This window comes from Arthrobacter ginsengisoli (assembly GCF_031456935.1).
Taxonomy (GTDB): domain Bacteria; phylum Actinomycetota; class Actinomycetes; order Actinomycetales; family Micrococcaceae; genus Arthrobacter; species Arthrobacter ginsengisoli.
Genome location: NZ_JAVDVQ010000006.1, coordinates 1 through 110,266 on the forward strand (window position 1 = coordinate 1; position 110,266 = coordinate 110,266).

Here is a 110,266-nt window from a genome sequence, read left to right on the forward strand (position 1 = left end):
GAGGTTTTTCAATGAGGCAACGAAGCGGTCAACCGGAGGTTTTTAGATGAGGCAACGAATCACCTTCCCGGAGGTATTGCAATGAGGCAACAGGGGCCCGTCTAACCCCCAATAGGCGGGCCTTCACTGGTTGACTGAGGCCTCAAGAGGGAATCCTCCAGAGTCCAGGCGCGGTTGAACGCCCAGTAATTCGGCTGCTCCGTCCGGGCCGCTGCGGGAAACTCGAAGCCTGCCGTGCGTCGTGTGCGAGCGGGCGTCAGCTTCGGATGGCGTCTTCGAGTTCGGAGTCGGGTGCCGGCTGGAATCGCGCGGGTGAGGCCAGGAGGGCCTCGATCTTCTGGGCGGGACCGGGGCGGGACAAATGGTATCCCTGTCCCATCGTGCAGCCGAGGCTTCGGAGCAGGTGCAGCTGTTCGGTTTCTTCGATGCCTTCGGCGATCACGTCGAGGGAGAGTTTGTGGGCGAGGCCGAGGATTCCTTCGAGCATGGCCGTTGATGGTGCGCTGCCTTGCTGGCTGCTGAGGAAGGATCGGTCGATTTTGAGGATGTCCACGGGCAGCGCAGCGAGCGTGCTGAGGGAGGAGAACCCGGTTCCGAAGTCGTCGATGGCGATGCGGACGCCCAGGGCTTTGAGTGTCTTGAGGGCGGTGATACCGCCGTCAACGTTGCTAGCCAGGGCTGTTTCGGTGACTTCGAGGACCACCTTGTCTGCCTGCGTGGCGGGGTCGGAGAGGATGCGGTTAATGGAATCCAGATTCCGGGGTTCTCGGAGCTGGAACGTGGAGAGGTTGACCGCGATCCAGAGGTCCGCGCAGCCCGGCAGGTTTCGGCGCCACGCGGCGGCTTGTTGGGTGGCGGTCTCCAGCACCCAGGCGCCGATGGCGTCGATGTCGCCGGTATCTTCGGCCAGAGTGATGAACTCGGATGGGGCCAGAACCCCCAGCGTGGGGTGGTGCCAGCGCACCAGTGCCTCAACGCCCACGATTGCCCCGGTGTCCAGGTTGGCGACAGGCTGGTATTCGATGCGGAGCTGGCCCGCGGGCGTGGCCACGGCGAGGTCGGCCTTGAGGGCGGCCCGGTAGGCCATGTGGTCATAGCCTTCGGCGTCGAAGAGCTGGTAGCGGTCTTTGCCGCTGTGTTTGGCCATATACATCGCGAAGTCCGCTTCGCGCAGCAGCGTGGAGGGGTCCTGCGTTCCGGGACGTTGTTGGGCCGCTCCCATGCTGACGGTGACCATCAGGCGGTCTTCGCCAACATGGAACGGTGCGCGCAGGGCCTGGTGGATCCGCGCGGCGACCGCGGCGGTTCCGGAGCTTTCTTTCTGGTCCATGACCACGATCGCAAACTCGTCCCCACCGAGGCGGGCGACCAGGTCGTTCGGGCGCACGCAGCTCGTGAGCCGCGCGGCGAGCCGGACGAGCAGGAGATCGCCGCTGTCGTGGCCAAGTGAGTCGTTGACATCCTTGAAATCATCGACATCGATGAACAATAGTCCCGCGTGGCGGGCCTGGTGATCGCTGCCGGGGCCGAAGGCAGCAGCGAGGTGGTCGGTCAGCGCGGCGCGGTTGGCGAGCCCGGTGAGGGGATCGTGGGTGGCCCTGTGCGTGAGCTCCGCGTGGCTGCCGTGGACGGCGGCGGCCAGGGAGTTGAACGCCTGGGCCAGCTCGCCGAGTTCATCGTGGCGGACCACGTCAATGCGGTGGCGGTAGTCGCCGGTGCGCAGCTCTGCGACGCCCCGGCGCAGACTCTCCAGGGGCTGCATCAGGTACTTGATCATCCGCCGGCGGAAGTACAGCACCGCGGCGGCGGTCAGGCAGAACAGCGTGCTGCGCGCCACGATCACGAGCTGTTCGAGCCGTGCACTGGAGGCGAGCCCGGCATCCAATGACTCCAGGGAAGAACGCTCAATATGGTCAAGTTGGCCACGGATACGGGCGCCGGCAGCGGTGAATCCAGGAGCTTCCGATAGGCGGTCCACGCCGGGGGCCTGCATCTGGTCGGCCTGCAGGCCATGGGTCGTCAGGTTCTGCTGCCATGCCCGGCGGGCTTCAACGACGTCTGCTCTCATGGTCATCTCGGCTGGAAGGACCGTGGATGCCTTCTCGAACAGCTCTGAAAGTTCCTGTTGCTGCTGGATGTAGGCCGGCTGGTCAGAGGGTGCGCCGGCGAGCAGAAGAAGTCCGGCTTGCTCGTGGGCATCGAGGGCGGCCCGCAGATCCGCGACGATGCCCGCCTCGGTATGGAGCCGTGACGCGGCCGCATGCACCTCGTTCATGACTCCGCGGACACCAATGAAGGTCGCGGCGGCCCCGAGCAGGACCGCGAGGAACATCAGCAGGAACGCCCAGGACCATTCACGTTGCAGACTCCAGGTGCGCGTCGGCGCAATGGCCAGGGCTCCGGCCGCGGCGGGGACCGCTGACAAGTCGGCAGGGCCGTTGTCTGGAGCCTGACGGCCGCCATTACGGGACCGGTTAGGTTCGCCGTCCATGGCGCTGTCCGTCGAAGGCGCCCCGCAATCGTCGTCGACGCCGTTGGTGACCAGGCCGCACGCTGTCATCATCTTCCTCCGAGAAATTTGCAGCACGCGCCGCACCCCAAACTGGAGCGTAGCCGAAGGCTACCGGTATCACCGCACGGCCGATGACTTCATGTCGTGGCGTGCTCTCGCACGCGCGCGAGCCATTCGACAATAAGGGCTTGAGTGAGCCCGGGTTGCTCGTGGAACAGAGCGTGGCCGGCGCGATCGAGCACAGCAAAGGTGGCGCGAGGGTAGTGCTTGGTCAGCTCCCACGGGCCTGTGTGCCCGGCCGTGGCATCCCGCCGCCCGGCAAGAATTAACACGGGGTGAGGATAGGTTTTCGCCGCTTCCGGGCAATCCCGTAGCTCCCAGTGCGAAAAAATTCGCGCCAGGCTCGACTCGTCAACGAGTGACGCCGCGGGAGCCACGAACTCCTGGAACCGGCTAAGCGTTTCCGGAGTCTGCACCACGAAGTAGCCACGATAGGAAGCCTCGAGCTCCGGGCCCAGCTCGCCGGCCAGGTCCGCCGAGGAAACAAGGACCTCGTGTTTTGGCACGTTGCGGGTATGCGCGCCAACCGGGCAGATCAACGCCAGCCCGATAACCCGCTCAGGACTCCGACTGGCAATTGCGCGGGCCAAGTACCCTCCGTACGAGTGACCCATGACAAGAAACGGTTCATCGCCAATGATGCTGTCGATAAGGCCGAGCAGCAGGTCCAGGACGTCATCGTTGCTCGTGATCGTCTCGGGCGCCGGCGTGCGGCCCATCCCCGGCAGGTCCGGATACAGGCGCCGAAAGCCCTGAACGGTGCGGAATATCGGTTCGAGAGCGCCGGCCATCTCGCGATGATCCACACCAACGCCGTGCAGAGCGAGGACCGGCGTGCCGCCGCCGTACTCGGCGTAATGCACGGGCACTCCGCTGACCGTGGCCTCCATCCAGACAGTGTAGATCGCGTCGGGGCCCTTCGCCGCTTCGCAGTGCCATGAGGCAAACGTAGGTCATAGGACCTGGATCAGTGTCAGACCGCCTGCCAGTGCGACCCAAGCCAAATATGCCAGCATGTTGAAGCGATTGGGCCAGCCGATACGTACTTCAGGCTTCCCAATCGCGTCGGGTTGACCGAACCGGAACGTCGCGCCAAGGAACAAAATAAGGCCCGCCCACGGGATGATCGCCGCCCACGCAAGGATTTGCCCAGCCGGCGAATGCATGGCTGCACCGATTCCCGCACAGGTCGCGGCAACGGGAAAGCCCAGGATGAAGAGCGAGCCGAGACCGGCATGGACCTTGCCCCGGCCGGTGATCTCCGACCGCGGCGTAGTGATCGGGTCCGTGTCGACGAAGGCTGCCCCGATCGGCCCAAGAGCAACCACGGGAAGTCCGACAGCCAGAAGGCCGGCAGGCTGCCACAAGGCAACACCGGATGCTGCAACGCCGGTCCCGCCGAGGATGAAAGAAATGCGCATGATCACGCCGTACCTGCCCAATGAATATTCGCTGAGCATCCGCCATGAGGGGTCGAACTCTGGTTCGAGTTTGTGAAGCGCGATAACGCAAAGGATGGCAATCGCGACAGCACCCAGCGAGTAGTAGGCCGCACAGGCCGCTACGGAGTGCGTAAACGCCGTCATGCTCCGATTATGGCGCCCGACGCCGGAAGCGCCTCGCTCCCTGCGCCAGTCTCTCGCGCCTCGCATAACTGGGACTTGGAGCAGACAAAGCGGGACAAAGCGGGTCAGGGGGAGCGGCCATGCTGGCGCCGGCGGGGTTCATTCGCGTGATTGACGTTTGATGGAGGCTGAAATGCGATCCTCCATTGCTCGGACGCCGCCGACCGCCGCTGGACCCATCTGCTGCCTTGCGCGGTTTACCGCGTCGCGGACTTCGCGACGAACCACCCGTTCATTCTGACTCGACGACTTCTCTCTCGTTTCTCTTGCTAAATCGAGCAGATCGCGCGGGGCGTAGTGATTGACGCTCATGTCCGTGAGCAGGGGTAACTGCACTCGTAGATCCTGCTCGATGGCAGTGCGAAGGGGCCCCAAGCGGAGCAATTGCGTGAGGAAATCCGGGCTCAATACCGGCGACGGAGGCGCTTGAGGGCCAAGGCGTTCCCGTAGATGGTCCTTCATTTTCATTGCTGTTCCATCGAATGTCAGCCACCATGCCAGGTAGCCCATGGGTGATGGTCCGATCGTCCGTCGGTACTCGATGACCCCGACTGAGTTTTCAACGTCGTGGGCAACCAGGCGAGACCGCGTCCCCTGGTCGGCTCCGTAGTCACCTCGTTGTCTCCTTCTCTCGTGAGTCGCGTTCCATAGTTCCTGAACTGCGCCCCGAAGTTCGATTGATGCGGCATCCGAGTACTCCAGGAGATTTCTGGTCTCGATGGAGAATTCGTCGGCAAGGTAGTCGCTGACGTCCTGCAATGGTTGTTCGCGTCCACAAATGACCCTTTGCCAGTCCAAGAATTCATTCTCCGGTCGGCCCGAGAGCACGAAGGCCGAGTAAAGGAAGGGGACTCTTCCTGTCCAAGTCGACGTTCTGTTGTGGCCATAAGCCACGGCCAGGTTGAGGTGCCTTTCAACTTCCTCGATGACTCCTTCCGTTACGAACAGAAGCAACCCGGCGTCGACCGCTGCCCGCATCAAAATCGTGAAGTGTCGCTCCTCCGGATCGTCGACCAGGCTCTCTCCGATAAGCGGCAGGATCGCGGTGGTGTCCAACCATATGTCGCCTTCACTGAAGACGGTGAGCATGACTTTCTGGACGTCCGGGGTTTGTTTCAGGAATGCAAAAAGTGTGTATGCGTCAGCCAGTCGCCGAAGATGCGACTGTGTTTGAGGTGACGGCTGCTCCAATACATGCATTATGGCTGCGGCCGCGGCATCAGAATCAAGCTCATGGATGCCTCCATTTGCTGTAATTTTGTCCGCTATGGCTACAGGGCTGAGCTGGAACGGTTCTCCGGTTTCCACGGCTTCGGCAAAAGATTCGCCCCGTTCCAAGAGTGTTTCATCCAACACTGTTCGCAGTTGCCGAGATATCTCTGTCAACTGTGCTTCCCTCAGTTCCGTCGGTACTTCGAGGGCTCGAACCGCCACGGTGAGTTCCGCATCTAGAGCAGCTTCATCAAGGAGGAACTTGGCCGTCTGATCATTTAGCTTCTTGGCCTCCTCAAAACTGAGATGGTAAGTGTCCTCAGGCGCGGAAGCTGATTTGTGTTGTTTAACGGGCCCCTTCCGAGACAGGCGGTTCAGTGCGCTCAGGGTCAGGGCATCGACCTGCCCTCGCTTTCCCACGGGCATGCGGAGGGCGACTCCGTCTTGGATTTCGCTCAGGCTAAGTCGATTATTTGTGCTCGAATCGTGAAGCGCCGCCAAGACCAAAGAATCGAAGCAGCTCTTGGTAAGACTCTGATCGGTTGCCTGATCTTCGCTGTCGAGTGCCAGGTGCAGCACCGCGACCTTGCTCTCATCCGCTGTCAAGGTCGATATTCTGTCGATGACCCCTCGTTTGGACAGGAGCGGATCGACAAATCTCCTGGCCAGGTCTTCACTTGCCACTCGTCGTTGAGGATAGGACTCCTCGCGGTCCACAAACCACGACCGGTCCCGGATATCTACGGTTATATTCCGATCACGTCGAGACTCTTCCCTGAGTTCATCGGCAGCTGGACCAATCACCTGGTTGGTCATGTAGATCATGGTGCTGACCGAAGGAAAATTCCTCTTGAGGGTGTCCAGCGTACTCGTAATTTTCGTCTTCCAACTGGCCGTGACAGAGTATTGAAATACGACTTTTGACACACCGTCAATCGTGAATATTTCGGCGTCTCTGCCCTTGTCTCCGTTCGGAGCTGCCATCGTCCGGAGGGCTGGATATTCGACGGCTAAGAACTCTGACGCGAACTGTTCAAATACCTCCCAGTCGCCAGGGCCAATACGTTCCAGGGCGAGGGACAATCGTGGGTTCGGCATGATCGAATCATAACCATCACAATCCCTCCCTGAGCAGCGCTGTTCGGTTCCGTAACCCGACCGTGTTCGGGGGAACAGCGCCCCGGAAACACGTCAGTGCTACCGCCAGGCTTGCCAGAGATCGCCTTAGCCAGTTCGATTCATTCGGTCGGTTCTATATGTAATTCGGCGCGACCGGCATTGCGCGTTGCGATGTGTTTTCTGAGGGCTCTTTGCGCTGAGGACCCGTCGCAATTCGACGTGGCGGATCCGACGAGGCGGCGCTGGAAAATCAAGTAGCTGAATCTTCCTCCCAGTGATGTAAATCTGTCAACAGTCGTCATTGACTTTCACGGCTCCTGCGAGGACCATATCAAGTGAAGTCAAGGATGGGGGGATAACTAAGGGTCTGACCTGCCGAGATTATGCATGTGTACCGATTATTCGCACAGTAAATTTGGACTCTGCAGTGGAATGGCGAGTGTTGAGAAGCTTAGGCTTCCGAATCTGGTAATCAACTCCGAATTTGGGGATCAACGGAGACAAAATGACTAACAATTCTTTTAAGCTGGCTTTGGGTGCGCCCGGTGTTCTCACACCTGAACCTGTGAAATCCCACAGGGGAGACCGATTTAGTGCGATGGCGCATGGTCTAACAGCACTTTTAACGGCCGAAGGTGAAGCGGAAGGCAAGACGCCCGATCCCGCGGTTCCAAGAACAGCGAACCTTGGATTTGACGCCGTTGCGTTCAGTCTGTCGGGTATATGGGACGCTTCCACGGACCTCTCCGGTCACGCTTGGGACGCAATTAACGATCTTCTGGCTGTCGTTGGCGGTGGTGGCGGCGGCGGTGCTCGCAAATTGGTGAGCTCGGATGAAGCCGAAATCGTCACAACGACTCGGGCGCCGGCACTGTTTGGTCCGTGAACCTAGACGCTCCAGTTCAGTCGCGTTTGGACTCTAGGAAAGAAGGTCCGGGTGCAGGCCACTAGCTATGGCCTGCACTGGCCCAAATTGGGACTTCACCCATTTCTAATGAATCCCGGTCTAACTCGCTGTCGCCTGCCATACTGACGCCATGGCTATCCAAAGGACCATGGGTGGAAGGGCGCTGCGGTACTGTGCCGTCGTTATCCTGCTGGCCGCTACCCAACTGGCGGGCTTTTGGTTTCATTCAGCGGGCGTTTATCAGGGTCCTGCGAATGTCCCGCTCAGCGAATTTCCCGAGGACGTAGCGTTGATGATCGACATGGCGTCGATATTTTCGTCGTCGAAACCCAGAGCAGATTCAGGCTTCGCCATGCTGGCCGCAGTCTTCCAAACTCCATTGGTGCTCATCGCATCTGGCGGCGCAATCGCCGCCATTGTTTTCTGGAAACACCTGCCTCCCAGAGCCGGGGCCACCGAAGCGCACTGAACGTCGTGCGGATCGTCTCTGCGCCGGCTGCCGCGAAAGTGATCCATGCGGACGACGGCGGGAAGTCCCGCCGTCGTCCGCAGGCTGGGCCTGTCAGCGCCCGCGGTTGTGCATAACGTGCTTGGTGCGGGAGTAGTCCTCCAGGGCGTAGATGGACAGGTCGCGGCCATAGCCGGAGCCCTTGAAGCCGCCCCACGGAACCTCGTTGGCCAGCACCAGGTGTGAATTGACCCAGACCGTGCCGGCGTCGATCCTGGACGCCACGTCATGGCTTCGCCGGGCGTCTTCGGTCCAGACCGACGCGGCCAGGCCGAAGGGCACGTCATTGGCGCGGGCAATCGCTTCTTCCTCGCCGGCAAAGGTTTCGATGGTGACCACCGGCCCGAAGATCTCCTCGCGGGAGCACTCGGCGCCGTCGGGCACGTTCACCAACACCGTCGGGGCAACAAAGTAGCCCGGACCCTCAAGCGCAGAACCTCCGACGACGGCGCGGACCCCGTCCCGCTGTGCACGCTCGAGGTACCCGGTGACCCGGTCGAAGTGTCCCTTGGACGTCAAAGGCCCGATCTCGATCTCCGGCCCGGCGCCGGGTTCGCCCACCCTCAGCGTGCTGACCTCCTGCACCAGCAGTTCCGTGAACTGTTCTGCCACGGATTCGTGGACCAGCACGCGGCAGGCTGCTCCGCATTCCTGCCCGGAATTCCAGTAACCGGCAGCCCGCAGGGACGTGGCCGCGGCCGCCAGGTCGGCGTCGGCGAAGATCACCACCGGGGCCTTGCCGCCGAGCTCGAGGTGGACGCGTTTGAGTGATTCCGCGGCCCCGCGGGCCACGGCGCGGCCGCTGTTGACCGACCCGGTGAGCGCAATCATGTCCACATCCGGGTGTTCGGCGAGGCGGGCACCGACGACGGAGCCGCGGCCGGTGACCACGTTGAAGACACCCGGCGGCAGGATGTCCGCGACGAGTTCGGCGAACTTCAGGGTGGTCAACGGTGTCTGCTCGGACGGCTTCAGCACCAGCGTGTTGCCGGCGGCCAGGATGGGGGCGATCTTCCACGCGCCCATGAGCAGGGGATAGTTCCAGGGCGTCACGACCCCCACCACCCCCAGCGGTTCCCGCAGGATCAGGGACAGGTGGTCTGCGGCGTAGGTGCCGGCAGCCATCGACGTGGTGGCCCGGAGGGCACCGGCCATGAACCTGAAGGTGTCGATCGTTCCGGCGACGTCATCCTCGGAAACCATGAACGGCTTTCCGGTATTGGCCGACTCGAGCCGTGCCAGCAGCTCGGCATTTTCAGCCAGGCGGTCGGCCACCCGGTGCAGGATTTCGGATCGTACCTTGGGCACCAGCGATCCCCACTGCCCCTTGGCGGCGACGGCGGCGGCCACCGCAGCATCGACCTCCTCGACCGTGCCGTCGGCCACGGAGGCGATCGGCTTTTCGCTGCAGGGGTCAATGACCTCGGTGATTGGGCCGGAACTGCCGGGCCGGAAAACTCCGCCGATGAAGTGCTGGCCCGGGGCCAGCGATTCCGGCGCGATGAGCAGTTCGGGTGCTTGGGAGCGGTGGATCTGTGCCGGACTGGTGAGCGAAATGGACATCTGCGTTACCTCGATCCGGCCGCGGCGTGTGCTGCCTGGAACTTTGCAGCAAGCGCCTTGATGCGGGATTCCGTGTCCCGGTCCAGACCGTGGATCGGCCTGCGGGGCGCGCCGACGGGGAAGCCTGCGCCGTCGAGGGCTGCCTTGACCGCCGGAATGAAGGGTGCGCTGATGATGGCATCGATCAGGGGGTAGATCCGGTCCCATTCCTGCCGGGCGGCGTGCAGGTTTCCGGCTTGGACGGCGTCGTAGACCGACACCAGCTGGGCGGGGACCACGTTCGCGGTTCCGGCCATAACGCCCGCGGCGCCTTCAGCCAGCGAGGCGAACAACAGACTGTCCCAGCCGACGAAGGTGGAGATGACATCGGCGTGGTTGTGGATCAGCTGCGCGGACTGGGCCATGTCCGTCGTCGTGTTCTTGATGTAGAGGATGTTCTCGACTTCCCGCGCCAGGCTCCCGACAGTTTCCGGCTCCAGGTTCACGCCGGTGGCCATGGGCAGGTTGTAGAGCATGACCGGGATGTCCACGGAACCGGCCACCGTGCGCAGGTAGTCCAGGGTCTCGTCCAGGGACAGGGCTTCATAGTAGGGCGCGACGGGCATGATGACGTCGACGCCGGCAGCCTGGGCGTGCCGGGAGAGGCTTATCGCCTCGGCGGTGCTGGTGGCCCCGGTCTGGGCGACGACGGGAACGCGGCCCGCTGCCTGGTCGACGACGGTTTCGACGACGAGCCTGCGTTCGTCGCTGCTCAGCGCCGTGAATTCCCCGGTGGATCCGCAGGCGACGACGCCGTGGACCCCGCCGTCGATGGAACGGTCAACCAGGGTCCGCAGGCGTTCCTGGTCCAGTCTGCCGTCGGCCGTGAACGGGGTGGCCAGGGCGGTGAGGACACCTTTGAGTTGCTTTGACATGGTTTTTCTCCTTGAAAGATGTTGGTTCGAGGGGCGGAAATGGTCAGGATCCGGCAGCCAGCCGCAAGGTGGTCGGCAGGACGCTTTGCTTCTCCGTGGCCAGCAGGCTGGCCGCTTCCTGGGCTGCCGAGAAGCCGGTGGTGATGGAGCTTTCGGTGTAGAGGGTTCCGAGGAAGTCTCCGGCCAGGAACACGCGGTCCGTCCCGCGCATGAGCGTCGACTGGAGCTTGGCCCGGCCGGGGAAGCAGTAGGGGGAAGCAACCCTCCACCGGTCCGTCTCGGCCTCGACGACGCTGTCAGCGAATCCGTGGCCGAGGACCTGGTCGAGATCGGCAAGGTGGGTCTGGATGACTTCCTCATCGCTCTTGTCCAGCAACGCGCGCCCCAGGCTGGCGGGGGAGAACGTCATGAAGCTGCCGCCGGGCTTCCGCACGGACTCGGAACCGCGGACGATGCTCGCCTGGTTCAGGGCGATCGCGAACGAGCGCTTCGGTGCCGCGATGGCATAGATGTCGTCCCAGGGCCGTGCCGATGTCTCGTTGGTCAGGAAGGCCGTGCTGACGTGCGGGCCGTACTTGATCTGGCCGAGTGCACCGCGCAGGTCCTCCGGAAGGTCCACGCCAATTTTGTGCGACACGTCGGCGGTGGTCGCCAGGACGACGGTGCGGGCCTCCACCTCACGGTCGGCACCGCCCTGGCTGTACCGGACGAGGACGGAGTTTTTCCGATGCACGACCTCCTGCACGGTGGCTCCGAGCTGGATGCGGTCGCCCAGCGAGGCTGCAATCGACTCGGTCAGGGTGGACGGGCCGCCGACGATGCCCTGGCTGAGCCCCTGGCCGATACCCAGCACGAGGCTGAAGTATCCGATTCCGGCGCCGGCTGAGATCTCGTTCATGTCACCCGAGGAGCGTGTGACGGTGGTCTTGAACAGTGCGGCGGCGTCCTCTGAGAGGTTTCCAATGAAGTCAAGGAACGAGCTGTCGTTCTCGAAGTCATAGATGCGCTGCTGCCGCATGGCACCGGATTCCCCCGAACGCTTCCGCACGACGGACGTGTACTTGGCGACGCCGCTGACGACCTTCATGCCGGCCCGCAGCGTGTCGATCCGCGATGTCAGGGACATCGGAATGCGGAACGGGTAGGTGGCGATGTGCCCCTTGCGGATGAACTTGCCGTTCATTGACAGGGCCTGGAGGGACCCGGGGATCTGAACGGCCGTCACACCGACCTCATTGAGCAAGGCATCCGTGGACGACCCGGCCCCGGCGAACACGTGTCCTCCCCAGTTCAACCAATAGGCACCCCGGCGCTCGGACCGGATCCGGCCCCCGACACGGTCCTCTGATTCCAGCAGAACCGAGTCCCAGTGCCGCAGCCGCCAGGCTGCTGACAGGCCAGCGAGGCCGCCTCCGACAATAACTACGTCTTTCATCATCCGAACTTTCTGTGGTGAGGGGTGCGGGACAGTAGGTGCGTTTTAGTTCGCTACGCGCTGGCTGAGGGAGGCCTTGGCGGGGGTTTTTCCAGGCAGCGCGGCTGCCTCGCCCAGGGTCATGCCGCGGGTTTCCGGCGCCATGACGATGGAAACGGCCATGCCGATCAGCGTGATGATGCCGGCGATGATCATGGTGGGTCCGATGCCGAGGGTGGTCAGGGCCAGCGGGACCAGGTAAGTCCCGACAGCAGCGCCGATGCGGCTCAGGGAGGAGGCCAGCCCGACGGCGGATCCGCGCACTTCAGTGGGGAACAGCTCGTTGGGGTAGACCCACTGCATGATCTGGGTGCCGCCGATAAGGGGGGCGTAGGCGGCAAAGAGGGTCATGATGATCCAGGAGTCGGCGTCGGGGAAGAGGCCCATGGCCAGGAGTGCCAGGCCGCTCCAGAGGAAGCTGTGGATGATCAGGGGGCGCCGGCCCATTCTGTTGACCAGGAACACCGCAACGAGGCAGCCAACGAGGAACATCACGGTGATGGCAGCGGAGCCGACATGGGCCAGGTTCTCGCCGAGCTTGAGTGCCTCGAGGATGGCGGGCCCGAAGGCGTAGACGGCGAACAGGGGGACGATTGAACAGGTCCAGAAGATGGTGATGAAAGCCATCCGCTTGCCGTAGCCGGACTTCAGCAGTTGGCCGACGCTGACACACTCACCGGCCTCTTCGGGCAGGTCGGCCAGGGTGACGTTCGGCCCGTAAACGCGCTTGAGCACCTTGGTGGCTTCGTCATACCGGCCGACCTTGACCAGCCAGCGGGGTGATTCAGGGGTGCCGATGCGCAGCAGGACGATGATGAGGGCGGGTACGGCCGAGCTGGCGAGCATCCAGCGCCACCCGTCTTCGAACGTCAGTAGGAACTGGCCAACGATGTAGGCGACGGCGGCACCGACAAACCACATGGTGACGAACGCCCCGAGCAGCGGGCCGCGCCACTTTTTGGGGGTGAATTCCGCGAGCAGGGAGGTGGCAATCGGGTAGTCCGCGCCCACGGCAAAGCCGATGAGCAACCGGAGGATGATCAGCCAGAATGCGTCGTTGACAAAGGCCTGGGCGACGGAGCACGCAACCAGGGCGATGAGGTCCACGGTAAAGAGCAGGTGCCGGCCAAACTTGTCGGTCAGCCAGCCGCCCAGGAAAGCACCGAAGAAGATGCCGACCAGGGCGGCGGCCCCGATCAGTCCCTGCTCCGATGCCGTGAGGTTGAAATGCGGCGTTATCTGGATCATCGCGACGCCGATAATGCTCAGAATGTACCCGTCAACGAACGGGCCCCCGGATGAATACAGTGCCAACTTCTTGTGGAATGACGACAGTGGCGCGTCATCAACTACATGGGACATTGCTTTTCCTTTCAAACTCGGACTGCTTGGGGATCGGGGCCTTCAAGGGCCGTGGGATCCAACGTGTCCGGGTGTTTGAACTTGCGGGAGAATCCCTGCCAGGTGGCTCTCTTCCTCGGCAGCGGAGGAGGGTTTCGCGGGTAAGGCGCTAGGGGAAGTGCCTTTCAGGAGTAGCAGTGTGCTCCTGGTCACTCTTAAAGATACATCATTGTATGATTAATGCAATAGCTTTTTTGCAGCCCAATGTGGTGGCCGTGGGGACTGGGAAAGAGGCGCGGCGGAAGACGCTGTGGGGCAGGGCGGTGGTGGCTGCGGCTGAAAGCGTCAAGGAGTCCGGCGTCGCCGGTTTGGCGCAGGGTAGGCTGGTCAGCCTTCGAGAACGATGAGCTTCCAGGGCAAGCGGGTGGTGCTGCCCGGAGAAACGTCGACTGAGGTGGTTGCCCGGGCGAGGTCACCGTCGAGGAGCAACGTGCCGGCCGCGATGCGGGCGTTGTTGGAGGCGATGACGCGGCCGTTGGGTCCAAGCAGGACCACCACCGGCTCGCGGAGCTGCAGCGCCCGGAGGAAAATTCCCTCAAGCTTGGCGAGCGGAAGGTCGCCCCCGAGGACGTGAATGCCCTGCGCGGTGCGAGCGGGCACGCAGAGCGTGATGATGGCGACGTTGATGCCGCCGAAATCGACGTAGGGGCCGACTGCCACCGGCTGTCCGTTGGAGGCGGGAAGCTTGAACCACTCCCTGCCGGTGTAGTCGTAGTAGTTCAGCGAGTCCGGATTAAGGTCGTGGGTGACGAAGCGGGGCTCGCCCTGGGGCTGGGCCCTCCACCATTCCAGCCAGTGCGGCGCTTCGGCGAGGCTCCCCGGGGCGTAGGCGATCCCTGCCCCGATGATGAGGTCCGAGTGCAGCTTGATGAAATCGAACAGCCCCTGCTTCAGGAACTGGAAATCGCCGCGGCGGGGAACTCCGGGCACGGCATTCGCGGCAGCCGTCACGGTGCCTGCGATCTTTTCCAGATCGGCGAAGACGCCGTTGATGCTGGAGGAAATGGCGTGGGCAGTCCGTTCAAGGTTTTCCTCGACGGTTTCCATGTCACCTGCCTCCTTGAGGGTGCATTGTCAGGCTGAGATGCTGCTCGATTAGATACTCTGTCTCGCTTCGGCTGTGGAGCTCTGCCGCGCGGGCTGCAGCGTCGGCGTCCCGCGCCCTGATCGCATCGACGATCGCCTGGTGCTGTTCCTCCAACGTGCTCTCGCTGCTGGGCGGGACAGGCTGGCCCCACCAGAGGGTCATCAGTTCGGCCTCCAGTTGGAGGGCCGCCGAGGTCAGCCTGCTGGACTGTGCGGCAATGCTGACGGCGACGTGGAATCGGCTGTCCATGCGGCGCCGGGCCCGGACGTCGACCGTATCCCGGTGGCGTCTTGCCAGCTCTTCCAGATGCTCCACGTTCTGGTGATCTGCGCGGTCTGCGGCCAGCCGGGCGGACATGGACGCTATGGCGGCGCCCAGGTCTCCGAGGTCCCGGAGGGCCTCGGTGCTGGTTTCCCGAAGCTTGTGCTGCAACTGCGTGTCGGTAAGTTCGATTTGGCGGCGGATGACGCTTCCGCCGCTGCGCCCCCGGCTGGTTTCGATCAGGCCTTTGGTGCGGAGGGCGGCCAGGGACTGGCGGAGGGTTATCGGGGAGATGCCAAGCTCGGCCGCAAGGACGGATTCCGTGGGCAGCCTGTCGCCTTCGGTCAGGATACCCATCAGAATCGCGGTCTCAAGCTGGTACGAGACCTGGTCTGCCCGGCCGAGTCCTTCGGGTTCGCTGCCGCGCAGCAGCAACAGTAGATCGAGGGCGCGGGTGGAGATTGCCGTGCTCTGCATTTGCCAACCCTCCTGCTGCTTATCCTTAGGAAGATTCAGCCTCTCAAGACGTTTACCTATTACCTTCAATCTTTGCACATTCGATCGAGCAAAGGGCTGCCTCAAACGCCGATGTCTTGCCTGCGGTGCCCCGGGTCAAGGGCATCTAAGGCCGGGCCCGCTTCTGCCGAAAGTGCGGAAGGGGCGTATGGATGCGGCTCAGGCCCCGGGCGGGAGCGGGGGTGACAGGCACCGGCCCGCCGGGCTCCGGTCCCGCTGCGGCAGCGGCCCGCCCGTAGCGCGCGGCCAACGGCGCGGAACTGAATCCATGGGCCAGGACACTGAGCAGTACGGTGGCCGTGATGACCCCCACAGCCTCATCAGACACTGGTCCGACGGCCTCCAGCGCCAACAGCGCAAACACGAGGGAAGCCAGGCCGCGCGGACCGAACCACCCCACGAACAGGATGGTGTTCCGGTCGAGGCCGGCACCGATCGAGGCGAGTGCCACCGGCAGCATGCGCACCACGGTGAGGCTGAGCACCGCATACACGATGGTCAGGGGAACGAAGTGCGCAACCATGGTAGGAACGGCGATGGCTCCGAAGGCCAGCCACACCAGCAGTGATGCCAGGCCGCCCACCTGCTCGACGAAGACCAGTGCGGCCGGCGCCCGTTTCCCGGCGCAGGTCCCGAACGCCAGCCCGCCGCAGAACGCGGCGACGAATCCGTTGCCGCCCACTGCGAGTGCGGCGGTGTAGGCGAGCAGGCTCAGCGCAAGGACTCCGATGCCGGCGAAGTCCTCGGCGGCGGTCCCGCGCCGGCCCGCCACTTGCAGCAGCCACCCGCCCAGCGCACCCGTCGCTGCGCCGACACAGGCGCCGATGAGCAGCTCGACGACCGCGCTGCCGGGAGCAGCAGCGTTCTCCAAACCCGCTGCGGCGGCCGCACCAGCGATCGCGACCATGACGACCGGGGTGGCGATGCCGTCGTTGAGGCCGCTCTCGACGGTGATCAGCTGGCGGATCCGCGACGGCACCACCGGATTCGTCACCACGGGGACCCCGAGGGCGGCGTCGGTAGGCGCCAGCGCCGCGCCTACGAGGAGGGCCAGCCATAGCCCGAACTGGGGAAAGAACCAGATGGCCAGGACCCATCCGAACACAATGGTCAGCGGCAGCCCAACCCCCAGCAGCCGCACATAGCGGCCCACGTCCCGGCGCAACTGCTGGAGTGGCAGGCGGGCGGCGTCGAAGAAGAGCACCCAGACCAGAGTGATCTCGACCAGCGGAGTGACGGCCTCCGGGGGCGCGGAGCCATCGACCAGACCGGACCAGTTCAGGGCCGCACCGACGGCAATGAACACCATTGGAGCGGTGAGGTCCGCCTGCTGCAGCCGCGCCGAAACGAGCGCCCACACGAACAGGGCGGCAGCGATGAGGACTAGCGCCGTGAGCTCCATGACGGATCTGTGCTCCCTTCCGTGGACCCCGCGTCGGGGTTGCCCGGTGCCGGCCGCCGGACCAGTCCGCCCACAGGGGCAACGCTCCCTCCGCCGCCCATTGTGCCGAACCCTGAGTCCAGTACATTCCTCGTCCCGACGCTGCGCCAGAGAACTAAGCCCTGTTCTGTGACCGGGGGCCCGCAACGTCAGCCGCGGACGTCAGGCGTCGGTGCCGTTGTGGTCCCAGGCGCGGAGTCGTCTGAGCAGGCTTCGCTTCTTCTGGGTATGGTCCTGCATCCGGCCGAGGATGTCCGCGAGCATGCTGATGGCCTCGTTGATGAAGGGTCCTTTGTTGAGCATGACGCACTCGGCGCGCTGGGCCATGGCGGCGTCCGTGACTTCGGCCCGGGACGGCATGCCCCTCCGGGCGAGCGTGTCGAGCACCTGGGTGGCCCAGATTACCGGTGCGTGAGCGGCTTCGCAGAGCCAAAGGATTTCCTCCTGGACTTCCGCGAGTCTTTCGAAGCCGGCTTCCACGGCGAGATCGCCGCGCGCGATCATGACGCCGACGTCGGCCCACTTCATGAGTTCAAGGAGGAGGTCGGGCAGCGCTTCGAAGGCCGCCACTGTCTCGATCTTGAGCAGGATGTCCAGGTTCCGGTCGCGGCCCGGATCGAGGTGGGCAAGGAGCTCCCGCACGTCTGTTGCGCTGCGGACGAAGGACATGCTGACGATGTCGGCGAGTTCCCGGACATGCTCCAGATCAGTGATGTCCTGCTCGGTCAGGGCCGAGACGGTCAATTGCGAGTCCGGCAGGTTGATGCCCTTTTCTGCGCGAAGCCGCGTGCCCTGCGGCGCTGCGGACGTGATCACCGCCGTGAGCTCTCCCGGCCCGACGGCGGTAATCACGCCTCCGATCCTGCCGTCGTCGAACCAGATGCGTTCCCCGGTCCGGGCGTCTGCAAGGACGCTCTCGAGGGTGCATCCGATGCGGTGTTTGCCCACCGAGGTACTGTCGGCGGGGACGAGGTTGCGGCTCAGGATGATGCTGTCGCCCCGGTGGATGAGCAGGCTCTCGTCCACGGCCGGGAGTTCACCAACCTCCGCGGTGGCCCGCCCCGGTTTGTGGCCCTTCTTGCCGGTAACCCGGTCCGCGATCGCGGTGAGCCTTGTCCCCGGTGTGAAGTAGGTGGTTTTGTCCAGCGTCACGAGGCACCCGTCCCGGGAGGTCTGCTCCACGAAGAGCGTGCGGCGGGCTCCGCGGGCGTCCTTCAGCCTGATCCTCTGGCCTTGCCTGCGGGCGCCGGCCCACGTGTTGTCAGCCAGGGGAACCGCCGGCAAGGCCGGGTCGGGTGCCCGTTCCGGCGTCGCGCCGAGCCACACGCGTCCCGGTTCCAGGACCGTGCCCGTCTTGCTTCGGAGCGGTTGGACCCGGAGGACCCGGGGACCAGGACGGACCGGTCCGGTGCGCAGCTTGGGGCCGGCGAGATCCATGGCGATGAGGCAATGCTTCCCGGTGGCGTCTTCTGCGGCGCGGACATGGTCGACCATGAGCCGCCAGGCCTGCGGTCCGTCGTGGGCACAGTTGATGCGGGCCAGGTCCATCCCCCGCTCGACCATGCCGCGGACCAGGGACGCGTCCGCTGCGGCCTCGCTCGGCAGCGTGACCATGATCCGCGTGGCGCGGTCTTCCGGTTTGGGCCCGAGGAGATTGACGGCATTTCGGGCGAGCAGTTCGCTGCCGTCCGCGTAACCGGGAGGTGTTGCGGTGTGCTCGCCATCAGGGGTGACCAGCCGGGTCATGGTCCAGATCAGCGCTTCGATACTGGGCAGCACATGGGACTCGGTCCGGCCGAGCGAGGACAGCCCGTACTTCGAGAGCCGGGTCTGGAGATCCCTGATGTCATGGCGGCGCAGCTCTGTGTAGTGAACGAGGTTGAGGGCACTCTGGCGGTGGCGGGGCCGGACGGCCTCGATTCGTCCGGCGCTGCGCATTTCGGCGTGCTGGAGGTTGCGGCGGAGCCTGATGACTTCCTCAAGCAACGCGCGCAGTTCCTCGATCTCCGCATCGGACACGAGGACTAGTTTTCGGCTGCGGGTTGGAACAACTCGACAACGTTGCCGGACGGGTCTTCCAGCAAAATCTGCTGACCGCCCGGACCGGTGACAACGTCATTCCGGAAGGTGAGGCCTGCGGCGCGCAGCCGCTCCACTTCGGCGGCGATATCGCCCACGATGAGGTGGATACGGTTCCATCCTCCCGGTGCCGGCACCGTGCCGTCCGGCATTGGGCGGCCTGCCGAGCTACTCGGCCCGCTCAACAGAAGCCGCAGCCGTCCCCGGGCAACGTCGGCGAACGCCGGTGCGGCGTTCATCCTGAGGGTGAATCCGAGGTGCTTTGTGTAGAAGTCGATCGCCGCATCGACATCGTCCACCATGTATCGGACGCTGACCATCTCCGTAAGGTCGCTGGGCATTTCTTAGCTCCTTTCCGAACTCGTTTTGGAATTACCCGATTGCATTAAGCAGGAACTGGATCCGCGTGATCAGTTTGTCTGAAGTGCGGACGAACACGGGCAGTCGTCTTGATTGTCTACCGCTTCCGGCGTCGGATCTAGGCTCTTCTCGTTGGAACCGCCCGGCGTTAGGATGCCGTGTGACTTTCTCCCACGGCTACGCGGACAACCAGGCCTTCGTATGTATTACGAGGTCCACGGCCGGGCAGTTCCCGGCCAGCCGCCGCTGCTCCTCATCCCGGGCGGCGGCTCCACCATTGGCACCAACTTCGGCGAACTCATCCCGCTGCTGACCGAACAGCGCCAGGTCATCGCCGTTGAGGAGGAAGGCCACGGCCGCACCCAGCCCACCAGCCGCCCCCTTACCCCCGAGAATTCCGCCGCCGACGTCATCGCTGTTTTGGCCCAGCTCCACATGGAAACCGTGGATGTGCTGGGATTCAGCTCCGGCGGGCACACCGCCATCGCGCTGGCGCTCGGGCGTCCGGGCGTTGTCCGGCACCTCATTGCTGCCTCCACCTTCGCGAACCGCGCTGCCCGGCCGCAGGAATTCTGGGACGGCATGGCGAAAGCCACCCTCGAGGACATGCCGGACATCTACAAGCACGCCGACCGCGTTCTGAACCCCGAGCCCGGCCATCTGGAGCGGCTCTTCGAGCTGGACCGTCGGCGCATCCTGGACTTCCCCGGATGGTCCGACGACGAGCTGGGAACCATCACGGCCTCAACGCTGGTGGTGAGCGCCGACCGCGACTTCATCCCCGCCGAATATGCTGCCCGGGATGGCAGCCGCCATCCCGGGCGCCCGACTGCTGATTGTCCCCGGCGGCCATGGCGACTACCTCGGCGAGCAGGGCGCCAGCGGCGGGGACTTGCGAACTATGCACGCCACCGTCCCGTTCCTGCTCCGGTTCCTTGGTGAGTAGCGGATCCACTTGTGTTGCCGGCCCGTCCCGCGGCTGCCACCGGGATATCCGCGGGTACCATCGGTAACATCCGTCCCTCTGGAGAGTGGAGTAAACCATGCAGCTCGGCGCTTTTTCCATCAGCCTCGCCGTTAAGGACCTCGCGGCGTCTGCTGCGTTCTACGGGAAACTTGGTTTCAGCAGCTTCGGGGGCGACATCACCCAGAACTGGTTGATTCTGAAGAACGGTGAGACGGTCATTGGACTCTTCCAGGGGATGTTTGAAAAGAACATGCTCACGTTCAACCCGGGCTGGGACCAGAACGCGGAGGCGGTGGACCCGTTCACCGATGTGCGCGAGCTCCAGCGGGAGCTGAAAGCCAAAGGCACGGAGTTCCTGTCCGAGGCAGACGAGGGGACCACGGGACCGGGGAGCTTCATGGTCCTGGATCCGGATGGCAACCCGGTGCTCGTCGATCAGCACGTCTGATCTGCCAAGCGCCGCCAGGCCAAATGCCCGGTCGGCCCGCGAGCGCAAGGTAGCTGACGACGTCGATGCCGGTAAATCCTCGTTGTGGTGGCAGCGTAACTGCGCCACCATGATCCTATGGATGCTGAAACACGCAAGGCGGAGAACCTGAGCATTCCCCAGGCTTTCCTGCTGCTGGCTACGAACGACACGGACGGCAAACGTGAAGTGCCGGTGTTCGCACTCAGGACCACGTTGGCCGGGGCAATATTGGCCGAGCTGGACCTGATCGGTGCAATCGGGCTGCAGGGGAAGCACGTCAGGGCTACGGGCACGGCACCGCAAACGGACTTCCAGCGCGAGCTGGAGCTCATTCGCGGCAAATCACGGCCCCACACTCCCAAGCAGTGGGTCTCCATGCTCGAGGGCCGTTCCGAAGTGCAGCGTGTCTACGAGGGGATGGCGTCCCAGGGCATCGTGGAACATGTCGGCGAAAAACACCTAGGCCGGTTCCGGGCCGTGCGGTACCCGGAGAAGAACCACGCACCGGAGGCGGCGCTGCTGCAAAGGATCGAAGCGGTACTCAGCGGCGGGCGTTCCGAACCGTCTGCACCGGCGACGCCCGAAAGCGTACCGTCCGAACCCGCACCGTCTGAGCCCGTTCCGTCCGAACCCGGGATGCCTGAAACCGGGCCTTCGGAAACCGTGCTGCCTGAGTCCGTGACGTCCGAAGCCGGGACGTCTGAACCCGTCCCTTCAGAAACCGGGACGTCTGAACCCGTGGGGCCGGATCCCAGGATCACAGCGCTGATCGCACTGCTTCAAGTGGCCGGGCTGCTCGGCAAGCTCTTCCCGGCAGCGGATCGACGCCGTGTGATGGAGCTGACCTCGGGCCATTGGCCTGCCCGCGCGGTGGAGGACGAACTTCGTCTGGTCATGCTGGCGGAGGCAGAATCCCCAACCTTGTGATGCCCGCCTGAAATTGCCAGGCGGGGGAGTTGTCACTCCGGCCGGCCGACGACGACCTGTGCGGGACTGTGGATGATGTAGCCGTTGAGCCAGGAAAACAGGGCGCGGACTTTCTGCTGGAATCCGGAAAGGAGGGCGAGATGTACCAGCAGCCAGGAGACGAAGGCCAGCGGCCCTTGCAGTTGGATGCGCTTACGCCCGATCTCGGCGACCGCAGCGCCCCGACCGATCATCGCCATGTATCCCTTGTCGAAGTATTCAAATGGCCGCCGGGTACCTCCGGTGAGGTCTGCGTGGATATTGCCGGCAGCCCACTTCCCGGCCTGCTGCGCAACGGAGCCCAGCTGGGGTAGATTAGCCCCGGTCGAATCGGTCATGTTGGCGGCGTCGCCGAGGACATACACTCCCTCGACATCCGGGGCGGTCAGGTCCGGGCGGACATCGATGCGCCCTCCCCGGCCTTGCGCCAGGCCGGAGCCGGCAATGATCTCTCCCGCCTTCAGGCCTCCGGCCCACACCACGATTCGGCCGGGAATCACAGTCCCATCGGCGAGCGCGACGCCGTCGGCACGGACTTCCGTGACGCCGACTCCCAGATGCAGCTGGACGCCGATCTTCGTCAGGCGCTGGCGGGCGTAATCCTGCGACTTTGCCGAAAACGCATTCAGTACAGTCGGGATCATGTCCACCAAGTGGATGCGGCAGCGGGCTGCGAGCTCCGGTGAAAAGTACTTGGGCACCACGAACTTGACGTTTTCCGCCAGGGCGCCAGCGGTCTCCACGCCCGTCGGGCCCCCGCCGACGACGACCACGTCGACAGAGCCGCCGGATTCCCGGTCGGCCTGGTCCAGCAGCTGGGTCAACCTGGCACTCAACCGGGTCGCGTCCGTGACCGAATACAGCGGGAAGGCATACTCCTCCGCGCCCGGCGTATTGAAAAAGTTCGGCGCGGCGCCTGCCGCAATGACAAGGGCCTGGGCCCGGAACGTGTCGCCCTCGACGGTGGTGACGGCGCGGTTGGCTGCATCGACGGCGGCCACTTCCGCTGTGAGCACCCTCACCTGCCGTATCCGGCGGAAAACGGACCGAAGCGGCCGCGCTATGGCCGACACTCCGATCTGTGACGTCGCGACCTGATAAAGGAGCGGCTGGAACTGGTGATAGTTGTTGGAGTCGATGAGTAGCACGGTCACGCCCTTGCGCCCAAGTTCCCTGGCTGCCGTCATCCCGGCGAACCCGGCCCCGACCACGATGACCTGATATGTATCCTCCATCCGAGCAACCTACTCCACCTGACGCCGGTGTAACAGTGCCGAGGAGTACACCGGCAAGCAGGGAGGAGGTGAAGAGCTGGACGTTCGCGGGTGGGTCCTTGGGCAGCACGGGAGTGCCTGTCGTCTGCACTCAGGCCATGACGGGGCCGACGAGCAGCGGCCGTGTCAAGCGACTTAGCTATCCGTGGGGGCGCAGTCGAAAGGCGACGTCGCTGAGTGCATCTAGTGAGGCAAAGAGGGATTCCCGATGTTCGGGCGAGAGTTGTTCCAACACTTCCTCGAGCGACCCCGTCACCGCCGTGTCGATGCTGCTCCTGTTCCTTCGGGCAAGTTCCGTTAGGGAGAGCAACGACTTGCGTTTGTCTTCCGGATCCGAAACCCGTTCCACCAGACCGCGCGCGGCCAGGACCCTAACCGCGGTGGAAACGTTCGACGACTTGATATCCAGCGCCGCCCCCACTTCGGTGACGCTGGATCCCTGATGATCTTCCAGGTATCCAAGGATGACCCGCTCGGTGGCAGGCAAGGGATCAAGCCCGGCCCGCATCGGGCCTTTGCGTTGAACCCACCAGGCCAGCTCTAAAAGCGCCTTCGCTGCCTCATGCACTTTCTCCATGCCTCAATGTTTGTATGCAGACATACGTATGTCAACATAATGAAGCTGCCGAAACGAAAGTGGACCGATCCACCCATGACCAAGTCTTCAAAAGCAACAGCGTCCCTGATGGCCATGCTGGCGCTGCTCAGCGCCCTGGGACCCTTTGCCATCGACATGTACCTGCCTGCATTCCCGCAAATGATGCAGGATCTGAACACCAGCGCCGCGACCATTCAATTGACGCTCACCACGTTCATGCTCGGCATGGCAGTTGGCCAGCTCGTTATCGGGCCACTGTCGGATCAGTTTGGCCGGCGCAAGCCGCTGCTGATCGGTGCTTGCGCCTGCTTGGTCGCGAGCGTGCTCTGCGCCGTGGCACCAAACGTCGAGTTCCTTATCGGGATGCGGTTCGTACAGGGGTTCGCCGGCGCAGCCGGCGTGGTTTTGGCCCGCGCCATTGTTTCGGATTCCGCCCGCGGCGTGCACGCCGCCAAGATGTTCTCCATCATGATGGCCGTGGGCGGCATTGCGCCCGTTCTCTCGCCGCTGGCTGGCGGTGGCGTCATCGGCTTCGCCGGCTGGCGCGGGGCGTTTTGGGCACTGGCGGTTCTGAACCTGCTCATGGTGATCGGTTCCATCTTCATCGTGAAGGAAAGCCTGCCGCTGGAGCGTCGCAGCAAGGGCGGCCTGAAGGAGCTGTTCTCCAACACTGGCCGCGTGCTGGGCAACAAGCGCTACCTTGGTTTCGCCTTCGCCTTTGCCTTCTCGATGGCCGCCATGTTCGGCTACATCTCGGCCTCGCCGTTTGTCTATCAAAACATCCTTGGACTCAGCGCCACTGCCTTCTCGATGGTCTTCGCGCTGAACGCCTTGGGCCTGACGGTCACCAGCATCGTTGGCGTTAAGTTGGTGGGCGCCCTTGGTCCGCTCCGCATGACGTATATCGGCGTTTCGGCCTTGGTGGTCTTCAGCGCCGTTCTGCTGGCAGTCGTGGTGGTCGGCAGCACGCCCCTGATCCCAACGCTCGTAGTGATCTTCCTGGCGATATCCTCGCTGGGCTTCGTATTCGGCAATGCCGCAGCATTGGCCTCGGACCAGGTCAAGGAGTATGCGGGGAGCGGATCCGCGATCATGGGCGCGCTTCAGTTCGCGTTGGCTGCCATCGCCTCACCGCTGGTGGGACTCGCCGGAGAAGGCAGTGCCATGCCGATGGCAGTCGTGATGCTCGTGGCGGGCGTCATTGCGCTCCTGAGCCTGCTGGCATTCACCCGTGGTGCCGCGGTCTTGCCGGATGCCGAACGGGTGGAACGAGAGTTGGACCCGGTATCCCCACACTGACATGCACGCATGCAAAGCTGCTGAACGACGACGGCGTCCGAGCCGTCGCCTCACGTGTCGCCGAGGAGGCCGCCGCCGGCCCACCGCTTGAGCGCGAGCTTTTCCGCGTCGTCGAACTCCATGAGGGCAAGCCGGCACAGCTCTTCGACATTTTTAGTCCACGCGGCCGCGAGTTCACCGGCTGTCGACTCGTCGGAGACGGACCCGCCTGCGGACGCCACGCCCTGGATCACGAAGTTCACGGCGGAGCGGGACACAGGCTGCCCGGCCTCAACGCAGTCGTCCCTGACGGATCGTGCCAGTTCACTGCGATTGCTCGGGTGCTCGCGCAACTTTGACTCCAGCGACAGGAAGACCTGCCGGAACTGTTCAGTCGAAAGCGCGGGCACATCGGTTACCCGGGTGACTTGCTCCTCGATCGCCGGCCGGCCCTCCGGCGCCAGGGAGGAGAGCTCCGGCGAAAACCGCTGGGCGTCCCACACCCAGCCAGGTGATGGCGTGGACGAGTATTGAACGCCTTGGCCGATCTGGGCGATCCACGCCCCGAACTTGCCGTGGCCGCCCCAATCGGTCTTGAGCGACGGATCCGCGGTCAGCGCCCGGTGGGCTGCAACTGCTCCGGTAACCGGGCCCGGCGCGGCCTGCACAAGGGCGCGGACCGCGTCGGCGGCCGTCCCCGCGGACCCGGCAGCAAGGGCGGCGGTGCGGAGCGGTGCGGCACTTCCGGCGGATGTCACCATCCGGGGGATGTCGGCCGACGTCCCGTTGAGGATTGCCACGAAGTCATGGGATTCCACGACGCTGTCGGCCATCTCCCGGTATGCGAACGCCACGGCACCGGCGGCAATCACCGTCGTCATACGGTCGGCTGCCCGGAACCGCTGGACCAGCGAGGTGAAATCCGCGTCGGCCGAGGCGACGAAGAACTCCTCGATATGTCCGGGCCCGGACAAAGCATCCATCGCGTCCAGCACCAGATTGATGTCGGTGCTGCTCTTGCCGCGCTGGGTCAGGGACGGACAATCGATGACCCGGAAGCCGGCACGCGTCCAGTAAGGCCTGTACTTGGAGTAGACCACCGGGTTGAGATAGCAGTTTCGGATCAGGAAGCGGCGGGAGTCCTCACCCGCGCCGCCGTCGGCCAACGCCTCGACCCAATGTTTCGGATCTTCAGCGAACCTCTTGGCAGCCGCCGGGTCCAGGGCCATCAGCCCGGTATAGACGTTGTCGAAGTCAACAAACATCGCGGCGCGGATGCCGGGCCGCCTGGACTGGGGGAGAGGTTCGGTCATCGGCTCAGTGTGCCAGCATGAGGGCTGCCAATGCCGGATATGACCGCCACGGCGTTGCACTCCACGGCCAGTGTGCCGCGGCGCCGAAGCCCTACGCGCTGGCCGCGGGTGGGGGCCGCGACCAGCGGGTTGGGCAGTTAAGGCCGCAGGCGGCGATCAGGGGCCAGGAAGAACGCGGCGCCGCTGATGACGCAGAGCCCGCAGAAGAACCAGGCGAGGAGCGTCGTCGTGCCGCCGCCGGCCAGCAGGAGCCCGCTGGCGATCAGCGGTGCGAAGCCTGCGCCGAGGGTGGTCGACACCTGGTAGGCCAATGAAGTGCCGGTGTAGCGGAGCTCGGTGGCGAACATTTCAGAGATGAACGCTCCCATGGGTCCGTACATGAGTGCCTGGACCATGGACGTCGACGACGACGGCACTAAACGTACGCCGTCGTCGTTGCTCCGCCCGGAGGGAACACCTGTTGTGACGCGAAGGCCGGGGTGCGTTCCGCCGGAACGCACCCCGGCCCGTTGACCGCTTGTGTCAGTGTTTCTTGAAGGCGTCTTTGACTTTTTCGCCGGCCTGCTTCAGGTCTGCCTTGATTTGGTGGCTTTTGCCCTCGGCCTTCATCTTGTCGTTGGCGGTGGCTTCACCGGCTGCCTCTTTGCCCTTGCCGTGAAGTTTCTCAGTGGCGTTGTGGATCTTGTCACCTAGGCCCATGGTGATTCTCCTTAATTGGTCGCCCCCCGGCCTGAATGCCGTGGGAGCCAACACTTAATTGTAGGGACAGAACGGGCGAAAAATAGGGGCCGCAGCCGACCCGCATTTGTGCTGGTCAGGGTCCGCCGAAGGGGCCGGGATGTATCATGCGTCTACCGTGGCCGTAACGGGTCCCGATGGTCTACAGCCGCGGTAGGTGGCCCGCTCTGCGAAATCGGGGAAGAAGAGCGGGCTGCCGCCGACCCGTGCGGCGATGCCTAGACGAAGCCGAATACGGGCGGGAAGACCAGGACCACGACGGTTGCCCAGACGCCGTAGACCGGCAGATACTCCGTCTGCCAGCGCTCGACCGCGGCGAACCGGCGTCGGCTGCGCAGGAATCCGGCGGCGAGCCAGGCCGCCCGGAGCAGATGCACCAGCAGCAGGAGGTTCAGGCCAAGCGCGGCGACCTTGTTGGGGCTGAAGCCGAATTCGGCGATGCGGGTAAGCATTGCAGTCAGCATCACGGCATCCACCGCAAGGGCCGCGGCGACGAGGACCAGCTGCAGGGCATCGAACAATCCGGGAGGAGCGAGCGGGTCGCGGGCGGAAATCGAGTAGAGCAGCAGGCACAGGACCAGCACGAGGATTGCATCCATAAGGATCAGCAGGTTGCGGTCGATATCGACGAAGCCACCCAAGGTGGCCAGCGCGGCCAGAAGGACCAGCAACATCACAACGGTCAGGGGCGTAAAAACGCGGGTGAGGACGGGGGCGATGTTTTCGACGACCTGCTGCTTGGCTTCGACCAGCCACGTGGCGACGACGAGCGCGCCGGGCACCGCGAACGGTAGGATCCAGCCTTCCAGCACGGGTTCGAAGTCGGTGCCGATGACGCGCAAGATCGCCAGTGTGAGGGCGATCAGGACCGCACCGCCGAGCGCCAGCAGCGTGTAGTAGATCGCCAGCTCGCCGGTAAACCGGACGAAGTCCATGCGCCGCTGGCCGGACCGCCACCGCCCTCCAACGTAGGCCACTCCCACGAGCAGCCAGAGAATGACCGGGGCGTGCACTGCGGCGAGCATCTGGGTGGAACCGCCCGGGACGAACGGGAAGAGGTTGAGCGCGAGAGCCAGAACGGCAAATGAGCCGATCAGTGTCCCCGCCACCGCCCCGGAGAAGCGGCGTTTCCACGCGAAGTACGCGGCCAGGAACGGGAAGACGAGCAGGCAGAGGTTGCGCATCAGCGCGGCGCCGTCGTCGATCCACGCCATGCCAGCCTTGACTGCCACCCCCGCCCCGACGGCGAGACCAAGGACGACGGCCAGCTCGCGCCACGGTGGCGTGTTGGCGCCGTCGGGACCCTCCGGCACCAGGACCAGCTGCTTCCACAGCCGGTCGGAGTGTTCGCGGGCAAACTCGTGTGAGACGGCGTGGAGGTTGCCCATGCGCTTGATGGCGACGAGGAAGGCCTCCTCGTCATCGAGCCCGGTCGCCTGCCGGTCGGCGATCTGCTCGCGCAGGTGGTCTTCCAGTTCGTCGACGTCGGCGGGGGAGATCGCCTGGCTCCGCTGGACGTAGCCGCGCCACCGGTCGATCTGGGCCTCCAGCTCAGCGTGTGACGCCATCACGCCCACCCCTCAACCACGGCGGAAGGCCGCGGCGTGGTCTGCCACACCTGCCGCAGTGCGTCCGCGACGACGGTCCACTGCTGCTGGCGGTCGGCGAGGGCCTCTCGGCCCGCCGGCGTGATCGCGTAGTGCTTGCGCCGGCGCCCGGCGTCGGAGGTACTCCACAGCGACGATACGTAGCCGAGCCGCTCGAGCCGGTGCAGCAGCGGATAGAGCATCCCGTCGGTCCACTGCATGCCGCCGCCCGAGAGCTCACTGACACGTTTGAGGATGGCGTAGCCATAGAGATCGCCGCCCGCCAGGATACCCAGCACAAGCGGGGTGGCCGAAGCGGCGACCAGGTCTTTGTCAATGCGCACAACGTCTCCTATACCTAGATCTGAAGGGTATCAAACCCTAGCACCTCTAGGTATAGGAAACGGTCTCGGCACTCATGCCGTGAGCCCTGCAAGCATGCCCTGCCCCAGCCTCCCGCGGGATAGAGAACCTCACGCAGGTCGGCTGGCTGGCGGGGATAATATGTGCCAGTGGTTAACAGGGATTCGAGGGACGAGGTCATCGCGTTTCGTCTGGGCGCCCATCATCTCACCGAACGGTTGGGCGAGGGCGGGCTGCTCGACGTGGCCGGCCGGTGCGGGATTCAGAACAGCCCGCCCGGGTCGGCACTGCTTGCCCTGCACGCCAGGGTGGCAAACCTCACGCAGGAACAGGTGGCCGACGCCGTCGCCAAGGAGAAAAGCCTGCTGCAGACCTGGTGCATGCGCGGCTCGCCGTTCTACTTCCCGGTCTCGGACGCACCGGTGTTCACCACCGGCCTGCTACCGCCGACCGAGGAGGCGATGTGCCATCTCGTTCCCGGCGTGGAGCCGGCGTTGGACAACCTTGATTTGAGCCTGACCGAGACGGTCGCGCTGGCCAGCGCTGAGATCGGCGACGTGCTGTCCGGGCGCAGACTCGCCATCAACGACCTCGGCGCGGCGATTGCCCCACGAATTGCCCTCAGGCTGACGAAGCGGCAACGCGGCATCTGGGAAGCAGAAGGTCCCTATGCCCCGGGGCAACCGCTCGGCGAGGGTGTCGTTCATTTTTGCCTCCGCATCCTCACATTGCAGCGGGTGGTCTGCTTCGCCCCGCGCGCGGGGAACAAAGCACCATTCGTCCTGGTCGGCGAGTGGTTGGGCCATCCGATCCCGGACATCGACCCGGACCTCGCGCGCGCCGAACTGCTTCGCCGCTACCTGCGCTGCTATGGACCGTCGACACGCGCAGGCTTCGCCGCGTGGGCGGGGATCCATGCCGGTGACACCGGCCCCTGGTGGCGCTTGGTCGAGGACGAGCTGACACGAGTCGAGTTCGGCGGCCCATCCTGGATCCTCACCAAGGATCTCGACGCACTGCGGTCGGCACCGATGCCCAAGGGGGTTCGCCTGCTCCCGCCACGTGACCCCTATACCCAGATGCGCGACCGCGAAACGATCGTCGACAAGAAATACCACCGGGAAGTGTGGAAGACCGTCGGCGACCCGGGCACTGTTCTCGCGGGTGGCAAAATCACCGGCACATGGCGTCCACGCAAGAGCGGCCGGAAGCTGACCATCACCATCAGGACGTTCGACGCGCTGCCGGATCGGGACAGGAAATCGCTACAGCATGAGGCCGAGCAGGTCGGGCCGCTGCGCGGCGCGTCGTCCGTGGACGTCGATTTCGACACCTACTGAACTGAACGGCACAACCAGGCCCTCGTAGCGGTTTCGACAGGTCCGGGCGATCATGCCGTTGGCGGGATGAACGGTGTCTGGTTAGCCGGGCTTCTGTTGCTGCTGCTCCAGCTGGCCAGAAAGTCCAGTTGATCCTGGGCGCGGCTGCCCGGTTCGGCGGTGTAGGCGATCAGGGTTAGTCCCTCGCCGGGAAGCTCCAGGGCGTCGCCGGTGAGTTCGATCTCGCCGACGAGCGGATTGCGCATAGTTTTATGGGCTGTGCGATGAAAGCGAACGTTGTGCCGCGCCCAGCGTGTGGAGAACTCGGTGCTGCCGGCAGCGAGGTCACCAATGAGGTTGTTCAGAGACCGGTCCCGCGGGCTGCGCCCCGATTCGGTTCGCATTGCCGCCGCGAAGTCGTCGGCAAGAGTTTCCCAGTCAACAAAGAAGTCGCGGGAACGCGGATCCAAGAACATGAACCGGGCAAGGTTCATCGGCAGCGTGGCTGGGCCGAGGATGTCCATGTACAGGGCGAAGCAAAGGTTGTTGGCCGCCACGATGTCCATCCGGGCGTTCCGGACGTAGGCGGGCGTTCCGGTCATCCCAAGCAGGAGCCTTTCAATGCTTGGACGCACTTCAGACCGTGCCCGCCGGGCACCGGATGGCGGGGCAGGCGCGGCGGCTTTGGCCAAGTCATACAGGTGGGCGCGTTCTGCCTCGTCGAGTTGCAGGGCTCGAGCCAGGGAATCGAGAACGGAGTCGGACACTCCGCGCAGGTTTCCCCGCTCAAGGCGGGCGTAGTACTCGGTACTGACCCCGGTGAGCATGGCCACTTCCTCGCGCTTGAGTCCGGCCACCCTTCGGGTTCCTCCGTAGGTGGGCAGCCCGGCCTGGGCCGGCGTGATGCGCGACCGGCGGCTCATGAGGAACTCGCGGACGTCGTTCGAGTTGTCCATGGCCTCTACGCTACGGCGGGCCGGGTCCGTCTAACAGGAACTGTCAGTACACCGCACAACAGGCACTCCCACACCAGTAAGAGGGCTGGTTCTCTTGAAACAGACCCGTTTCCCTGTTTCGAAAGGACACTCATGAAGAATGTGACCCTCAACAACGGCGTCGAAATGCCCATCCTGGGCTTCGGTGTCTTCCAGATCCCCGAAGAAGAGACGCAGGCTGCCGTCGAAGCGGCCCTGGAGACCGGATACCGGCATCTGGACGCGGCTGCCTCCTACGGCAACGAAGAAGCGGTCGGTGCGGCCATCAAAGCCAGCGGCATCAAGCGTGAGGACCTCTTTATCACCACCAAACTCTGGATCCAGCACGCACCCACGGGCAGCGTCTACGACGACAGCAAGCGCTCGTTTCAGCATTCCTTGGACCGGCTTGGACTGGACTACTTTGACCTATACCTGATCCACCAGCCGCTTGGGGACTACTACAGCGAGTGGCGCGCCATGCAGGACCTGAACAAAGAAGGCCTGGCGCGGGCCATCGGGGTCTCAAACTTCCATCCGGACCGGCTGGTGGACCTCATCGACCATAATGAGATCGTCCCTGCGGTGAACCAGATCGAGACGCACCCGTTCCACCAGCGAGCCGGCGACCAGGAGCTGATGCGCGAACGCGGCGTCCGGATCGAGTCCTGGGGACCGTTCGCCGAGGGCAAGAACAACCTGTTCACCGATCCGGTCCTCAGCGCCATCGCCGACGCCCAGGACAAGTCCGTCGCCCAGGTGGTGCTGCGCTGGCTCATCCAACGCGACGTCGTCGTCATCCCCAAATCGGTCCGCCCAGAGCGCATGGCGCAAAACCTCGACGTCTTCGGCTTCACCCTTACCGACGAGCAGATGACCCAGATCGCGGCATTGGACACCGGCGCCAGCCTCTTCTTCGACCACCGCGACCCTGCCATGGTCAGCTGGCTGGGCGCACGCCGGTACAACTGAGCGCCGGACCGTGTTTTGGACACCAACCCGTTGAGGGTCAGCCGGCGATCCGCCCTTCGCGGGGTGGCCGCCGGCCTGACCGGGGCCCTGCTGGCCGCCGGAACAGCAGGCTGCACACCAGGAGGAACAGAAACAATGGCCCCACTGGATCAGGCTTCATCGCCAGTCACTCCCGAGCCTGGCCGGAGCGGTCGTCGCATTTTGCTGGCTTACTTTTCCAGGGCGGGCGAGGACTACTACTACTACGGTGGCCGCACCAATTTGGAGGTGGGCAACACCGAGGTGCTCGCCGGCATGATCAATGCCCTCGTCCCCTGCGACGTGCACCGCATCGAGGCGGTGGAGCCCTACCCGGACGGTTATGAAGCTACCGTGGCGCGCAACGTCCGCGAACAGAATCAGGACGCCCGTCCAGCGATCGCCAACCCGCTGCCCGTGATTGACCAGTACGACACCGTGATCCTGGCCAGCGGCATCTGGAACGTTAGGGCACCAATGATCATGGCCACCTTCGCCGAAAGCTACGACTTCACCGGTAAAACCATCTATCCCGTCACCACCCATGCCATGAGCGGGCTCGGCACCACCGCCCGCGACTACAGGCAGTCCTGCCGTGGGGCAAGGATCGCGGAAGGCCTCGCGGTCAACGGCGAGGAAGTCCGCGACGCAGGAGCTGACATAGAGTCCTGGCTCCAACGCACGGGACTCCTTCCGGATGGATAACCGCTAGCAGTCAGCCATCATCGTCGCAGCCACTCGACCGGCTCGCTCGGGCCCCGGATCGCTGTCTTGGACCGGCGTCGACACCACTCATTGCTGCGATTCACATCCATGTCCCGCCCAGCCGTTGTAAGCAGCAAACCGAGCTGGCCGAAGCCCTGCGCACAGTTGTCTGCGCAGGGCTGAGTTTGCCCGGTTATGGATGGCGGGCGGGGGCATGATGGGACATCATCAGAAGATGCGCCGATCCGGAAAGATTCCATTCTGGGCGGTCCCGCCGGCCCTGCGTGGCTACAGGATCGAGTGGCTGCGCTACGACCTGGTGGCCGGCGCCGCGCTCTTCGCGATCCTGGTCCCCGCGGGCATGGCGTACGCCCAGGCCGCCGGCCTTCCACCGGTGACCGGCCTGTACGCGACGGTAGTGCCCCTGCTTGTCTACGCAGCAGTCGGGCCATCGCGTGTGCTGGTGCTGGGGCCGGATTCCGCGCTCGCCCCGATGATCGTTGCCGCCTTGGTTCCCTTGGCCGCGGATAACGAGCAGAAATCCGTGGCGCTGGCGGGTCTCCTGGCCATACTGATTGGCGGCATCTTGCTGTTCGGTTCAGTGCTGAGGTTGGGAATCGTCACCGGACTGTTGTCCAAGCCCATCCGGCTCGGCTATCTCAACGGCATCGCCTTGCTGGTGGCTGTGTCCCAGCTTCCCACCCTCCTAGGGATCTCCGTGGAAGGCAGTACACCCTGGGAAAAACTCATCGCCGCCGCGCCGAAGGTGCTTGCCGGTGAGACCAATTTGACGGCGCTACTGCTTGGCCTGGTCTCGCTGGCGCTCATCTGGGTTCCCCGCTGGCTGAAATGGAAGGTTCCGGGCGTGCTCATTGCGGTAGTTGTGTCCTGCATCGCCGTGGCCCTGCTGGGACTCCAAGAGCGTCTGAAGGTCACCGGTGCCCTCCCGCAGGGGCTCCCTGCACCGGCCCTGGGCGGGATTGGCTGGGCCGACGTCCTGGCACTGTTGCCCGCCGCCGCCGGGATCGCCCTCATCGTCTTCGTTGATACCGGAACCCTGTCCCAATCCCTGGCGGCCGCAGAGGACGGCAGGGTATCCGGCAACCATGAAATGGCAGCGTTGGGTGCGGCGAACGCTGCCACCGGGCTGCTGGGTGGCTTCCCGGTGTCGGCCAGCACGTCCCGCACGCCGGTGGCAGTCGAGTCCGGGGCGAAATCCCAGCTCACGGGGGCCGTAGGTGCCGTCCTGGTGCTCGGCTTCATGGTCGTGGCGCCCGGCGTCACCGCGTTCCTGCCGGCCGCAACCCTTGCCGCCGTTGTCATCGCCGCAGCCGCAGCAATAGCCGACCCGGCCGGTGTGCGGCGGCTCATCGGCATGAGCGGCAGTGAATCGTTGGTGATGCTCGCGGCATTCCTGGGGGTCACCATACTGGGCGTCCTCCCGGGCATCGCCGTTGCCATCGGCCTGGCAATTCTGGACTTCCTACGGCGGGCCTGGGACCCTTACCGTGCTGAACTGGTGGACGTGCCCGGGGTACCGGGGTACCACGACGTGAGCCGTCATCCGGAAGGGGAACGCATCCCCGGCCTGTTGATCCTGCGCTTCGACGCCCCGCTGTTCTTCGGCAACGGAGCCTTGCTGGGGTCCTTCGTGCGCAACGAACTGGACCAGGCGCCGGACGGCACGGAACGCGTGGTGCTGGCCGCGGAACCAGTGACGGGAATCGACACCACTGCACTGGACGAGTTGGTGCAGCTTGACGAATGGCTGGACCGGCACGGCGTGGACCTGGTGTTCGCCGAGCTCAAAGACCCGGTCAGAGACAAATTGCTGCAGTACGGCATGGGCGCCCGCTTCTCTCCCGACCATTTCTACCCAACAGTGAGCGAAGCAGTGAGGGCGTTCCAACGGGAGGGTGGGGAAGCATAGGGAAACAGCCGGGCGCCCGCCCCTGTGCCGCGACCGTCAGTTCTGCACTCTCTGGCGGTAGTCCCGCGGGGTTTCGCCAGCGTCGTTGAGGAAGTGCCGGTTGAAATTGGACAGGTTCGAGAAGCCCACTTCGTAGCAAATGGCGGAGATGGCCTTGTCGCTGTGTTCCAGCAGGCGCCGTGCGTGGGCGAGCCGCAGTTTGCGGACCAGATCACTGAAGTTCTGGCCGGTGGCACGCTTGAAGTATTTCGAGAACGTCGGCTCCGACATTCCGACCAGCGCCGCGGCCTCGGACATCTTGACGCTGCCGGCGTGGTTGCTGAAGACGTACTCCAGGACGAGATCCACCACGGCCGCGGCCTGGCCGTCCAGCTGTGGCCTGAACCACTCTTCGGCGAGGTAGCGCCGTTCCTCCTGTGGTGCACGCGCCAGAACCATGAGGAGCTCAAAAAGGTGGTGAAGCCGCTCCAGGCCGTTGGAAGTGCCCATCGCGTTGATGGATGCGGCCGCAGACTCAGCAGTCCTTCCCAGGAACTCAATCCCGCGTGAGGACTGTTCCAGCAGGGGCTTGACCTCGGTTATTTCCGGAATGATCGCAGCGGCCTGCTCAACCCATTTTCCGTCGAACTGGATGAGTGCGTCCCTGCCCCGGAGGACCTCACCGGGCTGGAGGTCGCTGACCCAGTCGTGCGGCAGCCCCGAACCCACCAGGGCTACATGTCCCGCCTCGAACGTGCCGATGTGGTCGCCCACGATGAACTTTCCGGTGCCTTTCCGGATCAGGTGCAGCTCGTATTCGGGGTGGTAGTTCCAGCGTGCCACGGGGCTGGGGTAATCGTGCTCGTGCCACCTGACTGAATGGTTCGGGTCTTCCGGGATGACCTCCCGGTTGGCACGCATGCCGAGCAGTCTTTCTGCCAGCCTGGCCGCTGCGCCGTCGCTGGGGTCCGTCGCGCTCATCGGGCTTCTCCCTGGATGCGGGTTATGAAATATGGACACCACCATGGGTACCTGTTCCTAGGGTAGCGCCTGGCTGAGGGGAAGTCGGGAAAATTAGTATCGGAAACCGGCAACCATGGCGCTAGTTGTGTCCCATCCCACACGCCTAATCTTGAGGGACAGCAGCAAGGTAACCGGCCTCGAGCCCCTCGCCCCGTTTTCGCCCCGCACTCCGACGCAGCAGTCGGAACGGGGCGGCATCGCACCCCCTGAAGAACAAAGGAGTCCTTAATGCGCGCAAAAATACGCGTCGCCTCGTTGGCGGCAGGTGCCCTGTGCGTGGCACTCAGCGCCTCGGCCTGTGCAGGCGCCGGTGGAGGCAATTCCGCTGGCGACCCGAACAGCATCAATGTCCTGATGGTTAACAATCCCCAAATGGAGGACCTGCAGCGGCTCACCGCTGACAACTTCACCAAGGAAACCGGCATCCGGGTCAACTACACCGTCCTGCCGGAAAACGACGTCCGCGCCAAAATCAGCCAGGAGTTCTCAAGCCAGGCCGGACAGTACGACGTTGCGTCGCTGTCTAACTACGAAATCCCGTTCTATTCCGCCAACGGCTGGCTGGCGCCGCTGGACAACGTGGCCAAGGATGCCGAGTTCAACCAGGCGGACATCCTGCCGGCCTACACGGCCTCGCTGACCGGCGAGGACGGCAAGCTGTACGGCGAACCGTTCTACGGGGAATCCTCCTTCCTGATGTACCGGAAAGACATTCTCGATGCCAAGGGCCTGACCATGCCGGAGAAGCCCACCTGGGACCAGGTCGCTGATCTTGCTGCCAAGGTTGACGGTGCAGCTCCCGGGATGAAGGGTATCTGCCTGCGCGGCCAACCCGGCTGGGGCCAGGTCTTCGCACCCCTGACGACGGTGGTGAACACCTTTGGCGGCACCTGGTTCGACAAGGACTGGAACGCGCAGGTCAACGCTCCGGAATTCACTGCGGCCGTTGATTTCTACACCAAACTGGTCCGCGACCACGGTGAAGCGGGGGCCGCCCAGGCCGGGTTCACCGAATGCCTGACCAACATGAGCCAGGGCAAGGTCGCCATGTGGTACGACGCCACCTCGGCCGCCGGCGCCCTGGAAGCCGAGGACTCCCCGGTGAAGGGCAAAATCGGCTACGCCCAGGCTCCGGTGAAAAAAACCAAATCCTCGGGCTGGCTGTGGACCTGGTCCTGGGCCATGCAGGCGGCCTCCAAGAAGCAGGACGCCGCCGGGAAGTTCATCGCCTGGGCCAGTTCGAAGAAGTATGAGGAACTGGTCGCCTCCAAGCTCGGCTGGTCCAAGGTCCCGTCTGGGAAGCGGATTTCCACCTACGAGAATGCCGACTTCCAGAAAGCCGCGCCATTCTTCAAGGCCGAACGCTTTGCCATTGAGAACGCCGATCCGAAGAACCCCGGCCTCCAGCCGCGGCCGGCGGTCGGCATTCAGTTTGTCGGAATTCCCGAGTTCGCGGCCCTCGGCACCAGGGTGTCCCAGGGTGTCAGCTCCGCCATCGCCGGCCAGGGCACTGTCGCCGACGCAGTGGCCAAGGGCCAGGAAGCCGCCCAAAAAGTCGGCGACAAGTACAAGTAATCACCACCGAATAATCACCACCGAACCGCAGGAGAACATTATGACTACCGCAACGGCGCGCGTCTCCCGGCACGGGAGCAGCACAGCCAAACCTTCCAAGAACGCCAAGGCGCGCGAACGCGCCGTGGCCTGGGCACGGCGCGCTCCGCTGCTGCCGGCCCTGGTCTTCCTCATCATCGTGACCCAGCTTCCGTTCGTGGTGACCCTGGTAATTTCGTTCATGAACTGGAACAGCCTGAGCCCGGACAAGACCGGATTCGCCGGCTTTGAGAACTACGTCCAAGTCCTCACGGACCCCTACATGCAGCAGGCGATCGTCACCACCATCATCGAGACGGTCTCCGTGGTCCTGGTCAGCCTGGTCCTCGGCCTTGGCCTGGCTCTGCTCCTGGACAAGAAGTTCATCGGCCGCGGACTGGCCCGAACCCTGCTGATCGCACCGTTCCTGATCGTTCCGGTAGCCGCGGCGCTGATCTGGAAGCATGCCATTCTCAACCCCGTCTATGGCCTGATCAACGGCTCGCTTACCTGGGTTTGGGCGCTCTTCGGCAGCGACACCCCGCCCCAGCCGGACCTGCTGTCCTCGGCGCCGCTGATGGCCATCATCATCTCGCTGGTCTGGCAGTGGACCCCGTTCATGATGCTCATCCTGCTCGCCGGTCTGCAGTCCCGTCCGATGGACACCGTTGAAGCCGCCCAGATGGACGGCGCCAGTCCCTGGAATATTTTCCGCCACCTCACGCTGCCGCACCTGCGCCAATACTTGGAACTGGGCGGACTGCTCGGCGCCATCTACATCGTGCAGAATTTCGACGCTACCTTCGTCATCACCTCCGGCGGCCTGGGCACGGCCAACCTGCCCTATGCCATCTACGAGACGTTCTACTATGCCAACGAATACGGCCTGGCCTCCGCCGCCGGCGTCGTGGTGGTCATCGGCACCATCATCGTGGCGACCTTCGCACTCCGCACCGTATTCTCGCTCTTCAAGAAGGAGGCAGCACGATGAGCACCCTCACCCCGGCCAATCCCAGGTCATCAGTCCCCGCCCCGCACGCCCGCACAACCGGTTCACGGCGCCGCGGCAAGTCGCGCATGGACCCCACGCGCAACAACACGGCCGCCGGGATCGCGGCCTGGCTGCTGGCCCTGCTGTTCGCGGTACCGGTCCTGTGGATGATCCTGACCTCGTTCCACTCGGAAATGGACGCGGCGACGAACCCTCCCTCCATCGCCGCCGGCCTAAACCTGGACGCCTACAAAGAGTTCTTCGGGGCAACGTCCGGTGTCAGCCCGTGGCCGTCGCTGATCAACTCCGCCACCGCCTCGATCTTCTCCACCGTGCTGGTTCTGCTGCTGGCCATCCCGGCAGCCTACGCGCTGTCCATCCGGCCGGTGAAGAAGTGGACCGACGTCATGTTCTTCTTCCTCTCCACCAAGATGATGCCCGTGGTCGCCGCCGTCCTGCCGCTCTACCTCTTCGCCAAAACCGCCGGGGCCCTGGACAACATCTGGTTCCTGGGCCTGATGTACACGTCGATGAACCTGCCCATCGCCGTATGGATGATGCGCTCCTTCCTCGACGAAGTGCCGGTCGAAATGTTGGAGGCCGCGCAGATCGACGGCGCTGGCCTGCTGCTGACGCTTCGGAAAGTCGTCGCCCCCGTGGCGATGCCGGGCATCGCCGCCACCGCCCTGATCTGCTTCATCTTCAGCTGGAACGAACTTCTCCTGGCCCGGGTGCTCACCGGGGTGGTCGCCGGCACCGCCCCGGTCTTCCTCACCGGCCTCGTCTCCAGCCAGGGACTGTTCCTCGCCAAGGTCTGCGCGGCCGCCGTGGTGGTGTCCCTGCCGGTGCTGTTCGCCGGTTTCGCCGCCCAGGACAAGCTGGTCCAGGGCCTCTCCCTGGGTGCCGTGAAATAGCGCCGTCAAGTAGCCGGCCGCTGCCCCACTTCGATCTGTACAGGAAAAAAAGGAGTACTTCGATGACAACATCAACCGCACAGTCCGGCACCTCCGGACATCCGGAAGTGCCGGCAACGATGCGCGCCGCCGTCCTGAAACGCCAGGGCGACATGGCCATGCAAACCCTGGCCGTTCCGAAGCTCGACGCCGACCAGGTACTGGTGCAGGTCGCCGCCGTCGGCGTCTGCGGCAGCGACGTCCACTACTACGAGCACGGCCGGATCGGCGACTACGTCGTGGACCACCCGCTGATCCTCGGCCACGAGCTCTCCGGCCGGATCGCCGCCGTCGGCAGCGCCGTTGACGCCGCCCGCATCGGCCAGCGGGTCGCCGTCGAGCCTCAGCGGCCCTGCCGCACCTGCAAGCAGTGCAAGGCCGGACGGTACAACCTGTGCCCCGACATCGAGTTCTACGCCACCCCGCCGATCGACGGCGCCTTCGCCGAATACGTGAGGATCCAGAGCGACTTCGCCTACGACATCCCGGACAGCGTCAGCGACGAGGCGGCCGCCCTGATCGAACCGCTCTCCGTCGGCCTCTGGGCCTGCGAACGCGCCCAGATCAAGCCCGGCAGCCGGGTACTGATCGCCGGGGCCGGCCCCATCGGCATCATCGCCGCCCAGGCCGCCCGCGCCTACGGCGCCACCGAAATCTATATCTCTGACATCGCCGAAGACCGGCTGGCGTTCGCCCTCGAACACGGCGCCACCCACGCCCTGAACGCGAGGACGGAAAGCGTCGAAGGGCTCGACGTCGATGCGTTCATCGACGCCTCCGGCGCCCCGCAGGCCGTCCGTTCCGGGATCAAAGCCGTGGGACCGGCCGGCCGGGTCATCCTGGTGGGACTCGGGGCCGACGACGTCGAACTCCCCGTCTCCTACATCCAGAACCGGGAGATCTGGCTTTCCGGCGTCTTCCGCTACACCAACACCTGGCCGCTGGCCATCCAGCTGATCGCGGACGGGAAAGTGGACCTGGACATCCTGGTCACCGGCAGGTTCGCCCTGGCCGACTCCGAAGAAGCGCTCATCGCGGGCAAACAGCCCGGCCAGCTCAAGGCCGTCGTCTATCCCGGCCGCTAGCCGACCCGAAGCACACGGTCCAACATCCACGTTCAGCACCCACAAGCAAGGGAGCAGCCATGCCAGCACAAGAGACCGGCCCCCGACCAGGCCCCTCTGACGACGGATCCCTGGTCACCGTCATCGGCGAGTCACTCGTTGACATCATCGATGACCCGCGGCGGGGAACCCTCGAAGCGCACCCGGGCGGCAGCCCCCTCAATGTTGCCGTCGGCTGCTCCCGCCTGGACCTGCGGACCAGACTCATCACCCACTTCGCCGAGGACCCTTACGGGCAGCTGATCGCCCAGCATCTGCGCGGCAACGGCGTTGATGCCACGGCCGGCGGTTCCCGGCCGACCTCCACCGCAGTGGCGTCCCTGGACGCCGCCGGGGCCGCTGACTACACGTTCGCCATCAGCTGGGACCTCAACGGGGCATCCATTCCGGCGCTGGCAGCGGTGGAGGGCTCACTCCATGTCCACACCGGATCCATCGCGTCGGTGCTGTCCCCGGGCAGCGGGTCCGTGAGGCGGCTGATCGAGGCGGCCCGCCCGTGCGCCACCGTCAGCTTCGACCCCAACTGCCGGCCAGCCATCAGCCCCGACGCGGCCGAGGCCCGGGACCGGGCGGAGGACTTTGTTGCCGCCAGCGACGTGGTCAAGGCCAGCGACGACGACCTGCGCTGGCTCTACCCCGACAGGACGCCGGACGAGTCGATGGCAGCCTGGCTGGAGCTCGGACCGTCACTGGTGGCACTGACCCGCGGCGCCGACGGGCCCGTCATCATCACTCGGAAAGGCCGGGTGGAACTGCCGGGAGAAGCCATCACGGTGGCGGACACTGTCGGGGCGGGAGACTCCTTCATGGCGGCATTGATCTCCGGGCTCGCGCAGCTGGACGCGCTGGGCGCCGCCGCAAGATCACGCCTGCGCGGCATTACCCCGGAGGAACTGCAGGCCCTGGCCGCGTACGCGAACCGGGCCGCGGCCATCACTTGTTCCCGGCCGGGCGCCAGCCCGCCGACATCGGCCGAGCTGGGAACCTTGACCGGCAGCTGACCGTCGGCTGAGACAGAACGACGACGGCGGGAAAGTCCCGCCGTCGTCGTTGTGGTGTTGCGTGTGCTGTGGAGCTAGGAGGAGACCGACTCGAGGTTCGCTGCGCCATGGTTCAGGCTGAGCGTGAAGGTGTTGGGGCCGCTGGCGTGGACCGCGATGTTGCTCTTGGAGGTGTTGTGACGCACCGAGTGGTCGTGGATCAGGGCGTCCAGCTCGTGGTGCATGTTGGAGCGGTCCCAGAGCTTGTGGGTGACAGAGGTGGCAGTTTCAAACGTCATTGTTCAGTGCTTCCATTCATGATTCCGGAGGTCCGGCTGCCGCACCGATGCGGAGCCGCCGTGGGGCCAACCAGGAACGCCTGAGACCGTGGCTAGCTCTGCGAGCTCACCGGTATGGCCTCGTTGCGTCCACCAGGATGGTAAATCTTTTGCGCTGATTCACTGCCTCCGCTTGGCGTCGGAGTGGTCAGGGCTGCAGGCGTTGGGAAGTTTTCATCCTTACCCTGCCTTTTCATAGTGCATGGAGCGGCGCCCGCCACTCAAGCTGATGTCGCATTATGGCCCGTGAGTCTCGTCACAGTGGGGGTGGCGCGCCGTTACGGCAGTAAGGGGAAATTCGCCGTGTTGCACCGTGGCGCGAGAGGCGTCGCGACGTAGGCGAAGGCTGTGGCGAAAACTGCTGTGCGAGAGCAAAATGCATGACATGACACGGGATGAGCGTGGGAATTTCGACCTGGCGTGAGACAGGAGCCTGGCCTCATGCCAAGGCAATATAGCCACCAGGTGGTCCTCTAGCGATGGGGTGAAGACTGTGGATGAAGCCAATGCACACGAGAGTGTGGTCAACCGGCTGATCGATTGCATCAACGACCGTCGGGTTGAACTCATGGACGAGCTGTTTCATGACGACGCGGTCATGCACTGGCCGCAATCCGGAGAACTCGTGCGCGGCGCCGAGAATCGGCGGGGAATCTACAACGCCTTCCCGCAACTGCCGACCATCACGCCCCGCAGACTGGTCAGTGGCGGGGACTTGGTAATCGCCGAAGCGTCATTGGATTATGGCGGCCCGACGTATGAAACGGTCTTCATCTTCGAATTTCGGGACGGCAAGATTGCCAAGGAAACGGCGTACTGGAGTGAGGCCTTCGAAGCGCCACCCTGGCGCGCCCAGTGGGTTGAAAAAACCTAGGAGGGTGCCCCGGCGTCGCCGGCGGCGGCCCCGCCCGCCAGCCGCAACCGGCCCACCCGCTCACTCAGGATCCGCCGGGCTTCGCCGGGCAGTCCCTCGTCGGAGATCAGCTCGTCGGCTTCCTCCAGGCTGGCGATCGTGCTGATGCCGAACGTTCCCCATTTCGTGTGGTCGGCCAGAACCACCACCCGGCGGGCCGCTGCGACGAAGGCCCGGTCAGTTTCGGCCTCCAGCACGTTCGGCGTGGTGAACCCGGCGTCAGCATCGACGCCGTGCACGCCCAGGAAAAGCACGTCCAGGTGGAGCTGTTTCAGGGCCGACGTGGCCAGCGGTCCGACGAGGGCATCCGAGGGCGTGCGTTCCCCGCCGGTCAGGATCACCGTGGAGGGGGAGGTGCTCTGGTGGAAGACGTCGGCCACGCGCACCGAGTTGGTGACCACGGTGATCCGGGGACCGCCGGACAGCAGCTGCGCCAGCGCCCAGGTCGTGGTGCCCGCGCTGAGCCCCACCGCCATTCCCTCGCGGACCTGGGCGGCCGCCTCGTGGGCGATCGCCATCTTCTCGTCCTGCAGTTGCGTGGCCTTCAGTTCGAAGCCGGGCTCGTGCGTGCTCATTCCGCCGGGCAGCTTGGCCCCGCCGTGGATCTTCTCCACCGCGCCGGCCGCATCCAGCGCTTCGATATCCCGCCGCACGGTCATAAGGGACACGCCGAGTATCCGGGCGAGGTCCGCGACGCGGACGATCCGCTCGCGCTGGACCTCCGCGATGATGGCGGAGTGGCGGGCTGCGGCTAGCATTCTGTGTCCTTCGTGGTGCGGTGACAGGGGATTGCGGGGGAGCGGGCGGCGGCGGTTTGCAGGCTCCCTTCAGCACATCCTAACTTCCGCGCACACGAAACCCGCAGTATTGTGCTTGAATTTGTTCTCTATTGTTTGAAAATGTTTTGTGGTGTACAACTGAGACCATGACGCGAATCACGATGACCCGGCTGGCGGACGGCCGCGAGATCCTCTATTTTGACGACGCGGGCTCCGCTGAGCGGCCTGCCGCCTCCCTCGTGGACCACCGCGACCTGCCCGCCCGCCCCGAACCCGGCCAGTTGCGCTTCGACGCGCTCAGCCGCGAATGGGTCGCCGTCGCCGCGCACCGGCAGTCACGCACGCACTTGCCGCCCGCGGACGAGTGCCCCATCTGCCCGACGACGCCGGCCAACCAGACCGAGATCCCGGCACCGGACTACGACGTCGCCGTCTTCGAAAACCGCTTCCCCTCGCTCGGACCGGACACACGGGAGATACCGGCCGCGCCGGGCTGGGGAACCGCCGCACCCGCCGTCGGCCGCTGTGAAGTGGTGGCCTTTACGCCGCAGCACACCGGATCCTTCGCCGAACTCGGCTGGCCCCGGACCCGCACGGTGATCGACGCCTGGGCCCACCGGACGGAAGCCCTCAGCGCCCTGCCCGGCATCCAGCAGGTCTTCCCGTTCGAGAACCGGGGCGCCGACATCGGCGTCACGCTGCACCACCCGCACGGGCAGATTTACGCCTATCCCTACGTGACGCCCCGCGCTGCCGTCCTGGCCGCCGCGGCCGGCGAATATTTCGATCGGTCGGACGGGACGGCGACACTCACGTCGTCCCTGCTGCGGGCCGAGCGCAGCGACGGAAGCCGCATGGTGCTCGAGGGCGAACACTTCAGCGCCTACGTCCCCTTCGCCTCACGCTGGCCGCTGGAAGTCCACCTCGTCCCGCACCGCCCGGTCCCGGATCTGGCCGCCCTGAACGGGGCCGAGCGCGACGAGCTGGCGCAGCTCTATCCCGACCTCCTGAAGCGCCTTGACGCCCTGTACCCGACGCCGACCCCCTACATCGCGGCCTGGCACCAGGCCCCGCTGGAGCCGGCCCGGCGCCGGGCCGGCCACCTGCACCTGCAGCTGACCTCACCGCGCCGCGCCGCGGACAAGCTCAAGTACCTGGCCGGCTCCGAAGCCGCCATGGGCGCCTTCATCAACGACACCACCCCGGAATCCGTCGCCGCCCGGCTGCGCGAGGTCGCCAGCGAACCGGCCGGCGCCGCAGCCCGCACGCTCACCCCGGAAGGCGCCCCGGCATGAATACGACAACACGTGCCGATGCCGGGCCCGGCACCCTGGCGGACCGATTCGAGGCCGCCTTCGGCGCGGCCCCGGACGGCGTCTGGGCCGCCCCCGGCCGGGTGAACCTGATCGGGGAGCACACCGACTACAACGAGGGCTTCGTCCTGCCTTTCGCCATCGACAAGCGGGCGGCGACGGCGGTCCGGCTCCGCGACGACTCCACTGTCCGGGTTCTGTCCACCGCCGGCGACCAGGGGCTCGCCGAGGCCGACACCGCAGACCTGTCCCCGGGGGCCGTCACCGGCTGGGCCAAGTACCCCCTCGGTGTGGTCTGGGCGCTGCAGCAGCGCGGCATTGAGGTCCCCGGCTTCGACCTCCTCCTCGACTCCGATGTCCCGCTCGGCGCGGGGCTGTCCTCCTCGCACGCGATTGAATGCGCCGTTGTCACGGCCCTGAACGAACTCACCGGATCCGGGCTCGGCCCCGAGGAAATGGTCACCCTCACCCAGCACGCCGAAAACGCCTTCGTGGGCGCACCCACCGGCATCATGGACCAGTCGGCGTCGCTGCGCGGCGCCAGCGGACACGCCGTCTTTTTGGACTGCCGGGACCAGTCCGTGGAACTCGTGCCGTTCCGGGCGCAGGAGGCGGGACTTGTGCTGCTGGTGATCGATACCAAGGTGGCGCATTCCCACGCCGACGGCGGCTACGCCTCCCGCCGCGCGTCCTGTGAGCTCGGTGCCCAGGTCCTGGGCGTCACGGCCCTGCGGGATGTCGCCGCCGCCGACCTTGAGGAGGCCCGCGGGCTGCTCGATCCGCTGACCTTCCGGCGGGTCCGCCACGTCGTCACGGAGAACGACCGCGTGCTGCAGACCGTGGCCACCCTCCGGTCCCAAGGCCCCGCGCACATCGGACGCCTCCTCGATGCCAGCCACGCCTCGATGCGCGACGACTTCGAGATTTCCTGCCCCGAGCTCGACCTCGCCGTCGATGCTGCCCGCCGCCACGGAGCCATCGGCGCCCGCATGACGGGCGGCGGCTTCGGCGGCTCGGCAATCGCCCTCACCGCGGGGCGGGACGAGCGCAGGGTGCGCGGCGCCGTCGTCCGTGCCTTCGCGGAGGCCGGCTTCACCGCGCCGGACATCTTCACCGTCACCCCGGCCGCCGGAGCGGGCCGCCTCCCCTGACATCGGCTGCTCCACAACGGCCCTTTTGACCCCTCAATAGGGCCGTTGCGGAGCAGTCGATGAAGCGAGTGGGGCGCGGGGTTGCCGATACTTCTAGGCCGATACTTTCAGGCCGGTGCGATGCAGCCGCAGGAGTGCCTGATCCGCAGCGTGGTGGGGAACGTCCGGTGCTCGGAGGCCTGGCCGCGGCTCGCCCCCACCAGGGCTTCGACGGCCGCCTCCGCCATCACCCGGACCGGCTGCTCCACGGTTGTCAGGGCGGGCCAGCTGTATTCCGCCTCGGCGGAACCGTCGAACGAGGTCAGGGCGATATCTTCCGGCACCGAAAGCCCGGCTTCGTGGATGGCACGCAGGATGCCGATCGCCTGCATGTCCGAACTGGCGAAAATGGCGGTGGGCCGGTCCGCCGCGGCGAGCAGCCTGCGGCCGACGGCGTAGCCGCCCTCCCGGCTGAACGGTCCGCGGACGATGGGGCCTTCCGGCAGCCCGGCCGCGGCCAGCGCCTGCAGCCAGCCTTCCTCGCGGAGGTCGAAGTCGCCCGCCGTATTTGTGCCCATCGCGAGGGCAATATTGGTGTGTCCGTGTCCGATCAGGTGGTCCACGGCTATCCGGGCGCCCGCGGCGAGATCGACGCCCACGCTGTTGAAGCCGGCCGCCTGGCTGCCATGGTTCAGCAGCACGGCGGGAATGTCGGCCGCTTCGAGTGCCGCGAGGTCCGGCTCAAAGAGCACGCTGGCCAGCACCACGCCGTCCACTTGGCGCGAGGCGAGGTTGCGGATGTTGTGGCGTTCCTTGGCCAGGTTTCCATCCGAGTTGGTCAGCAGCAGGGCGAAGCCGAGCTCGGCGGCGGCGTCCTCGACGGCGTGGGCCAGCAGTGAGAAGAACGGGTTGGTGTTGTCCGGAATGACCAGACCGATGGTCTCGCTGGAACCCAGCTTCAGCGCCCGCGCGGCCGCGTTCGGCCGGTAACCGAGGATCCGGATGGCATCCTGCACCTTCGCCTCGGTGCCCGGCGCCACCTTCTTCGGCCCGCCGTTCACCACATAGCTCACGACGGCGGTGCTGACGCCGGCGTAGCGGGCCACGTCCTTCCGGGTGACCTGGCTGCGGTGGCTGGGCACTACCGGGGTCGTCATGGCGCGACACAGCCGGGGAACTGGCCGGCGCCGGCGATGCCGATGGATTCACTCACGGTGGTACCTCTCGCTATGCACGTTTCGGACAGTGTCCCACGGCGATCTACTCGAGTCAACAGATACCTGCGAGTACAAGAAAAGCCCTCAAATGACAGCAAGTAATGCTTGCCCCTCCATTTCTACTCGTGTAGATTCGAAGGCAGTTGTTATCCACATCACACCACCAGGAAGAGTCAACGATGACTACCATCACCAAACTTCCGGATCCCGTGGCTGGCGGATCCAAGCCCTCGCACCGCGGGAAAGCTCCCCGGCCCGGCCGGGGACGCAGCCTCGGCGACCTGCGGATCGCGCTGCTCTTTATCCTTCCGGCCATGATCGGCTTCGTCGCTTTCTTCCTGGTGCCCACGATCCGCGGCATCTACCTCGGCTTCACCGAGTACAGCGTCCTGGGCGATCCCACCTGGATCGGCACCAGGAACTACACGGCGATCTTCGCCGACGAGCTGTTCTGGAACGCCATGGCCGTCACCCTCCAGTACGTCGGGCTGAACATTGGTTTCCAGACCGTCATCGCCCTCGGGCTGGCGCTCCTGATGCACCGGGTGGCCAAATCCACGCTCATCCGCGGCGCCCTGCTGCTGCCGTTCCTGGTGGCCAACGTGATCGTCGCGCTGCTGTGGTTCTGGATGCTCGACTACCAGATCGGGATCGTCAACGAGATCATCAACTGGTTTGGCCTGCCCCGCATCGCCTTTTTCGGCAGCGAGCAGTGGGCCATCCCCACCATCGCCGGCGTCAACGTCTGGCGGCACATGGGCTACACCGCCCTGCTGATCTTCGCCGGGCTGCAGTCCATCCCCGGCCATGTCTACGAAGTCGCGTCGCTCGACGGCGCATCGCCCACCCGGACCTTCTGGAGCATCACCATGCCGCTCCTGCGCCCCGTGCTGGTGCTGGTCCTGGTGGTCACCGTGATTGGGTCCTTCCAGGTCTTCGACACCGTGGCCGTCACCACCGGCGGCGGCCCCATCAACGCCTCCCGTGTCATCCAGATGTACATCTACCAGAAGGCCTTCGGTGAATCCGATTTCGGCTACGCGTCGGCCCTGTCCGTCATTCTCTTCGTCATTCTCGCCCTCGTGGCCTTCATCCAGATGAAGTTCCTCAAGGGCAACGAATCGGATCTGGACTAAGGAACCCCAGCCATGACAACCTCCGCACTCTCCCGCAAGACCCGCACGACGCCCGGCAGCAAGCCCGGCCGGCAGGCCGCCCACAAAAAACCAATCAACTGGCGCCGCGCCGGCGCCTGGACCCTCGTCGTCGTCGCCGTCATCGTGACCGTGGCACCGTTCCTCTGGATGCTCCGCACCGCACTGTCCAGCAACGCCGCCCTCGCCTCCAACGCCAGCAACCTGCTGCCGGCCGACTTCAGCCTCGGCGCCTTCAAGCGGGTCCTCGGCCTGCAGACCCCCGAGGAGGCCATCGCCGAAGGCGGCTCCGGCGCCGCCATCAACTTCTGGCTGTACCTGCGGAACTCCATCATCTTCGCCACCGTCACCACCGCCGGGCAGGTCTTCTTCAGCGCGATGGCCGCCTACGCCTTCTCCCGGCTCCGCTGGCCCGGCCGGAACGTGGTCTTCGGCCTGTTCCTCGCCACCATGATGGTCCCGCCGATCTTCACCGCCCTGCCCAACTTCCTTATGATCAAGAACCTCGGCCTGCTCAACACCTTCGCCGGGCTGGCCCTGCCCTTCCTGTTCATGACCCCCTTCGCGATCTTCTTCCTGCGCCAGTTCTTCCTCTCCATGTCCCGTGAAGTGGAGGAGGCCGCCATGCTCGACGGCGCCAAGCACCTCCGGATCTTCTTCCAGATCGTGCTGCCCAACGCCGCCGCCCCGCTGGCCACCCTGGCCCTGCTGACGTTCATCGGCCAGTGGAACGAATACTTCTGGCCGCTGCTGGTGGGCCAGGACGAAAGCGTCCGCGTCCTCACAGTGGGGCTGGGCGTGTTCAAATCCCAGTCCCCGCAGGGTGCCCCCGACTGGTCCGGCCTGATGGCCGCGACCCTGATCGCCGCCCTGCCGGTCCTCCTGCTCTTCATCGCCTTCGGCAAGCGGGTGGTCAACTCCATCGGCTTCTCCGGCATCAAGTAACCCCGCCACGCACCCCCGCCTCCCCACCTGCACTTCCCTGAAAGGCTCATCATGAAGAAGACCCTCGGCGCCGTCGCTGCCGCCGCAGCCATCGCCCTCTCGCTGTCCGCCTGCGGCGGTTCCGCCCCCTCCGCCGAGGCCAAGGGCGAAATCAACTACTGGCTCTGGGACGCCAACCAGCTCCCCGCCTACCAGCAGTGCGCCGACGATTTCACCAAGGCCAACCCGGACATCAAAGTCAAGATCACCCAGCGCGGCTGGGACGACTACTGGACCACGCTGACCAACGGCTTCGTCGCCGGCACGGCCCCGGACGTCTTCACCAACCACCTCTCCAAATACCCCGAGTACGCGGCGAAGAAGCAGCTGCTCTCCCTCGACGACGCCGTCGCGAAGGACGGCATCAAGCTGGAGAGCTACACCAAGGGCCTGGCCGAGCTCTGGGTCGGCCAGGACGGCAAGCGCTACGGCCTGCCCAAGGACTGGGACACCGTGGGCCTGTTCTACAACAAGGCCATGGCCGACACCGCCGGCTTGACTCCCGAGCAGATGGCCAACCTGGACTGGAACCCGCAGGACGGCGGCAGCTACGAGAAGGCGATCGCGCACCTGACAGTGGACAAGAACGGCGTCCGCGGCGACGAGCCCGGCTTCGACAAGAACAACGTCGCGGTCTATGGACTCGGCCTCGCCGGCGGCGGCTCGGGCCAGGGCCAGACCGAGTGGAGCTTCCTGACCGCGACCACCGGCTGGACCCACACTGACAAGAACCCGTGGGGCACCGAGTTCAACTACGACGACCCGCGCTTCCAGGAGACCATCGCCTGGTGGGCCGGCCTGATCGAGAAGGGCTACATGCCCAAGCTGGAAACCACCGTGGGCGCCAGCCTCGCGGACAATTTCGGCGCCGGCAAGGCCGCCATCAACACCACCGGCGACTGGCTGATCGGCCAGTACCAGAGCTACAAGGGCGTGGAAACCGCGTTCGCGCCCACCCCCAAGGGCCCCGAAGGCAAGCGGGCCAGCATGTTCAACGGGCTCGCCGACTCCGTCTGGGCGGGCACCAAGAACCCGGCAGCCTCGGTCAAGTGGGTCGAATACCTCGGCTCAGCCTCCTGCCAGGACGTCGTCGCCCGGAAGGCCGTCGTTTTCCCGGCCATCACCAGCTCCTCCGAGATCGCCGCCAAGGCCTTCGCGGACAAGGGCACGGACGTCTCGGCCTTCACGACGCACATCAAGGACAGCACCACGTTCCTCTTCCCGATCGCGGACAAGGCAGCCAAGGTGGACGGCATCATGAAGCCGGCCATGGACGCTGTCCTCGCGGGCAAGAAGCCGGCCAGCTCGCTCACCGAAGCCAACAACCAGGTCAACGCCCTCTTCAAGTAGGACAGCACCGCACCACCCGGATGCCGCCACTTCCTCCTCGCGGCGGCATCCGGGCCGTTCGCCTTTGATTTCCGCACTGCATACCCCGCGTCCCGCCTTCCGGACGCCCCGAACCACCGAAAGAGACCCGCCATGGATCCCCTGTACCTTCGCTCCGCCAGCACCAGCCTGGTGATCAGCTTCGACAGCGGAGAGGCCGAGGTCATCCACTGGGGCGCCGACCTGGGCGCATCGCTTCCGGATCTGGCCATCCTCAGCGCCCCCGTGCCGCACTCCGCCGTCGACGCCGTCGTCCCTGCCGGGCTCCTCCCGCAGGCCTCCTCAAGCTGGCGCGGCCGCCCCGGCCTGCGCGGACACCGGATCGCGGACGGCGTTCCCGGCTACGACTTCTCCGTCCGGCTCCGCGTGGCGGAAGTGACGGACGGCGCCGTCGGGACTTCCGCCGTGATCCTCCAGACGGACGCCGACGCCGGGATCAGCGTGTCGTCCGCGCTCACCCTGCACGACGGCGGCCTGCTGGAACTTCGCCACACCATCACCAACACCGGTACCTCGCCGTACCAGCTCGACGAACTGGCCACCGTGCTCCCGGTCGCGCCGGACGCCGTCGAAATCCTTGACCTGACCGGCCGCTGGTGCCGGGAACGCCACCCGCAGCGCCGCGCCATCCAGCAGGGCACATGGGTGCGGACCGGACGGCACGGCCGCACCGGCCACGATTCCTCGCTGCTCTTCGCCGCCGGAACCGCCGGTTTCGGCAACCGCCACGGCAAGGTCTGGGCGACCCACCTCGCCTGGAGCGGCAACCACGAACAGTTTGCCGACAGCGCAGCGGACGGGCGGACGATGATCGGCGGCTCCGAGCTGCTGGGCCCGGCCGAGGTGATCCTGGCCCCTGGCGGCAGCTACACCACGCCTGCGCTGTTCGCGGCCTATTCGGACCGCGGGCTGGACGGCATCAGCGAGTCCTTCTACGCCTGGTTCCGGAACCGGCCGCACCACGTGCTGCCCTCGGCGGCCGCGCGTACGGGCCTGTCGGGCTCCGCGCCCGGCGCCGGAAAGCCGCGCCCGGTGGTGCTCAACACCTGGGAGGCCGTGTACTTCGACCACGATCTCAGCACCCTGATCGAACTCGCCGATTCCGCCGCCGATCTCGGCGTCGAGCGTTTCGTGCTCGACGACGGCTGGTTCCGCGGCCGCCGCGATGACCGCGCCGGCCTCGGCGACTGGTACGTCGACGAGACCCTCTGGCCGGACGGGCTCACCCCGCTGATTGACGCCGTGACGTCCCGCGGGATGGAGTTCGGGCTGTGGGTGGAGCCGGAGATGGTCAACCTGGACTCCGACGTGGTCCGGGCGCATCCGGAGTGGATTGTCGGCCCCTCGGTGCAGAGTTACAAGGACGGCGGGCGGCTGCCGCTGGAATGGCGGCACCAGCACGTCATCGACCTCGTCAACCCGGACGCGTGGCAGTACATCTATGACCGGGTGGACGCACTGCTGCGCGAGAACAACATCGGCTACCTCAAGTGGGACCAGAACCGGGACCTGCTGGAGCATGGCCATGCCGGCCGCGCCTCGGTGCACGAACAGACCCTCGCCGCGTACCGGCTCTTCGACGCGCTCAAGGCAGTGCATCCCGGAGTCGAGATTGAAAGCTGCTCCTCCGGCGGCGCCCGGGTGGACCTTGGCATCCTGGAGCGGACGGACCGGATCTGGGCCTCGGACTGCAACGACGCCCTGGAACGGCAGACCATCCAGCGCTGGACCGGGCTGGTGGTCCCGCCGGAACTCGTGGGCGGGCACATCGGCCCCACCACCTCGCACACCACGGCCCGCACCCACGACCTCTCATTCCGCGCCATCACCGCCCTGTTCGGGCACTTCGGGATGGAATGGGACGTCCGGCAGGTCCAGGGCGCGGAGCGTGAGGAGCTCCAGCGCTTCATCGGCCTCTACAAGGAGCACCGCGGCCTGCTCCACTCGGGCCGGATGGTCCGGGCCGACGTGGCCGATGACTCTGTGATGCTGCACGGCGTGGTTGCGCCGGACGGTCCGGCTGGCGGACCGTCCGGCGTGCCAGGGTCGACGGCGGCGCTGTTCGCCCTGGTCAGCACCCGAACCTCAGCTGCGGAGCAGCCCGGCCGGATCGGCATCCCGGGTCTCGCCGCCGACGCGGCCTACCGTGTGGAGGCGATCTTCCCCGCCCCGGGCGACGCCGACTACGACCACACGTTCACCCAGGTCCAGCCGCCGGCGTGGCTGGCATCGGGGGCCGCGGCAACCGGCCGCTTCCTGGCAGAAGTGGGCCTGCCCATGCCCGCACTCAACCCCGAACATGCCCTGCTGCTGAAGGTCACCACCGCATAACCCACGCCACCCCATCGACTGCTCCACAACTGCCCGTTTGAGCCCTCAAAACGGCAGTTGTGGAGCAGCGGATCGCCAACGCTGGAAGGGGTCCTTGACTTCAACCAGCTCACTTTAATGCTGCAGCGGGAGGTACAACACCGTGTAGATTCCCAGGGCGGCGAGGACCACAACGCTGCCGGCGATGGCCGCCGTCGCCCTGACATTCGCGGTCATCACCGCTCCGCCGATGCCGCTGGCATGGTGGTGGTAGCGGCGCCGCTGCGTGAGGGCGATGCCCAGGGCGACCATAAGGGACGCCGTCACGAGGGTGCCTGCAAACCAGCCGTAGTGGGGCACCCAGCGCAGGAAAATGCAGGCTGCCGTGACCAGCGTGAGTGACGTCCGCCGCCAGGCCAGGTCCGTACGCTCGGGCTGGAGCCCCGGGTCGTCGTGTATTGCCGCAGGCCTGGGTCTTGCCACGGCTAGACCGGCCGCCCGATCACAAAGACGATCAGCAAGGCCGCTACGAGCGCTCCGCCGGCGGCCAGGATGGGAGCGATCAGGGGCGCCGGGAGGGGCGCCTGGCGCCGCATGGCCCGTTCCACGTTGAGCCAGCGGAAGAACGAGCCGCCGCCGGTCAGCAGCCCCAGCAGGAGCAGCAGCACGGAGACCGTCTTGCGGAGTTCCGGGGAGAACAACTCCGAAGTGAAGGCCTCGACGGCGATGCCGCCGGCCACCAGCGCCAGCGAGGTCCTGATCCAGGCCAGGAACGTGCGCTCGTTGGCCAGCGTGAACCGGGGGTCCGGGTCGGTTCCGCCGCCCAGAGCCCAGGCCGAGATCCCGCGGCGACGCCGGTCCCGGCCGGAAACCGCACCGGCAGCCGCCGCACCGGTGCCGCTCGCGGCCGAAGCCTTGCCGGCCGATGCCTCAGCGCCCGCCGGTGACTGGTCCTGGGGCTCTTCCTGCTCCGTCATCAAGCCCCTTCCCCGGCACTGCTTCAAGTTGTCGCTCTACGGAATGATTCCACACTCTGCTGGCCGTCGTGCTGCCGCACGTCGGCTGTGCCAGCAACCCTGCACGGCGAATGCCCGTAGCGCACGGTCTACGTGTGCGCGGAAGCGCAGGTGCGTAGCGCGATCCCGTCAGGACCCCGGCACCCGCAGCACGTCCAGGGCCGCCAGCAGATACGGCACCGGATCAGGATCCGTGCCCGCAGCCCACTGCATCCACGCTTCAAAAGTCGCGGCCAAGTAGGCTGCCGACAGGTATCCAGCACTGTCCGCAGGAAGCCCTCGCCCCGCCAGGTAGAGCCGCATCCGCTCACGCTGGGGCGCCAGCGAATCGTAGCTTCGGCTGGCAAGCTCGGGATATTCGGCGATCAGACGCAGCCGCCCCCGTGACACCGACAGATCGGGAATCACTGCCACGCCGGCAACAGCGGCGGCCCGCAGCCCCGTCATGAGTCCGTCGGCGCCTTCACGACCGTCCGGGGCCTCGTCAAGGGCGAGTCCCGACGCCTCGATCACCGGTTCCATGCCGCCCCAGACAAGCTCGGCCTTGCTGGAGAAATACCGGTAGAGGCTCTTGCGTCCAATTCCCGCCGCGCCGGCGATGTCCTCCATCGAGGTCTGTTCATAGCCGTTCTCGGCGAAGAGCCGCAGCGCCAGGCTGGCGACGGCATCCGGATCGATCGTCACGGGACGGCCCGCGGAACGCATTGCGATGGGCCTGGGCTCTTGCTCGAACATCCCACCAGTATTCATCCTTTCATAATGACACTGCGTGTCATAAAGTGGGCAAGTCAGCATTTCGAAATATTGGAAGGACATCATGGGCAACGAAGCTTCATGGCAGGAATCCATCACTCCGGGCCGCTTCGCCGGCAAGACGGTCGTCGTGACGGGTGCCGGTTCTGGCATTGGCCTGGCCACCGCCCTGCGTGTCGCCAAGGAAGGCGGCAAGGTCATCGCCGCCGACGTCAGCGCCGAGCGGCTGGACGCCCTGGTCGGCGGGAACAGCGGCCTGGACCTGGTCCCGGTGGCCGGTGACATCTCCACCGAAGAGACTGTGGCCGCCGTCGTCACGGCCGCCGGCGGCCGGGTCGACGCGCTGGCGAACGTCGCGGGCATCATGGACCACTTCGCCCCGATCCACGAGGTGGACGACGCCACCTGGGAGCGGGTCTTCCGGATCAACGTCACCGCCCTGATGCGCCTCACCCGCGCCGTGGTGCCGCTGATGCTGGACGCCGGGACAGGCTCCGTCGTCAATGTCGCCTCCGAGGCCGGACTCCGCGGATCGGCCGCCGGCGCCGCGTACACCGCGTCCAAGCACGCCGTCGTCGGCCTGACCAAGAACTCTTCGGTGATGTACGGGCCGAAGGGGTTGCGCTTCAATGCCGTCGCCCCCGGCGCCACCATCACCAACATTGAGGCAACCTGGGGTTCCCAGCTTGCCGCCGAGCGGCTCGGCCCGCTGATGGGCGCGAACATCCCGGCCCCCGCCACCGCGGCGCAGCTCGCCGCCTCGATCACCTTCCTGCTCAGCGATGACGGCACCAACGTCAACGGCGCAATCCTCGCCTCCGACGGCGGCTGGTCCGCGGTCTAGCAACGGCCCGGCACCGCAAGAGATAACGACGGCGGGACCTCCCGCGGTTGCTCTCGGTGTTGAATTCGTTGCTGCCCTGCCCTGTACCCGGCCGTGGACTAAAATTGCAAGACGGCGGATGGGAAAGGGGGTTCTCCCTCGTGAATAACCTTCCGGCGGACGACGGCGGGACGCGGCAACCGCCGGTCCCGGCCGGGCCGCGTACGCCAGGCAGCAGTCCGTTGCGCCTCGCCGCGACGCTGCTCTTTTCCGGCGTCGCGGTTTCACTCCTGGCTGGGCTGTTTCACGCCGACTCAGCCAGCGCGAACGACCACCTGGCCGCGTTCGCGGCGTACGCTGCCAGCGGCATCTGGACTGTCGTCCACCTGGGCCAGTTTGTAGGGATGGCGCTGCTGGTCGCCGGGCTCCTGGTGCTGCAGTCCGCCCTGAAGGTGCCCCACGGGGCTGCGGCATGGGCCGGCCGCCTGGGCGCAGTGCTGGCGGCGGTGGCCCTTGGCCTCTACGCCGCGCTCCAGGCCGTCGACGGCGTCGCGCTCAAGCACGCGGTGGATGCACGGGCGGCCGCGGCCGAGCCCGAGAAGTCCATGCGCTTCGCCACCGCCGAAGCGATTCGATGGCTCGAGTGGGGAATGCGTAGCTACCAGAGCTTCGTGCTGGGCGCGGCGCTGATCCTGGCCGGCCTTGTCATCGTCCTGACCGGGCGGATCTCCCGGGGGATCGGCATCCTTATGGGGCCCTCCGGGCTGGCGTACGTGGCCCAGGGCTGGGTGATCGGAACGGAGGGCTTCTCGGACGCAAATGCCGTGCCGACGCTGTCCGGGATTGCCCTGACGGTGCTCTGGAGCGTCTGGTTCCTCATCAGTGCCTGGCGGATGAAGGACGAACAGATCCGCACGGCAATCAGCTGACGCGGCCATCTGCGCGGGGACCGGCGCCGAATTCCAGTCATGAACTACTACAGCCCGGCGGCGCAGGAACGCGTTCGGGACGCCGCCTACGATGCCCTCGAAAAGGTCCTCAACAGCATGTTCGAGCCCCTCAGCCGACAGGCCCTCACCGCACGGTGGAACCAGGCCTGCGAGGCGATGGCCAAACACCTCGAAGCGCAGGACAACGGCGAAGAATAGTCGGCAGTTCCGGCCCCGGCCAGAACCGACAATTCGCTGTCGGAACGCGGTTCACGGCAAGATGTGACCATGGAGAACACGGACCAGCAGCCTTGGGTGAAAAACTATCAGCCGGGTGTCCCCGCTGAGATTGAACTGCCCACGGAGTCGCTCGTTGCGATGTTGGAACGCTCCGTGGCGGAGGCCGGGAGCGCCCCCGCACTGGAGTTCTTCGGCCGCCGCACCAGCTACACCGAACTCGGCGAACAGATCGACCGGGCCGCGGAGGGCCTGCGCCGGCTGGGGGTCCGCGCCGGCGATCGGGTGGCCCTGATCCTGCCCAACTGCCCGCAGCACGTTATCGCCTTCTACGCCGTGCTGCGCGTCGGCGCCGTCGTCGTCGAACACAACCCGCTGTACACTTCCCGCGAACTCCGCCACCAGTTCGAGGACCACCAGGCGCGCGTCGTCATCACCTGGGACAAGGCCGCGGCGGCCGTCCGTGATTTCCCGTCCGACGTCGAGATTGACCATGTGGTCTCGGTCAACCTGCTCGAGGCGTTCCCCGCCGTCAAGCGCCTTGCGCTGAATCTGCCGGTGAAGAAACTGCGTGCGTCCCGCGCGGCGCTGACCGCGCCCGCCCCGGGAACCATTCCGTGGAAGGAACTCCTCAGCCACGGCCGCATTGCCCCGGAACATCCCCGCCCCTCGGTGGATGACCTCGCCGCGATCCAGTACACCTCGGGAACCACCGGACGCCCGAAGGGCGCCATGCTCAGCCATTTCAACCTGTACTCCAATGCCCTGCAGGGCGAGGCCTGGATGCAGGGGGCCGAGTACCGCAAGGAAGTGTTCTATGCGATTCTGCCGATGTTCCATGCCTTCGGTATGACGCTCTACCTCACCTACGGCATCCGCAAGCAGGGCCTGCTGGTTCTCTTCCCCAAGTTCGACCCGGACCTGGTGCTGGACGCGATGAAGAAGTCGCCCGCAACGGTTTACTGCGCGGTGCCGCCGATCTACGAGCGCACAGCCATGGCCGCAAAGGAGAAAGGCATCTCGCTCCGGACCTGCAAGTACTGCATCTCCGGCGCCATGAACCTGCCGGACCACGTGGTGGAACTGTGGGAGTCGGTCTCTGGCGGGCTGCTCGTGGAAGGCTACGGCATGACCGAGTCCTCCCCGGTCGCGCTGGGCAACCCCTTCCACCCCACCCGCCGGAACGGCACGATCGGTGTGCCGTTCCCCTCGACCACAATGAAGGTTCTCGACCTGCACGATCCCACCCTCGAAGTGGCGCCGGGCCAGCCGGGGGAGCTGCTGCTGAAGGGCCCGCAGGTATTCCAGGGCTATTGGAACAACCCGGAGGAAACAGCGAAAACCCTCACTGCCGACGGCTGGCTGCGCACCGGTGACGTGGTGACCGTGGACCAGGACGGCTTCACCACGATCGTTGACCGGGCGAAGGAACTGATTATCACCGGCGGCTTCAACGTCTCACCGACCGAGGTGGAGACCGTGCTTCGCCTGCACCCGGACGTCAAGGACGCTGCCGCTGTCGGCAAGCCGCTCGAGCGGGGAGGCGAGATGGTGATCGCCGCCGTCGAGCTTGAACCCGGCGCCACGCTGGATGAGGACGCCCTGCGCGGCCACTGCCGCGAGCATCTGGCAGGCTACAAGGTCCCCAAGCGGATCGTCGCGATCCCTGACCTGCCGCGGTCAATGCTCGGCAAGATCCTCCGCAAGCAGGTCCGCGAGCAGGTGCTGCCAACGCTCTGACCGTCCCGGCCTGGCGAGTAGGCACTGGTGGTTGGCCGGCGGGTGATCGCTTTGCATACTGGAATCAGAATGCGTAGCGGCGGAGCCAGGAAAGAGGGGAAGCCATGAGCGGCGGGTCAAACGGGTCGTTCCGGCGCCGGGTGGAGCGCGCCGCGGAGCTCCGCGCCCTGCGGGTCAGCGGAATGACGGTCCAGGAAGAGGCGGAGCTGGCCGCTGCGGAAGAAAGGGAACGGGAACTGCGTGCACAATTCGACGACGCGGCCAGGGCCGAGTACCTGATCCGCGATGCCATGGCGCAGGGTAAATTCGACCACCTCAAATACGCCGGAAAACCCATCCCCGGGCTCGGCGAGAAGTACGACCCTGACTGGTGGGTCAAAGGGCTGATCCAGCGCGAAAACATCACCGGAATGGGCCCCAAGGCCATCCTGCTCCGCACCGAGGACGCCGGCCTCGACGCCCGGATCGACGAGTTGCACTCCGAAAAACAGGTCCGCCAGCTGCTGGAGGATTTCAACGCACGCGTGATTGATGCCCGGCGGCAACTGCTGGGCGGACCGCCGGTCGTCACCCGGACCCGCGATGTCGAGTCCGAGGTGCGGAGCTGGCAGGAACGCCGGGCGGCGCTCGCAGCCGCCGACCGGAAGGACGCCGGGCAAGCCGCAGAGCAAAGCGCTGGCCGGGGAAAAGGGCAGGAAACGGGCCGGACCCGCCGACCTTGGTGGCGGCGGATCCGGCCCGGTTCCTAGCCGGACGAAGCCTCAACCCTGGTCAGTAGCCTGCAATCTGGGCGAGGTAGCCGTAGTACTGCCCCTGGATCGGGCGGAGCGGGTCACCGTCGAAGCCGAAGCCGTGGTGCTCCTTGTTGTACGCGGCGGTGGCTTTCAGGAACTGTGACATCACGTCTTTCGCCGAGCCCCCGCATTCCGCTTCGCTGATGCACCGGGCCAGCGAGCCGGCGACTGCCGGGCTGGCGAAACTCGTGCCGTGCGCCACGGCGTAGCCTTCCGGGGTTATGGACGTGGAGGTGATGCAGACGCCGGGGGCGGCAACTGTGTGGGCCTTGTCCTTGGGCTCGGTGGCGAAGTTGGAGAAGAAGGCCGGCTTGTCGTCCAGCTGACCGATCTTCGTCCAGTCATCGGGCCCGCAGACCGGGGCCGCGAGTCCGTCAGGCTTGCCGTCGAAGTCCGCCATCGCGGTGGCGGTCAGCACTTCGTCGTAGGTGGCAGGGACAGAGCGGGCGAAGTCCTCGCTGGAGTTTCCGGCAGCAACGGCGTAGGCGACGCCGGCCTTGACCGATCGGCAGATTGCGTAATGCATCGGATCCGTGCCCTTGCCGCAGTCGGCGGTATCGGCGCCCGGGCCGCCAATGCTGATGTTGGCCACCTCAATGTCGTTGTCCGCATTATTGTCCTTGCGTGTTCCCGTCACCCAGTCGATCGCGCAAATGAGCATTTCTTCGGTGATCACATCGGCGTCATTCACGACGCGCACAGACCACAGCGGCGTTCCCGGTGCCGCGCCGATCACGCCCTGGCTATTGTCTTTGGCGCCGATCACACCGGCCACGAAGGTCCCGTGGCCGACTTTATCCGTTGGGGTCACCTTGACCGGTGAGCCGGTGGAGCAGTCGATGCCGCCGCGCACATTAAGGTCGGGGTGGCTGGCGTCGATGCCACTGTCGATCACGGCCACGTTGACGTCCACTGTCTCCTTTGCCCCGCCGTCCGCGGGGAGCGTGCCGCCGATCCTCTGCCGCCAGTTCGGTGCCACCTGGTTGCTGGCCGAGGGGTTCTCGGGTGCTTTGAATTCCCTCGCCACGGTGACGAAGTCAACGCCCGGATCGGTGGCGAGCCGGGCCGCGGCCGATGCCGTCATCGTGGCCGCATATCCGTTCACGGCTTCGCGATAAACCGTGGAAACGGTAAGACCATAACCGCGCTGCTGGGTCGCGGCCGCGGTACCGGGGTCGGCGCCGTCCTTGAGCACCACAATATAGCGTTGTTCCTGCTCGGCGGCGGTTGCGGGAACAGCCGCGACGAACCCTCCGGCCACGGCCAGGCTCAGCGCGGCGAGGCTGCCGATGAGGCCGCGGATCCGTGACCGGGCCTTGGGCGGCGACGCGGCGGTCCCGGGATTCTGGCGTGACCTGGCGGCTTCAAGCACCGGTTCGCGGGCTGATCCCGGTCGGCGGACGTGGCTAAACATAGTGGCCTCCCTTAAGCGTCTTCGCTGCTGAGCGCCCCCCGGTCCTAAGCTTAGGCCCGCAGCTGTCTCTTGCACACGGACCTTTGGAATTACTTGGGCGGGAACGGCCAAGGCCAGGCCGACGACGGCGCGGCGGCCGCCGCCGTCGGGCGGCTGACCCGGGCAGCCCTGATCAGCCGCCGGCCCTACACGCGGAACCACTCCTGCTCGAAGTCCGGATGGTCGTAGTAGGGCAGGGCCAGGGCCATGAGCGACCTCTCCATCCACTCCAGGGACTGCGGGATCCAGCCCGCGTCCTGGCCGGGGTCGCTGACCAGCGCCGCGAGGGCTGCCTGCCGCGCGGATTCCACGATGCGGATCAGCCGCCGCTTGGCCTCGCATTCGAGCAGCAGCCGCTGTTCGTACCAGGAGGCGGCCTTCGACACCGTCCGGTCGCCGAGGAGGGTCCGGGCTACAGCCTCGTCCTCGCTGATCCGCTCGGACAGGAATTCGACAATATCCACAGGGCGAGAGTACGCGCCGTCCCTGACCGGCATCCAGACCCCGCCGTCGCCGGGTTTTGGCTCCTACTGAGCGGCCAGGTTTTCCGCATCCTCGGGACCGACGAAGTGGCACGATCCCTCGTGCCGCTCGGGCAGGTCGCAGGTCCGGCCGGTAGGCAGATGAACGTTGCCGCAGAGTCCGGTAATGGCGACGTCCTCGCGGACGTGCGGGCTGCTGAGGTCGGGCCGGTGTTGGCTTTGCTCGTGGATTTGACGGCGGCCGGTGGCGTTGGGGTTTTGACTGTTCATGTCTGCGTGGCTCCTCGTAGGGTCTGCGGTGCAGCAGGGCTGCCAGTCTCGATTGAGTCCGATGTCACCAGTCTCACACAACCATGTTAATGCGGGGTTACCTCGCGTCAGATATTCATCTCCGGCCCCGTGCCGGGCACCGATGGCAGGGGTATATTTCGAAGAAGAGCAGCATCGGGAATGAACCAGGCCGAAAAAAGGGGGGCCTATGATGGTGCCAAGTTCAGCGGAAGCCGATGAACGGGGGAGGGGTCCGCAAGACACCAAACCGATCAGTGCCGACGCCCTGGCCGTTCGACTGGGCGACATTGCACGGAAACTGCAGCACCAGGTGGACACCGATTCCATTCTGGAAGGCATCGTGCATGCCGCGCTGGAGCTGGTGCCGCACGCCGCCGATGCCTCGGTCAGCCTGATCACTGGCCACCGCACGATTGACTCGCGCGCCGCCTCGAGTGATCTCCCGCGTCGGGTGGATGCACTCCAAAGCGAAACAGGACAGGGCCCGTGCCTGGACGCCTCCTACGAAGAGCGGGTTGTCAGCGTCCCCGACCTCAGCACGGATGAGCGCTGGCCGGATTTCTCCCGGCCGGCCTTCAACCTCGGAGCGCGGAGCATGCTCTCCTTCCAGCTGTTTGTGGACGGTGACCACCTCGGCGCCTTGAATCTCTTCGGGAAGGGTGTGGGGGTCTTCGACGCCGAATCGGAGCGGATCGGGGCGCTGGTGGCTGCCCACGCCGCCGTCGCCGTCGCCGGCAGCCAGCAGGTCAACCAGCTCACCCAGGCCCTTGACACCAGGGACCTGATCGGACAGGCCAAGGGAATCCTGATGGAGCGGTACAAGATCACCGCCCAGCAGGCGTTCCTGCTGCTCTCAAGGGCCAGCTCGGAGCTGAATATCAAGCTCCGGGACGTCGCGGAACAGCTGACCATCAGCGGGGAAATGGCCAAAAAGCGCTGACGTATCCTGGCGGGGATTTGCCGGCGTGTCAGCCGGCGGCCGGCAGGCCCGGCCCGCCGGCCAGGTCGGAGCAGACCTGGGACAGCGGCGTCCCGCCGGCCCGGGCACGTCGCAGCAGCTCGCGGAAGGCCTGCTCTGCGGTAAATCCGTGGCGTTCCATCAGGATCCCGCAGGCGCGGTTGGTGGTGTCCCGGCCGGCGAGTGCGCCTTTGAACGGGCCGCTCAGGTGACGGGGGGTGTCCGGGCCCTGAACGTGGGCCATCAGGGTTGCCGCGGGAACGGCGAACTTCTCGAGCAGCCGCCCGGTCGCGGCGGTAAAAGCACCAGGAAGGGCAGCATAGATCTTCAGGGTTCCGATGGGTGCACCGGTTGTGCCCAGCGGCGTACTCACCAGGGAGCGGACCGGCAACGAAGCGACGGCCTGGCTCCAGAGCGGCCACCGGTCATCCGCGGCCGCGTCGTCCACCAGGACGGTGGTTTCTGCCATCCAGGCCGCGACGCACGGGCCCTGCCCCAGGTCATGCTGGGCCGCGTCTGCGATCTCCACGAGCCGCTCCGTCGCGGCTGTGCTGCTGCCGCGGCCCTGGGCGTCGAACAGTGAGATTCCGGCCCCGGCCGATCCCGGAACGGCATCGCTGACAGCCTGCACGAGGAGTTGCAGCGCCCGGTCCACCTTGTCCTCGGTCAAGAGCAGGCCCTTGATGCGCGCGAAGACGGCGGTCAGTTCGTCGAGCGGGAGTGGATTGAATGGCTGGTTGAGCACTTTGGGGCCTTATGGCGTGAGGGTAAAGCTACCCTGCGTGTGCCCCCTGCTTGAGCCGGGACGACTCTAGCGGCCGTCCACTTAAAGCATAGCCCTGCTTGTTGCGTTGCTGGTAAATGATGACAGTGCCTCACCCCCGCCGCCGTCGTCGTGCGCGTCGGCGGAAGCGCGAGGACGGAACGGAATGAAATCCAATGCTTGAATGTTCAAGCAAGTATGGACTTTGGAATCTTTACCTTCGGCGAGCTTTCCCGCAACCTCAGCACCGGCACGGCGCTCTCGCCGCAACAGCGCCTCAAGGAGATCATTGAACTCGCCAAGCTCGCGGACCAGGCGGGCCTGGGCTTCCTGGGCCTCGGCGAGCACCACCGGCGGGACTTCGCCGTGTCCGCCCCGGAAATAGTGCTGGCCGCCATTGCCCGGGAGACCACGAAGCTGCGGCTCAGCACTGCCGTCACGGTGCTCTCCACCCAGGACCCGGTGCGGCTTTTCGAGCAGTTCGCCACGCTGGACCTGATCTCCGACGGGCGCGCGGAAATCATCGCCGGCCGGGGCGCCTTCATCGAGTCCTACCCGCTCTTCGGCCACGAGCTGGAGGACTACGACGCGCTGTTCGAAGAAAAACTGCAGCTGTTGCTGGAACTGCGGGACAACGCCGCCGTGACCTGGCAGGGAACTCTGACACAAAGCATTCCCGGAATGGATATCGCGCCGCGCCCGGTCCAGGACAAGCTCCCAGTCTGGGTGGGCGTCGGCGGAACCCCGGCCAGTTTTGCCCGGGCCGGACGCCTGGGGCTGCCGCTCTTCGTCGCCCTGCTGTCCGGGCCCGCGAGGTTCCGCCGCCTGGTCGAGCTCTACCACCAGTCCGCCGCCGACGCCGGCCATGACCCTGCCGGCCTGCAGGTGGGGGCCGGCGGACACTTCTACGCGGCCCCGACGTCGCAGCAGGCCCGCGACACGTTCTACCCCTACTACCGTGCGTACTTTGAACAGAACATGCCGCGCCCCGTGGACCATTTCCCCCGCTCCACCTTCGATGACTGGACCGAACCCGGGGGAGGCCTGCTGGTGGGCAGCCCGCAGCAGGTCATCGAGAAACTGCTGGAAATCCAGGCGACCCTTGGCAACAGCCGCTACATGGCCCAGATCGGCCTCGGCGGGCTGCCGTTTGCCGAGACCGCCCGGTCCATCGAACTGCTCGCCACCGAGATCATGCCGGCGGTGAACCGGGAGATCGGAACGGCCCGGCCGGTGCCGGCCGGGAGCTAGCCCGCGGCGGCGAGCGGAATCTCCAGGAATCCGCCGGCAGCGTCCCAGCTGCTCGCTGTCCCGAGGTGCCGGCTGAGCCGCTGCATCCGCTCCGCGATCTGCCGGGAACTCCCGCCCGCCAGCCGTGCCTGGAAATCCGTGATCAGCGTGGGATGCAGCCGAAGCGACCGCGGTGTGCCGCCGTCGGTGTCGAGCATGAAAATGAACGACTGGTCGTTGCGCTCGAGCGGATCCACCGCGTAGTCGTCCACGAAGTCCCCGGCGCCGTAGATGATCGGCCGGTTCCGGAACAGCTCGACGCCGCGGACGATGTGCGGCGAGTGCCCGTAGACGACGTCGGCCCCCGCCTCGATTAGTGCCCGCCCCAGCTCCCGGTGCTCGGACGGTGCGCCGGTGCCCCAGTTTGGCCCCCAGTGTGCGGAGACGATCAGGAGCTGGACGCGGGCCTTCGTCCGCCGGACCAGGGCCAGCAGTTCCGCCACCCGGCGGTCGCTTTCCACCACCGGCACGTAGAAGACACCCGGCCCCCGGTCAGCTTCCCAGTCCGGCTGGTTGTCGGTGAAGGCAACGAGGCCGACGGCGGTCCCGGACACGCGCCGCACCGCGGGCAGGCGGGCGCCATCCCGGTTCAGTCCCGCGCCGGCGTGCAGGATGCCGGCCGAGTCGAGCACCGGCAGCATCTCCCGGAAGGCGCTGGCGCCATAGTCCAGCACATGGTTGTTGGCCAGCGACACCATGCCGATTCCCGCGGAGCGGAGGCTCGCCACGTTCTTCGGGTCGGAGCGGAAGTGGAAGACCTTCCCGGCTTCCGGCTCCCCGCCGGCGGCCAGGACACATTCGAGGTTGGCGACCGTGAGATCCGCCCGGCGCAGCAGGGATGCCGTGTCTCCCCACGGGTACTCGGCGCCCACCCGCCGCAGCCGCTCGTTCACCAGCCGGCCGAGCATGACGTCGCCCAGCAACGCAATCAACATGGCACACCTGCCCGCCGTCGTTAGCCGCAAGCAATCCGCCGCCCCTGTGGCCGGGCGGCTCCGGGAGCCTAGGACTCGTAGTTTTCCACTTGTTTGACGGGGCGGGGCTGCGCCTCATCCGGGTTTTCGCCGTACTGCAGCTTGGCCCGTCGCTGCCTGAGGAGATCCCAGCACTGGTCCAGGTCTTCCTCGATGCGCTTCAACCGGGCGTGTTCGGGCCCGTGTTCGTAGTCCGGCGAGGAGGACGGGGCCTTCTCGCGAAGTGCCTGCTCCTCGTCCACCAGCGCTGAAATGCGTTCCAGGATGTGTTGTTCGTCCATCGCGGCCTTCTTTCGGATAGCAGTCCTCCCGCCAGCGTAGCGAGGCCGCGATGCGCTGGAAAGAGTGCAGCTTCACCCTCCGGGCAGGCCGGGCAGCATCATCAGCTTGCTTATTATTTTGTGGCTTCCTAGAGTGAATCCTGTAAGGCATCAAACTCACCGGGTGGAGGATTCCGGCCGGTTCAACGGCGGCGGAACCCCGCCGGACACCAGAGGAGGACGCATGTCAGGACACAATATTTCCGGTAAGAAGGTCGCCTTTCTGCTCACGGACGGCGTGGAGCAGGTGGAGCTGACCAGCCCCTGGAACGCTGTGAAGGAAGCCGGCGGAGAGCCCACGCTCGTGGCGCCCAAGAGCGGAAAGCTGCAGGGCTACAAGGGCACGGAGAAGGCGGAGACATTCGCCGTCGACCTCACCGTCGCAGAGGCGCAGGCATCCGATTTCCATGCCCTGGTGATCCCCGGCGGAGTGGTCAACGCGGATCATCTCCGCGTCGACAAGGACGCCCAGGCCTTCGCCCGTGCCTTCTTCGAGCAGCACAAACCGGTGGCCTCGATCTGCCACGGGCCCTGGCTGCTGATCGACGCCGGCGTTATCAGCGGCCGGAACGTCACCTCCTACCACACGCTGCAGACCGACCTGAAGAACGCCGGCGCCAACTGGAGTGACCAGGAAGTCGTGGTCGACCAGGGTCTGGTGACCAGCCGGAGCCCGCGCGACCTTCCTGCCTTCAACGACAAGCTGCTCGAGGAAATCGAAGAAGGCGAGCACGCCGGACAGACGGCCTGAGCGGCCGGAGCAAGTCGGAACGGACAAATGGCCAGTGGCCGGCGGCGGGAGGTACCGCCGCCGGTCCCTGTCCTGTCGCAGGTATCAGCGCGTCTGTTGCTCCGCCGTCTGGCCGAGCAGGTGCAGTGGGGTGCGGAAGGTTTCTTTGGCCGTTGTGGCTGCGATGGCAGCGAGCACGCAGACCACGGCTGTGAAGGTGGCAACCGGCAGCCAGTTGGTCTTGTCTCCGCCGTTGAGCCAGGTGGCGATGGCCGGGCTGAAGCCCGCGATAAGCAGTCCCAGCTGGAGTCCCACGGCCACGCCGGTGTAGCGGACCTTGACATCGAACATCTCCGAGAAGAAGGCCGGGTAGAGGCCATTGGCCGCACTGTAGAACAGCGACGTGGTGACCAGCCCGGCAACCATGATCAGGGCGAAGCTCCCGGTGGAAATGGCCTGGAAGTAGAAGAAGATTCCGACGGCGCTGCCCAGGCAGCCGGTCACGAAGACCGGCTTGCGACCGATCCGGTCGGAGAGCAGGGCAGTGAGGGGCTGGGTGAACAGCGCGGCAATGTTGGTCAGGATGGTCACCCAAAGCATTGACGCTGTGGAGAGGCCCACGGACTGGGTGGCGAACGACAGGGCAAAAACCGTGACGACGGTGTTGACCACCGTGAACAAGGAAGCGAAGCCAACCCGGACCACATCCCAGCCGTGGTCCTTCATCACGGTGACAAGCGGAAGCTTGGCAGTCTCGTGGTGCTCCTTGGTCTCTTCAAAGATCTGGGGTTCGTCCAGGGTGCGGCGGATGACGTAGGCGAGGACCAGCACCAGCAGGGAGGACCAGAACGGCACCCGCCAGCCCCAGCTGAGCAGTTCCTTCTCCGGCAGGGCGGCGATCGGCAGGAACACCAGGCTTGCGAGGATCAGGCCCGAGACGATGCCGTTGAGTGCCCACGAGCCATACAAGCCGCGTTTGGCGGCTGGGGCCTGCTCGATCGTCAGCGTGCTGGCGCCGGCAGTCTCGCCGCCGGCCGAGAGTCCCTGGCAAATCCGCAGGACGACCAGGAGGATCGGGGCCCAGATGCCAATCGTGTTGAAGTCGGGCAGGCAACCTATCAGGAAGGTGGAGCCGCCCATCAGCACGAGCGTGAAGACCAGGACGTTCTTGCGGCCGACCTTATCGCCGAAGTGACCCAGGATCACTGCGCCGAAAGGGCGGGCCACGTAGGCGACGCCGAAGGTTGCCAGTGAGGCGAGGGTAGCCGCTCCGCCGGCCTCCGGGAAAAAGATCCTGCCGAAGACGAGGGCCGCCGCCGAAGCGTAGATGAAGTAGTCGTAGTACTCGAGCATGCCGCCCAGGTATGCGGCCGCCGCGGCGCGTTTAGCCTGCTTGCGCTGGTGCGTGGACTGCGTGGACTGCGTGGGGTGCTCGGTGGGCAAAGTCGTCGTTGACATTGGAACTCCTGCGTTAGGAAAAGGTCGGGGTGCTGGACCCGCGGGCCGGCGCGGAGGCGAACTCGTGCGCCACGTGCTCGCCGACGGCGAAGGCCCGCGTGATGGCGGAGCCGAGTGTCGCGCCGCCGCCGGGGTAGTTGTTGCGGAAGACGCCGGCGGACACGTTACCCGCCGCGTAGAGCCCGGCGATCGGCTGCCGGTGGCGGTCCAACACGCGGCCGTCAAAGTCGGTGTCCAGTCCGCCAGAGGTACCGAGGACGCCGGCCCTAATCGGCACAGCGTGGAACGGCGCGGTGATAAGCGGCGCCAGACAGGGGTTCGGTGTGTTGTTCGAGTCCCCGAGGAAGCGGTCCTGGGGCGTGGACCCGCGGTGGAATTCGGTGTCGACGCCGGCGGCAGCGTCCGTGTTGAACTTCGCCACCGTCGCGGCGAGGCCGGCCGGATTGATGCCCAGCTTCACCGCCAGTTCCCCGAGGGTTTCCGCCGTCGTCATCCATTCGGGCGCCGTTCCCGGAGAGGATCCGGCAACGGGGTACTTGGCCAGGTAGCCGGAATCGCAGACGAGCCAGGCCGGATCGTTCTGCTGGCGCCCTGTGTGCGGGTCCACAGAGGCGAACACGCGGCAGGCATCATGGTAGTTGAGTGCCTCGTTGACGAACCGCATCCCGGCGGAGTTGACTGTGATGGATCCGGGCAGGGTCATCTCGACGTTGGCCATCCTGCCAGAGGGAAGCCCGTCGTACCGGTGGGCCGGACTGGCGATGACCGGCACGCCCCAGATTGCGGTCATATCCGACACCGTGGCGCCGGCCTGCAGCCCGAGCTCAAGCCCGTCACCCTCATTCGACGGCGCACTGACCGGCGTGACGGGGAAGGGCAGGAACGCCCTGCGCAGCCGCGGGTTCCACTCGAAGCCGCCCGAGGCCAGAACGACAGCAGTCGCCTGCACGGTTCTGCCGCCAGCGGCGCCGCCCAGCGTGACATTCCAGCAGTTCCCGCTCCGTTCCAGGTCCTCCGCGGGGGAGGAAGCAGCAATTTGAACGCCGCGGTCCAGCGCACTGGCCACCAGGCTGCCCACAAGGGCGCCACCCATGGTCCGCACGCCGGTGGCCGTGCGGCGGGCGAGCAACTCCGGGTCCGCTGCCCGGCCGTTGAGTTCGTCGCGTTCGGTCATCGTCAGCAGCGGGAAATAGGACGACGGGCGGATGGTGTCCGCCAGGTCCGGGTAACCGGCGGGGTCAAAGGCATTGTTGTCCAGGCCCCGGCCGCCGTCGGCCGAACCGGCCCATTCCATGTGGTAATCCGGGCGGGCGATGGGGACCATGGACACCCTGGTGCTGCTGTTCAGGTATTCGACCGCGCGCGGGGCCGTGCTGGCGTACCACTGGATCTCCTCGGCGGTCAGCACATGCCCCGCGGCCTCGGTGAGATAGGCGACGGCGTCTGCATGGCTGTCACTAAAACCGGCGGCGCGGGCCAGATGGTTGTTCGGGGCCCACATCACACCACCACCGGCGGCCGAGGTGCCCCCTATCTGGGCTGCCTTTTCCGCGACGAGCACACTGAGCCCGGCGTCGGCCGCGCGGACGGCGGCCACTAGCCCGGCCGCTCCGCTTCCGACAATGACGACGTCGTACCGGGCGGCCACCAGATCCGGCGCCGTGAGGACTGCATTGCTTCCTTCGCCCATGTTCATGCCGAGGCTCCGGCAGGAACAGCCTCGCGGCCGGATCCGGTGCGCGTGGCGGTCTGTACTGCGGGCATTTGGATGAGGACCTTGCCGACCTTTTCGGTGCGGCTGCGCATGAGTTCGTAGGCCTGCTGCAGGTCCTCGAAGCCGAAGCGGTGCGTCATCAGGGCTCGGGCCTGGTCTGGATGCCGGGCCAGCAGGGCCAGCCCGTCGGGGATCAGGTTCAGGCTGTTGCGGCTGCCCATCAGGTCCAGCTCCTTGAAGGGAATATCCTTCATGGAAATACTTGCGGAGCGCGGGGAGATGCCGACCTGCACAATCCGGCCGGCGCTGGCGACGAGGCGGATGGCGTTTTCGAGCGAAGACGGAACGCCGGTCGCTTCGATCACCAGGACCGGGCCGTAGCCCTCGGTCAGCCCGTCCACCCGGGCGGTCTGAGCGGCGTCAGGAAAGCCTGCGGCCGGATCGACCAGCAGCGTTTCGGCCGCGCCAAACGTCCGGGCAAGGTCCAGCCGGTCCGCTTCGGTATCCGCAGAGATGACCGTCACTCCGAGATCTGTCAGGTACAACGTGGCGAGCAGCCCGATCGGGCCGCTGCCCAATACCAGCGCGGTTTCCCCAGCCGTGGGGCGGCCGCGGTTCACCGCCTGCATCGCGATGGACGCCGGTTCGCCCATGGCTGCCAGGTCCAGGGTCAGCTCCTCCGGCACCTTGCAGAGCTTATCGACCGGGACGCTGAGCAGTTCCACCAGGGCGCCGTCGGAGTAGCAGCCGATGCAGCCGATGTTGCGGCAGACGTTGTGGCGGCCCAGCCGGCAGGGCTGGCAGGTGCCGCAATAGGTCATCGGGCTGACGGCAACCCGGTCTCCGGCGCGGAGGCCGGCGGTGTTCTCGCTGATCGCCTCGACGACTCCGGAGAACTCATGCCCCTGAATGATCGGCAGATCGGTGGGGTAGTCGTCTTCCCAGATGTGCAGATCGGTGCCACAAAGGGTCACGTTGTGGACGCGGACCAGGGCACGGCCGGATTCCAGGACCGGCTCGGCCACCTCTTCATAGCGGATGGTTTCCTTGGCCGTGGTGCGTGCTGTGAGCATGGCCAGGGCCTCAGTTCCGGCTGGCGTCGTCAGCGCCGAAGAAGATGTTCCACTGCCGGATGCTGCGGGCTTCGATGAGGTCGTGACGGAAGAACGGGTCCTCGTCCATGAGAGCCTCGACGTCGGCCTTGGAGTCACCCTTGATGATAAGCAGTGCGCCGGGAGCCTCCCCGGGGCCGAACGGGCCGCTCTTGACCAGCCGGCCGTCGTCGAGCTGGGACTTGAGGAACTCCACGTGGCTGGGGCGGTGCTGGTCCCGGTCCACGGAAGTGGCGTCGGAGTAGGCATAGGTGACGGCGAAAATTGCCATGGGGTGGATCCTCTTCGTTGATTCAGTGAATGCCGGGAGCTGCCCCAGTGGGGCCCGTCACATTCTTGGGGTCCCTCAATGGTGAGGAATGGATTGTGACTTGTCCAACACTTACTCCGTCAATAACTATGTGCGAAAAACACATAGTGAGCGGGGTTATGGGCCTAGTCTTCCGGCGCCGGTAATACTTCGTTGGCGATTTCCAGGGCCAACGCCAGAGCCGGGGACACGAGGTCTGGATTCCATGCGATCCCTGAGACCAGCATTTGCGCGGACCCGGACAGGGGAATGAAAACCGTCCCGCCCGGCATAATGCCGGCGACGGAATCGGGCATCAAGCTGACCCCCACACCGCCTGCCACGAGGGACAGAGCGGTGTAGGGGTCGGAGACTTCCTGGACCACCCTGGTGCGGAAGCCCGCGGCCATGCAGGCGGAGAACGTTGCTTCCCGCAGGGTGGATCCCTGGGCCTCCGGCATCGTCACAAAGCCGTCCCCGGCCAGTTCGATCAGGGCGATCGACCTCCGGGCGGCGAGCGGGTGATCCACTGAAACGGTGGCGCCGAGCGGTTCCACGGTAATTCGCCGGGTGGCCAGGGATGGCGCGTCGACGGGCAGCCCGATGAAGGCAAGGTCCAGCGCCCCGTTGCGCAACTGGTCCACGGCGTCCTGGGTGAGGAGCCCGCCGTGCAGGGTCAGAGCCAGGTCCGGATAGCGGTGCCTCAGCGCGCGGGTCAGCGGCGGGAGCGTCCGGTGGTTCAGCGCGCCGGAAAAACCGATGCTGAGGCGTCCGTAGAAGGTGCCGCTGTCCGTTGTGGCCGCGCGCCGGGCGAGGTCCAACTCCTCAAGGATCTTCCGGGCATGCGGCAGGAAGGCGAAGCCGGCCGTGGTCAGGGAAACGGCCCGGGTGTTGCGCTCGAACAAATCCGTGCCGAGGTCCTTCTCCAGCTTCTTGATCGTCTGGCTCAAAGGGGACTGCGCCATCCGGAGGCGGCGCGCGGCCCGGCCGAAGTGGAGTTCTTCGGCAACGGCAAGGAACGACTCGATCTGCCGCAGTTCCATGCTGCCCCCTTCTGTTGTCCCAAGGTTACTTCCGGACGGCGGGCTATATTGGCACAAAGGCCCCAATCGAGGGCCGTCATGGGCGCGGGAGGATCGGATGGCGAACTCGGCGTCGGGAGAGTCTGTCATCCAGCGGGTGGTCAAAATCCTCAACGCGTTCTCCAAAGACCAGCCGCGGCTGTCGCTCGGGGAGCTGGTCCGCGCCACCGGAATGTCCAGCAGCACGGCCCACCGGCTGGCCAACGATCTGGTCGCGAGCGGGCTGCTGAACCGCGGAGCGACCGGGGACTACGGCGTCGGCATGAAGATGTGGGAGCTCGCCGCCCGCAGCAACCCGGCAGAGGAGATCCGCCGCCGCGGCCTGCCGTTCCTGGAAGGCGTCCACGCCGCGGTCCGGCAGCAGGTCGCCCTCGCGATCCCCGACGTCGAATCCGGCACCGTGTTGTACGTCGAGCAGCTGGACCAGCACGGCACCGCGACGAACCTGGCCGCCGTCGCCGGCCGGCTCGGCATCCACAGCACCTCGCCGGGCTTGGCCATGATGGCGCACATGCCCCATGCGGTACAGGAGCGGTTCCTGGCCGGACCGCTGGAGAAAACGACGCCCGCCACGGAAACCGATCCCGCTCGCCTCCGCGCCCACCTGGCACTGATCCGCGAGCGCGGCTACGTCCGCATGACCGGCGTGCTGGTCCCGGAGAATACGGCTTATGCGGTGCCGGTCTTCGGCGAGGGCAACAGCGTGATCGGGGCCATCTCCGTAGTGCTTCCCACTGTTCACGACGACCCGCAGCTGATCCTGCCAGTGCTGGTCGCGGCCGGCCGCGGCCTGTCCCGCACAATGGGCGCCGAACGCCGGCCCTACGGCACCCGTCCCTGGCTCGCCGCATCCTGACCGCGCATTCTCCATGCACGCCGCACGCCACCCCTGACTGCCCTGCAGAACCGGTCCCGTTGAATGGGATGTTTTGCCCGGGCGGCCGACCCTGGTCCTAGAGTTTTTCTCAGAGCACCAAACGCCTGTGACATGGAACACATACTCCGGCAAGGGTCCGGATTCGACGGACCGGGCGGACGACGCCAGCCCACAAGCCCGCTGGCATTCGGAGCTCCGCCCAATTTATCGAGCCGCACCGCACCGGTGCCGGCCACCAAGACACTCAATGAGGAGACGCTATGGGACCCGTTCAGCCCTTGCCCGCGGACGTCGAGCACCCCGACGCGGCGTCCAGCCGGGATCGCGTCGAAGACCTTCCGGCCAAGACCCCGAAGAAGGCAGCTCTGGCGTCCTTTCTGGGATCCACCCTGGAGTACTACGACTTTTTCATTTACGGCACCGCCGCAGCCTTGGTCTTTCCCAAGATCTTCTTCCCGGGCGGCGACCCGGTGGTCGCGCTGCTCGGCGCCATGGCCACCTTCGGCGTCGGCTACCTCGCCCGACCGCTGGGCGGCATTGTGATGAGCCACTACGGTGACAAGGTCGGCCGCAAGCAGGCCCTCATGATCACCCTCGTAATCATGGGCGTCGCCTCCATCGGAATCGGGTTCCTCCCCACCTTCGATCAGATCGGCTACTGGGCCACCGCGCTCCTGCTGGTCGGCCGCCTGGCCCAGGGTTTCTCCGCTGGCGCCGAAGCCGCGGGTGCGTCCACCCTGACCATGGAACACTCCCCGGATGGACGCCGCGGCTTCTTCACCTCCTTCGTGATGACCGGTTATGCCTCCGGCATGGTCCTCTCCACCATCGTCTTCATTCCGCTCGCCGCCCTGCCCGAGGAGCAGTTGCTCAGCTGGGGCTGGCGTGTCCCGTTCTGGATGTCCGTCGTGGTTCTGCTGGTCGCCTACTGGATCCGCACGCGCCTGGACGAGCCGCCGGTCTTCGAAGAGGTCAAGGCTGCGGAGGTGGCGCACTCCGCGCCTGCCCTCCGTGTTCTGAAGACCCAGTGGCGCGACGTGCTCCGCATCGTCATCATCACCCTGTTCTCCGTCATGCAGACCACCTTCACCGTCTACGCCCTGGCCTACGCCACCAGCAAGGGAGTCGGGCTGGACCGGACCCTCATGCTGTCCGTCAACGCCATCACCATCGGCCTGTCCATGTTCACGATCCCGCTGGCCGGCCTGCTCTCGGACAAGTTCGGCCGCAAGAAGGTCCTCCTGGTCGGCGCCCTCGGCTGTTCGATCTCATCCTTCGGCTACTTCTGGGCCATCAGCGAGCACAGCATCCCGCTGATCTTCGTCTTCGGCTTCCTGAATATGTCCCTCTTCTACTCCTGCTGGAACGGTGTCTGGCCGGTCTTCTTCCCGGAGATGTTCCCGGCAGCCGTCCGGTACTCCGGAATGGCCATGGGCAACCAGATCGGCCTGATCCTGACCGGCTTCGCCCCGGCGATCGCCACCCTGCTGGCCCAGCCCGGCCCCAACGGCTGGATGCCGGTGGCCTGGTTCACCGTAATCTGCATGGCGGTCTCCTCGATCGCCATCGCCACGGCCCGCGAAACGCACAAGACCCCGCTCGAGGAGCTCGGCCTGCCGCGCACCGAGCGAACCGCCCGCCGCGCCACGGCAGACGCGTAATACCCCGCATAACGGCACCGACGACGGCGGCCGGCCGGGCAGCGCCCCGGCCAGCCGCCGACACCCGGCCCCCAACATTTCCCCGCACCAGAAAGTTGATCCTCCCGTGACCTCACCAGCATCCGCCAGCACCCGAACGTTCCGCGTCGGCATCGTCGGCTGCGGCGCCATTTCCCGCAACCACCTCGAGGCCTTCGGTGCCCTGGAAAATGTCCGGATCGTCGGGGTCTGCGATATCGACCTGGACCGGGCCCGTCTCACAGCCGAATCCTGGGACGTACCGAACGTGGTCAACACGGTGGATGGGCTCCTGGAGCTCGGCCTGGACATCATCTCGGTCTGCACGCCGCACCCCACCCATGAGGAAGTGGTGCTGCAGGCGGCCGCGGCGGGAGTCCACGTCCTCTGCGAGAAGCCCATCTCCACAGACCTGCCCTCGGCCGAGCGGATGGCGGCTGCCTGCGCCGACGCCGGCGTGAAGCTGGGTGTGCTCTTCCAGCGCCGCTTCTGGCCCGGCGCGCAGCGCATCCGCGCCGCGATCGACAACGGCACCCTGGGCCGACCGATCATGGGCCAGTGCTCGGTCATGCTGCACCGCGAGCCGGAGTACTACTCCAAGGACGCCTGGCGAGGCACCTGGGCAAACGACGGCGGCGGCGTGCTGATGACGCAGGCCATCCACTACATCGACCTGCTGCAGTGGTTCATGGGCGACATTGCCGAGGTCTACGGCAAGATCAACAGCTACAAGCACGGCGCCAACATCGAAGTGGAAGACTCCGCCACCGCAGTTCTCACCTTCACCTCCGGCGCGATGGCAACCCTGGAAGCCTCGACGGCGGTCTCGCCCAGCCTGGGTGTGCAGATCCGCATCACCGGCGAAACCGGTGCGTCCGCCTCGCTCTCCGAATTCCCCGAGGGCAGCGACGGCCGCGTGGACCTCTGGGCCGTCGGCGAGACCATCAGCACCGAATCCGTCCACCCGGCCGGGGTCCGCCCCAACGTGGACCTCGCCACGATCAACGGCCAGCTGATCCCGCACCACACCAGCCAGGTCCGCGATTTCGTGGCCGCCCTGGAGAACGGCACGGAACCGGCCATCACCGGCGAGGATGCCACCAAGGCGCTGCGGATCCTGCTGGCCGTCTACGAATCCTCCCGCACCGGAGCCCCGGTGCGCTTCGCCGCCGTCGACCAGCTGGGCATCACCGGCCAGGCTGCCGCCCCGGAAGCCCCGGCAGCAGAACTCACCACCCGCACGCCGGCCGCAGGCTAAGGAAAACAATGACCACCGAACTCTATGCCGCACGTCCCCTCACCCTTGGCCGCAAGGGCCGCACACCGCGGACCCTCCGGAACCGGCTCGCCTCCGCCCCGATGGAACGCAACTACGGCACCACGGACGGCCACATCACGGAGCAGTACATCGACTACCTCGTGACCCGCGCCAAGGCCGGGCTTGGACTGGTCACCACCGAAGCGACCTACGTCAGGGCGGACGGCAAGGGCCGCACCCACCAGCTCGGCCTGCACACCGACGCGATGATCCCCGGGCTGCGCGCCCTCACCGACGCGCTGCACGCCGAGGGCGCGCTCGCCGCCGTCGAGCTTAACCACGGCGGCCGGACCGCCCAGATGGCACTGTCCGGGTTCAAGAACCTGGCACCCTCCCCGGTGCCCTGCGCCGTTGCCGGCGGCGAGATCCCCCGGGAGCTCACCGCCGTTGAGTGTCTTGAGCTCGTGGAGGCCTACGGCACGGCCGCCCGCCGCGCCGTGGAGGCCGGCTTCGACGTCATCAACATCCACGGCGCGCACGGCTACCTGATCCACCAGTTCATGTCGCCGGTCTCCAACCACCGCACCGACGAGTTCGCCGCCCCGGAACGCTTCCTGAACCTTGTCATCGACGCCGTCCGTGCCGCCGCGCCGGACGCCATCATCGGCATGCGCGTCTCCGTGGTCGAGGGTCCCGAGGACGGCATCAGCGCGGACCGGCAGCTCGAGATCATCGCCAGGGCGCACCTGGACCAGCTGGACTTCCTGGACCTCTCCGCCGGCAGCTACGAGGCCGGCGAATGGATCGTCCAGTCCGGCGAGTGGAAGCCGGGCATTCTCGCTGACTATGCCCGGGCCTACCGCCGCTTCGGACTCCCGCTGGGCATGGCCGGCCGGCTCAATTCCCCGGCGATCATCGAGGAAGTTCTCCGCGAGGGCACCTGCGACTTCGTGAGCCTGGCCCGCGCCATCCACGCCGATCCCGCGTTCGTCGGCGGCGTGCTGTCCGGCGAACGCTACCGCCCCTGCATCGCCTGCAACGTCTGCATCGATAACCTCGGCCTTGGCCAGGTCACCTGCACCGTGAACCCGGCCGTCGGGCGTTCCCGTGTCCCCGTCCCCACTCCTGCTGTCCGGGCGGGTACCCGGGTGGTCGTCGTCGGCGCCGGACCCGCCGGCCTGACCGCCGCCCGCGAACTCGCCGAGGCCGGGGTGCAGGTGACCGTGCTCGACGACGGCGCCCGCCCCGGCGGCCAGTTCGCCCTGGCGGAACGGATGAAATCCACGCCGGACTTCCACCGCTTCGCCCAATGGTCCGTCGAGGAGAACGCCCGGCTTGGCATCGACCTCCGACTCGGCACCCGGGCGGACACCAACGAGGTCGCCGCGCTGGCCCGCGAAACCGGCGCCGACGCCGTCGTACTGGCCACCGGCGGGTCCCGTCCTGGCGCCGGCTTCCCGGGCGGCAACTCCCCCAAAGTCTCCGACATTCGCGAATGGCTCGCGGCCCACCCCGACGTTCTGGCCGGCGGCGACGTCCCCGAAGCTGTCACCATCTGGGGCGCCGACTCCGTAGCCATGAGTGTGGCGGACACCCTTGCGGACCGCGGCAGCGCCGTTCTGCTGATCGGGCCGCAGAAGGTCATCGCCCCCGAATCCGGCCGCCGCGCCAAAATCCTGGCCGTGCCCCGGCTGGAGGCCAACCCGCAGGTCCGCATCCGGCTCGGCGTCAGCATCGAGGAATACGACGGCGCCCGGGTCCGGCTCAGCAGCGGCGACTGGCTGGACGCCCCCGGGGAAATCCTGGTCTCCCGCTCGGTCCTGCCGCTGGACGGCTCCGTGTCGGCCCGCCAACGGGACACCGAGCTGAGCCGCGCCGCCGGCGTGCCGGTCACCCTCGCCGGCACCGTGGTCGACCAGACCCCGGCGATCGCTTCCAACGCGGTGAAGAGCGGCTATGACGCCGCCCAGCGGGTGGCCTCCATGCTCGCCGGAGCCGACCGCGACCTCCCCGAACTGACCCTGAATGGAGCAGCATCATGACCTGCCCGAAACGCCAACTGGGAATCGCCCAGCTCTCCCTCGTCACCACGGCGCCGCCGGAACTGGTGACCATCGCCGCGCAGGCCGGCTTCGACTTCATCGGAGCCCGCGTGCGCCCCGTCACCGCGTCCGAACGCGCCTACGACCTGCAGCCGGGTTCACCCATGCTGAAGGAAACGCTGTCGCGGATGCGGGATACCGGCGTGACCGTCCGGGACATTGAATTCCTGCTTCTGGACGGCAGCGAGCAGCGCGAGGCATGGCTGCAGATGATGGCCGCCGGCCAGGCCCTCGGCGCGAGCACCGTCACCATCGCCTGCTCCGACCCGGACACGGCACGGTTCGCGGACAACCTGGCCCGGATGACTGAGGACGGCAAGGGCTTCGGGATCGTCCCCACCCTGGAACCGATCTCCTACCAGATGGTCCACTCCATCCCGGACTCCGCTTCCCTCGCCCGCGCCGCCGGCTGCCAGATCGTCGTGGATGCGCTGCACCTGAACCGCTTTGGCGGGACGTTCGAGGAGCTCAACGCCAGCCGGGACCTCGTCCCGCTGCTCCAGCTCTGCGACGGACCCGCCCGGCGCCCGGAGGACCGGGACGGCCTCGTCCGGGAATCCCGTTCAGAACGCGGCATCCCCGGCGAGGGCGAATTCGACCTCGCCGGCCTCGTGGCCGCGTTCCCGGCGGACCTTCCGGTCAGCGTGGAATCGCCGTCGGACCGCAGGGTCGCCTCCCTCGGTGAGCTGGGCTGGGCCCGCACGCTCAAGGCCGGCGCCGACGCCGTGCTCGCCGCAGCTGACCTCCTGCAAACGGCGGGTACCCGGTGAACCGGCTCGAAGCCCCGGACACCACGACGGCCGAGCTGGCCCCCGGGGTCCGCATTCCGCTGATCGGGCTGGGGACCTGGCCGATGACCGGGCAGGACGCCACCGGCGCCGTGACCCGGGCGCTGCAGAACGGCTACCGGCACATCGACACCGCCGAAAGCTATGGCAACGAGGACGCCGTGGGGGAGGGGCTGCGGCGCAGCGGGATCCCCCGCGCGGAGGTCTTCCTCACCACCAAGATCAACCGGGAGTGGCACAGCCGCGACGGCGTCCGGACCGCCGCGGCCCGGGCAGCCCGCCGCCTCGGCGTCGATTACCTCGATTTGCTCCTGGTCCACTGGCCCAACCCAGCGCAGGGGCAGTTTGTCGAGGCCTGCGAAGGCCTGCAACAACTGTTCCGGGACGGGTCAATCCGGGCCTGGGGAGTCTCCAACTTCAAACCAGCCCAGCTGGAGCAGGTGCGCGCCGCCGGACTCGAAGTGCCGCTCAACCAGGTCCAGCTCGACCCGGAGCACGGCCAGCCCGCTCAGCTGGAATACCACCGGACGCACGGCATCCTCACCGCCGCCTACAGCCCGCTGGGCCGCAACGGCAGCTTCCTGGCCGACCCGGCCGTCACCGGTCCGGCCGGGAAACTCGGCCGGACGCCTGCCCAGATTGTGCTGCGCTGGCACGTGCAGCAGGGCCGGGTCGCCGTACCGAAGTCAGCGTCGGACGCCCGCCAGCGGGAAAACCTTGACGTGTTCGACTTCGAACTGACAGCCCGGCAGCTGGACGCCATCACGGCCCTGGACACCGGAGCCGGCCCGCGCCTGGACTCCGACGATTACGGACACTGAAGAACCACCATGGAGAACCCGATGAATGCAGCCCCAGCCAACCCACCCCCTGTCCCCACCCCCGGCCGCACCCTCGACTGCGACGTCCTGGTGATCGGATCCGGTGCCGGCGGCCTCGCCGCCGCCGTGACCGCCGCGTACCACGGCCTTTCGGTGATCGTGGTGGAGAAAGCAGACGTCTGCGGCGGAGCGACCTCCTGGTCCGGCGGCTGGGCCTGGACCCCGGGCAACCCGCTCGCCAAGTCCGACGGCGTCAACGAGGACAAGGAAACCTTCCGCACCTACCTGCGCCACCGGCTGGGCGAGTACTACCAGGCGGACAAGGTGGATGCCTTCCTCGAAGCCGTCCCCCACATGGTCGGGTTCTTCCAGGACAAAACCGCCCTGCAGTTCGTCCCCGGCGCCAAAATCAACGACGTCTACGGCAAGACCCCCGGCGCCGGCACCGGACACCGCTCGGTAGGTCCCAAACCCCTCAACGCCCGCAGCCTTAAGCCCGAACTGCGCGCCAAGACGCGCCACCAGCTCTACGAAACCTCGTTTCTGGGCATGGGCATCATGGCCGGACCTGATCTCGCGAAATTCCTGTCCGCCTCCCACGGCAACCTCAAGGGACTCTTCCACGCCAGCTGGCGCTCCGGCCTTCACGTCCTGGACCTGTTGACCCACCGGCGCAACATGCAGCTCGTCAACGGCACCGCCCTCACCGCCCGGCTGATGAAGTCGGCGGATGACCTGGGCGTGGACATCCGCGTCTCCACCCCGGCCCGGCGGCTGCTCACCGACTCGGACGGCACCGTGACCGGCGCCGTCGTCGGCTCACCGGAAGGAGAGCTGCAGATCAACGCCTCCCGCGGCGTCGTGCTCGCGGCCGGCGGCTTCCCCAACGACGTTGCCCGGCGAAAGGAACTTTTCCCCAAGACCCCGACAGGCCGGGAACACTGGACGCTTGCGCCGAAGGAAACCACGGGCGACGGCATCAGCCTGGGCCAGTCAGTGGGTGGCCACTTCAAGACCGACGTGAAATCCGCGGCCGCCTGGTGCCCCGTCTCGCTGGTGCCGTACCGCAGCGGCCGAACCGGCACCTTCCCGCACATCATGGACCGCGCCAAACCCGGCAGCATCGGCGTGCTGCGAAGCGGCAAGCGCTTCGTCAACGAGGCGGACGGCTACTACGACTACGTCACCGCGATGCTCGAGGCCACTCCGGAGGGCACGACGGCGGAGTCCTGGCAGATCGCCGACAGCCGCTTTGTCCGCAGGTTCCCGCTGGGCATGGCCAAGCCGCTGCCCGTTCCCCTCTTGCCCTACCTGCGCTCCGGCTACCTCAAGAAGGGCCGCACGCTGGAGGAGCTTGCCGCGAACTGCGGGATCGACCCCGCCGGGCTGCAGGCCACCGTTGAAGAGTTCAACCGGAACGCGCGGCGGGGTGTGGACCCGGACTTCGGCCGCGGCGAGACGCCGTTCAACCGCTACGGCGGGGACTCCAAGACCGGGCCGAACCCGTCGCTCGGCCCGATCGAGAAGGGCCCCTTCTACGCTGTCCGCGTCGTTCCCGGCAGCTTCGGCACCTTCGCCGGGCTGGCGGCGGACGCCCGCTCACGCGTGCTGAACGACGACGGCGAGCCGATCGCCGGGCTGTACGTTGCCGGCAATGACCAGGCCAGTGTGATGGGCGGCCACTACCCGGCCGGCGGGATCAACCTGGGCCCGGCCCTGACCTTCGGTTACATCGCCGGCCGCGACCTCGCTGGTGCGGCCGCCTACGAGGACGACGGAACCGTGCCGGCGCCTGGGTCTGAACTTGGGACACCCGCGGCGATGCTCCGGTGAGTGGACGCAGTGATCCTCAACCCGACGGGGATGGCGCGGCTACAGCATGTCGCTGGCACGACTACAGCAGGCACCTACCCTGAACGGCTAATTTGGGGCAGGATATGCCCTGTAATAGCGTGCCGGCCGCGGCCGCACCGCGGCACCCCCTGGCCGGTGCCCCAGCTGCAAGGAGTTCCGGATATGACCACGCTGAACCCGTACCTGAGTTTCCGCGACAACGCGAAAGAAGCCATGACCTTCTACCAGTCGGTCTTCGGCGGCCAACTGAACATGAGCACCTTCGGCGAGTATCACGCCAGCGAGGACGCCGCCGAGCAGGACAAGATCATGCACGCGATGTTGACCTCGGAGAAGGGCCTGGTGTTAATGGGCGCGGACACTCCCAATGGGATGGACTACACGCCCGGCAGCAGCATCTCCGTGTCCCTGAGCGGCTCCGATGAGACCGAACTGCGCGGCTACTTCGACAAGCTCGCCGACGGCGGAAAGGTCACCGTGCCCATGGAGAAGGCGCCGTGGGGGGACATCTTCGGCATGTGCACCGACAAATTCGGGACCGACTGGCTCGTTAACGTCGGCGCCGAGCCGGGCCAGGCCTAGCGCACGGTCCGGCCTGGTTCGTTTTGACAGCGGGAAAAGTCCGGTCCGGGCTTTTCCCACTGTCTGTCCAGGCTTAAATCCGGGGGAGCCCGGCGCTGAGCCGTCTCGGGCTGCGCCCCGGGCAGGTGCCGGGGCCGACCGCCTCCGGGACGTATTCCCCTTCCCGGCCGCGCCCGGCTATTCTGAAGGCGGCCGGGACACCGCATTTACGGGTCCACCCTTCCCGGTCCAGAGAGGCGTGCCATGACCGAGAAGCTGCACCTCACGCCGGACGATGAATTCCCGGAGGACCTCAGCACGGTGGCGGACAAAGAGTTGCAGGTCCTGGACAGCCAGGTCCAAAGGCAACTGGACTATGAATATGTGGCCGACGGCGAACCCAATCCGGAGACCGAGTTCAGGCACTACGACCTTGACGAGGAATTCAGCGAGCGGGACAAGCGCGACAGCTGACCGGCGGGATTCCGTCAGTATGCTTACTGTACGCTGACCACGGCGTTACGAGGAAGCACTGAACAGAAAAGAGCCATCATGAGCAGGCCCGAACGCCTTGAGATTGAGGCCGCAGGCCAGCTTGGCCATGTGTTCGTTTCCAAGGGACCGGCCGGCCACGCGACGGCACGGCCCGCCGTCGTACTGATCCACGGAATCGGCGTCTCGCACCGCTACCTCAGCAAACTTCACGGGCTGCTGGCGGAATCCGCTGACACCTACTCGATCGACCTGCCCGGCTTCGGCGCCACGCCCCGCCCAGAGAAGACCCTCCCCGTCGCGGACCACGCCAGCTACCTCCTCGGCGCGCTGGAGCAGTTGGGCGTCCTGGAGTTCGTGCTCGTCGGGCACTCGATGGGAACCCAGTTCGCGATCGAAGCCACGCTGCAGCAACCGGGCCGGATTTCCCAACTGGTCCTGATGGCGCCGGTGGTGGATCCGCTGCGCCGCACGGTGGTGCAGCAGGCCCTGGCGCTCGGCCGGGACAGCCTGTTTTTCGAAAGCCCCTCCTCGAATGCCCTTGTCTTCACGGACTACTTCCGCTGCGGCCCGGGCTGGTACCTGAAAACCCTGCGCGTCATGATGGATTACCCCACGGAAGTACGGATCACCGGAGTCACGGCGCCGGTCCTCGTCCTGCGCGGGGCCAACGACCCGGTCGCCTCCTCAGGGTGGTGCCGCCGGTTGGCCGGACGCGCAGCCCAGGGGCAACTGCTCGAAATCGAAGGCACCGGGCACGTCGTGCAGCACAACCGCTCCGTGGAAGTCGCCGGAGCCATCCTGGACTTCGCCCGCATCGGCCGAACGGCCAGGGAAACTCCCCAGGAGCGCCCGGCATGAGCGGGGTCCTGCAGTCCGCCGGTTGGTGGGTTCGGGATTACCTCTACGCCGCGGGCCGGCAGCTCCTCAGCGCCGTTTCCCGGACCAGCCCCGATGATTTCCTCGGCGGCACCGGGCGGCCTATCGTCGTGATTCCGGGAGTTTACGAGGATTGGCGCTTTATGCTGCCCCTGGTCCGGCGGCTTCACCAAGAAGGCCATCCGGTGCATGTGCTGACCCTGCTGCGCCGGAACGGGTTGGCCGTGCCCAAGGCAGCGGATCTGATTGCCGGATACATCCGGGATCGTGACCTTTCGGACGTGGTGATCGTCGCCCACAGCAAAGGCGGGCTGATCGGCAAATTTGTGATGATGCAGCTGGATCCGGAACGCCGGATCGCCGGCATGGTGGCAGTCTGCTCGCCCTTCTCCGGCTCGCGCTACGCCTCGCTGATGCTGCTGCCGAGCCTGCGCGCCTTTTCGCCCCGGAGCGCGGTGACCATGCAGTTGGCCCGGGAGGAACGCGTCAACGAGCGCATCACCTCGCTCTACGGGCTCTTCGATCCGCATATCCCTGAGGGCAGCGTGCTGCCCGGCGCCTGTAATATCCAGCTGGACACTGGCGGCCACTTCCGGATCCTGGCCCACGAGGACACCGTCCGCACCATCCTGGAAACGACCGCCGGGATGCCGTCGGCGCCTGCCGCCGCGCCTCCGGCCTAAACCTCGACGTGCGTGCCGGCGGGTCCTTCGCGGCACTGGTTGTCCCGCGGAATTCCCGGGGCTGAGGGGCGCCGGCTAAACCGGGCACAAAGGCCCTCACTTCCGGCGGGTTCCTGACAGATAGTGGGAGGGAGCGGTCAGCTGGTCATTTTCCCAGCCTGCGGAGCGTATGCCTGGATGAGGCGGCGGCCGACATCTCGATTGGAAAGCCGTACCAATGAGCATTTTCGAAGACAGGGTCGACGCCGGCCGGCAGCTGGGAAGGCGGCTCGCGGAACTGCGGGGCCAGGACATTGTGGTCCTGGGTCTGCCCCGCGGCGGCGTCCCGGTCGCGTTCGAAGTTGCCGCCGCCCTCGACGCACCGCTGGACGTGATCGTGGTGCGGAAGCTGGGACTTCCGTACCAGCCGGAGCTTGCCATGGGCGCGATCGGTGAGGGCGGCGCCCGGGTGCTGGAGGAACACGTGCTGGCCCATGCCCGGGTCAGCGACGCGGAGTTGCAGGCCGTCGAAGACCACGAACGCGCCGTGCTGGAGAACCGGGTAGCCCGGTTCCGGAAGGGCAGGACGCGCCAGGACCTGACCGGACGCATCGCCGTGATTGTCGACGACGGGATCGCCACCGGTTCCACGGCCAGGGTCGCCTGCCGCGTTGCCCGGAAGCTCGGCGCCGCACGGGTGATCCTGGCTGTTCCGGTTGCCCCGGCCGACACGCTCAGTAACCTGACCGAGCCCGACGAGCTCGTCTGCCTCGCCACCCCGCACCACTTCTCCGCCGTCGGCTACCACTACCGCGATTTCTCCCCCACCGACGACGACGAGGTGGTGCAGTTGCTCGACGCCGCGGCCCGGCGGCTGCAGCACTCGACGCCGGACTCCCGGGCGACGGTCGCTGCCGGGATGCAGGACGCCGCCGAGTTCGACGCGGAAGTCGAAATCCCGTCGCGCGGCGTCCGGCTCCAGGGCCAGCTGCACCTGCCGGTCCCGGCCCCGGGCGTGGTGCTCTTCGCGCACGGCAGCGGCAGCAGCCGGCACAGCCCGCGGAACCGGTACGTGGCCGGGATCCTGCAGCAGGCCGGACTCGGCACCCTGCTCCTGGACCTGTTGACCCCGGCGGAGGAACGAAACCGCGCCAACGTCTTCGACATCGAACTGCTGGCCCGCCGGCTCTCCTCAGCCACTGACTGGCTCGCCGCCCGGCTGGACACGGAATCCAGCTCGGTTGGCTATTTCGGCGCCAGTACCGGCGCCGGCGCCGCGCTCTGGGCGGCCTCCGAACCAACCGCCAGAATCGACGCCGTCGTCTCCCGCGGCGGCCGCCCCGATCTGGCCGGGCCCAGGCTGTCCGCCGTCCGGGCGCCGACGCTCCTCATCGTGGGCAGCTACGACTACGAGGTGCTGGAGCTCAACCGCAAAGCGAAGTCCATGATGCGCTGCCCCAACCAGCTGGCTGTGGTCCAGGGCGCCACCCATCTCTTTGAAGAACCCGGGACGCTGGCGGCGGCAGCCATCCTGGCCCGGGACTGGTTCGTCGACTACCTGTTGCGGGCCGAGCCCAATCCCCAGGTGTAACTGCTTGAGTCCGCCGTCGACCCGTCAGATCCCGTGCACCTTATGGTGTCCGCCGGCCCGGTGGCGGTAGGCGTACACCAGCAGCGCCACGCCGGCGAGCAGCAGGAGCGCCGGGACCAGGAATTCGCTCGCGGTGACCAGCACCGTGGCCTGCACGGCGAAGATCAGCCCAAGCACGGCCAGGACCGCTGCCGGGATCAGCGGCCACTTCATCCTTGCAGGTTGCGCAGGCTCACCGGAACCGGGGCTGGAGGCAGGGTGGAAGCCGGGGGCGGGGTAAACGGGAACCAGGGACAGCGAAGCGAACGTGGCGGCCAGGCCCAGGAACAGGACCGCGGCAAGGGGCATGCCCTCCCAAGCTGGCGGCAGGGCGACCACGATGGCAAGCGTCAGCATCACCCCGCAGGGGATCAGCGCCCACCAGTTGGAACGTTCACGCACGTACACGGCGCCGAAGCCTGTGCCCATGAACAGGAACAGCAAGGCGGCGGCCCAGTCCGCCGCGGCGCGCGGCCAGAGCAGCGTGATCAGGATGACCGCCGCCAGGCCCAGGAATACCGAGCCGGGGATGGCCGCCCACCAGTTGTCCCGGCTGCGCAGGAACAGGGTCAGGAAAACGGTCCCGGCCGCAGCGAACAGCAGCGGCCAGACGAGGGCTGCACTGTCAAGGATCCCGAGCAGATCAAGCAGCAACAGAAGGCCCGCCGCCAGCAATGTGACGCCGGCGATGATGCTTGTTCGTGCCGATTGCACCGTTTGCCTCCCGGAACCCGGCGGGTGTCACGCACCGCCCTGGATCTCCACGCTATGGCTGTGGGGTCCGCCGGCGTAGGGCACAAGGTCATGGTCCAACGGCCGCCTGGCTGGTGTGGCTTGGCCAGCGCCGCCGGGCTAGCGGCCGCGGCCCTCGGCCCGGGACTTGATGCCCAGCAGCATGCGCCGTTCCATGATGAACTGCAGCGGCTCCAGCACCGGCCGGAGGATCAGTCCCACGGGCAGCGGGGAATAGTCGTACCGCGTGCGGGACAGCAGCCGGGTGGTGCGGCCGTCGACGGGCTGCAGCACAAAGGTCCAGCCGAGCTCCAGCCGCGGTCCCGCGGTGGCACTGCCGGGCGCGGTGATCCTCCCGGTGCGTGGATCCATGCTTCCGCCGAGGGCCAGCACGGATCCGGTCTCCAGGCGCCGGACCGGGATGCCGACGTCGGGACCCAGCGGGATGAGATCGCCGACGTCGAGCTGCTGGTATTCGGGAAGGATCCGGTCCGTGCTGTGGATTCCGAGGCCCGCGGCGTTCTCCAGCAGGTCATAGCTGTACATTCCGCCGCGTCCCGCGCCCAGCTGGACGAGCCAGGGCCAGATACTCTCGGCCGGTGCGTTGATGGTGACGGCGCGGGTGCTCTGCATCCGCGGCGTTTGGACGAGTTCGTCGCCGGGTAGCGGGCCGGCGGACTCCTGTGAGGTGGCCCCCCAGTTCAGCAGCCGGGGCCGGACGGCGAGAACGTATCCGGCGGCGGCCGCCGCCGCGGCAAGGGCGGCCAGCGGACCGCGGAGCCGGGCGGATGCAGGGGAGCGGCTCATGCGGTGTGGCCTTTCTCGGGCGGGTGCTTCTCATCCGGATGCTGGCTTCGCCAGTGCGCGATTGCGGACGGGACAAGGAACGCCAACGCCGGGACGCTCCACAGCCAGAATCCCCAGCCGAACAGCAAGAGGCCCAGATGGAACGCGATCACTCCGGCCCAGCCGGCGGTGGCCCACCGTCCGCCGCGAAGCAGCAGAACCCCCAGCCCAACCTCGCCCACGGACAGGACCAGGCCCCAGGCGGCGGGATTGGCCATAAAGACCTCGCGCCAGGCGGCGGTGATAAACGGCAGCAGCGCCTCGTCGGCGAAATGCCGGTAGGACTCCGGGCCGGCGGCGGCGATTCCGAAGTGGATGCCACCAGTGAACAGGAAGAAGCAGCCCACGATTTGTCCGGGCCGCCCGGAATGCTCCGTCCGCCGCGTCCGTGCTGATGCCTGCAGCTGCGCCATGCCTGTTAGCTTTCCGGGCCGGGAACGGCGCCGGTGTCCGCGGTGTGCGGCCGGTGCGACCGACCGCGCAGCGGCAGGCCGCCGGTGGCGCCGGTGAGTACCCAGTGCGCCCGGACCGGCCACCAGCTGCGGTTCATCCCCTCGCCTGGTGCTGTCCCGTTTCCTCGCCAACCACCAGTACCGGGCAGTGGGCATGTGCCACGCAGGCACCGCTGACCGATCCCATGACCTGCGCCAGGAAGCCGCCCCGGCCGCGCCGGCCGACGACCAGGAGCTGGGCGTCCCGGCTCTCCTCCACGAGGACCTTGGCCGGAGGGCCGAACTTCACGGTCCGGGTGAGGCTCTCCGGGACGGTCCCGCCGAAGGCGCGTTCCAGGGACTCGTCGACGAGCCGCTTGGCCGTCTCCTCCAGCTGGGTGGTGGTGGGCGAGCGCTCCTCAGGCAGGTGGGAGGCCAGGAAGAGGTCCGACGTGCCCAGGCAGGTGACGACTTCCAGCGGCGCCCCCAGGCTCGCGGCCATCCGCCCGGCGAGCCGAAGCGCCGTCGTCGAAAAATCCGAACCGTCCACGCCCACGACTATCCGCTGATCAGCGTTCATGGCACCCAGCCTGCCCGGTCCGCCCGGCACCGCCTAGGGCCGAAAGTCACGCGGGGAACCGCCCGGTCCGGCCGAAGGGGGTGTGCAGCCTCCCCGGCCGGCCCTAGGGTGGAACAAATCCCCACGACCCGAGGAGAACCGATGCGAGTTGCTGTTACTGGCGGAAGCGGAAAGCTCGGCCGGAGCGTTGTCCGGCGGCTCAGCGGTGACGGCCACGAAGTCATCAACCTGGACCGCACCGGCACGCGCGGACACGGTTACGCCGAGGTGGAGCTGCGCAACTACGGCCAGGTGGTCGATGTGCTCCTGGGCCTTGAGGACCGGCACGAAGGGTTCGACGCGGTGGTGCACCTGGCAGCGATCCCCGCCCCCGGACACGCTCCGGACGCCGCAACCTTCGAACACAACATGCAGGCCACGTACAACGTGTTCCAGGGGGCCCGCCGGGCCGGGATCAAGAAAATTGTCTACGCCTCCAGTGAGACGGTGCTGGGTCTGCCGTTCGACGTCGGCCCTCCGTACCTGCCGGTCGACGAGGAATATCCGGCGCGTCCGGAGAGCACCTACTCGCTGGTGAAACACCTTGAGGAGCAGATGGCGATCCAGTTCACCCGCTGGGATCCCGAATTGAGCATCACCGGGCTGCGTTTCTCCAACGTGATGGACCCGGAGGACTATGAGGAGTTCCCGGGCTTCGACGCCGACGCGACGCTGCGCAAGTGGAACCTCTGGGGCTACATCGACGGCCGGGACGGGGCCCAGGCCGTGGCGCGCGCCCTGGAGCACGGCGCCCCGGGGTTCGAGGCGTTTATCATCGCCAACGCCGATACCGTGATGAGCCGCACCAGCGCCAGCCTCGCCGCCGAGGTGTTCCCCGCCGTTCCCGTGGTCAAGGAACTGGGCAGGCACGAAAGCCTGCTCTCGATCGCCAAGGCCCAGCGCCTGCTCGGCTACGCGCCGGAGCACAGCTGGCGGAACTACCACCCGCTGCGCACCACTCCCACCGAAGACTGAACACACCGGCGCACACAGACACCGAGGGCCGGATTCCGGGGCTTAGGTGCTGGGCTCGGCGGCGGCCGGCTGCTGGCGGCTGGACCAGATGTTGCCCATCTCCTCGGAGGACTGTTCCACGATCCGGCTCATCGCGGCGTGCGCCGCGTTCGCCTCGCCGCGCTGGATGGCGCTGGCGACATCCACGTGCAGCTGCAGTGCCTCGTGATTGGGCAGGTGCGGCATCAGGCCGTGCTCGGTGCGTCCGGTCAGGACCTCGGTGACGAGGTTGTGCAGCTGGGAAAACATGGGGTTGCCGGAGGCCCTGAGCACGGCGGCGTGGAACAGGATGTCCAGCCGGAGGAATTCGTCGTTGTCGCCGCGCTGGCCCGCCGCCCAGAGCCGGGCGGCCTGGGCGACCAGATCGCTGCCGGCGTCCCAGGAGGCGCGCCCGGCGGCGAGCCGGGCAGCCTGGGGCTCGATCGCGCCGCGGAGTTCGTTCAGCGCCTGCAGCTGCTCCAGCCGCCTGGAGGAGGCCAGGCGCCAGCGGATCACCAGCGGATCGTAGGCGTTCCAGCTCTCTTCGGGCTGCACCACCGTCCCCAGCCGCCGTCGTGATTCGAGCATTCCCTTGGAGGAGAGCACCCGCGTGGCCTCCCGGACCACCGAGCGGGATACCCTGTGCTGCGCCTCAAGCTCGTCCAGGCGCAGGATCGAATGCGGCGCCAGGGTCCCCTCGGCAATAGCGAGCCCCAGCTTGTGGACCAGCACGGAATGCAGGTCAGTTGAGGACTCCGCCTTTGGGGTTGTCATAAATAAATCATACTCGTGGCCCACAAGGGGTTGTTTAAGTCTGCTTTATTTATCTAAGATCGCTTCCAGAACAGATGTAAAGATGCATCTGCAGCCGGCTGGACGGTGACATCCAGCCCCCAAGGAACCAAGGAGTCGTAATGAAGCGACGTTCGATCATGCAGTACGCGGCTGTCGCCGCGGCACTGTCTCTGGGTCTCACCGCCTGCGGCGGAGCCAGCGGCAGCAGCGACGCGAAAGCCGCCGGCACCGTCCGGGTCACCCTCGCGAACCACGTCTGGACCGAAGGCATCAAGGCGGCCATTCCGGAATTCGAAAAGTCCAGCGGCCTCAAGGTGGAGCTCACCCAGCTTGGCGAAGACCAGCTCTCGGACCAGTACAACGTCAAGCTCAACGCCGGCAGCGACGAGATCGACGTCATGATGTACCGCCCGCTCCAGGAGGGCAAGGCGTTCGCCAAGAACGGCTACCTCGCCGACCTGACGTCCAAGGTGTCCTCGGACTCCGGCTGGGACTGGAAGGACTACCAGGAGGGCCCGGTCAAGGCCACCACAGCTGACGGCAAGGTGGTCGGCGTCCCGATCATCACCGAACGCGAAGTGCTTTACTACCGCAAGGACCTGCTGAAGGCCGCCGGCCTTGAGGTTCCCACGACCATGGACGAGCTCGAGGCAGCGGCCAAAGCCATCAAAGCCTCCTCCCCGGACACCGCCGGTTTCGTGGCCCGCACCGGCAAGTCCGCCGCCGTCACCCAGTTCTCCAGCTTCCTCTACAGCTTCGGCGGCGACTTCACCGACGCCAGCGGCAAGTCCGCCGTCAACTCCGACGCCGCCAAGCAGGCCTACGCGTTTTACGGCGGCCTGATCAAGAACTACGGCCCGGCCAACGTCAGCACCGACATGAGCTGGCCCGAGGCGATGGCCATCTTTACCCAGGGCAAGGCCGCCTTCTACACCGAGGCCGACTCGCTGTACAAGAACGCCACCGACCCGGCCAAGTCCAAGGTCGCCGACACGGTCGGCTTCGCCGCGCTGCCGGCCGGCCCGGCAGGTTCCAAGCCCTACAACATCCCGTCGTGGGGCCTTGCCGTCAACCAGGCATCGGGCAACCAGGACAACGCCTGGAAGTTCATCCAGTGGGCCACGAGCAAGGAACGCACGCTCGAGGCCCAGAAGGCCGGCGTCCCCGGACCCCGCGCCTCCGTCTGGTCCGACCCCGCCGGTACCTCCACCTACCCGCAGGACCTGGCCGAGGCCATCACCGCCAGCGCCAAGACCGGCGTAGGCCACGACCGTCCCGAGGTTGTCACCGTCGGCAAGGCCCGCGAAATCGTGGGTGGCCCGATCGTCGCGACCATCACCGGTGATAACGCGTCCGCTGCCGCGGACACCGCCCACGATGCCTTCCAGAAGTTCCTGGACAGCGAAAAGAAGTAGCGCAACACCAGACGGGGCGGCGGCCCAGCCGCCGCCCCGCCGCGGCCAGCTCTTCCCTTCACCCCCGACTCCTTAGGTGAACCATGTCTGTACTCTCCCCTCCCCGCAACGCGCAGTCCCAGCCGCCGTCCGGCCGGAACTCCACCCGCAGCGCCCGTGAGAATTTCTCCGCCTGGGCCAACCGGCACCGGAAGTGGCTCTTCGCCGCCCCCGCGATGATCTTCGTCGGCGTCCTGATCGTCTTCCCGCTCGCCTGGACCCTGTACCTGAGCCTCACCGACTCGCAGGGGTCCGTCCGGGCCGCCGCCGAGTTCGTCGGCCTGGAAAACTACGTCACGGTCCTGTCCGACGTCGAACGCTTCTGGCCTGCCGTGGGCCGCACCCTGTCCTTCACCGGCGTCGCCCTGGTTTGCGAGGTCGTGCTCGGAATGTGCATCGCTCTGCTGCTGTGGCGCCCGTTCCGCGGGGAAAAGTGGGTCCGCGTGGCCATCCTGCTGCCGCTCGTGGCCACCCCGGTCGCGGTCGGCATGATGTGGCGGCTGATCTTCGACCCGAATATCGGCTTCGTGAACCAGCTGCTGGGCATGGTTGGCATCCCGCCCCAGCCCTGGCTGTCCGGCCAGGACACCGCCCTCGGCACCACGATCTTCATGGACGTGTGGCAGTGGACCCCCATGGTGGTGCTGATCCTGCTCGCCGGGCTGACCTCGCTGTCCGAGGAGCCCGACGAGGCGGCCCGGATGGACGGCGCCAATGCCTTCCAGCGCTTTTTCCTGATCACGCTGCCCCTCATGATGCCGACCGTGATCGTTGCCATCCTGCTGCGCGGCATCGATGCCCTCAAAACGTTCGACATCCTCTACGCCACCAAGGGCAAGGGCGGCGGTTCCTTCCACGAGGTGGAAACCCTCAATGTCTACGCCTACGGCCTGAGCTTCGACTACAACCAGTACGGGCTGTCCTCCGCGGTGCTGATCCTGTTCTTCATGATCATCATCGGCTCCATGTGGCTGCTGACCATGCGCAAGAAAGCGGTAAGCAAATGACCGTCCAGACCGAACCCCAAACCGACACCGCCGCCCGGCCCGCACCCGAACCCGCACCCGTGCCCGCCCCGCCCCGCCGCAAGCCGCTGGGCGTCCGCGCCTACAAGGTCTTCCGCGTCGCGGCCCTGATCGGCGTCGTGCTGTTCCTGGTGGCCCCGCTGTTCTGGATGCTGCTGGCATCCTTCAAGACCAATGTGGACATCTACGACACCGGCAAGTCGTTCTTCTTCACCCCCACGGGCGAGAACTACGCGAACGTGCTGCAGCGCAACAACTACTTCGTCTTCATCTTCAACAGCTTCTGGGTGGCTTTCGTGTCCACGGCACTGTCGCTGGTCCTCGGCGTCCCCGCGGCCTACGCGATGAGCCGGTTCACCATGCACCGCTCGGCGCTTGTGGTCCTGATGGCCCGCGTCATCCCCGGCGTCTCGCTGCTGGTGCCCTGGTACTACGTCTTCTCCAACCTGAAGATGGTGGGCGGGTTCGAGGTGCTGATCCTCAGCCACATGTTCGTCTCACTGCCGCTGATCGTCTACATCATGATGAGCTACTTCGACTCGCTGCCGCTGGAGCTGGAGGAATCCGCGCAGGTGGACGGGCTCACCCCGATCGGCGCGTTCCGCCGCATCACCCTGCCGCTGTCCGTGTCCGGCATCGCCACCGCGGGCATCCTGTCCTTCATCTTCTCGTGGAACAACTTCATGTTCGCCCTGGTGCTCTCCGGCTCTAAAACCAAGACCCTGCCGGTCGCGATCTTCGACTTCGTCTCCTACGCCAGCATCGACTGGGGCGGCCTGATGGCGGCCGCCACGGTGGTCACCATCCCGATCATGATCATTGCGCTCTTCACGCAGAAGTACATCGTGTCCGGCATGACCGCCGGCGCGACCAAGGGCTAGGCCACGATGACACTCATCAGCAGGATTGAAACCTTCCTCGTCGCCCCGCGCTGGCTCTTCGTCCGGATCGAGACCGACAGCGGGATCGTCGGCTGGGGCGAGGCCAGCTGCGAGGGCCGCAGCGAAACGGTCCGCACCGCCGTCGAGCAGCTCTCCGAGCTGCTGATCGGCAACGACGCGCTCCGGATCGAGGACCACTGGCAGGTGATGACCAAGGGCTCCTTCTACCGCGGCGGTCCCATCCTGGCCAGTGCCGTGTCCGGGCTCGACCAGGCCCTGTGGGACATCGCGGGCAAGCACTTCAACACCCCCGTGCACCAGCTCCTGGGCGGCCACGTCCGGGACCGGATCCGGATGTACGGCTGGGTGGGCGGGGACGAGCCCAACGAGGTGGCCGACCAGATCAGCGCCCAGCTGGAGGTCGGGCTCACGGCCGTGAAGATGAACGCCAGCGGCCGGATGAGCCCCATCGCCTCCGTGGCCGAGCTCGACGGCGTCGTCCGCCGCGTTGCCGCCGCCCGCGAGGTCCTCGGTGACCACCGTGACGTCGCGGTCGACTTCCACGGCCGGTTCAGCCTCGCGAACGCCCGGCGGGTGGCGCCACTGCTGGAACCGTACCGGCCCTTCTTCCTCGAAGAACCCGTGGTCCCGGAAAACACCCACCTGCTGCGCGAATTCACCTCCTCCACCACGACGCCGGTCTCCACCGGTGAGCGGCTGTACAGCCGGCAGGAATTCCTGCCCGCGCTGCAGGCCGGCATCGCCGTGGCCCAGCCGGACCTTTCGCATGCCGGCGGCATCACCGAGGTCCGCAAGATCGCCTCGCTCGCGGAAATCTACGAGGTCCAACTGGCCCCGCACTGCCCGCTGGGACCGCTGGCGCTGGCCGCCTGCCTGCAGGTGGGTTTCGCGACCCCCAATTTCCTGATCCAGGAGCAAAGCATCGGGATCCACTACAACCAGGGCGCCGAAGTCCTGGATTACGTGGTGGACAAGTCCCCGCTGAAGTTCGTAGACGGCCACATCGAACGCCTGACCGGCCCGGGTCTCGGCATCGAAATCGACGAGGCCGTGGTCCGCGCCGCGGACAAACGCGGCCACGCCTGGCGTGGGCCCGTCTGGCGGCACCCCGACGGAGCCTACGCAGAATGGTGAACAAGATGACGGACGAACTGAACAAGATACTGACCCCGGAGGCCCTGACCCCGGAGGCCCTGCTGGCCGGAATCCGGGAGGCCCGGCTGGTCGCGATCGTGCGCGGCACCGACGGCGGCGCCGCCGCGAAGGCCGCCCTCGCGGTGATGGAGGAAGGCTTCCGGTACGTCGAAATCGCGCTGACCACGCCGGATGCCCTCGCGGCGATCCGGGAGGTCCGCGCCGCCGCCCCCGCCGGCTGCTTCGTCGGGGCCGGCACCGTGCTGACCGCGCAGGACGTGGAGCAGGTGGACGCGGCCGGCGGCCAGTTTATGGTCACCCCGGCGTTGGCCGAATCGATCGAGGTCTCCGCCGCACGCGGAATCCCGGTGCTGGCCGGGGCCATGACGCCCACCGAGGCCTACGAGGCGATGACCCGCGGCGCCACTGCGGTGAAGCTCTTCCCCGCGTCCACCGGCGGACCGCGTTACCTCAAGGCGCTGCGCGACCCGTTCCCCGGGATCCCGTTCATCGCCGTCGGCGGCGTGGGTCTGGACGAAGCCACCGGTTACTGGCAGGCGGGGGCCGTCGCCGTCGGCCTGGGCAGCCCGCTCTTCGGGGACGCCGGCTCGGGCGGTGACCTGTCCCCGGTCCGTGAGCGCGCCCGCGGTTTCATGGCGCTCGCCGCCGAATTCGATCGCCGGATCGCCGCGGAGAGCCTGCGGTGATTCCCGACGCAGAGAGCCCTGACCTCCTGACCTTCGGCGAATCCATGGTTTCGCTGCGCTCCGCGGGGCCGCTGTGTGCCGGCGGCTCCCTGGGCATGCACGTGGCCGGGGCGGAATCGAACGTGGCCGTCGGTGTCGCGCGGCTCGGCCACCGGGTGGGGTGGGCCGGGGTTGTGGGCGCCGACCCCCACGGCGAGTTCATCCTGCGGCAGCTCCGGAGCGAGGGCATTGGCGTGCAGCACCGGGTGGATGGCAGCCGCAGCACCGGAGTGATGTTCCTCGAGCAGCGCACCGCCGACGTCACCCGGGCCTTCTACTACCGTGCCGGTTCCGCCGGATCCGGCCTGGACCGGGACGACGTCGACCGGGCCCTCCAAAACGGCGCCCGGGTCCTGCACCTCACCGGGATCACCGCAGCCCTCAGCCCGGAGGCACGGCGGGCCGTGGAGTATGCGGCCGCCCGGGCCGCCGGCGAGGGCCGGGAAGTCTCCCTCGACGTCAACTACCGCAGCAAGCTCTGGTCCCGGGACGAGGCGCGGGCCGTCCTCACCCCGATCGCCCGGCACGCCAGTATCCTGATCGCCTCCGACGACGAACTCGGGCTGGTCGCCGCAGGGCCCGGGCAGTCCGGCGGCGCCGACGACGCCGAATCGGCCATGGCCGCCGAACTTCTGGACCGCGGGGTCCGGGAGGTTGTGGTCAAGCGGGGTGCGGCCGGCGCCGGGGTCCACACCGCGGCAGGCCGGTGGGAAACGCCCGCCGTGCCCGTCACCAGCATCGACACCGTGGGCGCCGGCGATGCGTTCACCGCCGGCTACCTCTCCGCCCTGCTCGACGGCGAGGACATAGCCGGCCGCCTGCAGCGCGGCGCCTTGGCCGGGGCCTTCGCCGTCAGCACCGCAGGGGACTGGGAGGGCCTGCCCCGCCGGGACGAGCTGATGCTGCTCGGTGCCACGCCCAGCGGAACCACCCAGCGCTAGGCCCGGCCGGCCCCAGAAACCTTTGCCATCCATGTCAGACCAACACCGAAAGCCTGGACCTGCTGTGAAAATCATTGCTGCTGAAGTCTTCGTGACCAGCCCCTCCCGGAACTTCGTGACCCTGCGGATCACGACGGACGACGGCGTGACCGGGATCGGTGACGCGACGCTGAACGGGCGTGAGCTTGCCGTGGCCGCGTATTTGAAGGAACACGTGGCGCAGTTGCTGATCGGGAAGGACCCGCACCGGATCGAGGACACCTGGCAGTTCCTGTACCGGTCCTCGTACTGGCGCCGGGGTCCGGTCACGATGGCGGCGATCGCCGCGGTGGACATGGCGCTGTGGGACATCAAGGGCAAGGTCGCGAACATGCCGGTGTACCAGTTGCTGGGCGGGGCGTCGCGGAACGGGCTGCGCGCGTACGGCCACGCCTCGGGCGCGGACCTGGAGTCGTTGTTTGATTCGGTTCGGGAGCACCTGGAGCTCGGCTACAAGTCGGTGCGGATCCAGACCGCGGTCCCCGGGATCAAGGCCGTGTACGGGGTTGCTGCGCAGGCGCAGGCCTCGGGTGAACGCTATGACTACGAGCCCGCCGGGCGCGGCGCGTTCCCGGTCGAGGAGGACTGGGACACCCGGGCGTACCTGCGGCACCTGCCCAGCGTGTTTGAGGCGGTCCGGAACGAGTTCGGCCCGGAGCTGCCGCTGCTGCATGACGGGCACCACCGGATGACGCCGATCCAGGCCGCGAAGCTGGGCAAGGCGCTGGAACCCTATGACCTGTTCTGGCTGGAGGACTGCACCCCGGCGGAGAACCAGGAGGCGCTGCGCCTGGTCCGGCAGCACACCACCACGCCGCTGGCGATCGGCGAAATCTTCAACACCGTGTACGACTACCAGACCATCATCAAGGAACAGCTGATCGATTACGTCCGGGCCGCGTCCACGCACTTCGGCGGGATCAGCCCGCTGAAGAAGGTGATGGACTTCGCCGCGCAGTACCAGATCAAGTCCGGCTTCCACGGCCCCACCGACATCTCCCCGGTCGGGTTCGCCGCGCAGCTGCACGTGGGCCTGGCGATCCACAACTACGGCATCCAGGAATACATGCAGCACTCGGACGCGACCAACGAGGTCTTCGAGCAGTCCATGACCTTCGTCGACGGCTACCTGCACCCGGGCAACAAACCCGGCATCGGCGTCGAATTCAACGAGGAAGCCGCCGCGGCGTTCCCGTACCAGCAGGCCTACCTGCCCTACAACCGCCTCGTCGACGGAACGGTCCACGACTGGTAATCGGCCACGACTGGTAAACCCGGCGCGGCCTGACACAAAAAGGTCCCGGGCGGGAGTCGATGCTCGGCCGCCCGGGACCTGGCTGTGTGGCGCTGAAGGCCAGCGCTCAGGCTATGTCGGGATCAGTTAGTGAGTTCCCGCGTCATGCCGAAGGGGACCTGGTCGGACAGCGCCGCCGTGTAGTGGCCGGGCGTGTGCCGGGTAAGCAGGATGCCCTGCGTGCCGGTCTCCATGGCGATCTGCTGGAGTCCGCGCACAGCGTCGTTCAGACGTTCGTCCAGGACCCGTCGGCTGTCGACCTGGATCTGGATGCACTCGGTTACTGTCGTCATCGCACTGCTCTTTCTTGGGTTATTCGTCGGCCCCAATGGTTGAAGCGACAATAACGTCATATTTATGGCCCCGTCAAATCACCGCGCAGGGTCTCGCCAGTGCCCGTCCGGACCAAAAATTCGGTTGGGGCGTACCGCACGCCGTTGACCTGCAGTTCCAGTAGATGGGCGCCCGGATGATGGCGCCGGGTCGTCATCTGGCGGAACGCGTGGCGCTTCGCGAACTTCCTGGACTCGCCCGGACCGAGGACGGACGTGCCGAGCTTGAAAACCTTCTCCGCGAGAGCGCCGTTGGCCTTGGCATAGTGCACCACGTAGTCGACGGCGAGCCGGGCCTCGGCCGGCCCGATATTGGAGACCTCGAAATCGAAAGCGAGCTCGCCGGGCAGTTCGACGACATTGCGGTCCAGCCGGGGCGGCGTCACGGCCAGCGACGCCGGCGGGAACCCCAGCAGTTCCAGCGCGCCGGGGTGCGCCTTCTTGAGCAGGGTCCGCAAGCCGTGCCGGACCACTCTGGGTGTGTTCTCGTCCGGGGCGGCCATCCATCGGGCTGCCGTGGCAACGACCTCGTCGGGGGCGTGGCGGGCCAGATCGTTGAGGTGGTTGGCCACCGAGCGCCGGACGTCTGCGACCGGGTCCCGGTACAAGGCATCGAGGATCGGCAGGGTGGCTGCGGGCCGGTCGGTGATCTCCGGAACGCGGATGGCCCACGGCAGGTAGGCCCGCGTGCCCTCGCTCGCGAGCCGGCGGACGTGCCAGTCCGGGTGGGACGTCCAGCCCTGGATGACGGCCAGGGCCCGGTCCAGGTCTGCGGCAAGGAGCTGCCGGATCGCGAATTCGCCGGTGAGCCGCGGCGTCAGCTCCGCGAGCAGCGTCAGGCAGTCCTCGAAGTCGTGGGGCACCTCTGATGCAAGGGCGAGCGTGGCCGCCGTCTCCGTCACCGGCCAGATCATCCAGCCGGTGAAATCAGGATCATCCAGCGCGCGGCGGAAGGTGGCCGCGGCAGCGGCGTAAGTGCCGGGCAGGTCGGCCAGCAGGGCGCGGCTCAGGAGGTCGGTGCGTTCCCGCAGGCTCAATTCCTCGAGCTGTCCGGACGTGCCGGCCAGTTCGGCGAAGTTGCCGCCGGGGGTGGCCGCGGCCAGGATCCGCTCCAGGGAGCGGACCACACGCGGGTTGATCAGTTCATTCATAACACCCATTGCTTCAGGCTACCGGGACAGGGCCACCGGCCCGCCGCGGAATCCCACCCACCGGCAGCACCGGAACCGGGATATTCTTCACGAAGGACATGTCCACACACAGTGCAGAGGCGGATGCGGGAAATGGCGCAGAAACCAGTAGACAACTCGCCTGGCAAGTGGCGGGTCTTCCACGACAAGTTTGTGGTGGAGGAACGCTACATGAGCGGCCAGGACCGGAAGAACGTGTACCGCATCGCCGTCGGACTGGCGGTTGTTGGCGCGGTGCTGTTTTTCTCGCTTCTTGCCAGTGTCCTCCAGCAGGGGGGCCTCACCGCAGGCGACGAGCCCGTCCGTGCCTGGCTGCTGACCCTTCGCTCTGAACCGCTCACGTTGATCATGATCTTCCTCGCGATCGTTTTCGGCCCCGTTGCCCTGCCGATCATCGTTCTCGTGGTGACCGTGGCCTGGGGTCTGCTGGCCAAGCACGCCTGGCGGCCGATGCTCCTCGCCGGCGCCATGTTGACCGGCGTCATTGTGTCGCAGATCATCGGGCGAATCATCGATCGCCACCGCCCGCCGGTGGACCTCATGCTTTTCGGCGCCGACTTCACCTTCTCCTTCCCCTCCGGTCACGTCCTGGGAGCCTGTGACTTCCTGCTGGTCGGTACCTTCCTGGTCGTCTCCCGCCGGCGCAGCCGCAGGGCCGTGGTCGCGGGCTTCCTGCTGGCCGGCGTCGGGATCTTCCTCGCCGCGGTCAGTCGGCTCTACCTCGGCTATCACTGGCTCACGGACGCCTTCGCCTCGCTGTCCCTCTCCTTCGTGATCCTCGGCGGCGTGATTGCGCTGGACACCTGGCGGACGGCCCGCATCCGCGGCGAGCAGGTCACCGGAGAGCTCTCCAAGGCCGATACCAGCCAGGACTAACCACCCGGGCGAAGTCTTGCCGCGGCCGGATGCCGGTGCCACAGTGGGCCATGGCCACCGAAGAAGATGTCCGCCGCGCTGCTCTGGCCCTTCCCGGTGTGGTGGAGCGGCCCAGCTGGGGTCGGCCCGCCTGGTTCGCCGCCGCCACGCTGATGGCCCGGATCTGGGAAGAAGGCGTACTCACCGTCAAGACCGAGGAGCGTGAGGCGCTCGCGGGAACGGACCCTGACACGTACTTCTGGACCCCGCATCACGAACGTTCCCCGTTGCTGGTGTTGGTGCGGCTGGACCGGATCGACCTCGCGGAACTGGGCGAGCTCCTGGGGGAATCCCACCGCATCGCGGCGGGCCGGAGACGCTAGGCCCGGCGCGAGCGGAGCAGGGCCAGTTCGCCCTGCAGCCGGGCGTTGACCGCTTCGAGCTCCAACACTTTGGCCACGCCGGCCAGGTTGAGGCCCTCCGCCAGGAGTTCGCTGATCCGCCGCAGCACTGCGAGATCAGCGTCGCTGTACTGCCGCGTTCCCCCGGCGGTGCGGTCCGGTGTGAGCAGGCCCCTTCGCTCATAGAGCCTGATGTTCTGCTGCCCGGTGCCGACCAACTGGGCCACTACGGAGATCGCATAGAGGCCCAGCTCCTGACCATGATCCGTCACGGTACTCCTTTGCAGTGTTTCGATGTGCCGGGTTCCCCTTGCATCAGTCTCGCACCGGTGCTATAAAAAATCTATACCCAACACCATAGATAATCGACGTGGTTGGGTACAGGAAAATACCAAACTCTCGCATGAAGGAGTGGGAAATGATGTTGATGCGCACGGACCCGTTCCGTGAACTTGACCGGCTGACCCAGCAGGTTTTCGGAACGGCGGCAAGGCCCGCTGCGATGCCGATGGACGCATGGCAGGAGGACGGCGACTTCGTCGTCGCGTTCGATCTTCCCGGCGTCAACCTTGACTCGGTGGACCTCGATATCGAGCGCAACGTGCTGACGGTCCGGGCTGAAAGGCGCGATCCGACGCAGCCCAATGTTGAGCTGATCGCTGCGGAACGGCCGCGCGGTGTCTTCAGCCGCCAGCTCATCCTCGGCGACACCCTGGACACCGAAAAGGTCAAGGCAAGCTACGCCGACGGCGTGCTGACGCTCCGCATTCCGGTGCTGGAGCGGGCCAAGCCGCGGAAGATCGAAATTACTCACACGCAGGACAAGATGCAGGAGATCGGGAAGTAGCCGGGAGGACGGGTTCCGTCCAGCCCGGCGACAAGTGAGGGGAGCAGACGGCACCGCCGCGGACGGCGCCGTCTGCTCCCCGCCCGGTCTTCAGGACGGGGTGCATCGATGAAACGCGACCCGCGCGGCTACTATGCGGCACTGCACGTGACGCCGGATGCGACGCCGGTTGAGATCCAGCGCGCCTTCCGGGCGCTGATGCGCCGCCGCCATCCCGACGTCGGGAGCTCCGCCGATGCGGGGTCCGGCGCGGCGGATGACGTGCGGCGCATCCTGGAGTCCTTCGCCGTCCTGCGGGATCCGAAATCCCGGACGGAGTATGACCCCGCTGCCGCCGGGTCAGGCAGCACTGCCGACGGAGGGACCGGCAGCACCGGAACTACCGGAACCGCCCGAAGCCGGGAGATTCCGGTCCGGCACCACCGAAGTGCGCAACCCGTTCTGCGGGTCACCCAGGTGCGCTGGGAGCGCGGCCCGTGGACAAACACAAGAGAAGGAGGGCGACCATAAGCGCCTGGCGCCGCCGGCCACCCCGGGCCCGCGGCGCCGGTCGTGGCGCGGGTCTGCACGGCGGCCTAAAATCAGTCAACTGCCTGAAACTACCTAGGGGATCCACTGATGAAAGCTTCCGCCAAGGACTTGGCCGCCCTACTGCCGTCCCGCTTCACCCTGGGCGTGGCGACCGCGGCCTTCCAGATCGAAGGCGCACTGGCTGAGGACGGCCGCACTCCGGCGGGCTGGGACATCTTTGCGGCCAGGCCCGGAGCGATCGTGCAGGACCACAGCCCCGAGGTTGCCTGCGACCACTACCACCGGATGCCCGAAGACGTTGCCCTGATGAAAGAGCTCGGGGTCGATTCCTACCGCTTCTCGCTGTCCTGGTCACGCATCCAGCCCGGCGGCAGCGGGCCGGTCAATCCGGCGGGCCTGGACTTCTACGACCGGTTGATCGACCTGCTCCTGGCCAACGGGATCGCACCGATGGCAACTCTGTATCACTGGGACACCCCGCTGGAGCTGGATCAGGCCGGCGGCTGGATGAACCGGGACACGGCCTACCGGCTCGGCGAGTTCGCCGCGATCGCCGCGGCTGCCTACGGCGACCGGGTGACGCGCTGGGTGACCGTCAACGAACCCGCCACGGTCAGCACCAACGGCTACATGCTGGGGATGCACGCCCCCGGCGAAACGCTGATGCTGAAGGCCCTGCCGAGCGTCCACCACCAGCTCCTGGGTCACGGGTTGTCGCTGCAGGCCCTCCGGGCCGCGAACGTGCCGGGTGACATTGGGATCACGAATGTGTATTCGCCGATGGTGCCGGCCTCGATCAACCCCCTGGACAAGCTCAGCGCCGGCCTGATGGACATGGCCCAGAACCGGCTCTACGCGGACCCCGTCCTGCTCGGCAAGTACCCCGACACGATCCGGGCCGCCACCTTCTTCTCCTCGTTCAGCCCGTCCAGCGAGGACATGGAGCTGATCTCGCAGCCGCTGGACTTCTACGGGCTCAACTACTACATGCCGACGCGCGTGGCGTCGGGCCCGGGCGAGGGTGCCGTGCCCAAGGGCATGGCCGAGGCCATGGGCGATGACCTGAGCGGCACCGCACCCGGCGCACCGTTCCACGTTGCCTCGTTCCCGGACACCGAGACCACCGCCTACGGCTGGCCCATCAAACCCGAGTACATGGGGGTCGCGCTCGCGGAAATGGCGGAGCGTTACCCGCTCCTTCCGCCGGTCTATATCACCGAGGGCGGCGCGAGCTTTGAGGACCTCGAGATCCGGGACCCGGAAGGCGGGCGGATCATCCCGGATGAACGCCGGGTGCGCTACCTGGCGGACCACATCGCAACTGCGGTTGAGGCCACGTCGCCCGGAGGCGCGGCGGAATCGGTCGAGCTGCGCGGGTACTACGTGTGGTCCCTGATGGACAATTTCGAATGGTCCGGCGGCTACAAGCAGCAGTTCGGGCTGCTGCATGTGGACCGCGAGACCCAGGAGCGGACCAGGAAGGCCTCGTTCTACTGGCTCCAGGAAGTGCTCGCTGCGCGGCACCGCGACGCCGTGCCGGAGGCCCCCGGATTGGGGCAGGCTACGGCCAGCGCCGGCTAGAGAACGTCCAGCTCCAGCAGGCCCTTGGCCAGTCCGGCGCCGTCCGGGGAGTAGAGCCACGGGACCGGCGTGCCGGTATGGTCACCGGTGTCCGAGTGGCCGCCGGCCAGCACGGCCTCGCCGGCGGAGAGCTGGCGGATCCCGACGGCGGCGACGCTGTCCGGGTGCTGCCGGGCAAAGTCGGAGTAGATGGCTTCGTCGTGCTGGCCGTTATCGCCGAAGAGCAGCCAGCGCATGTTCGGGAACTCCTCGGCGAGGAGTTCGAGGTTGCGGCGCTTGTGCTCCTGGCCGCTGCGGAACCAGCGGTCCTGGGTCAGGCCCCAGTCGGTGAGCAGCAGGGCGCCGGAGGGGTACATGTTCCTGCTCAGGAACCGGGCCAGGGTGGGGGCGGCGTTCCACGGACCTGTCGACAGGTAGATCACCGGGGCCTCCGGGTATTCGACCATAAGGCGGTCCATCAGCACGGCCATCCCGGGTGTCGCCATCCGGGCCCGTTCGTTCAGCACAAAAGTGTTCCAGAGCGCCAGGAAGGGACGGGGCACGGCCGTGACCATGATGGTGTCATCAATGTCGGAGACAATCCCCAGCTTGGTGTCGGGGGAGATGACGTAGATCTGTGCCTCCGCGGGCTCGGTGCCCTCGGCGCGCAGCACTGCTGTGTGCCACCCGGGGGCGAGGGACACCTTGACGATTGTGTCGACCAGTCCGCCGCGGTCCGCATTCACGCGGGCGGTCATCCCGCCGATTTCAATCTCCACTTCGGTGAACTGGATCGGCACGGAAGTGAAGGCGCGCCAGCCCCGGATGTTCTGGTTGCCGTTCTTCGCCGCGTGCTCCTCCCGGCTGCCGGGGTTCGGCTTGGTGGTGAGGACAACCCGGCCGAGCACCCTGACCCACTCCGTGGAGCCGTAGCCCTGGTAGCCGATGGTCTGCGGGACGAACTCCCAGCGTCTGGCGGCCTGCAGGCGGAGCCCGTTGAACGTATCCGAGACCCAGTGCGCCAGGCGGAAAGCCCGGTTGCCGGTGACCGGCTGCGGCCGGGGTGATTGCTGCGACGCCAATTCCATGCCTCCACTCTGCCACACGGGCCACGCCCGGTGCGGGCCGCGTCCGGAACCGCCCGGGGTTCAGTCGGCGCCGAGCAGCAGGCGCAGGACGTCGGCGTTGCGCACGGCGTTCCCGCCGCCGTCGTTGTTGAAATACACGAAAACCTCCTTGCCGGCCGCCTGCCACTCGTGGATCCGGTCCGCCCACCAGCGCAGGTCCTGGTCCGGGTAGGAACCGCCGTAAAGGTGCTCCCGGTCCGGGCCGTGCAGCCGGATGTAGACGAACGGTGCGGTGGCACGCAGGATGCACGGAAGTCCGGCACCGCTCATGATGCAGTAGGCGGCGCCGTGCCGTTCCAGCAGCGCATAGACCTCGGGCTGGTCCCAGCTGGCATGGCGGAACTCCACGCTGACCCGGATCCAGCCGGGCAGTGCGGTGAGGAAGTACTCCAGCCGGGCGTCGTCCCGGGCAAACGCCGGCGGCAGCTGGACCAGCAGCACCGCCCGCTTGTCGCCGAGTTCGTGCCAGCACCGGGCTATCCGCTCGATCCAGGCCTCCGGGGCATAGAGCTTTTTCCCGTGGGTCAGACCGCGCGGGGCCTTGACGGACAGCAGGAAACCAGGCGGAAGCCGCTGCCGCCAGCTGGCGAAGGAGGTGTCCCGGGGCCAGCGGTAAAAGCTGGCGTTGAGCTCCACTGTGGTGAAGCGGGCCGCGTACCGGGCCAGCCGGTCCCGCGCCGGCAGCCCGGGCGGGTAGAGCACATTCTCCCAGTGGTCGTAGCTCCAGCCGCTGGTTCCGATGTGCACGGTGCCGTTCATCCCGTCTCCCCCTTCCGCGGGGATCCTAGTCCTCAGCCAATCGGGTGTGGCACTGTGATTCCCATGGCTCGCATTGAAGATTACGCACTGGTCGGCGATCTGCACACTGCGGCCCTGATCAGCACCGAAGGTTCGATCGACTGGCTCTGCCTGCCGCGCTTTGACTCGCCGGCCTGCTTCAACGCACTGCTGGACACCCCGGAGTCCGGCCGCTGGCTGCTGGCCCCGGAGGGCGGCGGCGAATGCCTCCGGCGGCGCTACCGCAAGGACACCCTCATCCTGGAAACCGAGTGGGAGACGCCCACCGGAAAGGTCAGGGTCATCGACTTCATGCCGCCGCGCGATGCGGTGGCGGACATCGTGCGGATCGTGGTGGGGGTCCGCGGCACGGTCCGGATGCGCGGTGAGCTGGCCCTGCGCTTTGACTACGGGCACATCGTTCCCTGGGTCCGCCACGACCGGCACGGGATCCACGCTGTCGCCGGTCCGGACGCAGCGTACCTCGTGACGACGGCGCCGCTGCGCGGCGAGCGGCTGCGGACCATCAGCGACTTCACCGTTAAGGCGGGGGAGCGGGTGCCGTTTGTGCTGACCTGGACGCCGAGCCACCTGCGGCGGCCGCGGACCGTGGACCCTGAGGAAGCCCTTGCCTCCACCGAGTCGTTCTGGCAGCAGTGGTCAGCCCAGTGCACCGTCACCGGTACCTACCGCGAGGCCGTGCAGCGCTCGCTGATCACGCTGAAGGCGCTGACTTTCGCGCCGACGGGCGGAATTGTGGCGGCCGTGACCACGTCCCTGCCGGAGGAGATCGGCGGCACGCGGAACTGGGATTACCGGTTCTGCTGGCTCCGTGATGCCACCCTGACGCTTCAGGCGCTGCTCGCGGCGGGGTACACCGACGAGGCCGCCTCTTGGCGCGACTGGCTGCTGCGGGCTGTGGCGGGCGACCCTGCGGACCTCCAGATCATGTACGGAATCCACGGCGAGCGCCGCCTGCCGGAGGCGGAACTTCGCTGGCTGCGCGGTTACGAAGGCTCTTTCCCGGTGCGGACCGGAAACGGTGCCGCGGGGCAGCTGCAACTGGACGTCTGGGGTGAGGTGCTGGATTGCCTGTCGCTGACGCGGAACTCGCTCCTGGAGCACACGGACGAATCCTGGGATCTCCAGGTGGCGCTGATGGAGCACTTGGAGAAGGCCTGGGGCTGGCCGGACAACGGGCTCTGGGAGATGCGCGGGCCGCGGCGGCATTTCACCCACTCGAAAGTCATGGCCTGGGTGGCGGCGGACCGGATGGTCAAGGGCGTCCGGGACTTCGGCCTGACCGGCCCGGCGGACCGCTGGGAGAAAATGCGCGACACCATCCACGCCGAGGTGATGGCCCAGGGATTCGACGCCGGACGCAACACCTTCGTGCAGTCCTACGGCCGGCCCGAGCTCGACGCGAGCCTGCTGCTCATCCCGCGCGTCGGGTTCCTGGCCCCGGATGACCCGCGCGTCATTGGAACGATCGATGCCGTCCAGCGCGAACTCACGCAAGACGGCTTCCTGCGCCGATACAAGCCGGCAGAGAGCGACGACGGCCTGCCCGGCGAGGAGGGGGTTTTCATCGCCTGTTCGTTCTGGCTGGTGGAAGCGCTGCTCGGGGCGGGCCGGCATCACGAGGCCAAGGACCTGTTCGAGCGGCTGCTGTCGCTGCGCAACGACGTCGGACTCCTCAGCGAGGAGTGGGATGTGGAGGAGGGGCGGCAGCTGGGCAATACGCCGCAGGCGTTCAGCCACTTTGCGCTGGTGATGAGCGCCCTGGAGCTGAAGGCTGACGGCGTGCACCGCAGCGACACGCCACTCCACGGGAACTGAGCGCGGAGCTGCGGCGCCCCCGGCGAAACCACCACCGGTGATCGGGACATGGTTTTCGTCCACACCTTAGATAAGTATACTTACCAATACCCAAGGTGGGGCGAAGGACAAAGGAGTGTGCGATGGCTGGATATTTCGAGCTCGTGGACGCGCCCGACGGCGGCTACCGGATCCGCATGCTGGACGGTGCCGGCAGCCTCATGGCCGTGTCCGTCACGTTCCCAACCAAAAGGGCAGCCGTGGTCGGTGTTGCCCAGGCCCGCGAAATCGCCGGCACCGGGCTGATCCGGGACCGCAGCGCCGGCGGGCAGGCCGCGCCGGTCGGGCCGCTGTCCAGGGTGTCCAAGCGAACTGCCGGGGGCGCGGGCCGCGGCACGTCCCTGTCCGGCGGGTCGCTGGCGGCCGGAAAGAGAGCGCGCGCCCATCACTGATCCTGTCAGCCTCCCCGGCCCGGGCCCCGCAGCCCGGACGGCCGCCATCCCGCCGCGTGCGCAGCGCGAAGCGGCCGTGCTGTTCGACGTCGACGGCACGCTGATCGATTCCGTCTACTTCCACACTGTGGCCTGGTGGCAGGCCTTCCGGCAGGCCGGTTACGACGTGCCGATGGCGAGCATCCACCGCTCGGTCGGCATGGGCGGGGACAGGATTCTCGCCAGGTTGCTGCCGACCGGCCGGGACGCGGACAGCGACAGTGCCATCATGGCTTCGCACGCAGCCGTGTTCGCCACCTTCTGGCCCTCGCTGACGCCGCTGGATGGCGCCCGCGAGCTGCTGGTGCAATGCCACGACGGCGGGCTCGCCGTGGCGCTGGCTTCTTCCGCGCGGAAGCGGGACCTCGAAGTGCTTCGGGCCGCGATCGGCGCCGACGACGTCATAGACGCGGCCACGAGCTCGGCTGACGCCAAGGAGAGCAAGCCGGCGCCGGACATCCTCGTGGCGGCCCTGGCCGCGGTGGGGGTGCACGCATCGAACGCCGTCTATGTGGGCGACGCCGTCTGGGACATCTATGCGGCCGCCAAGCTCAACATGCCGGCCATCGGACTGACGTGCGGAGGCACCAGCGAAGCCGAGCTCCGGGACGCCGGCGCCGTGGAAATCTACGCGAGCCCGCGGGCGCTCCTGGAAAACCTCGCAGGAAGTGCAATCGGACGTCTCGCCGCCGGCACGGGCCGGAGCTGACGCGCATCAGGGTGTGGCGAACTTCCGCCACAGCTGACGCGCATCAGGGTGTGGCGAACTTCCGCCACACCCTGAGGAAGTCCGCTTCCGCGTCGCTGGCCAGCTGTTCTTCCTTGGCGTGCAGCCGGCCGTAGGTGAAGCCGTTTTCGCCGCTGCGCAGCGAGCGTGCGCCGAGCTCCGAGAGCAGGGTCCTGGCCACTACGCTGTCCTGATGCTGCCCGAGGGACGTCTGGATTTTTCGGGCCGCTTTGGCCGTCCGCCGAACCTTCCTGGCGCCGCCGCCTCCGCCGAGCGACGCGGCCAGCTCGGCGGAATAGCGCAGCCGTTTCGCCGCCTTCCGGACCTCGTGCAGCCCTTCATCCCGGGCCGGCCGGTCCTCCTCAGCTGGCAGGCCTTCCACCGCGCGGCGCAGGCGCCTCTCGTCCCTGGCAACAAGCTTCCGGATGGTCTTCCGCGGCGGCCGGGACGCCTTCTCCGACAGGTTCCCGGCGTTGAGCCAGGACTCAAAGTTAGCCAGGAGTTGCGTGTACCGCTTGCTGTCCAGCGCGGCGACGGCACCCTTAAAGCCGGCGTCAGCGGCGGCGTCGAGCTCCTCATCGATCCGCGCCGGTGCCGGGCCGAGAACCAGCTCGTCAGGTTCGGCGGCCAGGAGTTCCCGGAGTCGGCTCTGCACTACGCGCGGGTCCCGGGCGGGCCCCAGCGTCCCGGAGAGCCAGCGGAGTTCGGAGCGGAGATCCTCTGCGGCACCGTTCTCGAACAGCTTCCGGCCGGAGGCCAGCAGGGAGCGGAGCCGGCGGGCCGCGACGCGCATCTTGTGGATCGGTTCGGCCTGATTTTTGCGGACCCCCGGGGCCTGAAGACGCAGTTCGGCGAACTGTTCAGCAAGGTAGGCCAGCAGGGCGTCTCCAGCGGTGGTTGCCATGCTTTACTGTGCTGCACCGGACTTCCCAGCGCAAGGCCCCGCGGTGCGCCTGCAGCCTCGAGCAGCGGTTACAGTGAGTCCATGAATCCAACCGGGGAGAAGGAATCCGGGCCGTCCCGTGGCGGCTGGCTGGCCCGGGTTGCGGTACCTTTGCTGGCCGGGGCCCTGCTGGCGGCGGGTATGGTCCTGCTGTCGTTGCCGGTGCGGCAGGAGAGTTTCGGCTGGTTTGCCTATGCCCCGCTGTCCCAGTCCTTCGCCGCCCCGGGCCTGCTGATCATGGACGCGGAGAAGTGGGCGGGCGTCGTGCTGCTTGCTGTTGGCCTGCTGACGTTCGCTTTCTGGTCGGGCTACCACACCGGGCGGCGCTCGAGCCGGGGCTCCCGCCGGAGCGGCACCGGCGGGCCTTCCGCCGGATGACACTTCGCCGCAATCTTGGCCCAACACTGTTCTGAGGCGGGATCTCGGCATACGCTGGCCGGATGACACGACAGCACCTGCCCGGCCGAGTAGCCGTAGTCACCGGCGCGGGCTCTGGGATCGGCAGAGCGGTCGCCCGGCTGATGCTCGCCGACGGGTACCGGGTGGTGCTCGCCGGCCGGCGGGAAGCCCCGCTGCAGGAGACCGGGGCCGGACATGCCCAGGCCTTCGCCGTTCCCTGCGATGTCAGTGTGCCCGACGACGTCGAACGGCTTTTCGCCGCCGCCCTCGAGCGCTGGGGACGCGTCGATGTGCTGTTCAACAACGCCGGTGTGTTCGGCCCGGCAGGCTCCGTGGACGAGATCAGCCTCGCGGACTGGGACGCCACGGTGGCCGTGAACCTGACCGGATCCATGCTGTGTGCCGCCGCCGCGGTCCGGGCCATGAAGACGCAGTCGCCGCAGGGCGGCAGAATCATCAACAACGGCTCGGTCGCCGCCCACTCACCCCGCCCCCGGACGGCCGCCTACACCGTCACCAAGCACGCCATGACCGGGCTGACCAAGAGCATCGAACTCGACGGACGCGGTTTCGGCATCACCTGCGGGCAGATCGACATCGGCAACACGGCCACGGGGCTGATGGACACAATCGGTGCCGGCTCCGGGGCCGTCCAGGCCGACGGCAGCCGCCTCGTGGAGCCAACCTTCCCGGTCGACGACGCCGCCCGGGCAGTGTTGCTGATGGCCGGGATGCCGCCCTCGGCCAGCGTCGGATCCCTCGTGATTACCGCCGCCGGGATGCCCTTCATCGGGCGGGGTTAGCCCCCGGGCGAGGCCCCGTCAGAG

The 110,266-nt window shown here is 66.6% G+C and carries 112 protein-coding genes (1 of these 112 cut by a window edge); 60 read left to right on the forward strand and 52 right to left on the reverse strand.

The features are described from left to right. Window positions 1-256 precede the first annotated feature (256 nt). The 4 genes from J2X01_RS08490 to J2X01_RS08505 form a co-directional block, all read right to left on the reverse strand. Window positions 257-2,563: a putative bifunctional diguanylate cyclase/phosphodiesterase gene (locus tag J2X01_RS08490; RefSeq protein WP_310055626.1), complete on the reverse strand. Its 2,307-nt coding sequence runs from the start codon at window positions 2,561-2,563 to the stop codon at window positions 257-259. An 86-nt stretch (window positions 2,564-2,649) separates the two neighbouring features. Continuing rightward, window positions 2,650-3,462, reverse strand: coding sequence for an alpha/beta fold hydrolase (locus tag J2X01_RS08495; protein ID WP_310055630.1), 813 nt, complete (start codon window positions 3,460-3,462; stop codon window positions 2,650-2,652). A gap of 63 nt (window positions 3,463-3,525) precedes the next feature. Continuing rightward, window positions 3,526-4,158: a DUF998 domain-containing protein gene (locus tag J2X01_RS08500; protein WP_310055632.1), complete on the reverse strand. Its 633-nt coding sequence runs from the start codon at window positions 4,156-4,158 to the stop codon at window positions 3,526-3,528. A 138-nt stretch (window positions 4,159-4,296) separates the two neighbouring features. Next, window positions 4,297-6,507 (reverse strand): hypothetical protein, encoded by a 2,211-nt coding sequence (locus J2X01_RS08505; protein WP_310055634.1) that lies wholly within the window; start codon window positions 6,505-6,507, stop codon window positions 4,297-4,299. A 526-nt stretch (window positions 6,508-7,033) separates the two neighbouring features. Here J2X01_RS08505 and J2X01_RS08510 point away from each other — a divergent pair. Together J2X01_RS08510 and J2X01_RS08515 are read left to right on the forward strand one after the other, a co-directional pair. Then, on the forward strand, window positions 7,034-7,414 hold the full coding sequence (locus J2X01_RS08510; RefSeq protein WP_310055636.1) for a hypothetical protein: 381 nt from the start codon (window positions 7,034-7,036) through the stop codon (window positions 7,412-7,414). A 151-nt stretch (window positions 7,415-7,565) separates the two neighbouring features. Further along, a complete protein-coding gene (locus J2X01_RS08515) occupies window positions 7,566-7,904 on the forward strand; it encodes a hypothetical protein (protein ID WP_310055638.1) in 339 nt (112 codons plus the stop codon). A gap of 93 nt (window positions 7,905-7,997) precedes the next feature. Here J2X01_RS08515 and J2X01_RS08520 read toward each other — a convergent pair whose 3' ends face one another. The 9 genes from J2X01_RS08520 to J2X01_RS08560 all read right to left on the reverse strand — a co-directional run bounded on the left by J2X01_RS08520 (window position 7,998) and on the right by J2X01_RS08560 (window position 19,020). Continuing rightward, window positions 7,998-9,506, reverse strand: coding sequence for an aldehyde dehydrogenase family protein (locus J2X01_RS08520; protein WP_310055640.1), 1,509 nt, complete (start codon window positions 9,504-9,506; stop codon window positions 7,998-8,000). Window positions 9,507-9,511: 5 nt separating this feature from the next. Next, a complete protein-coding gene (gene dapA / locus J2X01_RS08525) occupies window positions 9,512-10,420 on the reverse strand; it encodes a 4-hydroxy-tetrahydrodipicolinate synthase (protein WP_310055642.1) in 909 nt (302 codons plus the stop codon). A gap of 43 nt (window positions 10,421-10,463) precedes the next feature. After that, window positions 10,464-11,858: a protoporphyrinogen/coproporphyrinogen oxidase gene (locus J2X01_RS08530; protein ID WP_310055647.1), complete on the reverse strand. Its 1,395-nt coding sequence runs from the start codon at window positions 11,856-11,858 to the stop codon at window positions 10,464-10,466. A gap of 42 nt (window positions 11,859-11,900) precedes the next feature. Then, window positions 11,901-13,256, reverse strand: coding sequence for an MFS transporter (locus J2X01_RS08535; RefSeq protein WP_310055651.1), 1,356 nt, complete (start codon window positions 13,254-13,256; stop codon window positions 11,901-11,903). Between the two features lie 366 nt (window positions 13,257-13,622). Beyond that, on the reverse strand, window positions 13,623-14,342 hold the full coding sequence (locus J2X01_RS08540; RefSeq protein ID WP_310055654.1) for a cache domain-containing protein: 720 nt from the start codon (window positions 14,340-14,342) through the stop codon (window positions 13,623-13,625). A 1-nt stretch (window position 14,343) separates the two neighbouring features. Next, the gene (locus J2X01_RS08545) at window positions 14,344-15,120 is read right to left on the reverse strand and encodes a FadR/GntR family transcriptional regulator (protein ID WP_310055657.1); all 777 of its coding nucleotides are present in this window, start codon (window positions 15,118-15,120) and stop codon (window positions 14,344-14,346) included. 145 nt (window positions 15,121-15,265) lie between these two features. Next, window positions 15,266-16,561, reverse strand: coding sequence for a cation:proton antiporter domain-containing protein (locus J2X01_RS08550; RefSeq protein ID WP_310055660.1), 1,296 nt, complete (start codon window positions 16,559-16,561; stop codon window positions 15,266-15,268). A 201-nt stretch (window positions 16,562-16,762) separates the two neighbouring features. Continuing rightward, complete coding sequence (locus tag J2X01_RS08555; protein ID WP_310055662.1) at window positions 16,763-18,619, reverse strand: pyruvate kinase; 1,857 nt, start codon at window positions 18,617-18,619, stop codon at window positions 16,763-16,765. Window positions 18,620-18,624: 5 nt separating this feature from the next. Then, window positions 18,625-19,020, reverse strand: a complete 396-nt coding sequence (locus tag J2X01_RS08560) for a VOC family protein (protein ID WP_310055664.1) — start codon at window positions 19,018-19,020, stop codon at window positions 18,625-18,627. Window positions 19,021-19,240: 220 nt separating this feature from the next. On the opposite strand from J2X01_RS08560, the gene J2X01_RS08565 reads away from it, so the two are divergent. The 3 genes from J2X01_RS08565 to J2X01_RS08575 all read left to right on the forward strand — a co-directional run bounded on the left by J2X01_RS08565 (window position 19,241) and on the right by J2X01_RS08575 (window position 21,402). Continuing rightward, window positions 19,241-19,981 carry an alpha/beta fold hydrolase gene (locus tag J2X01_RS08565; protein ID WP_310055667.1) on the forward strand — a complete coding sequence of 247 codons (741 nt, stop codon included), beginning with the start codon at window positions 19,241-19,243 and terminating at the stop codon, window positions 19,979-19,981. A 101-nt stretch (window positions 19,982-20,082) separates the two neighbouring features. Continuing rightward, window positions 20,083-20,454 carry a VOC family protein gene (locus tag J2X01_RS08570; protein WP_310055670.1) on the forward strand — a complete coding sequence of 124 codons (372 nt, stop codon included), beginning with the start codon at window positions 20,083-20,085 and terminating at the stop codon, window positions 20,452-20,454. A gap of 117 nt (window positions 20,455-20,571) precedes the next feature. After that, window positions 20,572-21,402 carry a GOLPH3/VPS74 family protein gene (locus J2X01_RS08575; RefSeq protein WP_310055672.1) on the forward strand — a complete coding sequence of 277 codons (831 nt, stop codon included), beginning with the start codon at window positions 20,572-20,574 and terminating at the stop codon, window positions 21,400-21,402. Between the two features lie 32 nt (window positions 21,403-21,434). On the opposite strand, the gene J2X01_RS08580 is transcribed toward J2X01_RS08575, so the two are convergent. Then, a complete protein-coding gene (locus tag J2X01_RS08580) occupies window positions 21,435-22,676 on the reverse strand; it encodes an NAD(P)/FAD-dependent oxidoreductase (protein WP_310055675.1) in 1,242 nt (413 codons plus the stop codon). Window positions 22,677-22,854: 178 nt separating this feature from the next. Beyond that, complete coding sequence (locus tag J2X01_RS08585) at window positions 22,855-23,292, reverse strand: MarR family winged helix-turn-helix transcriptional regulator (protein WP_310055677.1); 438 nt, start codon at window positions 23,290-23,292, stop codon at window positions 22,855-22,857. A gap of 6 nt (window positions 23,293-23,298) precedes the next feature. Here J2X01_RS08585 and J2X01_RS08590 point away from each other — a divergent pair, with 6 nt between their 5' ends. Beyond that, on the forward strand, window positions 23,299-24,612 hold the full coding sequence (locus tag J2X01_RS08590; RefSeq protein ID WP_310055679.1) for a multidrug effflux MFS transporter: 1,314 nt from the start codon (window positions 23,299-23,301) through the stop codon (window positions 24,610-24,612). 50 nt (window positions 24,613-24,662) lie between these two features. Here the strand turns inward: J2X01_RS08590 and J2X01_RS08595 are convergent, their stop codons facing one another. From J2X01_RS08595 to J2X01_RS08615, 5 genes are all read right to left on the reverse strand, one after another. Continuing rightward, complete coding sequence (locus J2X01_RS08595) at window positions 24,663-25,904, reverse strand: NYN domain-containing protein (protein WP_310055681.1); 1,242 nt, start codon at window positions 25,902-25,904, stop codon at window positions 24,663-24,665. Between the two features lie 137 nt (window positions 25,905-26,041). Next, window positions 26,042-26,299, reverse strand: coding sequence for a hypothetical protein (locus tag J2X01_RS08600; protein WP_310055684.1), 258 nt, complete (start codon window positions 26,297-26,299; stop codon window positions 26,042-26,044). Window positions 26,300-26,426: 127 nt separating this feature from the next. After that, a complete protein-coding gene (locus tag J2X01_RS08605; RefSeq protein WP_310055687.1) occupies window positions 26,427-26,603 on the reverse strand; it encodes a CsbD family protein in 177 nt (58 codons plus the stop codon). A gap of 257 nt (window positions 26,604-26,860) precedes the next feature. After that, window positions 26,861-28,210, reverse strand: a complete 1,350-nt coding sequence (locus J2X01_RS08610) for a permease prefix domain 1-containing protein (RefSeq protein ID WP_310055690.1) — start codon at window positions 28,208-28,210, stop codon at window positions 26,861-26,863. Beyond that, on the reverse strand, window positions 28,210-28,572 hold the full coding sequence (locus tag J2X01_RS08615; RefSeq protein WP_310055693.1) for a PadR family transcriptional regulator: 363 nt from the start codon (window positions 28,570-28,572) through the stop codon (window positions 28,210-28,212). Before J2X01_RS08615 ends, J2X01_RS08610 begins: the two co-directional genes overlap by 1 nt. 168 nt (window positions 28,573-28,740) lie before the next feature. Here J2X01_RS08615 and J2X01_RS08620 point away from each other — a divergent pair, with 168 nt between their 5' ends. Further along, window positions 28,741-29,931, forward strand: a complete 1,191-nt coding sequence (locus tag J2X01_RS08620; RefSeq protein WP_310055697.1) for a winged helix DNA-binding domain-containing protein — start codon at window positions 28,741-28,743, stop codon at window positions 29,929-29,931. Window positions 29,932-29,981: 50 nt separating this feature from the next. On the opposite strand, the gene J2X01_RS08625 is transcribed toward J2X01_RS08620, so the two are convergent. Continuing rightward, window positions 29,982-30,866 carry a helix-turn-helix transcriptional regulator gene (locus J2X01_RS08625; RefSeq protein WP_310055700.1) on the reverse strand — a complete coding sequence of 295 codons (885 nt, stop codon included), beginning with the start codon at window positions 30,864-30,866 and terminating at the stop codon, window positions 29,982-29,984. 132 nt (window positions 30,867-30,998) lie between these two features. Here J2X01_RS08625 and J2X01_RS08630 point away from each other — a divergent pair, with 132 nt between their 5' ends. The 3 genes from J2X01_RS08630 to J2X01_RS08640 all read left to right on the forward strand — a co-directional run bounded on the left by J2X01_RS08630 (window position 30,999) and on the right by J2X01_RS08640 (window position 34,509). Beyond that, window positions 30,999-31,856 carry an aldo/keto reductase gene (locus J2X01_RS08630; protein WP_310055702.1) on the forward strand — a complete coding sequence of 286 codons (858 nt, stop codon included), beginning with the start codon at window positions 30,999-31,001 and terminating at the stop codon, window positions 31,854-31,856. A 201-nt stretch (window positions 31,857-32,057) separates the two neighbouring features. Continuing rightward, window positions 32,058-32,579, forward strand: a complete 522-nt coding sequence (locus J2X01_RS08635) for a flavodoxin (protein WP_310055704.1) — start codon at window positions 32,058-32,060, stop codon at window positions 32,577-32,579. A gap of 235 nt (window positions 32,580-32,814) precedes the next feature. Continuing rightward, window positions 32,815-34,509 carry a SulP family inorganic anion transporter gene (locus tag J2X01_RS08640; RefSeq protein ID WP_310055706.1) on the forward strand — a complete coding sequence of 565 codons (1,695 nt, stop codon included), beginning with the start codon at window positions 32,815-32,817 and terminating at the stop codon, window positions 34,507-34,509. A gap of 36 nt (window positions 34,510-34,545) precedes the next feature. On the opposite strand, the gene J2X01_RS08645 is transcribed toward J2X01_RS08640, so the two are convergent. Next, window positions 34,546-35,469 (reverse strand): AraC family transcriptional regulator, encoded by a 924-nt coding sequence (locus J2X01_RS08645; protein WP_310055710.1) that lies wholly within the window; start codon window positions 35,467-35,469, stop codon window positions 34,546-34,548. Between the two features lie 270 nt (window positions 35,470-35,739). Between J2X01_RS08645 and J2X01_RS08650 the strand changes: the two genes are divergently transcribed. From J2X01_RS08650 to J2X01_RS08670, 5 genes are all read left to right on the forward strand, one after another. Further along, on the forward strand, window positions 35,740-37,086 hold the full coding sequence (locus J2X01_RS08650; RefSeq protein WP_310055713.1) for an ABC transporter substrate-binding protein: 1,347 nt from the start codon (window positions 35,740-35,742) through the stop codon (window positions 37,084-37,086). Between the two features lie 40 nt (window positions 37,087-37,126). Further along, on the forward strand, window positions 37,127-38,095 hold the full coding sequence (locus tag J2X01_RS08655; RefSeq protein WP_310055716.1) for a carbohydrate ABC transporter permease: 969 nt from the start codon (window positions 37,127-37,129) through the stop codon (window positions 38,093-38,095). Beyond that, entirely contained in the window at window positions 38,092-39,009 is a 918-nt protein-coding gene (locus J2X01_RS08660; RefSeq protein ID WP_310055718.1) for a carbohydrate ABC transporter permease, read from the forward strand. The genes J2X01_RS08655 and J2X01_RS08660 overlap by 4 nt, the downstream gene beginning before the upstream one ends. Before the next feature lie 62 nt (window positions 39,010-39,071). Continuing rightward, entirely contained in the window at window positions 39,072-40,133 is a 1,062-nt protein-coding gene (locus J2X01_RS08665; RefSeq protein ID WP_310055721.1) for an NAD(P)-dependent alcohol dehydrogenase, read from the forward strand. 59 nt (window positions 40,134-40,192) lie between these two features. After that, window positions 40,193-41,173, forward strand: a complete 981-nt coding sequence (locus J2X01_RS08670; RefSeq protein WP_310055723.1) for a carbohydrate kinase family protein — start codon at window positions 40,193-40,195, stop codon at window positions 41,171-41,173. 74 nt (window positions 41,174-41,247) lie between these two features. Here J2X01_RS08670 and J2X01_RS08675 read toward each other — a convergent pair whose 3' ends face one another. Further along, window positions 41,248-41,451: a hypothetical protein gene (locus J2X01_RS08675; RefSeq protein ID WP_310055726.1), complete on the reverse strand. Its 204-nt coding sequence runs from the start codon at window positions 41,449-41,451 to the stop codon at window positions 41,248-41,250. Between the two features lie 532 nt (window positions 41,452-41,983). Between J2X01_RS08675 and J2X01_RS08680 the strand changes: the two genes are divergently transcribed. Beyond that, the gene (locus J2X01_RS08680) at window positions 41,984-42,364 is read left to right on the forward strand and encodes a nuclear transport factor 2 family protein (protein WP_310055731.1); all 381 of its coding nucleotides are present in this window, start codon (window positions 41,984-41,986) and stop codon (window positions 42,362-42,364) included. On the opposite strand, the gene J2X01_RS08685 is transcribed toward J2X01_RS08680, so the two are convergent. Further along, window positions 42,361-43,161, reverse strand: coding sequence for a DeoR/GlpR family DNA-binding transcription regulator (locus J2X01_RS08685; protein WP_310055734.1), 801 nt, complete (start codon window positions 43,159-43,161; stop codon window positions 42,361-42,363). The two genes, J2X01_RS08680 and J2X01_RS08685, sit on opposite strands and share 4 nt — an antisense overlap. Before the next feature lie 167 nt (window positions 43,162-43,328). Between J2X01_RS08685 and galT the strand changes: the two genes are divergently transcribed. After that, window positions 43,329-44,477: a galactose-1-phosphate uridylyltransferase gene (gene galT / locus J2X01_RS08690; RefSeq protein WP_310055737.1), complete on the forward strand. Its 1,149-nt coding sequence runs from the start codon at window positions 43,329-43,331 to the stop codon at window positions 44,475-44,477. Beyond that, window positions 44,474-45,646, forward strand: coding sequence for a galactokinase (gene galK, locus J2X01_RS08695; RefSeq protein WP_310055739.1), 1,173 nt, complete (start codon window positions 44,474-44,476; stop codon window positions 45,644-45,646). The genes galT and galK overlap by 4 nt, the downstream gene beginning before the upstream one ends. Window positions 45,647-45,753: 107 nt before the next feature. On the opposite strand, the gene J2X01_RS08700 is transcribed toward galK, so the two are convergent. Continuing rightward, window positions 45,754-46,782 (reverse strand): LacI family DNA-binding transcriptional regulator, encoded by a 1,029-nt coding sequence (locus J2X01_RS08700; protein ID WP_310055742.1) that lies wholly within the window; start codon window positions 46,780-46,782, stop codon window positions 45,754-45,756. A 239-nt stretch (window positions 46,783-47,021) separates the two neighbouring features. Here J2X01_RS08700 and J2X01_RS08705 point away from each other — a divergent pair, with 239 nt between their 5' ends. The 4 genes from J2X01_RS08705 (at window position 47,022) to J2X01_RS08720 (ending at window position 52,700) form a co-directional block, all read left to right on the forward strand. Beyond that, window positions 47,022-47,978: a carbohydrate ABC transporter permease gene (locus J2X01_RS08705; RefSeq protein WP_374724953.1), complete on the forward strand. Its 957-nt coding sequence runs from the start codon at window positions 47,022-47,024 to the stop codon at window positions 47,976-47,978. A 12-nt stretch (window positions 47,979-47,990) separates the two neighbouring features. Then, window positions 47,991-48,941, forward strand: a complete 951-nt coding sequence (locus J2X01_RS08710) for a carbohydrate ABC transporter permease (RefSeq protein WP_310055745.1) — start codon at window positions 47,991-47,993, stop codon at window positions 48,939-48,941. Window positions 48,942-48,992: 51 nt separating this feature from the next. Then, the gene (locus tag J2X01_RS08715; protein ID WP_310055748.1) at window positions 48,993-50,330 is read left to right on the forward strand and encodes an ABC transporter substrate-binding protein; all 1,338 of its coding nucleotides are present in this window, start codon (window positions 48,993-48,995) and stop codon (window positions 50,328-50,330) included. 132 nt (window positions 50,331-50,462) lie between these two features. Further along, entirely contained in the window at window positions 50,463-52,700 is a 2,238-nt protein-coding gene (locus tag J2X01_RS08720) for an alpha-galactosidase (RefSeq protein ID WP_310055752.1), read from the forward strand. A gap of 114 nt (window positions 52,701-52,814) precedes the next feature. On the opposite strand, the gene J2X01_RS08725 is transcribed toward J2X01_RS08720, so the two are convergent. From J2X01_RS08725 to J2X01_RS08735, 3 genes are all read right to left on the reverse strand, one after another. Further along, the gene (locus tag J2X01_RS08725; protein WP_310055756.1) at window positions 52,815-53,162 is read right to left on the reverse strand and encodes a DUF202 domain-containing protein; all 348 of its coding nucleotides are present in this window, start codon (window positions 53,160-53,162) and stop codon (window positions 52,815-52,817) included. A gap of 2 nt (window positions 53,163-53,164) precedes the next feature. Further along, the gene (locus J2X01_RS08730) at window positions 53,165-53,656 is read right to left on the reverse strand and encodes a YidH family protein (protein WP_310055759.1); all 492 of its coding nucleotides are present in this window, start codon (window positions 53,654-53,656) and stop codon (window positions 53,165-53,167) included. A gap of 168 nt (window positions 53,657-53,824) precedes the next feature. Continuing rightward, window positions 53,825-54,430: a TetR family transcriptional regulator gene (locus J2X01_RS08735; protein ID WP_310055762.1), complete on the reverse strand. Its 606-nt coding sequence runs from the start codon at window positions 54,428-54,430 to the stop codon at window positions 53,825-53,827. 82 nt (window positions 54,431-54,512) lie between these two features. Between J2X01_RS08735 and J2X01_RS08740 the strand changes: the two genes are divergently transcribed. The 5 genes from J2X01_RS08740 to J2X01_RS08760 all read left to right on the forward strand — a co-directional run bounded on the left by J2X01_RS08740 (window position 54,513) and on the right by J2X01_RS08760 (window position 58,926). Further along, entirely contained in the window at window positions 54,513-55,292 is a 780-nt protein-coding gene (locus tag J2X01_RS08740; RefSeq protein ID WP_310055764.1) for an SDR family NAD(P)-dependent oxidoreductase, read from the forward strand. Window positions 55,293-55,432: 140 nt separating this feature from the next. Then, the gene (locus J2X01_RS08745; protein ID WP_310055766.1) at window positions 55,433-56,200 is read left to right on the forward strand and encodes a hypothetical protein; all 768 of its coding nucleotides are present in this window, start codon (window positions 55,433-55,435) and stop codon (window positions 56,198-56,200) included. A gap of 39 nt (window positions 56,201-56,239) precedes the next feature. Next, window positions 56,240-56,419: a hypothetical protein gene (locus J2X01_RS08750; protein ID WP_310055770.1), complete on the forward strand. Its 180-nt coding sequence runs from the start codon at window positions 56,240-56,242 to the stop codon at window positions 56,417-56,419. 69 nt (window positions 56,420-56,488) lie between these two features. Beyond that, window positions 56,489-58,177: a long-chain-fatty-acid--CoA ligase gene (locus J2X01_RS08755; RefSeq protein WP_310055772.1), complete on the forward strand. Its 1,689-nt coding sequence runs from the start codon at window positions 56,489-56,491 to the stop codon at window positions 58,175-58,177. 104 nt (window positions 58,178-58,281) lie between these two features. Beyond that, window positions 58,282-58,926 carry a DnaJ family domain-containing protein gene (locus J2X01_RS08760; protein WP_310055775.1) on the forward strand — a complete coding sequence of 215 codons (645 nt, stop codon included), beginning with the start codon at window positions 58,282-58,284 and terminating at the stop codon, window positions 58,924-58,926. A 22-nt stretch (window positions 58,927-58,948) separates the two neighbouring features. On the opposite strand, the gene J2X01_RS08765 is transcribed toward J2X01_RS08760, so the two are convergent. The 3 genes from J2X01_RS08765 to J2X01_RS08775 all read right to left on the reverse strand — a co-directional run bounded on the left by J2X01_RS08765 (window position 58,949) and on the right by J2X01_RS08775 (window position 61,176). Then, the gene (locus tag J2X01_RS08765; protein WP_310055778.1) at window positions 58,949-60,385 is read right to left on the reverse strand and encodes a S8 family peptidase; all 1,437 of its coding nucleotides are present in this window, start codon (window positions 60,383-60,385) and stop codon (window positions 58,949-58,951) included. 185 nt (window positions 60,386-60,570) lie between these two features. Further along, window positions 60,571-60,888 carry a DUF6221 family protein gene (locus J2X01_RS08770; RefSeq protein ID WP_310055781.1) on the reverse strand — a complete coding sequence of 106 codons (318 nt, stop codon included), beginning with the start codon at window positions 60,886-60,888 and terminating at the stop codon, window positions 60,571-60,573. A gap of 63 nt (window positions 60,889-60,951) precedes the next feature. Next, window positions 60,952-61,176: a hypothetical protein gene (locus J2X01_RS08775; protein WP_310055783.1), complete on the reverse strand. Its 225-nt coding sequence runs from the start codon at window positions 61,174-61,176 to the stop codon at window positions 60,952-60,954. Window positions 61,177-61,384: 208 nt separating this feature from the next. On the opposite strand from J2X01_RS08775, the gene J2X01_RS08780 reads away from it, so the two are divergent. Continuing rightward, entirely contained in the window at window positions 61,385-62,137 is a 753-nt protein-coding gene (locus J2X01_RS08780; RefSeq protein WP_310055786.1) for a GAF and ANTAR domain-containing protein, read from the forward strand. 28 nt (window positions 62,138-62,165) lie between these two features. On the opposite strand, the gene J2X01_RS08785 is transcribed toward J2X01_RS08780, so the two are convergent. Then, window positions 62,166-62,900: a GAF and ANTAR domain-containing protein gene (locus J2X01_RS08785; RefSeq protein WP_310055789.1), complete on the reverse strand. Its 735-nt coding sequence runs from the start codon at window positions 62,898-62,900 to the stop codon at window positions 62,166-62,168. 216 nt (window positions 62,901-63,116) lie between these two features. Here J2X01_RS08785 and J2X01_RS08790 point away from each other — a divergent pair, with 216 nt between their 5' ends. Beyond that, window positions 63,117-64,169: an LLM class flavin-dependent oxidoreductase gene (locus tag J2X01_RS08790; RefSeq protein WP_310055792.1), complete on the forward strand. Its 1,053-nt coding sequence runs from the start codon at window positions 63,117-63,119 to the stop codon at window positions 64,167-64,169. Here J2X01_RS08790 and J2X01_RS08795 read toward each other — a convergent pair. Then, window positions 64,166-65,143 carry a CapA family protein gene (locus tag J2X01_RS08795; protein ID WP_310055794.1) on the reverse strand — a complete coding sequence of 326 codons (978 nt, stop codon included), beginning with the start codon at window positions 65,141-65,143 and terminating at the stop codon, window positions 64,166-64,168. The two genes, J2X01_RS08790 and J2X01_RS08795, sit on opposite strands and share 4 nt — an antisense overlap. A 68-nt stretch (window positions 65,144-65,211) precedes the next feature. After that, window positions 65,212-65,463 carry a DUF2630 family protein gene (locus J2X01_RS08800; RefSeq protein WP_310055797.1) on the reverse strand — a complete coding sequence of 84 codons (252 nt, stop codon included), beginning with the start codon at window positions 65,461-65,463 and terminating at the stop codon, window positions 65,212-65,214. 223 nt (window positions 65,464-65,686) lie between these two features. On the opposite strand from J2X01_RS08800, the gene J2X01_RS08805 reads away from it, so the two are divergent. Beyond that, entirely contained in the window at window positions 65,687-66,253 is a 567-nt protein-coding gene (locus J2X01_RS08805; RefSeq protein WP_310055799.1) for a type 1 glutamine amidotransferase domain-containing protein, read from the forward strand. Between the two features lie 84 nt (window positions 66,254-66,337). Here the strand turns inward: J2X01_RS08805 and J2X01_RS08810 are convergent, their stop codons facing one another. The 5 genes from J2X01_RS08810 to J2X01_RS08830 all read right to left on the reverse strand — a co-directional run bounded on the left by J2X01_RS08810 (window position 66,338) and on the right by J2X01_RS08830 (window position 71,848). After that, window positions 66,338-67,690 carry an MFS transporter gene (locus J2X01_RS08810; RefSeq protein ID WP_310055802.1) on the reverse strand — a complete coding sequence of 451 codons (1,353 nt, stop codon included), beginning with the start codon at window positions 67,688-67,690 and terminating at the stop codon, window positions 66,338-66,340. A 13-nt stretch (window positions 67,691-67,703) separates the two neighbouring features. After that, window positions 67,704-69,386 carry an FAD-dependent oxidoreductase gene (locus tag J2X01_RS08815; protein ID WP_310055804.1) on the reverse strand — a complete coding sequence of 561 codons (1,683 nt, stop codon included), beginning with the start codon at window positions 69,384-69,386 and terminating at the stop codon, window positions 67,704-67,706. Beyond that, entirely contained in the window at window positions 69,383-70,477 is a 1,095-nt protein-coding gene (locus J2X01_RS08820; RefSeq protein ID WP_310055806.1) for an alcohol dehydrogenase catalytic domain-containing protein, read from the reverse strand. The genes J2X01_RS08815 and J2X01_RS08820 overlap by 4 nt, the downstream gene beginning before the upstream one ends. 10 nt (window positions 70,478-70,487) lie before the next feature. Next, complete coding sequence (locus tag J2X01_RS08825) at window positions 70,488-70,787, reverse strand: YciI family protein (RefSeq protein ID WP_310055808.1); 300 nt, start codon at window positions 70,785-70,787, stop codon at window positions 70,488-70,490. A gap of 164 nt (window positions 70,788-70,951) precedes the next feature. Then, window positions 70,952-71,848, reverse strand: coding sequence for a LysR family transcriptional regulator (locus J2X01_RS08830; RefSeq protein ID WP_310055810.1), 897 nt, complete (start codon window positions 71,846-71,848; stop codon window positions 70,952-70,954). Between the two features lie 97 nt (window positions 71,849-71,945). Between J2X01_RS08830 and J2X01_RS08835 the strand changes: the two genes are divergently transcribed. The 12 genes from J2X01_RS08835 to J2X01_RS08890 all read left to right on the forward strand — a co-directional run bounded on the left by J2X01_RS08835 (window position 71,946) and on the right by J2X01_RS08890 (window position 85,451). Then, window positions 71,946-72,743, forward strand: a complete 798-nt coding sequence (locus tag J2X01_RS08835) for an IclR family transcriptional regulator (RefSeq protein WP_310055812.1) — start codon at window positions 71,946-71,948, stop codon at window positions 72,741-72,743. 281 nt (window positions 72,744-73,024) lie between these two features. Further along, window positions 73,025-74,425, forward strand: coding sequence for an MFS transporter (locus tag J2X01_RS08840; protein WP_310055814.1), 1,401 nt, complete (start codon window positions 73,025-73,027; stop codon window positions 74,423-74,425). A gap of 106 nt (window positions 74,426-74,531) precedes the next feature. Then, entirely contained in the window at window positions 74,532-75,701 is a 1,170-nt protein-coding gene (locus J2X01_RS08845; RefSeq protein ID WP_310055815.1) for a Gfo/Idh/MocA family protein, read from the forward strand. A gap of 8 nt (window positions 75,702-75,709) precedes the next feature. Further along, complete coding sequence (locus tag J2X01_RS08850; RefSeq protein ID WP_310055817.1) at window positions 75,710-77,743, forward strand: FAD-dependent oxidoreductase; 2,034 nt, start codon at window positions 75,710-75,712, stop codon at window positions 77,741-77,743. After that, window positions 77,740-78,573: a sugar phosphate isomerase/epimerase family protein gene (locus tag J2X01_RS08855; RefSeq protein WP_310055819.1), complete on the forward strand. Its 834-nt coding sequence runs from the start codon at window positions 77,740-77,742 to the stop codon at window positions 78,571-78,573. Before J2X01_RS08850 ends, J2X01_RS08855 begins: the two co-directional genes overlap by 4 nt. Then, window positions 78,570-79,412, forward strand: a complete 843-nt coding sequence (locus tag J2X01_RS08860) for an aldo/keto reductase (protein WP_310055821.1) — start codon at window positions 78,570-78,572, stop codon at window positions 79,410-79,412. Before J2X01_RS08855 ends, J2X01_RS08860 begins: the two co-directional genes overlap by 4 nt. 21 nt (window positions 79,413-79,433) lie before the next feature. Next, complete coding sequence (locus J2X01_RS08865) at window positions 79,434-81,245, forward strand: FAD-dependent oxidoreductase (protein ID WP_310055823.1); 1,812 nt, start codon at window positions 79,434-79,436, stop codon at window positions 81,243-81,245. 183 nt (window positions 81,246-81,428) lie between these two features. Continuing rightward, window positions 81,429-81,848 carry a VOC family protein gene (locus J2X01_RS08870; protein WP_310055825.1) on the forward strand — a complete coding sequence of 140 codons (420 nt, stop codon included), beginning with the start codon at window positions 81,429-81,431 and terminating at the stop codon, window positions 81,846-81,848. Between the two features lie 243 nt (window positions 81,849-82,091). Next, window positions 82,092-82,301, forward strand: a complete 210-nt coding sequence (locus tag J2X01_RS08875) for a hypothetical protein (protein WP_310055827.1) — start codon at window positions 82,092-82,094, stop codon at window positions 82,299-82,301. Window positions 82,302-82,379: 78 nt separating this feature from the next. Beyond that, the gene (locus tag J2X01_RS08880; RefSeq protein ID WP_310055829.1) at window positions 82,380-83,180 is read left to right on the forward strand and encodes an alpha/beta fold hydrolase; all 801 of its coding nucleotides are present in this window, start codon (window positions 82,380-82,382) and stop codon (window positions 83,178-83,180) included. Further along, on the forward strand, window positions 83,177-83,881 hold the full coding sequence (locus J2X01_RS08885; protein ID WP_310055831.1) for an esterase/lipase family protein: 705 nt from the start codon (window positions 83,177-83,179) through the stop codon (window positions 83,879-83,881). The genes J2X01_RS08880 and J2X01_RS08885 overlap by 4 nt, the downstream gene beginning before the upstream one ends. A 217-nt stretch (window positions 83,882-84,098) precedes the next feature. Continuing rightward, window positions 84,099-85,451, forward strand: coding sequence for a phosphoribosyltransferase family protein (locus J2X01_RS08890; protein ID WP_310055832.1), 1,353 nt, complete (start codon window positions 84,099-84,101; stop codon window positions 85,449-85,451). A gap of 24 nt (window positions 85,452-85,475) precedes the next feature. On the opposite strand, the gene J2X01_RS08895 is transcribed toward J2X01_RS08890, so the two are convergent. The 5 genes from J2X01_RS08895 to J2X01_RS08915 all read right to left on the reverse strand — a co-directional run bounded on the left by J2X01_RS08895 (window position 85,476) and on the right by J2X01_RS08915 (window position 88,079). After that, entirely contained in the window at window positions 85,476-86,204 is a 729-nt protein-coding gene (locus J2X01_RS08895; protein ID WP_310055834.1) for a hypothetical protein, read from the reverse strand. Between the two features lie 138 nt (window positions 86,205-86,342). Next, entirely contained in the window at window positions 86,343-87,029 is a 687-nt protein-coding gene (locus tag J2X01_RS08900; protein WP_310055836.1) for an SRPBCC family protein, read from the reverse strand. After that, window positions 87,026-87,481, reverse strand: coding sequence for a hypothetical protein (locus J2X01_RS08905; RefSeq protein ID WP_310055838.1), 456 nt, complete (start codon window positions 87,479-87,481; stop codon window positions 87,026-87,028). The genes J2X01_RS08900 and J2X01_RS08905 overlap by 4 nt, the downstream gene beginning before the upstream one ends. A 5-nt stretch (window positions 87,482-87,486) precedes the next feature. Then, window positions 87,487-87,618: a hypothetical protein gene (locus tag J2X01_RS08910; RefSeq protein ID WP_310055841.1), complete on the reverse strand. Its 132-nt coding sequence runs from the start codon at window positions 87,616-87,618 to the stop codon at window positions 87,487-87,489. Further along, the gene (locus J2X01_RS08915; protein ID WP_310055844.1) at window positions 87,615-88,079 is read right to left on the reverse strand and encodes a universal stress protein; all 465 of its coding nucleotides are present in this window, start codon (window positions 88,077-88,079) and stop codon (window positions 87,615-87,617) included. Before J2X01_RS08915 ends, J2X01_RS08910 begins: the two co-directional genes overlap by 4 nt. Before the next feature lie 141 nt (window positions 88,080-88,220). Between J2X01_RS08915 and J2X01_RS08920 the strand changes: the two genes are divergently transcribed. Then, window positions 88,221-89,093 (forward strand): NAD-dependent epimerase/dehydratase family protein, encoded by an 873-nt coding sequence (locus J2X01_RS08920; RefSeq protein WP_310055847.1) that lies wholly within the window; start codon window positions 88,221-88,223, stop codon window positions 89,091-89,093. Window positions 89,094-89,135: 42 nt separating this feature from the next. Here the strand turns inward: J2X01_RS08920 and J2X01_RS08925 are convergent, their stop codons facing one another. Next, on the reverse strand, window positions 89,136-89,885 hold the full coding sequence (locus J2X01_RS08925) for a FadR/GntR family transcriptional regulator (protein ID WP_310055850.1): 750 nt from the start codon (window positions 89,883-89,885) through the stop codon (window positions 89,136-89,138). 140 nt (window positions 89,886-90,025) lie between these two features. On the opposite strand from J2X01_RS08925, the gene J2X01_RS08930 reads away from it, so the two are divergent. From J2X01_RS08930 to manD, 7 genes are all read left to right on the forward strand, one after another. After that, window positions 90,026-91,321, forward strand: coding sequence for an ABC transporter substrate-binding protein (locus J2X01_RS08930; protein WP_310055852.1), 1,296 nt, complete (start codon window positions 90,026-90,028; stop codon window positions 91,319-91,321). A gap of 83 nt (window positions 91,322-91,404) precedes the next feature. Next, on the forward strand, window positions 91,405-92,367 hold the full coding sequence (locus J2X01_RS08935) for a carbohydrate ABC transporter permease (protein WP_310055856.1): 963 nt from the start codon (window positions 91,405-91,407) through the stop codon (window positions 92,365-92,367). Then, entirely contained in the window at window positions 92,364-93,266 is a 903-nt protein-coding gene (locus J2X01_RS08940) for a carbohydrate ABC transporter permease (RefSeq protein ID WP_310055859.1), read from the forward strand. Before J2X01_RS08935 ends, J2X01_RS08940 begins: the two co-directional genes overlap by 4 nt. 6 nt (window positions 93,267-93,272) lie before the next feature. Then, window positions 93,273-94,421 (forward strand): galactonate dehydratase, encoded by a 1,149-nt coding sequence (dgoD, locus tag J2X01_RS08945; protein ID WP_310055861.1) that lies wholly within the window; start codon window positions 93,273-93,275, stop codon window positions 94,419-94,421. Window positions 94,422-94,426: 5 nt separating this feature from the next. Then, complete coding sequence (locus J2X01_RS08950; RefSeq protein WP_310055864.1) at window positions 94,427-95,128, forward strand: bifunctional 4-hydroxy-2-oxoglutarate aldolase/2-dehydro-3-deoxy-phosphogluconate aldolase; 702 nt, start codon at window positions 94,427-94,429, stop codon at window positions 95,126-95,128. After that, on the forward strand, window positions 95,125-96,108 hold the full coding sequence (locus J2X01_RS08955) for a sugar kinase (RefSeq protein ID WP_310055867.1): 984 nt from the start codon (window positions 95,125-95,127) through the stop codon (window positions 96,106-96,108). Before J2X01_RS08950 ends, J2X01_RS08955 begins: the two co-directional genes overlap by 4 nt. Before the next feature lie 64 nt (window positions 96,109-96,172). After that, the gene (gene manD, locus J2X01_RS08960) at window positions 96,173-97,402 is read left to right on the forward strand and encodes a D-mannonate dehydratase ManD (RefSeq protein WP_310055870.1); all 1,230 of its coding nucleotides are present in this window, start codon (window positions 96,173-96,175) and stop codon (window positions 97,400-97,402) included. 122 nt (window positions 97,403-97,524) lie between these two features. On the opposite strand, the gene J2X01_RS08965 is transcribed toward manD, so the two are convergent. Then, window positions 97,525-97,734 (reverse strand): hypothetical protein, encoded by a 210-nt coding sequence (locus J2X01_RS08965; RefSeq protein WP_310055872.1) that lies wholly within the window; start codon window positions 97,732-97,734, stop codon window positions 97,525-97,527. A 62-nt stretch (window positions 97,735-97,796) separates the two neighbouring features. Next, on the reverse strand, window positions 97,797-98,933 hold the full coding sequence (locus tag J2X01_RS08970) for a DNA alkylation repair protein (protein WP_310055875.1): 1,137 nt from the start codon (window positions 98,931-98,933) through the stop codon (window positions 97,797-97,799). Window positions 98,934-99,056: 123 nt separating this feature from the next. Here J2X01_RS08970 and J2X01_RS08975 point away from each other — a divergent pair, with 123 nt between their 5' ends. Continuing rightward, on the forward strand, window positions 99,057-99,839 hold the full coding sequence (locus J2X01_RS08975) for a phosphatase PAP2 family protein (protein WP_310055878.1): 783 nt from the start codon (window positions 99,057-99,059) through the stop codon (window positions 99,837-99,839). Between the two features lie 50 nt (window positions 99,840-99,889). After that, entirely contained in the window at window positions 99,890-100,201 is a 312-nt protein-coding gene (locus J2X01_RS08980; protein ID WP_310055881.1) for an MmcQ/YjbR family DNA-binding protein, read from the forward strand. Here J2X01_RS08980 and J2X01_RS08985 read toward each other — a convergent pair. Then, window positions 100,198-100,491 (reverse strand): MerR family transcriptional regulator, encoded by a 294-nt coding sequence (locus J2X01_RS08985; protein WP_310055884.1) that lies wholly within the window; start codon window positions 100,489-100,491, stop codon window positions 100,198-100,200. The genes J2X01_RS08980 and J2X01_RS08985 overlap by 4 nt on opposite strands. Window positions 100,492-100,640: 149 nt before the next feature. Here J2X01_RS08985 and J2X01_RS08990 point away from each other — a divergent pair, with 149 nt between their 5' ends. From J2X01_RS08990 to J2X01_RS09000, 3 genes are all read left to right on the forward strand, one after another. Then, complete coding sequence (locus J2X01_RS08990; protein WP_310056341.1) at window positions 100,641-101,066, forward strand: Hsp20/alpha crystallin family protein; 426 nt, start codon at window positions 100,641-100,643, stop codon at window positions 101,064-101,066. 108 nt (window positions 101,067-101,174) lie between these two features. Next, window positions 101,175-101,576: a J domain-containing protein gene (locus J2X01_RS08995; RefSeq protein WP_310055887.1), complete on the forward strand. Its 402-nt coding sequence runs from the start codon at window positions 101,175-101,177 to the stop codon at window positions 101,574-101,576. 108 nt (window positions 101,577-101,684) lie between these two features. Continuing rightward, on the forward strand, window positions 101,685-103,178 hold the full coding sequence (locus J2X01_RS09000; RefSeq protein WP_310055890.1) for a glycoside hydrolase family 1 protein: 1,494 nt from the start codon (window positions 101,685-101,687) through the stop codon (window positions 103,176-103,178). On the opposite strand, the gene J2X01_RS09005 is transcribed toward J2X01_RS09000, so the two are convergent. Continuing rightward, window positions 103,175-104,245 carry an App1 family protein phosphatidate phosphatase gene (locus J2X01_RS09005; RefSeq protein ID WP_310055893.1) on the reverse strand — a complete coding sequence of 357 codons (1,071 nt, stop codon included), beginning with the start codon at window positions 104,243-104,245 and terminating at the stop codon, window positions 103,175-103,177. The genes J2X01_RS09000 and J2X01_RS09005 overlap by 4 nt on opposite strands. A 60-nt stretch (window positions 104,246-104,305) precedes the next feature. Next, entirely contained in the window at window positions 104,306-105,043 is a 738-nt protein-coding gene (locus tag J2X01_RS09010) for a DUF72 domain-containing protein (protein WP_310055896.1), read from the reverse strand. 63 nt (window positions 105,044-105,106) lie between these two features. On the opposite strand from J2X01_RS09010, the gene J2X01_RS09015 reads away from it, so the two are divergent. The 3 genes from J2X01_RS09015 to J2X01_RS09025 all read left to right on the forward strand — a co-directional run bounded on the left by J2X01_RS09015 (window position 105,107) and on the right by J2X01_RS09025 (window position 108,079). Continuing rightward, the gene (locus tag J2X01_RS09015) at window positions 105,107-106,900 is read left to right on the forward strand and encodes a glycoside hydrolase family 15 protein (protein WP_310055899.1); all 1,794 of its coding nucleotides are present in this window, start codon (window positions 105,107-105,109) and stop codon (window positions 106,898-106,900) included. Window positions 106,901-107,022: 122 nt separating this feature from the next. Further along, window positions 107,023-107,331, forward strand: coding sequence for a hypothetical protein (locus J2X01_RS09020; protein ID WP_310055901.1), 309 nt, complete (start codon window positions 107,023-107,025; stop codon window positions 107,329-107,331). Window positions 107,332-107,407: 76 nt separating this feature from the next. Continuing rightward, window positions 107,408-108,079, forward strand: a complete 672-nt coding sequence (locus J2X01_RS09025) for an HAD family hydrolase (protein ID WP_310055903.1) — start codon at window positions 107,408-107,410, stop codon at window positions 108,077-108,079. 43 nt (window positions 108,080-108,122) lie between these two features. Here the strand turns inward: J2X01_RS09025 and J2X01_RS09030 are convergent, their stop codons facing one another. Continuing rightward, the gene (locus J2X01_RS09030) at window positions 108,123-109,001 is read right to left on the reverse strand and encodes a CHAD domain-containing protein (RefSeq protein ID WP_310055907.1); all 879 of its coding nucleotides are present in this window, start codon (window positions 108,999-109,001) and stop codon (window positions 108,123-108,125) included. Between the two features lie 81 nt (window positions 109,002-109,082). Here J2X01_RS09030 and J2X01_RS09035 point away from each other — a divergent pair, with 81 nt between their 5' ends. Continuing rightward, on the forward strand, window positions 109,083-109,418 hold the full coding sequence (locus J2X01_RS09035) for a hypothetical protein (RefSeq protein WP_310055910.1): 336 nt from the start codon (window positions 109,083-109,085) through the stop codon (window positions 109,416-109,418). Window positions 109,419-109,480: 62 nt separating this feature from the next. Then, the gene (locus tag J2X01_RS09040; RefSeq protein ID WP_310055913.1) at window positions 109,481-110,242 is read left to right on the forward strand and encodes an SDR family oxidoreductase; all 762 of its coding nucleotides are present in this window, start codon (window positions 109,481-109,483) and stop codon (window positions 110,240-110,242) included. Between the two features lie 18 nt (window positions 110,243-110,260). On the opposite strand, the gene J2X01_RS09045 is transcribed toward J2X01_RS09040, so the two are convergent. Then, window positions 110,261-110,266: the end of a sterol carrier family protein gene (locus J2X01_RS09045; protein WP_310055916.1), read on the reverse strand. Its footprint extends 393 nt past the window's final position; only the last 6 of its 399 coding nucleotides appear in the window; the start codon falls outside the window, past its right edge — the gene reads right to left on this strand; its stop codon occupies window positions 110,261-110,263.

Bases quoted from the DNA above. Each gene is read 5' to 3' on its own strand.
- J2X01_RS08490 (WP_310055626.1), bottom strand. From the start codon at position 2,563: ATGATGACAGCGTGCGGCCTGGTCACCAACGGCGTCGACGACGATTGC.
- J2X01_RS08495 (WP_310055630.1), bottom strand. From the start codon at position 3,462: ATGGAGGCCACGGTCAGCGGAGTGCCCGTGCATTACGCCGAGTACGGC.
- J2X01_RS08500 (WP_310055632.1), bottom strand. From the start codon at position 4,158: ATGACGGCGTTTACGCACTCCGTAGCGGCCTGTGCGGCCTACTACTCG.
- J2X01_RS08505 (WP_310055634.1), bottom strand. From the start codon at position 6,507: ATGCCGAACCCACGATTGTCCCTCGCCCTGGAACGTATTGGCCCTGGC.
- J2X01_RS08510 (WP_310055636.1), top strand. From the start codon at position 7,034: ATGACTAACAATTCTTTTAAGCTGGCTTTGGGTGCGCCCGGTGTTCTC.
- J2X01_RS08515 (WP_310055638.1), top strand. From the start codon at position 7,566: ATGGCTATCCAAAGGACCATGGGTGGAAGGGCGCTGCGGTACTGTGCC.
- J2X01_RS08520 (WP_310055640.1), bottom strand. From the start codon at position 9,506: ATGTCCATTTCGCTCACCAGTCCGGCACAGATCCACCGCTCCCAAGCA.
- dapA (WP_310055642.1), bottom strand. From the start codon at position 10,420: ATGTCAAAGCAACTCAAAGGTGTCCTCACCGCCCTGGCCACCCCGTTC.
- J2X01_RS08530 (WP_310055647.1), bottom strand. From the start codon at position 11,858: ATGATGAAAGACGTAGTTATTGTCGGAGGCGGCCTCGCTGGCCTGTCA.
- J2X01_RS08535 (WP_310055651.1), bottom strand. From the start codon at position 13,256: ATGTCCCATGTAGTTGATGACGCGCCACTGTCGTCATTCCACAAGAAG.
- J2X01_RS08540 (WP_310055654.1), bottom strand. From the start codon at position 14,342: ATGGAAACCGTCGAGGAAAACCTTGAACGGACTGCCCACGCCATTTCC.
- J2X01_RS08545 (WP_310055657.1), bottom strand. From the start codon at position 15,120: ATGCAGAGCACGGCAATCTCCACCCGCGCCCTCGATCTACTGTTGCTG.
- J2X01_RS08550 (WP_310055660.1), bottom strand. From the start codon at position 16,561: ATGGAGCTCACGGCGCTAGTCCTCATCGCTGCCGCCCTGTTCGTGTGG.
- J2X01_RS08560 (WP_310055664.1), bottom strand. From the start codon at position 19,020: ATGCCCAGCGACCTTACGGAGATGGTCAGCGTCCGATACATGGTGGAC.
- J2X01_RS08565 (WP_310055667.1), top strand. From the start codon at position 19,241: ATGTATTACGAGGTCCACGGCCGGGCAGTTCCCGGCCAGCCGCCGCTG.
- J2X01_RS08570 (WP_310055670.1), top strand. From the start codon at position 20,083: ATGCAGCTCGGCGCTTTTTCCATCAGCCTCGCCGTTAAGGACCTCGCG.
- J2X01_RS08575 (WP_310055672.1), top strand. From the start codon at position 20,572: ATGGATGCTGAAACACGCAAGGCGGAGAACCTGAGCATTCCCCAGGCT.
- J2X01_RS08580 (WP_310055675.1), bottom strand. From the start codon at position 22,676: ATGGAGGATACATATCAGGTCATCGTGGTCGGGGCCGGGTTCGCCGGG.
- J2X01_RS08585 (WP_310055677.1), bottom strand. From the start codon at position 23,292: ATGGAGAAAGTGCATGAGGCAGCGAAGGCGCTTTTAGAGCTGGCCTGG.
- J2X01_RS08590 (WP_310055679.1), top strand. From the start codon at position 23,299: ATGTTTGTATGCAGACATACGTATGTCAACATAATGAAGCTGCCGAAA.
- J2X01_RS08595 (WP_310055681.1), bottom strand. From the start codon at position 25,904: ATGACCGAACCTCTCCCCCAGTCCAGGCGGCCCGGCATCCGCGCCGCG.
- J2X01_RS08600 (WP_310055684.1), bottom strand. From the start codon at position 26,299: ATGGTCCAGGCACTCATGTACGGACCCATGGGAGCGTTCATCTCTGAA.
- J2X01_RS08605 (WP_310055687.1), bottom strand. From the start codon at position 26,603: ATGGGCCTAGGTGACAAGATCCACAACGCCACTGAGAAACTTCACGGC.
- J2X01_RS08610 (WP_310055690.1), bottom strand. From the start codon at position 28,210: ATGGCGTCACACGCTGAGCTGGAGGCCCAGATCGACCGGTGGCGCGGC.
- J2X01_RS08625 (WP_310055700.1), bottom strand. From the start codon at position 30,866: ATGGACAACTCGAACGACGTCCGCGAGTTCCTCATGAGCCGCCGGTCG.
- J2X01_RS08630 (WP_310055702.1), top strand. From the start codon at position 30,999: ATGAAGAATGTGACCCTCAACAACGGCGTCGAAATGCCCATCCTGGGC.
- J2X01_RS08640 (WP_310055706.1), top strand. From the start codon at position 32,815: ATGCGCCGATCCGGAAAGATTCCATTCTGGGCGGTCCCGCCGGCCCTG.
- J2X01_RS08645 (WP_310055710.1), bottom strand. From the start codon at position 35,469: ATGAGCGCGACGGACCCCAGCGACGGCGCAGCGGCCAGGCTGGCAGAA.
- J2X01_RS08650 (WP_310055713.1), top strand. From the start codon at position 35,740: ATGCGCGCAAAAATACGCGTCGCCTCGTTGGCGGCAGGTGCCCTGTGC.
- J2X01_RS08655 (WP_310055716.1), top strand. From the start codon at position 37,127: ATGACTACCGCAACGGCGCGCGTCTCCCGGCACGGGAGCAGCACAGCC.
- J2X01_RS08660 (WP_310055718.1), top strand. From the start codon at position 38,092: ATGAGCACCCTCACCCCGGCCAATCCCAGGTCATCAGTCCCCGCCCCG.
- J2X01_RS08665 (WP_310055721.1), top strand. From the start codon at position 39,072: ATGACAACATCAACCGCACAGTCCGGCACCTCCGGACATCCGGAAGTG.
- J2X01_RS08670 (WP_310055723.1), top strand. From the start codon at position 40,193: ATGCCAGCACAAGAGACCGGCCCCCGACCAGGCCCCTCTGACGACGGA.
- J2X01_RS08675 (WP_310055726.1), bottom strand. From the start codon at position 41,451: ATGACGTTTGAAACTGCCACCTCTGTCACCCACAAGCTCTGGGACCGC.
- J2X01_RS08685 (WP_310055734.1), bottom strand. From the start codon at position 43,161: ATGCTAGCCGCAGCCCGCCACTCCGCCATCATCGCGGAGGTCCAGCGC.
- galT (WP_310055737.1), top strand. From the start codon at position 43,329: ATGACGCGAATCACGATGACCCGGCTGGCGGACGGCCGCGAGATCCTC.
- galK (WP_310055739.1), top strand. From the start codon at position 44,474: ATGAATACGACAACACGTGCCGATGCCGGGCCCGGCACCCTGGCGGAC.
- J2X01_RS08700 (WP_310055742.1), bottom strand. From the start codon at position 46,782: ATGACGACCCCGGTAGTGCCCAGCCACCGCAGCCAGGTCACCCGGAAG.
- J2X01_RS08705 (WP_374724953.1), top strand. From the start codon at position 47,022: ATGACTACCATCACCAAACTTCCGGATCCCGTGGCTGGCGGATCCAAG.
- J2X01_RS08710 (WP_310055745.1), top strand. From the start codon at position 47,991: ATGACAACCTCCGCACTCTCCCGCAAGACCCGCACGACGCCCGGCAGC.
- J2X01_RS08715 (WP_310055748.1), top strand. From the start codon at position 48,993: ATGAAGAAGACCCTCGGCGCCGTCGCTGCCGCCGCAGCCATCGCCCTC.
- J2X01_RS08720 (WP_310055752.1), top strand. From the start codon at position 50,463: ATGGATCCCCTGTACCTTCGCTCCGCCAGCACCAGCCTGGTGATCAGC.
- J2X01_RS08730 (WP_310055759.1), bottom strand. From the start codon at position 53,656: ATGACGGAGCAGGAAGAGCCCCAGGACCAGTCACCGGCGGGCGCTGAG.
- J2X01_RS08735 (WP_310055762.1), bottom strand. From the start codon at position 54,430: ATGTTCGAGCAAGAGCCCAGGCCCATCGCAATGCGTTCCGCGGGCCGT.
- J2X01_RS08740 (WP_310055764.1), top strand. From the start codon at position 54,513: ATGGGCAACGAAGCTTCATGGCAGGAATCCATCACTCCGGGCCGCTTC.
- J2X01_RS08750 (WP_310055770.1), top strand. From the start codon at position 56,240: ATGAACTACTACAGCCCGGCGGCGCAGGAACGCGTTCGGGACGCCGCC.
- J2X01_RS08755 (WP_310055772.1), top strand. From the start codon at position 56,489: ATGGAGAACACGGACCAGCAGCCTTGGGTGAAAAACTATCAGCCGGGT.
- J2X01_RS08760 (WP_310055775.1), top strand. From the start codon at position 58,282: ATGAGCGGCGGGTCAAACGGGTCGTTCCGGCGCCGGGTGGAGCGCGCC.
- J2X01_RS08765 (WP_310055778.1), bottom strand. From the start codon at position 60,385: ATGTTTAGCCACGTCCGCCGACCGGGATCAGCCCGCGAACCGGTGCTT.
- J2X01_RS08775 (WP_310055783.1), bottom strand. From the start codon at position 61,176: ATGAACAGTCAAAACCCCAACGCCACCGGCCGCCGTCAAATCCACGAG.
- J2X01_RS08780 (WP_310055786.1), top strand. From the start codon at position 61,385: ATGATGGTGCCAAGTTCAGCGGAAGCCGATGAACGGGGGAGGGGTCCG.
- J2X01_RS08790 (WP_310055792.1), top strand. From the start codon at position 63,117: ATGGACTTTGGAATCTTTACCTTCGGCGAGCTTTCCCGCAACCTCAGC.
- J2X01_RS08795 (WP_310055794.1), bottom strand. From the start codon at position 65,143: ATGTTGATTGCGTTGCTGGGCGACGTCATGCTCGGCCGGCTGGTGAAC.
- J2X01_RS08800 (WP_310055797.1), bottom strand. From the start codon at position 65,463: ATGGACGAACAACACATCCTGGAACGCATTTCAGCGCTGGTGGACGAG.
- J2X01_RS08805 (WP_310055799.1), top strand. From the start codon at position 65,687: ATGTCAGGACACAATATTTCCGGTAAGAAGGTCGCCTTTCTGCTCACG.
- J2X01_RS08810 (WP_310055802.1), bottom strand. From the start codon at position 67,690: ATGTCAACGACGACTTTGCCCACCGAGCACCCCACGCAGTCCACGCAG.
- J2X01_RS08815 (WP_310055804.1), bottom strand. From the start codon at position 69,386: ATGAACATGGGCGAAGGAAGCAATGCAGTCCTCACGGCGCCGGATCTG.
- J2X01_RS08820 (WP_310055806.1), bottom strand. From the start codon at position 70,477: ATGCTCACAGCACGCACCACGGCCAAGGAAACCATCCGCTATGAAGAG.
- J2X01_RS08825 (WP_310055808.1), bottom strand. From the start codon at position 70,787: ATGGCAATTTTCGCCGTCACCTATGCCTACTCCGACGCCACTTCCGTG.
- J2X01_RS08830 (WP_310055810.1), bottom strand. From the start codon at position 71,848: ATGGAACTGCGGCAGATCGAGTCGTTCCTTGCCGTTGCCGAAGAACTC.
- J2X01_RS08835 (WP_310055812.1), top strand. From the start codon at position 71,946: ATGGCGAACTCGGCGTCGGGAGAGTCTGTCATCCAGCGGGTGGTCAAA.
- J2X01_RS08840 (WP_310055814.1), top strand. From the start codon at position 73,025: ATGGGACCCGTTCAGCCCTTGCCCGCGGACGTCGAGCACCCCGACGCG.
- J2X01_RS08850 (WP_310055817.1), top strand. From the start codon at position 75,710: ATGACCACCGAACTCTATGCCGCACGTCCCCTCACCCTTGGCCGCAAG.
- J2X01_RS08855 (WP_310055819.1), top strand. From the start codon at position 77,740: ATGACCTGCCCGAAACGCCAACTGGGAATCGCCCAGCTCTCCCTCGTC.
- J2X01_RS08865 (WP_310055823.1), top strand. From the start codon at position 79,434: ATGAATGCAGCCCCAGCCAACCCACCCCCTGTCCCCACCCCCGGCCGC.
- J2X01_RS08870 (WP_310055825.1), top strand. From the start codon at position 81,429: ATGACCACGCTGAACCCGTACCTGAGTTTCCGCGACAACGCGAAAGAA.
- J2X01_RS08875 (WP_310055827.1), top strand. From the start codon at position 82,092: ATGACCGAGAAGCTGCACCTCACGCCGGACGATGAATTCCCGGAGGAC.
- J2X01_RS08880 (WP_310055829.1), top strand. From the start codon at position 82,380: ATGAGCAGGCCCGAACGCCTTGAGATTGAGGCCGCAGGCCAGCTTGGC.
- J2X01_RS08885 (WP_310055831.1), top strand. From the start codon at position 83,177: ATGAGCGGGGTCCTGCAGTCCGCCGGTTGGTGGGTTCGGGATTACCTC.
- J2X01_RS08890 (WP_310055832.1), top strand. From the start codon at position 84,099: ATGAGCATTTTCGAAGACAGGGTCGACGCCGGCCGGCAGCTGGGAAGG.
- J2X01_RS08900 (WP_310055836.1), bottom strand. From the start codon at position 87,029: ATGAGCCGCTCCCCTGCATCCGCCCGGCTCCGCGGTCCGCTGGCCGCC.
- J2X01_RS08905 (WP_310055838.1), bottom strand. From the start codon at position 87,481: ATGGCGCAGCTGCAGGCATCAGCACGGACGCGGCGGACGGAGCATTCC.
- J2X01_RS08910 (WP_310055841.1), bottom strand. From the start codon at position 87,618: ATGAACCGCAGCTGGTGGCCGGTCCGGGCGCACTGGGTACTCACCGGC.
- J2X01_RS08915 (WP_310055844.1), bottom strand. From the start codon at position 88,079: ATGAACGCTGATCAGCGGATAGTCGTGGGCGTGGACGGTTCGGATTTT.
- J2X01_RS08920 (WP_310055847.1), top strand. From the start codon at position 88,221: ATGCGAGTTGCTGTTACTGGCGGAAGCGGAAAGCTCGGCCGGAGCGTT.
- J2X01_RS08925 (WP_310055850.1), bottom strand. From the start codon at position 89,885: ATGACAACCCCAAAGGCGGAGTCCTCAACTGACCTGCATTCCGTGCTG.
- J2X01_RS08930 (WP_310055852.1), top strand. From the start codon at position 90,026: ATGAAGCGACGTTCGATCATGCAGTACGCGGCTGTCGCCGCGGCACTG.
- J2X01_RS08935 (WP_310055856.1), top strand. From the start codon at position 91,405: ATGTCTGTACTCTCCCCTCCCCGCAACGCGCAGTCCCAGCCGCCGTCC.
- J2X01_RS08940 (WP_310055859.1), top strand. From the start codon at position 92,364: ATGACCGTCCAGACCGAACCCCAAACCGACACCGCCGCCCGGCCCGCA.
- dgoD (WP_310055861.1), top strand. From the start codon at position 93,273: ATGACACTCATCAGCAGGATTGAAACCTTCCTCGTCGCCCCGCGCTGG.
- J2X01_RS08950 (WP_310055864.1), top strand. From the start codon at position 94,427: ATGACGGACGAACTGAACAAGATACTGACCCCGGAGGCCCTGACCCCG.
- J2X01_RS08965 (WP_310055872.1), bottom strand. From the start codon at position 97,734: ATGACGACAGTAACCGAGTGCATCCAGATCCAGGTCGACAGCCGACGG.
- J2X01_RS08970 (WP_310055875.1), bottom strand. From the start codon at position 98,933: ATGGGTGTTATGAATGAACTGATCAACCCGCGTGTGGTCCGCTCCCTG.
- J2X01_RS08975 (WP_310055878.1), top strand. From the start codon at position 99,057: ATGGCGCAGAAACCAGTAGACAACTCGCCTGGCAAGTGGCGGGTCTTC.
- J2X01_RS08980 (WP_310055881.1), top strand. From the start codon at position 99,890: ATGGCCACCGAAGAAGATGTCCGCCGCGCTGCTCTGGCCCTTCCCGGT.
- J2X01_RS08990 (WP_310056341.1), top strand. From the start codon at position 100,641: ATGTTGATGCGCACGGACCCGTTCCGTGAACTTGACCGGCTGACCCAG.
- J2X01_RS08995 (WP_310055887.1), top strand. From the start codon at position 101,175: ATGAAACGCGACCCGCGCGGCTACTATGCGGCACTGCACGTGACGCCG.
- J2X01_RS09000 (WP_310055890.1), top strand. From the start codon at position 101,685: ATGAAAGCTTCCGCCAAGGACTTGGCCGCCCTACTGCCGTCCCGCTTC.
- J2X01_RS09005 (WP_310055893.1), bottom strand. From the start codon at position 104,245: ATGGAATTGGCGTCGCAGCAATCACCCCGGCCGCAGCCGGTCACCGGC.
- J2X01_RS09010 (WP_310055896.1), bottom strand. From the start codon at position 105,043: ATGAACGGCACCGTGCACATCGGAACCAGCGGCTGGAGCTACGACCAC.
- J2X01_RS09015 (WP_310055899.1), top strand. From the start codon at position 105,107: ATGGCTCGCATTGAAGATTACGCACTGGTCGGCGATCTGCACACTGCG.
- J2X01_RS09020 (WP_310055901.1), top strand. From the start codon at position 107,023: ATGGCTGGATATTTCGAGCTCGTGGACGCGCCCGACGGCGGCTACCGG.
- J2X01_RS09030 (WP_310055907.1), bottom strand. From the start codon at position 109,001: ATGGCAACCACCGCTGGAGACGCCCTGCTGGCCTACCTTGCTGAACAG.
- J2X01_RS09035 (WP_310055910.1), top strand. From the start codon at position 109,083: ATGAATCCAACCGGGGAGAAGGAATCCGGGCCGTCCCGTGGCGGCTGG.
- J2X01_RS09040 (WP_310055913.1), top strand. From the start codon at position 109,481: ATGACACGACAGCACCTGCCCGGCCGAGTAGCCGTAGTCACCGGCGCG.